Annotated in this window: 90 protein-coding genes and 3 pseudogenes (2 of these 93 running past the window's edge); 48 read left to right on the top strand and 45 right to left on the bottom strand. The window is 72.2% G+C overall.

Features of this window, described 5'->3' with window-relative positions; genetic code table 11:
- The 3 genes in view from chvE to mmsB are tightly spaced (at most 30 nt apart) and all read left to right on the top strand, a layout consistent with a single transcriptional unit that may run on beyond the window.
- Positions 1-607, top strand: partial view of a multiple monosaccharide ABC transporter substrate-binding protein gene (chvE, locus tag ACX6XY_RS02055; RefSeq protein ID WP_460325604.1) — the 3' portion only. Its footprint begins 521 nt before the window's first position; only the last 607 of its 1128 coding nucleotides appear in the window; its start codon lies beyond the left edge, outside the window; its stop codon occupies positions 605-607.
- Between the two features lie 30 nt (positions 608-637).
- The gene (mmsA, locus tag ACX6XY_RS02050; protein WP_460325602.1) at positions 638-2260 is read left to right on the top strand and encodes a multiple monosaccharide ABC transporter ATP-binding protein; all 1623 of its coding nucleotides are present in this window, start codon (positions 638-640) and stop codon (positions 2258-2260) included.
- A 4-nt stretch (positions 2261-2264) separates the two neighbouring features.
- Entirely contained in the window at positions 2265-3527 is a 1263-nt protein-coding gene (gene mmsB / locus ACX6XY_RS02045) for a multiple monosaccharide ABC transporter permease (RefSeq protein ID WP_460325600.1), read from the top strand.
- 62 nt (positions 3528-3589) lie between these two features.
- Here the strand turns inward: mmsB and ACX6XY_RS02040 are convergent, their stop codons facing one another.
- The gene (locus ACX6XY_RS02040) at positions 3590-5008 is read right to left on the bottom strand and encodes a M64 family metallopeptidase (RefSeq protein ID WP_460325599.1); all 1419 of its coding nucleotides are present in this window, start codon (positions 5006-5008) and stop codon (positions 3590-3592) included.
- A gap of 91 nt (positions 5009-5099) precedes the next feature.
- On the opposite strand from ACX6XY_RS02040, the gene ACX6XY_RS02035 reads away from it, so the two are divergent.
- The 3 genes from ACX6XY_RS02035 (at position 5100) to ACX6XY_RS02025 (ending at position 10776) form a co-directional block, all read left to right on the top strand.
- A complete protein-coding gene (locus ACX6XY_RS02035) occupies positions 5100-6440 on the top strand; it encodes a helix-turn-helix domain-containing protein (RefSeq protein ID WP_460325597.1) in 1341 nt (446 codons plus the stop codon).
- 189 nt (positions 6441-6629) lie between these two features.
- Positions 6630-7871: an ROK family transcriptional regulator gene (locus ACX6XY_RS02030; RefSeq protein ID WP_460325595.1), complete on the top strand. Its 1242-nt coding sequence runs from the start codon at positions 6630-6632 to the stop codon at positions 7869-7871.
- Positions 7872-7923: 52 nt separating this feature from the next.
- A complete protein-coding gene (locus ACX6XY_RS02025) occupies positions 7924-10776 on the top strand; it encodes a glycoside hydrolase family 2 TIM barrel-domain containing protein (RefSeq protein ID WP_460325593.1) in 2853 nt (950 codons plus the stop codon).
- 57 nt (positions 10777-10833) lie between these two features.
- Here the strand turns inward: ACX6XY_RS02025 and arfA are convergent, their stop codons facing one another.
- A complete protein-coding gene (gene arfA, locus ACX6XY_RS02020) occupies positions 10834-12348 on the bottom strand; it encodes an arabinosylfuranosidase ArfA (protein WP_460325591.1) in 1515 nt (504 codons plus the stop codon).
- Between the two features lie 265 nt (positions 12349-12613).
- Between arfA and ACX6XY_RS02015 the strand changes: the two genes are divergently transcribed.
- Positions 12614-13768 (top strand): right-handed parallel beta-helix repeat-containing protein, encoded by a 1155-nt coding sequence (locus tag ACX6XY_RS02015; RefSeq protein WP_460325589.1) that lies wholly within the window; start codon positions 12614-12616, stop codon positions 13766-13768.
- A gap of 10 nt (positions 13769-13778) precedes the next feature.
- Here the strand turns inward: ACX6XY_RS02015 and ACX6XY_RS02010 are convergent, their stop codons facing one another.
- From ACX6XY_RS02010 to ACX6XY_RS01995, 4 genes are all read right to left on the bottom strand, one after another.
- Positions 13779-14684 carry a hypothetical protein gene (locus ACX6XY_RS02010; RefSeq protein WP_460325587.1) on the bottom strand — a complete coding sequence of 302 codons (906 nt, stop codon included), beginning with the start codon at positions 14682-14684 and terminating at the stop codon, positions 13779-13781.
- Positions 14681-15271, bottom strand: a complete 591-nt coding sequence (locus ACX6XY_RS02005) for a SigE family RNA polymerase sigma factor (RefSeq protein WP_460325779.1) — start codon at positions 15269-15271, stop codon at positions 14681-14683. Before ACX6XY_RS02005 ends, ACX6XY_RS02010 begins: the two co-directional genes overlap by 4 nt.
- Before the next feature lie 109 nt (positions 15272-15380).
- Positions 15381-17675 carry an alpha-xylosidase gene (yicI, locus tag ACX6XY_RS02000; RefSeq protein WP_460325585.1) on the bottom strand — a complete coding sequence of 765 codons (2295 nt, stop codon included), beginning with the start codon at positions 17673-17675 and terminating at the stop codon, positions 15381-15383.
- The gene (locus ACX6XY_RS01995; RefSeq protein WP_460325583.1) at positions 17672-20602 is read right to left on the bottom strand and encodes a glycoside hydrolase family 3 C-terminal domain-containing protein; all 2931 of its coding nucleotides are present in this window, start codon (positions 20600-20602) and stop codon (positions 17672-17674) included. Before ACX6XY_RS01995 ends, yicI begins: the two co-directional genes overlap by 4 nt.
- A 295-nt stretch (positions 20603-20897) precedes the next feature.
- Here ACX6XY_RS01995 and ACX6XY_RS01990 point away from each other — a divergent pair, with 295 nt between their 5' ends.
- Genes ACX6XY_RS01990 through ACX6XY_RS01965 form a run of 6 tightly spaced genes read left to right on the top strand, consistent with a single transcriptional unit; the run spans position 20898 to position 30684 of the window.
- Positions 20898-22589 (top strand): extracellular solute-binding protein, encoded by a 1692-nt coding sequence (locus ACX6XY_RS01990; protein WP_460325581.1) that lies wholly within the window; start codon positions 20898-20900, stop codon positions 22587-22589.
- 4 nt (positions 22590-22593) lie between these two features.
- Positions 22594-23610, top strand: coding sequence for an ABC transporter permease (locus ACX6XY_RS01985; protein WP_460325579.1), 1017 nt, complete (start codon positions 22594-22596; stop codon positions 23608-23610).
- Positions 23607-24533 (top strand): carbohydrate ABC transporter permease, encoded by a 927-nt coding sequence (locus ACX6XY_RS01980; protein WP_460325577.1) that lies wholly within the window; start codon positions 23607-23609, stop codon positions 24531-24533. The genes ACX6XY_RS01985 and ACX6XY_RS01980 overlap by 4 nt, the downstream gene beginning before the upstream one ends.
- Before the next feature lie 4 nt (positions 24534-24537).
- The gene (locus ACX6XY_RS01975) at positions 24538-26511 is read left to right on the top strand and encodes a beta-galactosidase (protein WP_460325575.1); all 1974 of its coding nucleotides are present in this window, start codon (positions 24538-24540) and stop codon (positions 26509-26511) included.
- Positions 26508-28760 (top strand): glycosyl hydrolase family 95 catalytic domain-containing protein, encoded by a 2253-nt coding sequence (locus ACX6XY_RS01970; RefSeq protein WP_460325573.1) that lies wholly within the window; start codon positions 26508-26510, stop codon positions 28758-28760. Before ACX6XY_RS01975 ends, ACX6XY_RS01970 begins: the two co-directional genes overlap by 4 nt.
- Positions 28735-30684, top strand: coding sequence for a rhamnogalacturonan lyase (locus ACX6XY_RS01965; RefSeq protein ID WP_460325571.1), 1950 nt, complete (start codon positions 28735-28737; stop codon positions 30682-30684). Before ACX6XY_RS01970 ends, ACX6XY_RS01965 begins: the two co-directional genes overlap by 26 nt.
- A 51-nt stretch (positions 30685-30735) precedes the next feature.
- On the opposite strand, the gene ACX6XY_RS01960 is transcribed toward ACX6XY_RS01965, so the two are convergent.
- The 3 genes from ACX6XY_RS01960 to ACX6XY_RS01950 form a co-directional block, all read right to left on the bottom strand.
- Positions 30736-31743 (bottom strand): LacI family DNA-binding transcriptional regulator, encoded by a 1008-nt coding sequence (locus tag ACX6XY_RS01960; protein ID WP_460325569.1) that lies wholly within the window; start codon positions 31741-31743, stop codon positions 30736-30738.
- Between the two features lie 218 nt (positions 31744-31961).
- On the bottom strand, positions 31962-33716 hold the full coding sequence (locus tag ACX6XY_RS01955; RefSeq protein WP_460325567.1) for a glycoside hydrolase family 6 protein: 1755 nt from the start codon (positions 33714-33716) through the stop codon (positions 31962-31964).
- Between the two features lie 9 nt (positions 33717-33725).
- Positions 33726-35318, bottom strand: coding sequence for a cellulase family glycosylhydrolase (locus tag ACX6XY_RS01950; RefSeq protein ID WP_460325565.1), 1593 nt, complete (start codon positions 35316-35318; stop codon positions 33726-33728).
- 254 nt (positions 35319-35572) lie between these two features.
- On the opposite strand from ACX6XY_RS01950, the gene ACX6XY_RS01945 reads away from it, so the two are divergent.
- The 4 genes from ACX6XY_RS01945 (at position 35573) to ACX6XY_RS01930 (ending at position 42337) form a co-directional block, all read left to right on the top strand.
- Entirely contained in the window at positions 35573-38503 is a 2931-nt protein-coding gene (locus tag ACX6XY_RS01945; protein WP_460325564.1) for a glycoside hydrolase family 48 protein, read from the top strand.
- 144 nt (positions 38504-38647) lie between these two features.
- Positions 38648-40984 carry a WD40/YVTN/BNR-like repeat-containing protein gene (locus ACX6XY_RS01940; protein WP_460325562.1) on the top strand — a complete coding sequence of 779 codons (2337 nt, stop codon included), beginning with the start codon at positions 38648-38650 and terminating at the stop codon, positions 40982-40984.
- A 163-nt stretch (positions 40985-41147) separates the two neighbouring features.
- The gene (locus tag ACX6XY_RS01935; RefSeq protein WP_460325560.1) at positions 41148-41636 is read left to right on the top strand and encodes an Lrp/AsnC family transcriptional regulator; all 489 of its coding nucleotides are present in this window, start codon (positions 41148-41150) and stop codon (positions 41634-41636) included.
- Positions 41637-41833: 197 nt separating this feature from the next.
- Positions 41834-42337: a nucleoside deaminase gene (locus ACX6XY_RS01930; protein ID WP_460325558.1), complete on the top strand. Its 504-nt coding sequence runs from the start codon at positions 41834-41836 to the stop codon at positions 42335-42337.
- A gap of 139 nt (positions 42338-42476) precedes the next feature.
- On the opposite strand, the gene ACX6XY_RS01925 is transcribed toward ACX6XY_RS01930, so the two are convergent.
- Positions 42477-44696, bottom strand: a complete 2220-nt coding sequence (locus tag ACX6XY_RS01925) for an NADP-dependent isocitrate dehydrogenase (protein WP_460325556.1) — start codon at positions 44694-44696, stop codon at positions 42477-42479.
- 122 nt (positions 44697-44818) lie between these two features.
- Here ACX6XY_RS01925 and ACX6XY_RS01920 point away from each other — a divergent pair, with 122 nt between their 5' ends.
- The 6 genes from ACX6XY_RS01920 (at position 44819) to ACX6XY_RS01895 (ending at position 51220) form a co-directional block, all read left to right on the top strand.
- On the top strand, positions 44819-45430 hold the full coding sequence (locus ACX6XY_RS01920; protein WP_460325554.1) for a TetR family transcriptional regulator: 612 nt from the start codon (positions 44819-44821) through the stop codon (positions 45428-45430).
- Entirely contained in the window at positions 45414-47054 is a 1641-nt protein-coding gene (locus tag ACX6XY_RS01915; RefSeq protein ID WP_460325552.1) for an acyl-CoA dehydrogenase family protein, read from the top strand. Before ACX6XY_RS01920 ends, ACX6XY_RS01915 begins: the two co-directional genes overlap by 17 nt.
- Before the next feature lie 133 nt (positions 47055-47187).
- Positions 47188-48003 carry a crotonase/enoyl-CoA hydratase family protein gene (locus tag ACX6XY_RS01910; protein WP_460325777.1) on the top strand — a complete coding sequence of 272 codons (816 nt, stop codon included), beginning with the start codon at positions 47188-47190 and terminating at the stop codon, positions 48001-48003.
- A 117-nt stretch (positions 48004-48120) separates the two neighbouring features.
- The gene (locus tag ACX6XY_RS01905; protein ID WP_460325550.1) at positions 48121-48732 is read left to right on the top strand and encodes a TetR/AcrR family transcriptional regulator; all 612 of its coding nucleotides are present in this window, start codon (positions 48121-48123) and stop codon (positions 48730-48732) included.
- Positions 48729-50390, top strand: coding sequence for an FAD-binding dehydrogenase (locus ACX6XY_RS01900; RefSeq protein ID WP_460325548.1), 1662 nt, complete (start codon positions 48729-48731; stop codon positions 50388-50390). Before ACX6XY_RS01905 ends, ACX6XY_RS01900 begins: the two co-directional genes overlap by 4 nt.
- Positions 50387-51220 (top strand): SDR family oxidoreductase, encoded by an 834-nt coding sequence (locus ACX6XY_RS01895; protein WP_460325546.1) that lies wholly within the window; start codon positions 50387-50389, stop codon positions 51218-51220. Before ACX6XY_RS01900 ends, ACX6XY_RS01895 begins: the two co-directional genes overlap by 4 nt.
- A gap of 30 nt (positions 51221-51250) precedes the next feature.
- Here the strand turns inward: ACX6XY_RS01895 and arsB are convergent, their stop codons facing one another.
- Positions 51251-52357: an ACR3 family arsenite efflux transporter gene (gene arsB, locus ACX6XY_RS01890; protein WP_460325544.1), complete on the bottom strand. Its 1107-nt coding sequence runs from the start codon at positions 52355-52357 to the stop codon at positions 51251-51253.
- A complete protein-coding gene (locus ACX6XY_RS01885) occupies positions 52357-52668 on the bottom strand; it encodes an ArsR/SmtB family transcription factor (RefSeq protein ID WP_460325542.1) in 312 nt (103 codons plus the stop codon). Before ACX6XY_RS01885 ends, arsB begins: the two co-directional genes overlap by 1 nt.
- A 132-nt stretch (positions 52669-52800) precedes the next feature.
- On the opposite strand from ACX6XY_RS01885, the gene ACX6XY_RS01880 reads away from it, so the two are divergent.
- The 3 genes and pseudogenes from ACX6XY_RS01880 to ACX6XY_RS01870 form a co-directional block, all read left to right on the top strand.
- Positions 52801-53214 carry an arsenate reductase ArsC gene (locus ACX6XY_RS01880; protein ID WP_460325540.1) on the top strand — a complete coding sequence of 138 codons (414 nt, stop codon included), beginning with the start codon at positions 52801-52803 and terminating at the stop codon, positions 53212-53214.
- The gene (locus ACX6XY_RS01875) at positions 53211-53345 is read left to right on the top strand and encodes a hypothetical protein (protein WP_460325538.1); all 135 of its coding nucleotides are present in this window, start codon (positions 53211-53213) and stop codon (positions 53343-53345) included. Before ACX6XY_RS01880 ends, ACX6XY_RS01875 begins: the two co-directional genes overlap by 4 nt.
- Positions 53311-53768, top strand: a pseudogene (locus ACX6XY_RS01870) (NAD(P)/FAD-dependent oxidoreductase); the annotation flags it as partial. The gene ACX6XY_RS01875 and the pseudogene ACX6XY_RS01870, both read left to right, overlap by 35 nt.
- Before the next feature lie 82 nt (positions 53769-53850).
- Here the strand turns inward: ACX6XY_RS01870 and ACX6XY_RS01865 are convergent.
- From ACX6XY_RS01865 to ACX6XY_RS01850, 4 genes are all read right to left on the bottom strand, one after another.
- Entirely contained in the window at positions 53851-57327 is a 3477-nt protein-coding gene (locus tag ACX6XY_RS01865) for an Ig-like domain-containing protein (protein ID WP_460325536.1), read from the bottom strand.
- A 271-nt stretch (positions 57328-57598) separates the two neighbouring features.
- Entirely contained in the window at positions 57599-58963 is a 1365-nt protein-coding gene (locus tag ACX6XY_RS01860) for an FAD-dependent oxidoreductase (RefSeq protein ID WP_460325534.1), read from the bottom strand.
- Between the two features lie 229 nt (positions 58964-59192).
- Positions 59193-59687 carry an FxLYD domain-containing protein gene (locus ACX6XY_RS01855; protein ID WP_460325532.1) on the bottom strand — a complete coding sequence of 165 codons (495 nt, stop codon included), beginning with the start codon at positions 59685-59687 and terminating at the stop codon, positions 59193-59195.
- Between the two features lie 173 nt (positions 59688-59860).
- Complete coding sequence (locus tag ACX6XY_RS01850) at positions 59861-60283, bottom strand: YjbQ family protein (protein WP_460325530.1); 423 nt, start codon at positions 60281-60283, stop codon at positions 59861-59863.
- An 86-nt stretch (positions 60284-60369) separates the two neighbouring features.
- On the opposite strand from ACX6XY_RS01850, the gene ACX6XY_RS01845 reads away from it, so the two are divergent.
- Complete coding sequence (locus tag ACX6XY_RS01845; protein WP_460325528.1) at positions 60370-61491, top strand: NAD(P)-binding domain-containing protein; 1122 nt, start codon at positions 60370-60372, stop codon at positions 61489-61491.
- A gap of 123 nt (positions 61492-61614) precedes the next feature.
- On the opposite strand, the gene mltG is transcribed toward ACX6XY_RS01845, so the two are convergent.
- Both mltG and ACX6XY_RS01835 read right to left on the bottom strand, forming a co-directional pair.
- Positions 61615-62487: an endolytic transglycosylase MltG gene (gene mltG, locus ACX6XY_RS01840; RefSeq protein ID WP_460325526.1), complete on the bottom strand. Its 873-nt coding sequence runs from the start codon at positions 62485-62487 to the stop codon at positions 61615-61617.
- A gap of 43 nt (positions 62488-62530) precedes the next feature.
- Complete coding sequence (locus ACX6XY_RS01835) at positions 62531-64333, bottom strand: ABC transporter ATP-binding protein (protein WP_460325524.1); 1803 nt, start codon at positions 64331-64333, stop codon at positions 62531-62533.
- A 145-nt stretch (positions 64334-64478) separates the two neighbouring features.
- On the opposite strand from ACX6XY_RS01835, the gene ACX6XY_RS01830 reads away from it, so the two are divergent.
- The 3 genes from ACX6XY_RS01830 to ACX6XY_RS01820 all read left to right on the top strand — a co-directional run bounded on the left by ACX6XY_RS01830 (position 64479) and on the right by ACX6XY_RS01820 (position 69312).
- A complete protein-coding gene (locus ACX6XY_RS01830; RefSeq protein ID WP_460325522.1) occupies positions 64479-64934 on the top strand; it encodes a MarR family winged helix-turn-helix transcriptional regulator in 456 nt (151 codons plus the stop codon).
- Positions 64935-65602: 668 nt separating this feature from the next.
- Positions 65603-67534, top strand: coding sequence for an ABC transporter transmembrane domain-containing protein (locus ACX6XY_RS01825; RefSeq protein WP_460325520.1), 1932 nt, complete (start codon positions 65603-65605; stop codon positions 67532-67534).
- Positions 67531-69312, top strand: coding sequence for an ABC transporter ATP-binding protein (locus tag ACX6XY_RS01820; protein WP_460325518.1), 1782 nt, complete (start codon positions 67531-67533; stop codon positions 69310-69312). Before ACX6XY_RS01825 ends, ACX6XY_RS01820 begins: the two co-directional genes overlap by 4 nt.
- A gap of 105 nt (positions 69313-69417) precedes the next feature.
- Here the strand turns inward: ACX6XY_RS01820 and ACX6XY_RS01815 are convergent, their stop codons facing one another.
- A complete protein-coding gene (locus ACX6XY_RS01815; RefSeq protein ID WP_460325775.1) occupies positions 69418-70212 on the bottom strand; it encodes a metal-dependent hydrolase in 795 nt (264 codons plus the stop codon).
- Between the two features lie 61 nt (positions 70213-70273).
- On the opposite strand from ACX6XY_RS01815, the gene ACX6XY_RS01810 reads away from it, so the two are divergent.
- The 3 genes from ACX6XY_RS01810 to ACX6XY_RS01800 all read left to right on the top strand — a co-directional run bounded on the left by ACX6XY_RS01810 (position 70274) and on the right by ACX6XY_RS01800 (position 74106).
- Positions 70274-72847 (top strand): DEAD/DEAH box helicase, encoded by a 2574-nt coding sequence (locus ACX6XY_RS01810; RefSeq protein WP_460325516.1) that lies wholly within the window; start codon positions 70274-70276, stop codon positions 72845-72847.
- Positions 72848-72894: 47 nt separating this feature from the next.
- Positions 72895-73782 carry an acyl-CoA thioesterase gene (locus tag ACX6XY_RS01805; RefSeq protein ID WP_460325514.1) on the top strand — a complete coding sequence of 296 codons (888 nt, stop codon included), beginning with the start codon at positions 72895-72897 and terminating at the stop codon, positions 73780-73782.
- A 174-nt stretch (positions 73783-73956) separates the two neighbouring features.
- Positions 73957-74106, top strand: a complete 150-nt coding sequence (locus ACX6XY_RS01800) for a hypothetical protein (RefSeq protein WP_460325512.1) — start codon at positions 73957-73959, stop codon at positions 74104-74106.
- 12 nt (positions 74107-74118) lie between these two features.
- Here ACX6XY_RS01800 and ACX6XY_RS01795 read toward each other — a convergent pair whose 3' ends face one another.
- The 3 genes from ACX6XY_RS01795 to ACX6XY_RS01785 all read right to left on the bottom strand — a co-directional run bounded on the left by ACX6XY_RS01795 (position 74119) and on the right by ACX6XY_RS01785 (position 76894).
- On the bottom strand, positions 74119-74526 hold the full coding sequence (locus ACX6XY_RS01795; RefSeq protein ID WP_460325510.1) for a DnaJ family domain-containing protein: 408 nt from the start codon (positions 74524-74526) through the stop codon (positions 74119-74121).
- A gap of 208 nt (positions 74527-74734) precedes the next feature.
- The gene (locus ACX6XY_RS01790; RefSeq protein WP_460325508.1) at positions 74735-75952 is read right to left on the bottom strand and encodes a D-alanyl-D-alanine carboxypeptidase family protein; all 1218 of its coding nucleotides are present in this window, start codon (positions 75950-75952) and stop codon (positions 74735-74737) included.
- A gap of 132 nt (positions 75953-76084) precedes the next feature.
- Positions 76085-76894 (bottom strand): DUF6397 family protein, encoded by an 810-nt coding sequence (locus ACX6XY_RS01785; protein ID WP_460325506.1) that lies wholly within the window; start codon positions 76892-76894, stop codon positions 76085-76087.
- 316 nt (positions 76895-77210) lie between these two features.
- Here ACX6XY_RS01785 and ACX6XY_RS01780 point away from each other — a divergent pair, with 316 nt between their 5' ends.
- Entirely contained in the window at positions 77211-77639 is a 429-nt protein-coding gene (locus ACX6XY_RS01780) for a PPOX class F420-dependent oxidoreductase (RefSeq protein WP_460325504.1), read from the top strand.
- Positions 77640-77655: 16 nt separating this feature from the next.
- Here ACX6XY_RS01780 and ACX6XY_RS01775 read toward each other — a convergent pair whose 3' ends face one another.
- The 5 genes from ACX6XY_RS01775 to ACX6XY_RS01755 form a co-directional block, all read right to left on the bottom strand.
- On the bottom strand, positions 77656-78261 hold the full coding sequence (locus ACX6XY_RS01775) for a GTP-binding protein (protein WP_460325502.1): 606 nt from the start codon (positions 78259-78261) through the stop codon (positions 77656-77658).
- Positions 78242-78664 (bottom strand): DUF742 domain-containing protein, encoded by a 423-nt coding sequence (locus ACX6XY_RS01770; RefSeq protein WP_460325500.1) that lies wholly within the window; start codon positions 78662-78664, stop codon positions 78242-78244. The genes ACX6XY_RS01775 and ACX6XY_RS01770 overlap by 20 nt, the downstream gene beginning before the upstream one ends.
- Before the next feature lie 56 nt (positions 78665-78720).
- Entirely contained in the window at positions 78721-79158 is a 438-nt protein-coding gene (locus ACX6XY_RS01765) for a roadblock/LC7 domain-containing protein (protein ID WP_460325498.1), read from the bottom strand.
- Positions 79155-81950 (bottom strand): sensor histidine kinase, encoded by a 2796-nt coding sequence (locus ACX6XY_RS01760; protein ID WP_460325496.1) that lies wholly within the window; start codon positions 81948-81950, stop codon positions 79155-79157. Before ACX6XY_RS01760 ends, ACX6XY_RS01765 begins: the two co-directional genes overlap by 4 nt.
- A 118-nt stretch (positions 81951-82068) precedes the next feature.
- On the bottom strand, positions 82069-82842 hold the full coding sequence (locus ACX6XY_RS01755) for an MHYT domain-containing protein (RefSeq protein WP_460325494.1): 774 nt from the start codon (positions 82840-82842) through the stop codon (positions 82069-82071).
- 197 nt (positions 82843-83039) lie between these two features.
- On the opposite strand from ACX6XY_RS01755, the gene ACX6XY_RS01750 reads away from it, so the two are divergent.
- Complete coding sequence (locus tag ACX6XY_RS01750; RefSeq protein ID WP_460325492.1) at positions 83040-83639, top strand: class I SAM-dependent methyltransferase; 600 nt, start codon at positions 83040-83042, stop codon at positions 83637-83639.
- Between the two features lie 491 nt (positions 83640-84130).
- Positions 84131-85033 (top strand): hypothetical protein, encoded by a 903-nt coding sequence (locus ACX6XY_RS01745; RefSeq protein ID WP_460325490.1) that lies wholly within the window; start codon positions 84131-84133, stop codon positions 85031-85033.
- Positions 85034-85120: 87 nt separating this feature from the next.
- Here the strand turns inward: ACX6XY_RS01745 and ACX6XY_RS01740 are convergent, their stop codons facing one another.
- Entirely contained in the window at positions 85121-85303 is a 183-nt protein-coding gene (locus ACX6XY_RS01740) for a hypothetical protein (protein ID WP_460325488.1), read from the bottom strand.
- Positions 85304-85529: 226 nt separating this feature from the next.
- On the opposite strand from ACX6XY_RS01740, the gene ACX6XY_RS01735 reads away from it, so the two are divergent.
- Both ACX6XY_RS01735 and ACX6XY_RS01730 read left to right on the top strand, forming a co-directional pair.
- Positions 85530-88490, top strand: a complete 2961-nt coding sequence (locus ACX6XY_RS01735) for a DEAD/DEAH box helicase (protein WP_460325486.1) — start codon at positions 85530-85532, stop codon at positions 88488-88490.
- Positions 88487-89896, top strand: coding sequence for an SWIM zinc finger family protein (locus tag ACX6XY_RS01730; RefSeq protein ID WP_460325484.1), 1410 nt, complete (start codon positions 88487-88489; stop codon positions 89894-89896). The genes ACX6XY_RS01735 and ACX6XY_RS01730 overlap by 4 nt, the downstream gene beginning before the upstream one ends.
- Positions 89897-90288: 392 nt before the next feature.
- Here the strand turns inward: ACX6XY_RS01730 and xylA are convergent, their stop codons facing one another.
- On the bottom strand, positions 90289-91455 hold the full coding sequence (xylA, locus tag ACX6XY_RS01725; RefSeq protein WP_460325482.1) for a xylose isomerase: 1167 nt from the start codon (positions 91453-91455) through the stop codon (positions 90289-90291).
- A 121-nt stretch (positions 91456-91576) separates the two neighbouring features.
- On the opposite strand from xylA, the gene xylB reads away from it, so the two are divergent.
- The 3 genes and pseudogenes from xylB to ACX6XY_RS01710 form a co-directional block, all read left to right on the top strand.
- Positions 91577-93076: a xylulokinase gene (gene xylB, locus ACX6XY_RS01720; protein ID WP_460325480.1), complete on the top strand. Its 1500-nt coding sequence runs from the start codon at positions 91577-91579 to the stop codon at positions 93074-93076.
- A 4-nt stretch (positions 93077-93080) separates the two neighbouring features.
- Positions 93081-94415 (top strand): ROK family protein, encoded by a 1335-nt coding sequence (locus ACX6XY_RS01715; protein WP_460325478.1) that lies wholly within the window; start codon positions 93081-93083, stop codon positions 94413-94415.
- A gap of 162 nt (positions 94416-94577) precedes the next feature.
- Positions 94578-94922: pseudogene (locus ACX6XY_RS01710) on the top strand (transcriptional regulator); the annotation flags it as partial.
- Between the two features lie 59 nt (positions 94923-94981).
- On the opposite strand, the pseudogene ACX6XY_RS01705 reads toward ACX6XY_RS01710, so the two are convergent.
- From ACX6XY_RS01705 to ACX6XY_RS01690, 4 genes and pseudogenes are all read right to left on the bottom strand, one after another.
- Positions 94982-95044: pseudogene (locus ACX6XY_RS01705) on the bottom strand (helix-turn-helix domain-containing protein); the annotation flags it as partial.
- A gap of 74 nt (positions 95045-95118) precedes the next feature.
- A complete protein-coding gene (locus ACX6XY_RS01700) occupies positions 95119-95301 on the bottom strand; it encodes a rubredoxin (RefSeq protein WP_460325476.1) in 183 nt (60 codons plus the stop codon).
- On the bottom strand, positions 95298-95474 hold the full coding sequence (locus ACX6XY_RS01695) for a rubredoxin (protein ID WP_460325474.1): 177 nt from the start codon (positions 95472-95474) through the stop codon (positions 95298-95300). The genes ACX6XY_RS01700 and ACX6XY_RS01695 overlap by 4 nt, the downstream gene beginning before the upstream one ends.
- Positions 95471-96622, bottom strand: a complete 1152-nt coding sequence (locus tag ACX6XY_RS01690) for an alkane 1-monooxygenase (protein ID WP_460325472.1) — start codon at positions 96620-96622, stop codon at positions 95471-95473. Before ACX6XY_RS01690 ends, ACX6XY_RS01695 begins: the two co-directional genes overlap by 4 nt.
- Before the next feature lie 122 nt (positions 96623-96744).
- Between ACX6XY_RS01690 and ACX6XY_RS01685 the strand changes: the two genes are divergently transcribed.
- Positions 96745-97356 carry a TetR family transcriptional regulator gene (locus ACX6XY_RS01685; protein ID WP_460325470.1) on the top strand — a complete coding sequence of 204 codons (612 nt, stop codon included), beginning with the start codon at positions 96745-96747 and terminating at the stop codon, positions 97354-97356.
- Positions 97357-97421: 65 nt separating this feature from the next.
- Here ACX6XY_RS01685 and ACX6XY_RS01680 read toward each other — a convergent pair whose 3' ends face one another.
- Together ACX6XY_RS01680 and ACX6XY_RS01675 are read right to left on the bottom strand one after the other, a co-directional pair.
- On the bottom strand, positions 97422-98489 hold the full coding sequence (locus ACX6XY_RS01680; protein ID WP_460325468.1) for an SPFH domain-containing protein: 1068 nt from the start codon (positions 98487-98489) through the stop codon (positions 97422-97424).
- 44 nt (positions 98490-98533) lie between these two features.
- Positions 98534-98971: an NfeD family protein gene (locus tag ACX6XY_RS01675; RefSeq protein WP_460325466.1), complete on the bottom strand. Its 438-nt coding sequence runs from the start codon at positions 98969-98971 to the stop codon at positions 98534-98536.
- 229 nt (positions 98972-99200) lie between these two features.
- Between ACX6XY_RS01675 and ACX6XY_RS01670 the strand changes: the two genes are divergently transcribed.
- The 4 genes from ACX6XY_RS01670 to ACX6XY_RS01655 all read left to right on the top strand — a co-directional run bounded on the left by ACX6XY_RS01670 (position 99201) and on the right by ACX6XY_RS01655 (position 102513).
- Positions 99201-99929 carry a TetR-like C-terminal domain-containing protein gene (locus tag ACX6XY_RS01670; RefSeq protein ID WP_460325464.1) on the top strand — a complete coding sequence of 243 codons (729 nt, stop codon included), beginning with the start codon at positions 99201-99203 and terminating at the stop codon, positions 99927-99929.
- A gap of 6 nt (positions 99930-99935) precedes the next feature.
- A complete protein-coding gene (locus ACX6XY_RS01665; protein ID WP_460325462.1) occupies positions 99936-101087 on the top strand; it encodes an MAB_1171c family putative transporter in 1152 nt (383 codons plus the stop codon).
- Between the two features lie 338 nt (positions 101088-101425).
- Positions 101426-101938: a helix-turn-helix domain-containing protein gene (locus ACX6XY_RS01660; RefSeq protein ID WP_460325460.1), complete on the top strand. Its 513-nt coding sequence runs from the start codon at positions 101426-101428 to the stop codon at positions 101936-101938.
- The gene (locus ACX6XY_RS01655; RefSeq protein ID WP_460325458.1) at positions 101935-102513 is read left to right on the top strand and encodes a toxin; all 579 of its coding nucleotides are present in this window, start codon (positions 101935-101937) and stop codon (positions 102511-102513) included. The genes ACX6XY_RS01660 and ACX6XY_RS01655 overlap by 4 nt, the downstream gene beginning before the upstream one ends.
- A gap of 38 nt (positions 102514-102551) precedes the next feature.
- On the opposite strand, the gene ACX6XY_RS01650 is transcribed toward ACX6XY_RS01655, so the two are convergent.
- The 4 genes from ACX6XY_RS01650 to ACX6XY_RS01635 form a co-directional block, all read right to left on the bottom strand.
- On the bottom strand, positions 102552-106064 hold the full coding sequence (locus ACX6XY_RS01650) for an aminotransferase class I/II-fold pyridoxal phosphate-dependent enzyme (protein ID WP_460325456.1): 3513 nt from the start codon (positions 106062-106064) through the stop codon (positions 102552-102554).
- Between the two features lie 25 nt (positions 106065-106089).
- Positions 106090-107031, bottom strand: coding sequence for an NAD-dependent epimerase/dehydratase family protein (locus ACX6XY_RS01645; protein WP_460325454.1), 942 nt, complete (start codon positions 107029-107031; stop codon positions 106090-106092).
- Between the two features lie 33 nt (positions 107032-107064).
- Complete coding sequence (locus tag ACX6XY_RS01640; protein WP_460325452.1) at positions 107065-107715, bottom strand: nucleoside/nucleotide kinase family protein; 651 nt, start codon at positions 107713-107715, stop codon at positions 107065-107067.
- Positions 107716-107882: 167 nt separating this feature from the next.
- Complete coding sequence (locus ACX6XY_RS01635; RefSeq protein ID WP_460325450.1) at positions 107883-109589, bottom strand: HAL/PAL/TAL family ammonia-lyase; 1707 nt, start codon at positions 109587-109589, stop codon at positions 107883-107885.
- A gap of 224 nt (positions 109590-109813) precedes the next feature.
- Here ACX6XY_RS01635 and ACX6XY_RS01630 point away from each other — a divergent pair, with 224 nt between their 5' ends.
- A complete protein-coding gene (locus ACX6XY_RS01630; RefSeq protein ID WP_460325448.1) occupies positions 109814-110173 on the top strand; it encodes a DUF779 domain-containing protein in 360 nt (119 codons plus the stop codon).
- Positions 110174-110185: 12 nt separating this feature from the next.
- Here the strand turns inward: ACX6XY_RS01630 and ACX6XY_RS01625 are convergent, their stop codons facing one another.
- Positions 110186-110599, bottom strand: a complete 414-nt coding sequence (locus ACX6XY_RS01625) for an organic hydroperoxide resistance protein (RefSeq protein WP_460325446.1) — start codon at positions 110597-110599, stop codon at positions 110186-110188.
- Positions 110600-110723: 124 nt separating this feature from the next.
- Between ACX6XY_RS01625 and ACX6XY_RS01620 the strand changes: the two genes are divergently transcribed.
- Entirely contained in the window at positions 110724-111218 is a 495-nt protein-coding gene (locus ACX6XY_RS01620) for a MarR family winged helix-turn-helix transcriptional regulator (protein ID WP_460325444.1), read from the top strand.
- 151 nt (positions 111219-111369) lie between these two features.
- On the opposite strand, the gene ACX6XY_RS01615 is transcribed toward ACX6XY_RS01620, so the two are convergent.
- From ACX6XY_RS01615 to ACX6XY_RS01595, 5 genes are all read right to left on the bottom strand, one after another.
- Entirely contained in the window at positions 111370-111564 is a 195-nt protein-coding gene (locus ACX6XY_RS01615) for a hypothetical protein (protein WP_460325442.1), read from the bottom strand.
- Positions 111565-111708: 144 nt separating this feature from the next.
- Complete coding sequence (locus tag ACX6XY_RS01610) at positions 111709-112572, bottom strand: phosphatidylinositol-specific phospholipase C/glycerophosphodiester phosphodiesterase family protein (protein WP_460325440.1); 864 nt, start codon at positions 112570-112572, stop codon at positions 111709-111711.
- Between the two features lie 177 nt (positions 112573-112749).
- The gene (locus ACX6XY_RS01605) at positions 112750-113415 is read right to left on the bottom strand and encodes an ABC transporter ATP-binding protein (protein ID WP_460325438.1); all 666 of its coding nucleotides are present in this window, start codon (positions 113413-113415) and stop codon (positions 112750-112752) included.
- Positions 113408-114361 (bottom strand): ABC transporter ATP-binding protein, encoded by a 954-nt coding sequence (locus ACX6XY_RS01600; protein WP_460325773.1) that lies wholly within the window; start codon positions 114359-114361, stop codon positions 113408-113410. The genes ACX6XY_RS01605 and ACX6XY_RS01600 overlap by 8 nt, the downstream gene beginning before the upstream one ends.
- Positions 114362-114414: 53 nt before the next feature.
- Positions 114415-114637: the final stretch of an ABC transporter permease gene (locus tag ACX6XY_RS01595; protein ID WP_460325435.1), read on the bottom strand. It continues 710 nt past the right edge of the window; only the last 223 of its 933 coding nucleotides appear in the window; the start codon falls outside the window, past its right edge — the gene reads right to left on this strand; the stop codon is at positions 114415-114417.

Here is a 114637-nt window from a genome sequence, read left to right as displayed (position 1 = left end):
GGGCCCGTTCAACATCGAGCTCTTCGCGGGCTCCAACGACGACAACAACACGCGCTATTTCTTCCACGGCGCCATGAAGGTCCTCCAGCCCTATATCGACAAGAAGCAGCTCGTCGTCCGCTCGGGCCAGACCGACCTCAATCAGGTGACCACGCTGCGCTGGGACGGCGGCACCGCCCAGAAGCGCATGGACGACCTGCTGACCTCGGCCTACGGCACGGAGCGGGTGGACGCCGTCCTCTCGCCGTACGACGGCATCTCCATCGGCATCCTGTCCGCCCTCAAGTCCGACGACTACGGCGGCGACGGCAAGCCGCTCCCCGTCGTCACCGGCCAGGACGCCGAGGTCGCGTCGGTGAAGTCGATCATCGCGGGCCAGCAGACGATGACGGTCTACAAGGACCTCCGCAAGCTCTCCAAGGTCGCGGTGAACATGGTCGACGCGGCGCTCAAGGGCGAGCGGCCGGAGATCAACGACACCGAGTCGTACGACAACGGCAAGAAGGTCGTCCCGGCCTTTCTGCTGAAGCCGGTCGGCGTGGACAAGACGAACTACGAGCGGGAGCTGGTCGACTCCGGCTACCTCAAGGCCGACGACCTCAAGTGACCCACGGCTCCTGACCAGAAAGGCACGGCCATGGCGGGACCCGTCCTGGAAATGCGCTCCATCGTCAAGACCTTCCCCGGAGTCAAGGCCCTGTCGGATGTCAGCCTGACGGTCCGTCCGGGTGAGATCCACGCGATCTGCGGGGAGAACGGCGCCGGCAAGTCGACCCTGATGAAGGTCCTCTCCGGGGTCCATCCGCACGGAAGTTACGCGGGAGAGATCCTCTTCCAGGGCGAGCCGTGCCGGTTCAGGGACATCAGGGCCAGCGAGCGGCACGGCATCGTGATCATCCACCAGGAGCTCGCCCTGGTCCCGCAGCTCTCCCTCGCCGAGAACATCTTCCTCGGCAACGAGCACGCCGCCCGCGGGGTGATCGACTGGCACGACACGCTGCGGCACGCCACCGAGCTGCTGCGGCGGGTGGGGCTCCGGGACAGTCCGCGGACGCGGGTCTCGGACATCGGCGTGGGCAAGCAGCAGCTCGTGGAGATCGCCAAGGCGCTCTCCAAGGAGGTCAAGCTGCTGATCCTCGACGAGCCGACGGCCGCGCTCAACGACGAGGACAGCGGCAAACTCCTGGATCTCGTCCTGGAGTTGAAGGACCAGGGCATCACCTCGATCATCATCTCGCACAAGCTCAACGAGATCGGGCGGATCGCCGACTCGGTGACCATCCTGCGCGACGGCAGGTCGATCGAGACCCTCGACCTGCGAGCCCCGGAGACCACCGAGGAACGGATCATCAACGGGATGGTCGGCCGGGACCTGGACCACCGGTTCCCCGAGCGCACCCCGCGCGACACCGACGCGGACGCCGCGCCCGCCCTGGAGATCCGGGACTGGACCGTGCACCACCCGGTCGACCAGCGGCGCAAGGTGGTCGACCGGGTCTCGCTGTCGGTGCGCCGCGGCGAGATCGTCGGCATCGCCGGGCTGATGGGCGCGGGCCGCACCGAACTCGCGATGAGCGTCTTCGGCCGGACGTACGGGCGCTACGCGGGCGGCACAGTACGGAAGGACGGCAGGGAGATCCGGACGAGGTCCGTTCCGGAGGCGGTCGGGCACAAGATCGCGTACGTCACCGAGGACCGCAAGCACTACGGCCTCAACCTCATCGACACCATCGGCCGCAATATCTCGCTGACCGCCCTGTCGAAGGTCGCCCGCCGCGGCATCGTCGACGAACACGAGGAACGCCAGGCCGCCGAGGGCTACCGCAGGAGCATGAACATCAAGGCGCCGACGGTGTTCGAGCCGGTCGGCAGGCTGTCCGGCGGCAATCAGCAGAAGGTCGTCCTCAGCAAGTGGATCTTCGCGGATCCCGATGTGCTGATCCTGGACGAGCCGACCCGCGGGATCGACGTGGGCGCCAAGTACGAGATCTACACCGTGATCGACCGGCTGGCCGCCGAGGGCAGGGCGGTGGTGTTCATCTCCTCCGAACTGCCCGAGCTCCTCGGCATGTGCGACCGGATCTACACCATGTCGGCAGGCCGGATGACCGGGGAGCTGCCGCGCGCCGAGGCGACGCAGGAGTCGCTGATGCGACTGATGACGGACCACTCGTCGAAGAACACCCCACAGATCACCCCACAGATCACCCAGCACACCACTCAGCAGATCACTCAGCAGATCACTCAAGGGAAGCGGTAAGAGGATGCGCACGAATCTGACGGCCGACTCCCCGGCCGACGCGCCGTCCGGCGACGGTGGCACGGGCGGCGGCGGCACGGGCAACGGGGGCGGCGGCCTGGTCGCGCTGATGCTGGCCGGGCTGCGGGGCAACATGCGGCAGTACGGCATGCTGACGGCCCTCGGCCTGATCGTGGCGCTGTTCGCCGTGTGGACCGGCGGTGACCTGCTGCTGCCGCGCAACGTCTCCAATCTGGTGCTGCAGAACAGCTACATCCTGATCCTCGCGATCGGCATGATGCTCGTCATCATCGCGGGCCATATCGACCTGTCGGTCGGCTCGCTGACCGCGTGTGTGGGCGCGGTGGCGGCGGTGCTGATGGTGCGGCACGATCTGCCCTGGCCCGCCGCGGTGGTCCTGTGTCTGCTCCTCGGCGCGCTCGCGGGGTCCCTGCAGGGCTTCCTGATCGCGTATCTGGGCATCCCGTCGTTCATCGTCACGCTCGCCGGGATGCTGCTCTTCCGCGGCATCACCGAGATCGTCCTCAAGGGGCAGACGCTCGGGCCGCTGCCGGAGGGCCTGCAGACGATCGCCAACGGCTTCCTGCCGGAGACCGGCCCGGACACCAACTACCACAATCTCACCCTGCTGCTGGGCTTCGCGCTGATCGCGTTCGTGGTGGTGCGGGAGGTGCGGGACCGCGGCCGCCAGCGGGAGTTCGCGCTCGACGTCCTGCCCGCCAGGCTGTTCGCGCTGAAGCTCGTCGCGCTGGTCTCCGCCATGCTCACCGTGACGCTGCTGCTCGCCAGCTACAAGGGCGCCCCGGTGGTACTGCTGATCCTCGGCGTGCTGGTCGTCGGTTTCGGGTACGTCATGCGGAACGCGGTCATCGGGCGGCATGTGTACGCGATCGGCGGCAACCTTCCGGCCGCGAAGCTGTCCGGCGTGAAGTCCCGGAAGGTCACCTTCCTGGTCTTTCTGAACATGGGCGTGCTGGCCGCCCTCGCGGGCCTGGTCTTCGCGGCCCGGTTCAACGCGGCGTCCCCCAAGGCCGGACTCAACTTCGAACTGGAGGCCATCGCGGCCGCGTTCATCGGGGGTGCGTCGATGAGCGGCGGCGTCGGCACCGTACTGGGCGCGATCATCGGCGGCCTGGTGCTCGGCGTCCTGAACAACGGCATGAACCTCGTCGGCGTCGGCACCGACTGGCAGCAGGTCATCAAGGGACTGGTGCTGCTGGCGGCGGTCGGCTTCGATGTGTGGAACAAGCGCCGGGTCGGTTCATAGCGTCACGGGACCGGCGACAGGGCCGTATGGTCCCGGCCAGTACGGTGCGGGGGGGTGGCCGGTCAGCGTCGGACGCGCCAGGTCACGTCGGTCCGGAGGGTCCGGGCGACGCGCGGGTCGCGGACGGCGTCCGTGGGGTCGCTGACGCGGAGGGTGAGCTCGTGCTTCCTGTCATCACGGGCCCGCAGACCGAGTTCGGACACCCGTACCGAGGTCCGGCCCGCCAGCGCGTCGATCCGGCGGCCGTCCAGATACCACTGAACGTCCAGCCGGGCGGCGCCGTACAGCGTCGGCAGCGCGGCGCGCGCGGTGTCGCGTGTGCGCAGCGGGCGCTTGGTGGGGGTGACGGGGGTGGCGAGCGCGGCGTGCCGGTGGAAACCGGCGATCATCGCCTCGGTTCCGGGCAGGTTGAAGGGCTTGCCGAGCACCCGCATCAGGGACGCCTCGGTGGGCCGGTTCAGGCCCGTCACGTAGTAGCCGCCGCCCTCGTACGCGCCGACCGTGCCCCCGTCCGGGGAGGTCTCGCCGAGCCAGCGGTGCCACTTGGTCCGGCTGTCGCGCAGCTGGTCGGCGGTCAGTGTGGAGAGGTTGGCGTCGTCGGGCTCAGGGCCCGTGTACTCCTCGTAGCCGGGGTAGTCCGGGTAGAAGTACTCGTCGGCCAGCTTGCCGAGCGAGTGTCCGGTCTCGTGGAGAGCGACCTGGCCCGACTGCGCGTTCCCGGCGGACGCGGTGGCTATCCCCTCGTAACCGAGCCTCGGGTTGGGGGTGTTGTAGCCAGCGCCGCCGTACTTCTCGCTGTTGGCGAGGACCATCACCAGTTCGACTTCGGGGGTCCTGGCGACGTACGCGTCGACCTTGCCCTCGTCCACGCAGAGCAGCCGCTCGATGTCGGAGCACCAGAAGTACGAGCCGAGCGCGGTGTCCCGGACGACGCCCTGGTCCGGGTCGCCGGAGACCCCCGACTCCTTCGAGACCGCGTCCACGGCCCAGACGTTGAACAGGTTCTGATAGGTGGTGTACGGCTCGACGGCGGTGATCTCGCCCCACCGCTCCTTGACGTCGGTGTGGAACTGGCCGAGTTCGGCGGCGGTGTAGCCGTCTCCGACGAAGACGACGTCGAGCCGGTCGCCGCTCGGGCCGTTGTCGATGACTTTGCTGACCCGGCCGTCGGTACGCGCCTCGGCGGGGGTCAGCGCACGCGGCGAGGCGGCTTTCTTGCCGCGTACGGGGACCCTGGCGTAGCCGGATCCGGCCTCGGGGTGGTCCTGCCCTCCCCTGTGTGCGGCGTGCTCCGCGCGTTCGGGGCCGGGGATCTCCACGCGGACCCGGTCGGTCTCCGGGCCCGCGGAGGCGGCGGTGGGTGCGGCGGCGAGGGCGCAGGCCGCGGCGACGGCCGCCGCGACCGCCCCCGTGGATCTGCGGATGGATGCGCGCAAGAGGTCCTCCAGGAGGCTCAGTCGAGTGAGATTAAGTTCAGGCATCACTGTGCTTAATCGCGCGCTTAACCTAGAGGGGCTTCCCGTGACGCACAATGCCTGCAGAGCCGTCAGGGGGCACGAAGGAGGACCCGCCATGGACGAACCCGCAGAGATCGGGCGCCGTATTCTGCGGTGGCGCACCCAACGCGGCCTCACCCAGCGGCAGCTGGCGGAGCCGAAGTACACCGCGGCGCACGTCTCCACGCTGGAGTCGGGCAAGGTGCGCCCCTCCGAGGCCGCCCTGCGTTTCTTCGCCGAGCAGCTCGGCACCACCTTCGAGGAACTGGCCACCGGCCGGCCCGCCCACCTCGCCACCGAGCTGCGGCTCGCCCTCGCCGACGCGCAGCGCGCGCTGGCCACCGGGACTCCCGGCGAGGCCGCCGTCCGCTACCGGGAGCTGCTGGCCGAGGCGGAGCGGCTGGCCCTGGCGCCGGAGCAGGCGGCGGCGAGCACGGGGCTCGGCGAATGCGCCCTGGAGAGCGGTGAACTGGCCGAGGCCCGCGCCCGCTTCGAGGCGGCCGAGCGGCTGCTGGCCGCCGAGCCGCCGCCCCGCCGGGCCCGCGCGATCCGCGGCCGGGCCGTGGCCCATCTGCTCGCCGGTGAACTCCGCTACGCCTGCTACGTCCTGGAGACCGCGCTCGACGAGCTCAACACCAGCGGGCTGCACGACCCGGACGCGCTGGTCCTGCTCTACGCCGCGGCCATCGGCCCGTACATGGACATGGGCGCCCATGTGCGGGCCGCCCACGCCGCCGACATCGCCCTGGCGCTCGCGCCGCGGGTGTCCGACCCGGCCCTGGTCGCGGGCATGCACCGCAGTGTCGCCCGCACCCTGCTCGCCGAGGGCCGGATCGCCGAGGCGGACACCTCGATCGCCAAGGCGCAGGAGCTCTACCAGCAGCTGCATCTGCGTACCGAGCTCGCGCACTGCCACTGGATGCGCGGCTATGTGCACGCGCAGCACGGCGCGTTGGAGGACGCCGAGCGTGAACTGCGGATCGCCCAGGGCGCGCTGGCCGCCAAGCGCGCGTCGCTGTTCACCGCCCAGGTGGAGGTCGAGCTGGCCGACGTGCTGCGCCGCCGCGGCCGCCACGAGGAGGCGCAGGCCCTGCTGACCCGTCTTCTGGACCTGTCCGGTGAGCGAGGCGCCGTCCACGCGGCGGGCGCGCACCGCCTCCTCGGCCTGATCGCCGAGGACCGGGGCGACCTCAAGGACGCCGAGCGCTCCTACGACAACGCCCTGGTGCTGCTGGCGCGCAGCGGGGCCGCGGGCGACCTCGCCGACCTGTGCCGCCTGCGGGGTGACCTGCTGCGCCGTACGGGGCGTCCGGAGGCGGCGATGGACGCCTACCGCACCGGCCTCGGCCACCGCGCCGCACCGGGCACGACGACCCTCGGACCGGCGCCGGAGCGGCCCCCGGTCCCGTTCATCTGAGAGCGGTCCACTCCCCCGCGCCCGGAACCGGGTCGTGTACCGTCGGCGCCGCTGCTTTCCACAACCCCTTTCCTAACCTCTTGCCGAGAGCGTGTGCCGGGTCATAGCCTTCGTCGCGTCGGCGGAGATCTCACGTCGGCAGAGCTCCGCCGGAGGCGCGGAGATCCACCGGCGCGGAGGGGAAACCTCGTGAAGCGCACATCCCGCGACATCCGTACCGCCAACCGCTACGGCGTGCTGCGGCAGCTCATCGCCGCGTCGCCCGCGTCCCGGCAGGAGTTGGCGGCGGCCACCGGGCTGAGCCTGGCCACCGTAGCCACCCTGGTCGGCGAACTGACGGACCTCGGGATGGTCACCGAGGTCGGCTACGAGGACTCCGCCGGAGGCCGCCCGCGCGGTCTGGTGTCGGTGCACGCGGCGGGCGGTGCGCTGGTCGGCGTGGACGTGGCGGAGACCTATGTGCAGGCCGAGCTGTTCGACCTGGCGCTGCGGGTGCTGGCGCGCGCGGAGCGGGAGGTGAGTCCGCGGGAGAACCGTCCGGACCAGATCGTCGCGCATATCGTCGCCGCGGTCGAGACCGTCGTCGAGGACGCGCCGGTGGATCCGGGGGCGGTCCTGGGGGTGGGGGTCAGCGTGCCGGGCCAGGTGGACCGCGAGGGCGGCAGCGCCGTCTACGCGCCCAACTGGGACTGGCACGACGTGCCGCTGCGCGGCATGCTCGCCGAGCAGCTGCCCTACCCCCTCCACCTGGACAATCCGCTGCACGCCTGCACGGTCGCCGAGTTGTGGTTCGGGGCCGCCAGGGGCCGCGACGACGCCGTGGTCGTCAATCTCGGTACGGGGGTGGGGGCCGGGCTCGCCTTGGGCGGCGCGCTGCACCGGGGGTCCGCCAACACCGCTGGCGAGTGGGGCCATATGACGCTCGTGCTGGACGGGCGGCTGTGCCGGTGCGGCAACCGCGGCTGTGTGGAGACCTATGTCGGCGCGCCGGGCATCATGCGGCATCTGCGCGAACTGAACCCGCGGAGCCCGCTGTTGCACCCGGACGACCAGACGGCGACCATCGCCGCGCTCGCCGCGGCGGCCGCCGACGGCGACCCGGAGGCGGTGCGGGTGGTGCGCGAGACCGCGCGCTATCTCGGCGCGGCCATCGCCGGTCTGGTCAACCTGGTCAACCCGGAAGTGGTCGTCCTCAGCAGCTGGGTGGCGGTCAGGCTGGGCCGCCCGCTCCTGGACGCGGTACGCCAGGCGGTGGCGCGGCACGCGCTGCCGCGGCCGCTGTCCGCCGCCGAGATCGTGATCTGCCCGATTCCGGGCGACCCGGTGAGCCTCGGCGCGGCGACGTTCGCGCTGGAAGGCGCGCTGGCGTCGGCCGGTCACCGGACCCGCCGCACCACCGGCACGGCAAGCACCCGCGGCACGCCCGCGTAGCCGACCCACGGAAAGCCGTCACGCGAAATCCGTCATACGGAAGGTTCCTGGCATGACTGTCTCGTACGTCGAAGCCGTGTCGCCCGGCCGGGGGACGCTCCCGCCGCGCGCCTGGTACCCGGAGTCCGACGCCGCCTCGCTCTCGCTGAACGGCCGCTGGCGCTTTCGGCTGTCGCCGACGGCCGACGCCGAGGACGCCTCGTTCGCCGCCGTCGGATACGACGCCGGGGACTGGGACGAGGTGACGGTGCCCGGCCACTGGGTGCTCCAGGGCGACGGGGCGTACGGCGCGCCGATCTACACCAACCATCTGTACCCGTTCCCGGTCGACCCGCCGCGGGTGCCGACCGAGAACCCGACCGGCGACCATCTGCGTCTCTTCGACCTGCCGGACGACTGGCCGGGCGACGGGGACGCGACCCTGCGCTTCGACGGCGTGGAGTCCTGCGCGAAGGTCTGGCTCAACGGCGAGGAGCTGGGCGAGTTCCAGGGCTCTCGGCTGCCGCACGAGTTCGCGGTCGGCGCGCTGCTGCGGCCCGGCGGCAATGTGCTGGCCGTACGGGTGCACCAGTGGTCGGCGGGCTCGTATCTGGAGGACCAGGACCAGTGGTGGCTGCCGGGCGTCTTCCGCGAGGTGACCCTGCTGCACCGCCCGCCCGGCGCGGCGGGCGACTTCTTCGTGCACGCCTCGTACGACCATCTCAGCGGCACGGGCACGCTGCGCGTGGACAGCGAGGTTCCCGGCCGGGTGACCGTACCCGAGTTGGGCGTCGAGCTGGACACCGGCGAGCCGGTGACCGTCCCCGTCGAGCCGTGGACCGCCGAGACGCCCCGGCTGTACGAGGGGGAGCTGGCGACCGCGGGCGAGCGGGTGCCGCTGCGCGTCGGATTCCGTACGGTCCGCGTCGAGGACGGCGTGATCAAGGTCAACGGGCGGCGGGTGCTGTTCCGCGGCGTGAACCGGCACGAGTTCCACCCCGAGACCGGGCGGACGCTGGACCTGGACACCATGCGCCGCGATGTGGAGCTGATGAAGCGGCACAACATCAACGCCGTACGGACCAGCCACTATCCGCCGCACCCCGCGTTTCTGTCGCTGTGCGACACGTATGGGCTCTGGGTGATCGACGAGTGCGATCTGGAGACGCACGGCTTCGTGGAGCAGGGCTGGCGGGACAACCCGGTGGACGACGACCGCTGGACCCCGGCCCTGCTCGACCGGGCCGCCCGCATGGTCGAGCGTGACAAGAACCACCCCTCGGTCGTCATCTGGTCGCTGGGCAACGAGGCGGGCACCGGGCGGGGCCTCACCGCCATGGCCGCGTGGATCCGCGAGCGGGACGGCTCACGCCTCATCCACTACGAGGGCGACCTCGACTGCCGCGACACCGACGTGTACTCACGGATGTACCCGCCGCACGCCGAGGTCGACCTGATCGGCCGCCGCCAGGACGGCGGTTCCCGCAAGCGCCGCGAACTCCCCTTCATTCTCTGCGAGTACGGCCACGCGATGGGCAACGGCCCCGGCGGGCTCGCCGAGTACCAGCGGCTGTTCGAGGCGCACGCCCGCAATCAGGGCGGCTTCGTCTGGGAGTGGATCGACCACGGTCTGGCGCACCCCGAGCTGGGGTACGCCTACGGCGGTGACTTCGGCGAGGAGCTGCACGACGGGAACTTCGTCTGCGACGGCCTGCTCTTCCCGGACCGCACGCCGTCCCCCGGCCTGATCGAGTACAAGAAGGTCATCGAGCCGGTACGGATCGAGGGCGACGGGGCGGCCGGGACGGTCCGGATCACCAACGGGTACGACTTCACGGACCTCTCCCATCTCGTCTTCGCGTGGTCGTTCCAGGTCGACGGGGACACCGTCGACGCCGGTCCGCTGGCGGTGCCGCCCCTGGCCCCCGGCGAACGGGCGGAGGTCAAGCTTCCCGCGCCGCCGACACACGGCGGCACGAGCGCCGAGACCCAGTGGACCGTACGGGCGTTGTCCGTGGACGACGTCAACCATGAGGTGGCCTGGGGCCAGTTCGCGGTGACCGGACGCCCGAAGGCGGCGCCCGCCGTGGGCGACCGGCCGCACCGCTCCGAGCGGCTGATCACGCTCGGCCCGGCCTCCTTCGACGCCCGCACCGGCGAGTTGCGCACCGTCGGCCCGGTCGGGCTCACGCACGCCCCGCGCCTGGACGTCTGGCGGGCCCCGACCGACAACGACAACGGGGCCCCCTGGCAGCCGGACGCCCGCCACGGCCTGCTCTGGCGCGAACTGGGCCTGCACCGGATGCGCCACCGCCTGGACGCGGTGGAGGTGTCGGCCGAGGCGCTGACCGTACGGACCCGTGTGGCGCCCGCGGGGCGTGAGGCCGGGCTCGCCGTCCGCTACCGGTGGACGTCGGACGGCGCCCGGCTCCAGCTGACCGTGCGCGTCACCCCCGAGGGCGACTGGCGTCTGCCGCTCCCCCGGCTCGGTGTGCGGCTGGGTCTGGCGGGTTCGGCCGGTGTCGTGAAGTGGTTCGGCGGCGGCCCCGGCGAGGCCTATCCCGACACCGCGTCCGCGTCGATGGTCGGCCTGTGGCACTCGGATGTGGACGCCTTGCAAACCCCGTATGTCCGGCCGCAGGAGAACGGGGCGCGTGCCGCCGTCCGTTGGGCCGAGCTCGGCGGGCTGCGAGTGTCGGGCGAGCCGGAGTTCTGGTTCACGGCCCGCCGGTGGTCCACCGAGCAGCTGGACGCGGCGGAGCATCTGCCGGACCTGGTGCCCGGTGACACCGTGTGGGTCAACCTGGACCACCGGCAGCACGGCATCGGCTCGCAGTCCTGCGGCCCCGGCGTGCTGCCCCAGCACCGACTGCACGCCGATCCGGCGGAGTTCGCTTTCGTCTTCGCCGCGGCGGCACGCGAGTGACCACGCGGGGGTGACCGGCGCGCGCGGCGCGCGGCGCGGGCCGGTCCGCGCCGCGTCTCAGCGCAGCCGGATCACGTTCCAGGACAGCGGCTCCAGGACGGTGCGCAGAGCGCCGTCCCGGAGGGCGGTGCCCGGTACGTCGTGCGGCAGCACCCGCTCCGGCCGCGCGAGGGTGTTGCGAGCCTCGGGGTCCGCGTCGGCCAGGGCGCTGTGCTCGACGACCTCGGTCAGCTCCAGGCCGTGCAGGGCGACTTCGAGCGGGAGCGGCTCGTGCTGGTCGCGGTTGACGGCGAAGACGGTGACGGCGCCGTCCTCGCCGCGTACGGCGGTGGCGTGCAGCAGCGGGACCTCGCCGTACCGGCCGGTGGTGTACGTCGGCGAGTCCACCCGTACGTCGAGCACCCGCCCCCTGCCGTGCCGGGAGGCCTGCGCGAACGGGAAGAACGTGGTCTGTCTCCAGGCCGGGCCGCCCGGCTCCGTCAGGATCGGCGCGATGACGTTGACGAGCTGGGCCAGGCAGGCGACGGCCACCCGGTCCGCGTGCCGCAGCAGGGCGATCAGCAGGGAGCCGAAGACGACGGCGTCGGTGACGGTGTAGTTGTCCTCCAGGAGGCGGGGGGCCTCGGGCCAGTCGAGGGGGTTCTCCTCGGCCTCCCGCAGACTCTGGGACAGGTACCAGACATTCCACTCGTCGAAGGAGAGTCTGATCTTCTTAGTGGATTTGAGCCGGGCCCCCACGTGGTCGCAGGTGGCGACGACGTTCTCGATGAAGGACTCCATGTCGACGGCGGAGGCGAGGAACGAGCCGCGGTCACCGTCGAGTTCCTCGTAGTAGGCGTGCAGGGAGACATAGTCGACGACGTCGTAGGTCGCGGCCAGTACCGTGGCTTCCCAGGCGGCGAAGGTCTCCATGGACTGCCCGGACGAGCCGCAGGCCACCAGTTCGACAGCCGGGTCGGCCTGGCGCATCGCGCGGGCGGTCGCGGCCGCGAGGCGCCCGTACTCCTGGGCGGTCTTGTGGCCGGTCTGCCAGGGGCCGTCCATCTCGTTGCCCAGGCACCAGAGCCTGATGCCGAAGGGGTCCTTGTCGCCGTGCGCGGCGCGCAGGTCGGACAGGGCGGTGCCCGCGGGGTGGTTGGCGTACTCCTGGAGTGCGAGGGCCTCGGCGACGCCTCTGGTGCCGAGGTTGAGGGCCATCATCGGCTCGGCCCGCGGGCCGAGCTTCTTGAGGAAGGCGAGGAACTCGCTGAGGCCGAAGCGGTTGCTCTCGGTGGAGCGCCAGGCCAGGTCCAGGCGGCGGGGGCGTTCGCCGACGGGGCCGACGGAGTCCTCCCACCGGTAGCCGGAGACGAAGTTGCCGCCGGGGTAGCGGACGACGGTGACGCCGAGTTCGCGGATCAGGTCGAGTACGTCGCCGCGCAGTCCCGCCTCGTCGGCCGTCGGGTGGTCCGGTTCGTGGATGCCGGTGTAGACGCAGCGGCCGAGGTGTTCGACGAAGGAGCCGAAGAGGCGGGGATCGACCTCGCCGACGGTGAAGCCGGGGTGCAGGGTGAAGCGGGCGGATCGCGTCATGACTCCCTCGCGAGGGTTCGGTATATCGGATGTTGAGCGAATTTCCGGACAGCCGTCCAGACCGTATGCGGGGCCCGAACGCCGGGTCAACGGGCGGGTGTTCACGGCACTCCGCACCTCGGGGCGGGTGACGTACGGGAAAGGTCTCCCGCCGCGGCAACCTTTCCCGCCGACGGCGGAGACAGGGGTGGCGGAGGCGGCCTCGCGGCCGAGGGTTCCGGGGCCGCCTCCGCTTCACCACCCCCCGAGGAAAGGAACGACCGCTGTGAGCAGCAGCACCGGACGTCATCGCAAGACCCGCCCGCTCGCCGCCGTGGCCGCCGTCGCGGTCGCGGCGGGCGCGGGAGGCGTCTACCTGGGCCTCATGCCGGACGACGCCGAGGCCGCGGCGGGCACCCTCGTGGTGTCGTCCGTCCCGGCCCTGGAGAGCGCCGTCGCGAACGCGTCGGCGGGCACCGTGATCCAGGTGCGCGGCGGCACGTACCGGCCGACGAAGACGCTGAAGTCCAAGGCCAGCGGCACCTCTTCACAGCGGATCACGCTCACCGCGTACGGCAGTGAGAAGGTCCGGATCGACGGCTCGAAGCTGCCGGGCGGCTCCTGGCTGGCCGGGATCTACGGCAGCTACTGGACGATCGAGAACATCACCTTCCAGAACTCGCCCGCGCACGGCCTGGTGATCACCTCGTCCACCGGCGGCGTCTTCAGGAACCTCGTCACGGCCGACAACGGCAACACCGGGTTCACGCTGCGCGGCGACAACACCGTGAACAACCTGGTCCAGAACCTGGACAGTTACGGCAACTACGACGTGGAGAACCACGGGCAGAACGCGGACGGCATCGCGGTCAAGTTCGGCTCCGGCAGCGGCAACACGATCTCCCGCGCGCGTCTGTTCAACAACGCGGACGACGGGCTCGACTTCTGGCAGTTCGCCAGCCCGGTCACCGTCGAGAACAGCTGGGCCTTCGGCAACGGCAAGAACCGCTGGAACGACCCCGCCTTCGAGGGCAACGGCAACGGTTTCAAGCTCGGCGGCGGAGGCGCCACCGCGGCGCACATCGTGAAGTTCAACGCGGCCTGGGACAACACCAAGCACGGCTTCACCGAGAACAGCAACCTCGCCAAGTTCACCCTGTACCGCAACACGGCGTACGCCAACCGGCAGCACGGGTTCTACTTCGCCCAGAGCCCGGCGCGGCTGGCCAGGAACCTCGCCGTGTCCAACAGCAAGGGCCTGGCCAAGCTGGGCTCGCGCACGGTCTCGGCGGCCAACAACTGGGACAGCGGCGTGGCGACCCCGGCCTTCAGGTCCACCGACGCGGGCTCGGTGTACGGGGCCCGCCGGGCGGGCGGCGCGCTTCCGGCGACCGACTTCCTCGTGACGGGCACCGACGCCATCGGCGCCCCGATGAACTGACCCGCCTCGCCTAGGGTGCCGGGGCGAAGTCGCCCCGCCACTCGGCGCGTTCGGCCGAGGTGTCCGCCGCCACGCGGTAGGAGTCGCCGCCCGCGTCGCGCTGGCCCTCGGCGTGGTCGTACTGTCCGGCGAAGACATGCTCGCCGACCGGGACCGTGCGGCCGGGCTTGAGCGTCCACCGGTACACCAGGGCGCCGCCCTGTTCCCGTACCGTCACAGCGAAGTCGTCGGCGGGCAGCGAGCGCCAGTTCCCGGTGTCCGCGACCCGGCCGGTCTGCGCGACGCGCAGTTCGACGGTGAGCGCGGTCAGCGGTTTCTTCGTCTTGACCGTGATGTTGCTCTGTGCCCAGTACGCGGAGCTGCCGGGGTCGATGGAGCCGTCCGCCCACAGCAGTTCCGCGGCGGGCACGGACTTCGAGCCGGACGAAGCCCCTGACGCCGCTCCGGAACCGGGCCCCGAGCCGGACGCGGACTTCGACGGCGCGGGGTCCGGGGAGCGCTCGGCCTCGCCGGGCGGCGGGGACTTCGGCGGGTCCGCAGGCGGCCCAGACGGCCTCACCGGGGTACGGCCGGGGCCGGGGGACGCCGCGGGAGCGCCGGTCCCCGGCTCGGCCGCGGGCTCGGTGGCCTCCCGCGACGCGGGGCCCGGCGTCGTCGCCACGGTCCGCGGGGGCGTCTGGTCGCCGCGTACGGCGGAGGAGACGGCGTACCCGCCGAGCGCGAACACCCCGGCGACGGCGGCCGTCGCGCCCACCACCCGCACCCAGGACGCGGGTGACCGGTGCGGCGGCGGCAGCGCGCGAGGCGACCGGCGCTCGGCCATGCCCCGCTCGATCCGGGCGAGCATCCGCTCCCGATCGGGCTGGTGCGCGTGCGCGGCGCCCTTCAGACGCTCGCGCAGCTCGTCGTCCATCATGTCCTTCCCCCGGCGTCCACGGCGCTGGTGCGGATCCGTTCCGCGGTGGCGCGCGGGCCGAGCAGCCGCTGCAGTTCGGCCATTCCCTTGGACGTCTGGCTCTTCACCGTACCCACCGACACGCCCAGCGCCTGGGCGGTGTCCTTCTCGGACAGGTCGAAGGCGTGCCGCAGCACGACACAGGCCCGCTTGCGGAACGGCAGTCTGCCGAGCGCCGCCCGCACATCGACCACGGCGGGTATGTCGGGGTCGTCGGTCCTCGCGTCGCGCGGGGTCCAGAAGAGGGTGATACGACGCCGCTCACGGACCGCGCCGCGGATGCGGCTGCGCGCCATGTTGGCGACCACGCCCCGCGCGTACGCGACGGGGTGCTCCGCGGCGCGCACCCGGTCCCAGCGGTGCCAGAGCGCGAGCAGGGCGTCCGCGGCCAGGTCGTCCGCGTTGTCGGCGTCTGCGGTGAGCAGGTAGGCGAGGCGGGCGAGCGCCGCGTACTGCTGCTCGAAGAAGGCGTGGAACTCGGCGGCGGCAGCGACGTCCTCGCGGGCCTGCCGGTCACCTGCCCGCGCGGCCTCGGTCCCGCCGCGGATCGCACGCTCGTCCACACTTTCTCCGCACGTCGGGCCGTGGTTCGGCATTCCGCACAACATCTGTGATCCCGAACGTCGACACCGTAGAGTGACCCTGTTCATTGGTCAACTAGACGGCCGCGGACGGTCGGAGTACGACGTCGCCCGCCCCGCGGGCCGCGCGGTCGCCGCGCACCGTGCGCACGGTGAAGTCGCGCGCGGAGCCCTCCGCGCTGACCCGGAGGGCGTCGCCCTCGCGCACCGCGCGGAAGACGGCGGCCGCGGCGCCGTCCGGGCCGGGGACGGTGACCGTGGTGTCGCGGATGTCCGGGGTGACCAGCAGGGTGAGGTCGTCGAGCCAGTCCCCGTCCGGGCGCTGGTCGTCGGCGCCGAGCGGGAGCACCGCCCCAGGGCGTACGTACAGCGGCAGGCTGTCGAAGCCGTGGGTCTCGCGCCGCCAGGCGGGTCCGTTGACCGTCTCCCCCGTCAGCAGGTGGGTCCAGGCGCCTTCGGGCAGGTAGTACTCGACCTCGCCTTCGGCGCTGAACACGGGCGCCGCCAGCAGGTCGGGGCCGAGCATGTACTGGCGGTCCAGGGTGCGGCAGGCCGGGTCGTCCGGGAACTCCAGGAGCATCGGGCGCAGGACGGGCACGCCGGTGCGGTGCGCCTCGGCCGCCGCCCCGTACAGATAGGGCATCAGCCGGTGCTTGAGCAGGGTGAACTTCCGTGCCACGGCGACCGCTTCCACGCCGAACGCCCACGGCACCCGGTAGGAGACGTTGCCGTGCAGACGGCTGTGCGAGGAGAGCAGCCCGAAGGCCAGCCAGCGCTTGAACACCGCGGGGTCCGGGGTGCCCTCGAAGCCGCCGATGTCATGGCTCCAGAACCCGAAGCCGCTCAGCGACAGCGAGAGACCGCCGCGCAGCGACTCGGCCATGGCCTCCAGCGACGCGAAGCAGTCGCCGCCCCAGTGCACCGGGTACCGCTGCCCGCCCGCCGTGGCCGCGCGGGCGAACACCACCGCGTCGCCGCGCCCCCGCTCCTGTTCGAGCAGGTCGAAGACGACCTGGTTGTAGAGCTGCGCGTAGTAGTTGTGCATCCGCTGCGGGTCGGAGCCGTCGTGCCAGACCACATCGGTGGGGACGCGCTCGCCGAAGTCCGTCTTGAAGCAGTCGACGCCCAGGTCGAGCAGGGCACGCAGCTGGTCCGTGTACCACCGGCGGGCGCCGGGGTGGGTGAAGTCCACCAGCGCCATACCCGGCTGCCACAGGTCCCACTGCCAGACGTCGCCGCCCGGCCGGGTGACGAGGAAGCCGGCCGCGGCGGCCTCGGCGAACAGCGGGGACTTCTGGGCGATATAGGGGTTGATCCACATGCTGACGCGCAGTCCGCGCTCCCTGAGCCTGGCCAGCATGCCCTGCGGGTCGGGGAACACCTCCGGGTCCCAGCGGAAGTCCGTCCACTGGTACTCGCGCATCCAGAAGCAGTCGAAGTGGAAGACGCTCAGCGGGATGTCGCGCTCGGCCATGCCGTCCACGAACGAGGTCACGGTGTCCTCGTCGTACGGGGTGCAGAAGGAGGTCGTCAGCCACAGCCCGAACGACCAGGCCGGGGGCAGCGCGGGGCGGCCGGTGAGCCCGGTGTAGCGGCGCAGCACGTCCTTCGGCTCCGGGCCCGCGACGACGTGGAACTCCAGCGACTGGTCCTCGACGCTGAACTGCACCTGGCCGACCGACTCGGACCCGATCTCGTACGAGACCCGCCCCGGATGGTTGACGAAGACGCCGTAGCCGCGCGACGAGAGGTGGAAGGGGACGTTCTTGTACGCCTGTTCGCTGCTGGTGCCGCCGTCGGCCTGCCAGACGTCGACGCTCTGGCCGTTCTTGACGTACGGCGTGAAGCGTTCGCCGAGGCCGTAGATCTGTTCGCCGACGCCGAGCGCCAGCTGCCCGATCATGTGGTGGGCCCCGTCGGGTGTGGTGGCGAAGGCGGTGCCCTTGCGCTCGACGGCGGTCAGGCGGCGTCCGTCGGCGTCGAGGAACTCCAGGCGCCACGGCGCGGCGGAGTCCAGGCGCAGGGTCAGCGGGCCGCTGGTGAGTTCGGTGACCGTGCCCTCGCGGCGCACCTTGGCCGCGCCGCCGACACCGCCGGCGCCGTCGGTGTCGGCGCCGGGCAGGGCGAAGTCGGGGCCGCGGTGCGCGGTGCCCGCGTGGTGGGTGGCGCGTACGCCGATCACGCCGTCGGCCGGGGAGAAGCATTCGACGGTGATCAGCGCGGAGTTGAGGGTGTCGCCCCGGTCCCGTACGCGCCGGACCGACGCGTACGCCGTGAAGTGGCCGTCTCCGGTGCGCAGGTCGCGTACCTCGGTGGCGTACGAGGCCTGGACGCCGTCGCGCATCAGCCAGAAGCCGTCGGTGAACTTCATCGCGTGGCGCTCCTCGGGTGCGGCGGGGACGGGAAGGAGAGGTGTGCCAGGCGTACGGGGCCGCGCAGCCTGACCCGTACGTCGTGCACACCTCGGGCGGTGAACGCGGCGGAGCGGGCGGTGTAGACGTACGGGCCGCCGGTGTACGGGACGGCCAGGGTCGCCGTGGTGTGCGGGCCAGTGCCCCGGCTGGTGGGCGCGGCGCTGTGCGCGGTGGTCACCTCGACGGTTCCCTCGCCCGCGACGGTCGCCTCGACGGCTGTGACGCCGCCTTCGAAGTCACAGGCGGTGAACAGCAGTTCGCCTTCTCTGGGAGCGCCGTCGGCCGTGGTCACCGCGTCGCCCGCCGCCCTGGCGCGGTCGACGATCTCGGTGCCCGACTGCCGGTCGTAGGCCACGGCCGCCAGCCCGGACTCGCGCACCGGCCTGGCGGTGACCGGGTCCGCGTCGATCTCGACGACGGCGGTGCGCCGGATGTCCGCGCTGGAGGCGCCCGCCAGCAGCTCGTACGCGCCGGACGGCACCGTCCAGCGGGCGTGCCGCACATCCCAGTGCCCGAGCTCCGCGAGCGGTATCCGGAACTCCAGGCGTCGCGCGTCGCCGACGCCGAGCGCGACGCGGCGGTGCGCGACGAGCTGCCGGGACGGCCGGGCCACCGGCCCGTGCGGTGCGCGGACGTACAGCTGGGCCACCTCGTCGGCGTCGACCGCACCGGTGTTGACGACGGTGAACGCGACCCGCAGCGCGCCGCCGTCCCGCTCGGCCGTCAGGTCCTCGTAGCGGAAGGAGGCGTAGGACAGGCCGTGCCCGAACGGGTAGAGCGGCGTCTTGGCGGAGTACAGGTACGTCTGGCGGGAGCCGATGACGTCGTAGTCGAACAGGTCGGGCAGGTCCGCGTCGGACGCGTACCAGGTCTGCGGCAGCCGCCCGGCCGGGGAGACGTCACCGGCCAGGACACGGGCCAGCGCGGTGCCCGCGGCCTGTCCGCCGTGCGCGGTCCACAGCAGCGCGGGCAGCGCGGCGTGCGCGTCGGCGACCGCGTACGGGTACGAGGAGACCAGGGCCAGCGCGGTGCGCGGGTTGGCGGCGCGGGCCGCGTTCCACAGCAGCCGCTGGTGCGGCGGCAGCGCCAGCGTCGTACGGTCCTCGGTCTCGCGGCCGTTGATGTGCGGGTCGTTCCCGGCGACCACGAGCACCGCGTCCGCGTCGGCGGCGGCGCGTGCCACGGCGTCCGCGCCGCGCTCGATGACCTCGACCTCGAAGACCTCTCCCTCGTCGGCAACCTTCACGCCGTCGGCGGCGACACCGACATACCGCCCCGTTCCCAGATGCCTGAGGAGGTACGTGTCATCGCCGCCCAGCCGCTCCAGCCGCTCCAGCCGCTCCAGCCGGAAAGTCTCCTGGACCACCCAGCCGCCCGGCTCGTCCGCCGACGCGCGGACGTATCCGTCGTCGGCGACCGAGAGATACCGGCCGTCGCGGGCGCGCAGCGTGCAGACGCCGTCGCCCCAGTCGACCAGGGCCAGTTCGGACCGCTCGGCGGGTTCGGTCCCCACGGTGAGCGGCGGGAGGTCACTGCGGCCCGCGAGCAGGGCCGGGTCGAGCGCGCCAGCGACGCCGGGCGCGGGCCCTCCGGTGCCGGCGTCGGCGTCGGGCGTCTGGAGCCAGCCCGCCGCGGTCTTCAGGCGTACCCGGTCGACGCCTTCGGCGAAGGTGACACGGGCTGGCCCGAAGCGCGCGCGGACGCCGTCCAGCGGCGTCGCCCGGCGGATCGGCGTGCCGCTGTACCAGTCGGTCTTCACCGTGTCGGCGAGTACCCCGACCACCGCGACGCGGGTCCCTTCCGGGAGCGGCAGCAGCCCGTCGTTCTTGAGCAGCACCACGGCCTGTTCGGCGGCCTCCCGTGCGAGGGACCGGTGCGCGGGGGTGTCGAAGCCGCGCCCGTGCGGGTCCGCGTACGGGTCGAGACCGGGGTCGAACTCGCCGAGCCGGAAGCGCACGGACAGGTGACGTCGTACGGCGGCGTCGATGTCCGCCTCGCTGATCAGCCCCCGGTCCAGCGCGCCGCGTATCCGTGCGGTCGTCGCCGACGCGTCGGTGCCGTGGTCGGTGAAGCTGTCCACGCCTGCCAGGAGTGCCGCCGCGGCGGCCTCCTCGTGGGTGGCGAAGTACTTCTGCGAGTCCGCCAGATTGCTGGGCGCCCCGGCGTCGGAGCACACCAGCAGGTCCTCGTCCGTCCACTGGCGCAGATGTTCGCGCAGGTACGGCGACACGTGGTTGGGGCGACCGTTGACCAGGTTGTAGGCGGGCATCACTCCGGCGACCGCACCGGCTTCGACGGCCCCGCGGAAGGCGCGCAGGTCGTACTCGTGCAGCACGCGCGGCGGCACGGAGGCCGAGGAGGTGTCCCGGTCGGTCTCGTTGTTGTGGGCGAGCCAGTGCTTGAGTACGGGGGCGGTACGCCAGTACACCGGGTGGTCGCCGCGCAGTCCGCGGGTGTAGGCGACGGCGAGCGCGGCGGTGAGCCGGGGGTCTTCCGAGTAGCCCTCCTCGCCTCGGCCCCACAGCGGGTGACGCAGCAGGTTCACGGTCGGCGCCCAGACGTTGAGGCCGACGCGCGGGTCGCGGGCGCGCATCGCCCGCGCCTCGGTGGAGACCGCCTCGCCGACCCGGCGCACCAGGTCGTCGTTCCAGCTCGCGCCGAGCCCCACCGCCTGCGGGAAGACGGTCGCCCGGCCCATCCAGGCGACGCCGTGCAGGGCCTCCTGGCCGGTGCGGAAGGGGCCGACGCCGAGCCGTTCGACGGCGGGCGCGAACTGGTGCAGCAGCGCGACGCGTTCGTCGAGCGTCAGCCGGTCCAGCAGGTCGTCGACGCGTCGGCGCAGGGGCAGTCGGGGGTCGCGGAACGGCGGCGGGCTCTCGGTCACGTACAGGACCCCTTGGCAGATAGGCGGAGACAGGCCGGACTCGAAGCGCTTCGATGCTCTGGGTTCGCGCATGCGGATGTCAAGGCGCGCACCCCGGATGGCCTCGCCACGCCCAGGGAGTTGCCGGACTGTCGGTGCCGGTTCGGGTGGCCGGGAATATTGGGCACGGACCTTGTGACGGTCTGGCCCTTCACCTAGCCTCACAGCAACATCGAAGCGCTTCGACGAAAGCCTTCGCCAGTCGACCGGCGGGTGTACCGCCGGGTGTCCGGGCGCGCCACGAAGGGTTGACGCAATGACGCCGAACTCCCCCTCTTTGAGCTCGTCCGCGAGCTCCGCTCCGAGCCGGAGAAGTTTCCTGGCCTCCACGGCGGTGGCCGCGGCAGCGGTGACCGGAGGCATACCGCTGCTCAGCGCGTGCGGCGGCTCCGGCGGGGGCGCTCAGAAGGACGGCACGACCTCGGGCGAGAAGCTCAAAGACCTGCTGCCGACGTATGCGGCGTCCGCGACCGTGACCCCGGACATTCCGAGCAAGAACGGTTCGGCGGCCGGGTTCACCACCGCGCTTCCCGCCGACCAGCTGGCCGTCTCGGTGCCGAAGAAGCTCGGCAGGGGCGGCGAGGTGAGCATCATGGCCCCGCTGTGGGGGACTTCGCCGAAGCAGGGCAACCCGTACTGGACCGCCATGGACGAGGCGATCGGCGTCACGGTCAAGTGGCGCAACCAGGACGGCAACACCTACGGCCAGAAGCTCGGCGCGGTGCTGGCCTCCAGCTCCCTGCCGGACGCGGTGGTGGTGCCCGGCTGGGAGCTGACCGGCAAGATCCCCAGCGCCGTCAGCAACAAGTTCGCCGACCTGGGCCCGTATCTGAGCGGCGACAAGGTCGAGGAGTACCCGAACCTGGCGGCCATCCCGACCGGCGCCTGGCAGCGGGCGGTGTTCGGCGGCAAGCTGCGCGGGCTGCCGATGCCCGCCGCGGACGTCGGCAACATCGCGCCGTTCTACCGCGCCGACCTCTTCGCCGAGAGGGGCTACCAGCCGCCGAAGACCACCCAGGAGTTCTACGACCTCTGCAAGGAGATCAACGCCCCCAAGAGCAAGGTGTGGGCGTGCGGCGACATGACCTGGGCGGCGTACGCGTTCTTCGGCGTGCTGCCCGCGAAGCCGCACTACTGGCGGCTGGAGGGGGACAAGCTGGTCAACCGCTGCGAGACCGACGAGTACCTGGAAGCCCTGGAATGGTCCCGCTCGCTGTACTCGGCCGGTTTCGTCCACCCGGACGCCAAGGCCGAACAGGGCGACATCGGCGCCCTGTTCGCCTCCGGCAAGGCGTGGATGTACAACATGGACCTCTCCGACTGGTACGGCAGGACGTCGGTCCAGCGCCTGGAGAAGCCGGAGTTCCGGATGGCCGCGATGGACTACTTCGCCCATGACGGGGGCGCGCCCGCGCTCTTCAAGGCGGCGCCCTCCAACATCTGGTGCTTCGTCAGCGAAAAGGCCGACGAGAAGACCGTCCGGGAGATCCTCGCCGTCGCCAACTACTGCGCCGCCCCGTACGGGACGAAGGAGCAGCGGCTCAAGGCGTACGGCGTGGCAGGCGAGCATCACACGCTGAAGGACGGGCTGCTCACCAAGACCGAACAGGGCAACGACCAGGTCTTCGCGACCTACGAGTACGTCGCCGCGCCCGCCCCCTTCCTGGCCCACCCCGACCACCCGGACGTCGTGCAGGGCATGGTCGAGTGGCAGCAGCGGCAGGGCGCGCACAGCGAGGCGCCGCTGTTCCACGGCATGCAGATCCAGGAGCCGAGCCGCTACATCAGTCTCGACGCCCAGTTCGAGGACCTGGAGAAGGACATCGTGCGCGGCCGCAAGAAGGTCAGCGACATGCAACAGGCGGTCTCCGACTGGAAGTCGCGCGGCGGCGACGAACTCCGCGACTGGTACAAGAAGCTGCTCGACGAGACCGGCGACGCGGCCTGACGCTATGACGCACAGTCTCACCAAGGCCCGCGCCGACGGCCCCGAAGGACCCCCCGAGCCCCCGCCGCCGCGCGGCCGCCCGAAGCGCGGCGGCGGGATCACGCTCCGGCACCGGCTGCGGCGCGACCGCACCCTGCTGCTGATGACCGCGCCCGCGGTGCTGCTCCTGCTGGTCTTCGCCTACGTACCGCTGCTCGGCAACGTCGTCGCCTTCCAGGACTACGACCCGTACATCGCGGACAACGCCTTCGACGCGATGGCGCGGAGCCCCTGGGTGGGCGGCGAGCAGTTCCGGCGGATGTGGGACGACCGGCTGTTCTGGCAGGCTCTGCGGAACACCCTCGCGATCTTCGCGATCCAGCTGACGCTGTTCTTCCCGCTGCCGATCCTGCTCGCGCTGTTCATCAACAGCTTCGTGCGCCCGCGGGTACGGGCCGTGGCCCAGGCCATCCTGTACCTGCCGCACTTCTTCTCCTGGGTGCTGGTCATCACGGTCTTCCAGCAGATGTTCGGCGGCGCGGGCCTGGTCTCCCAGGTGCTGCGCGACCACGGGCACGACGGCATCGACCTGATGACCAATCCGGCGCTGTTCAAGTTCCTGGTCACCTTCGAGATGATCTGGAAGGACGCGGGCTGGGGCGTGATCGTGTTCCTCGCCGCGCTGGCCTCGGTCAGCCCCGACCTGTACGAGGCGGCCGCGATGGACGGCGCGGGCCGCTGGCGGCGGATGTGGCACATCACGCTGCCCGCGCTGCGCCCGGTGGTCGCGCTGCTGCTGGTCCTCCAGGTGGGCAACGCGCTCACGGTCGGCTTCGAGCAGATCCTGCTGCAGCGCACCGCGGTCGGCCCGACCGCCGCCGAGGTGCTGGACACCTACGTCTGGAACGTCGGCCTGCTGAACGGCGACTTCAGCTATGCGGCGGCCGTGGGCATCGTCAAGGGGGTCGTCGGGCTGCTGCTGGTCCTCGCGGCCAACAAGGCGGCCCATCTGATGGGCGAGCAGGGGGTGTACCAGCGATGAGCCTGCTGTCCTTCGGCATCAGGCCCGGCAGCCGGGACGGCCTGCGGCCCGTGTGGGAGGAGCGGCCGACCAGGGCCGGTCTCGCCGTCAAGGGCGTCACGCTGGTCGCGGTGTGCCTGGCGGTGCTCTTCCCGCTGTGGGTGGTGGTGGTCACCAGCCTGTCGTCGGTGAAGACCATCACCGAGACCGGCGGCCTGGTGGTGATCCCGCGCGGCGTCACGTTCGTCGCGTACCAGGAGCTGCTGGGCGGTGGCCAGGTCACCCGCGCGACGCTGGTGAGCGTCGGGGTGACGGTCGTCGGCACGCTGTTCAGCATGACGGTGTCGATCCTGTGCGCGTACGGTCTTTCCCGCACCGGGTCGGTACTGCACCGGCCGCTGCTGATGCTCCTGCTGGCCACGATGTTCTTCGGAGCCGGTCTGATTCCCACGTACCTGGTGGTGCAGGGGCTCGGCCTGACCGACACCTATCTGGCGCTGATCCTGCCCAGCGCGGTGAACGTGTTCAACATCCTGGTGCTGCGGGCATTCTTCATGGGCACGGCGCAGGAGCTGATCGAGAGCGCCCGGATCGACGGGGCCGGTGACTTCCGCATCCTGTGGCAGATCGTGATGCCGCTGTCCCGTGCCGTCATCGCGGTGATCACGCTGTTCTACGCGGTGGGGTACTGGAGCGCCTGGTTCAACGCCTCCATCTATCTGAGCGATCCGGGCATGCTGCCGCTGCAGAACATCCTCAACCAGCTGGTCATCAAGCAGGAGCGGCCGACCGGCCTGGCCTCGGCCGTCAACACCGGGCAACTGTCGCCGCTCGCCGTTCAGATGGCCGTGATGGTGCTCGCCCTGGTGCCGGTCTCGGTGCTGTCGCCGTTCGTCCAGAAGCACTTCAAGGCAGGCATGCTCACCGGCGCGATCAAGGGGTAGTCCGATGCCCGCACTCGACGACACCACCCGCGGCCGTCTCCTCTTCGGCGGCGACTACAACCCCGAGCAGTGGCCCGAGGAGGTCTGGCCCGACGACGTACGGCTGATGAGGGAGGCCGGGGTCAACTCCGTGACGCTCGGGGTGTTCTCCTGGGCCCGGATCGAACCACGGCCGGGGGCCCGTGAGTTCGGCTGGCTGGACCGGGTGATGGACCTGCTGCACGAGAACGGCGTCGGCGTGGTGCTCGCGACGCCGACCGCATCCCCTCCCCCGTGGCTGGGCAGGCTGCACCCCGAGACGCTGCCGCGCGACGAGGACGGCCGGACCGTGTGGTGGGGCTCGCGCCAGCAGTTCGCCCACTCCAGCCCCGTCTACCGGCGGTACGCGGCCGCGATCACCGAGGATCTCGCGGCCCGCTACGGCAGCCACCCGGCCCTGACCCTGTGGCACATCAACAACGAGTACTGCACCTACGACTGGGGCGACGAGGCGGCCCGCGCCTTCCGCGCCTGGCTGCGGGCGAAGTACGGCACTCTGGCGGCGCTCAACGAGGCCTGGGGCACGGCGTTCTGGAGCCAGCGCTATGACTCCTGGGAGGAGATCATTCCGCCGCGCCGGGCCCAGTACCTGCGCAACCCCACCCAGGCGCTGGACTTCAAACGGTTCACCTCCGACGCGCTTTTGGAGTGCTATCGCGCCGAGCGCGCCATCGTCGCCCGGCACAGTCCGCACCTCCCGGTCACCACCAACTTCATGCCGCTGTGGTCCGGGCAGGACGCCTGGGCGTGGGCGGAGCACGAGGACGTGGTGTCCGTCGACGTCTATCCGGACCCCAGGGACCCGCGGGCCGGTCAGTACAACGCCATGATCGGCGATCTGACGCGCTCTCAGGCACACGGCCCGTGGCTGGTGATGGAGCAGGCGGCGGGCGCGGTGAACTTCCGGGGCGTGAACCATCCCAAGCCGCGCGGGCTGAACCGGCTGCTGTCGCTCCAGTCGGTGGCGCGGGGCGCGGACGGCGTCTGCTTCTTCCAGTGGCGGGCCTCCCGGCAGGGTGCCGAGAAGTTCCACTCCGGCATGGTCGGCCACGCCGGGCCCGACGGCCGGGGCTTCGCCGAGGTCAAGCGGCTGGGCGCGGAACTCTCCCGGCTGGCCCCGGCCGTGGCGGGCGGCCGGGTGACCGCCGACGCGGCGATCCTGCACGACTGGGACTCCTGGTGGGCGGACCAGCAGGAGGGACGGGTCTCCGCGCGGCTCGACCATCCGGAGGTGGTACGGGCCTGGCACCGCGCCCTGTGGGAGGCGAACATCACCACCGACTTCGCCCACCCGGAGCACGATCTGACCCCGTACCGGATGGTCCTGGTCCCCCGGCTGTATCTGCTGAGCGACGCCGCGATCGCGGGCCTGGTCGCCTACGTCGCGGGGGGCGGCACCCTGGTCTGCGGCTTCCACACGGGCGTCGCCGACCGGGACGACCGGGTACGGGCCGGGGGCATGGACGCCCGGCTGCGCGGGCTGTTCGGCATCCGTGTGCTGCACGAGTGGTGGCCGCTGGAGGCCGATGACCGGGTGGACTGCGGGGACTTCCACGGCACGCTCTGGTCGGAGGAGCTGACGGCCGCCGCCGACGCCGATGTGGTCGCCGTGTACCGGGGCGGCGAACTCGACGGGCTGCCCGCGGTGCTGCGCCGGGATCGCGCCTGGTATCTGTCCACGCTGCCCGAACCAGCCGCCCTGCGCGCCCTGTTGGCGGACATCGCCGGGCGGGTCGGGGTACGGCCGCCGCTTCGCGGCCTGCCGCCCGGCGTCGAGGCCGTACGCCGTGGCGGGCTGCTGTTCCTGCTCAACCACGACCGCGCGGAGGCGACCGTTCCGCTGCCGGGGCCGCACCGCGAGCTGCTCACCGGCGCCGCGCTACGGGACCGGCTGACCCTCGGCCGCTACGGGGTCGCCGTACTGGAGCGGGCGGCGTGAGCCGCGGAACGTGGGAACCGGCGCCCGCGGCCCGCTGGGAGGACGCCTTCCTGAGCGGCAACGGCAGCCACGGCGCGATGGTGTTCGGCGACCCCGGCGACGACCGGGTCATCGTCAACCACCACACGCTGGTCCGGCCGAACGGCTCCGCGTACGCGCGGCCGCCCGAGCTGGCCGCCGGGCTGCCCGGCCTCCAGGACCGGCTGCTCGCCGGGGACGCCACCGCCGCCGAGGACTTCACGGACGGCCGCCCGCTGCGCTGGGTGCAGCCGTTCCACCCCGCCTTCCAGACGCGGCTTCGGCGGCGCACGGCGGCCGCCGGCGTACGCGGGTACCGGCGTACGGTGCAGTTCGCCACCGGGGTCGTCAGCGCGGAGTGCGGACGGTGGCGCAGCCGGGTCTTCGTCTCGCGCGCGGACGACGTGATCGTCCAGTACGTCACCGACCCGGACCTCAGCGCCGAGCTCACCCTCGACCACACACTGCCCGGCGCGCCGGATGACCTCTCGGTCGGCCATGGCACGCTGCGCACCGAGCACGGCGCGCTGCTCACCCTGCGGGTCGGCTATCCGGGCGGCGACCGCGGCTACACCGGGCTCACCCTCGCCGTCGTGCACGGCGGTACGACCAGTGTGTTCGGCACGGGCGCGCGGGTGGCGGGGGCCCGTGGGCTCCTGCTGCTGACGCGGGTGCGGCGGCACACCGGGGAGCTCGACACCCGGCCCGACGCGGCGTCCCTGCGCACGCTCGCGGGCGAGGGGAGCGTCGCGGAGGCGTACGAGCGGCTGCTCGCCCGGCACGAGGCCCTGCACCGCCCGGCCTACGAGCGGGTGACGCTCGACCTCGGCGGCACACCCGCGGAACGCGCGCTCAGCGGCGGCGCGTTGCTGTCCAAGCCGGAGAGTCCGGCGCTTCTGGAGCGGCTGTTCGCCGCGGGCCGCTACCACCTGCTGTGCGCCAGCGGGACGCTGCCGCCCCGGCTGACCGGCCTGTGGACCGGCGACTGGGACACCGCCTGGTCCGGGGCGTTCACCACCGACGCCAACCTGGGCCTGCAGACCGCGTCCGCCGCCGTGGGGGCGCTGCCCGAGGTCACCGATGCCCAGGCGGCCCTGGTGCACGGCCAGCTGGCGCACTGGCGGGCCAACGCGCGGTCCGTCTTCGGCGCCCGCGGGGTGGTCGCGCCCGCGCACACCGACGGCGAGAACGGCCACAGCCACCACTTCCAGCGCGCCTATCCGCTGCATCTGTGGACGGCGGGCGCCGACTGGCTGCTCCAGCCGCTCGTGGACCACGACACGGTGCGCGGCGTCCGCGACGCCCGGCTGGCGGACGCGCTCGCCGAAGTCGCCGACTTCTACGAGGACTTCCTCACCCGCACCGGCCCGGACGGGCGGCTGGTCATCGTCCCGTCGTACTCGCCCGAGAACCGCCCGGCGGGCGGGAGCTGGGTCGCCGTCAACGCCACCATGGACATCGCGGCCGCCCGGCACGCCCTGCGCACGGCGGGCGCGTACCATCCGGAGCGGGCCGACCGGCTGCGGGCGCTGGCCGACCGGCTGCCCGCGTACCGGGTCAACGAGGACGGCGCGCTGGCCGAGTGGGCCTGGCCGGGCCTCGGTGACGCGTACGACCACCGCCATCTCAGCCATCTGTACCCGGTGTGGCCGCTCGACGAGATCAACCCCTACGACACGCCGGAGCTGGCGCGGGCCGCGCACCGCGCCCTGCTGCTGCGCGGCCGGGAGAACGACTCCGCGCACGGCCAGCTGCACCAGGCTCTGGTCGCCGCGCGGCTGCGCGACGCCGGGCACACCGGGGCCGCGCTGCGGCGGGTCCTGGCCGGGGACTATTTCCACGCCTCGCTGATGAGCGCGCACTACCCGCGCCGGGACGTCTACAACGCGGACGCCGCGCACGCGCTGCCCGCCCTGGTCATCGAGGCGCTCGTGCAGTCGTCCCCGGACCGGCTGGTCCTGCTCCCGGCGCTGCCCAAGGGCTGCCCGCGCGGGGTGCTGCGCGGCGTCCGCACCCGGTTCGGCGCGACCGTCGACCTCACCTGGTCGGACGGCGGGTGCACGGCCGTGCTCCGGCCCGCCCGCGGCGGCCGTATCACCCTCATCACGCCCACCGGCTCCCGGCGCATCGAATTGTTCAACGAGCAACCTTTGACGGTGCGGTGGCGACCAGGAGACACACCCGTTCCCGAACTGCGAGGTCACGATGACGAGACCCACCCGCAGCACTAGGCCCAGTCCCCGCCGCCTTCGCCGTCCCGGCAGGCTCGCCGGGGGCGCGCTCGCGACCCTGATGACCGCCACCGGCGGCCTGTTCGCGGTCGGCCACTTCGCCGCGGCCGCCGAGGAGGCGGTGCCGCCCTCCGCCGCCGACCGTCCCCTACAGGCTCTGGCGGCCGCCCGCGTCGCCGAGCGGCTCGACCGCGGCCTGGTGGCCGTGCCCGCCGACGGCGGGGTCCTGGTCACCTGGCGCATGCTCGGCGACGACCCCGCGGACGTCTCGTTCCGGCTCTATCGCGGCGGCACCCTGATCGAGGAGACGCGGCGGACCAACTTCCTGGACAGGAACGGCGCCACGGGCGCCTCCTACGAGATCCGGGCGGTGCTGAACGGCGTCGAGCAGCCGGGCGAGCGGGCCGCGGTCTGGAGCGCGGGCCGTCTGGACATCCCGCTGGACAAGCCGCCGGGCGGCACGACCCGCGACGGCGTCGCGTACACCTACTCGGCCAACGACGCGTCCGCCGCCGACCTGGACGGCGACGGGTCGTACGAGCTGGTCCTGAAGTGGGCGCCGTCGAACGCCACGGATGTGGCGAACTCCGGTACCTGCACCGGACCGACCGTCTACGACGCGTACGAGCTGGACGGCACCCGGCTGTGGCGGATCGACCTCGGCACGAACGTCCGCAGCGGCTCGCACTACGACTCGTTCCAGGTGTACGACTACGACGGCGACGGCCGGGCCGAGATGGCGGTACGCACGTCGGACGGCTCCAGGGACTCCGCGGGGACCGTCATCGGAGACGCCAACGCCTCGCATCTGGCCGACAACTGCGCGGTCCTCAGCGGCCCCGAGTTCCTGTCGGTCTTCGACGGGCGGACGGGGCGGGTGCGGGACTCCGTCCCCTTCGAGCCCGCCCGCGGCGACGTCGCCGACTGGGGCGACACCTGGGGCAACCGCGAGGGGCGGCTGCTGTCGGCCACCGCCTACGTCAACGGCTCGACGCCCAGCATGGTGTTCAGCCGCGGCATCTACGAGCGCGTCGCCCTGGCCGCGTACGACTGGAACGGCAGCGCCCTCACCCGCCGTTGGACGTTCGACACCGACAGCTCCACCAACTACGGCAAGGGCTACGACCAGCAGGGCAACCACCAGCTCTCGGTGGCCGACGTCGACGGGGACGGCAGGGACGAGATCCTCTACGGCGCGATGGCCGTCGACGACGACGGCCGGGGGCTGTGGACCACCAGGCTGGGGCACGGCGACGCGATGCACGTCGGCGATCTGGATCCGGCCCGGCCCGGTCTGGAGTCCTTCAACGTGCACGAGCACACGAACGCCGAGTACGGCTACGAGATGCATGACGCGCGGACCGGCGAGGTCCTGTGGGGCCAGCGGACCGGCAGCGACGTCGGGCGCGGCATCTGCGCGGACCTGACCCGGAGTCACGCGGGCGCCGAGTGCTGGTCGAGCGCCGGCGGACTCTACGCGGCCGACGGCACGAAGATCAGCGACAGCGTGCCGACGTTCGCGGGCGGCGACTCGTTCAACTCGGCGATCTGGTGGGACGGCGACGCGCACCGGGAGCTTCTCGACCACCGCTGGTCGGGCTCGGCGGGCGTGGGCTACGCGCAGATCCTCAAGTACAACGGCTCCACGGAGCTCGACCGCATCTGGTACGACCGGGACGCCAAGTCCAACAACTGGACCAAGGGCAACCCGGTGCTCTCCGGCGACCTGCTCGGCGACTGGCGCGAGGAGATGATCTGGCGCAACGCCGACTCCACGGCGCTGCGGCTGTACAGCACCCCGCACCCGACGGAGTTCCGGCTGCCGACCCTGATGCACGACCCGGTCTACCGGCTCGGCGTCGCCTGGCAGAACACCGGCTACAACCAGCCGCCGCACACCAGTTACTACCTCGGCACGAGGTAACGGCGGCGGAGGCAGCGGCAGTCGTACGCGGCCAGCTCGGGCCCGGCGCTCTCAGGCGGGCGCCGGGCCCGAGCTGGCCCGGCGGACCAGTTCCGGCGCGAGCAGGGCCACCTCGTCCGTGCCCTGCCCGTCGAGCTTGGCGATGACCCGCCGTACGGCCTGGCGGCCCATCTCCTGGGCGGGGATGGCCACCGAGGTGAGCCGCACCGACGACTGGAGCGCCACCTGGTCCGGGCAGACGGCGACCACCGACACGTCCTCGGGCACCGCGCGGCCCTGCTGGCGCAGCAGGCCGAGCAGCGGCTCCACGGCCGACTCGTTCTGGACGACGAACCCCGTGGTGCCGGGCCGCTCGTCGAAGATCCGGGCGAGCGTCGCCGCCACCGCCTGATAGCCGCCGTCGCAGGGTCGGTGCAGCATGCTGAGTCCGAGTTCGCGGCTGGCGGCCCGCAGGCCGTCCAGGGTCCGCTCGGCGAAGCCGGTGTGCCGTTCGTAGACCGCGGGGGCCTCGCCGAGCACGGCGATGTCGCGGTGGCCGAGACCGGCCAGGTGCTCCGCGCACAGCGCGCCCGTGGCCACGAAGTCCAGGTCCACACAGGTCAGTCCGGCCGTCTCGGCGGGCAGGCCGATGAGCACGGCGGGCTGGTCGCTCTCGCGCAGCAGCGGCAGCCGCTCGTCCTCCAGCTCCACATCCATCAGGATCATGGCGTCGGCGAGGCCGCTGCGGGTGACCCGGCGGACGGCGGCGGCGCCCTCGTCGCCGGTGAGGAGCAGCACGTCATAGCCGTGCTCGCGGGCCGTGGTGGCGACCGCGACGGCGATCTCCATCATCACCGGCACATACATGTCGGTGCGCAGCGGCATCATCAGGGCGAGTATGGTGGACTTGCTGCTGGCCAGCGCGCGCGCTCCCGCGTTGGGGTGGTATCCGAGCTCCTGGATGCTGCGCTCGACGCGCTCACGGGTGCCGAGCGAGATCGACCGCTTGCCGCTGAGGACATAGCTCACCGTGCTGGCCGAGACTCCGGCGTGCTGGGCGACCTCGGCGAGGGTGACCATTCGGCTCTCCCAAACAGGGCGAGCGGGGTGACGAACCGCTTCGACGCGGCGCCCGTCCGCCCCGCTCTCGTATCAGGCGTCATGCGACGCTCTGACCCTAGACCCGCGCCTCTACGGTGTCCAGAGGCGGAGTCGAAGCGCTTCGACTCCACCTCTGGCGACAGGCCGGTGCGGCACCCTCCCGCTTCCGAAGGGCGCCGCACCGGGGACGGCCAGCGCTACAGCGCCGGGTGGGCGTTCCTCAGCAGCTCCTGGAACTGGGCGGAGAACCAGTGCCCGGAGACCGGGGCGTCCGGCAGCGCGCCGGACATGCTGTTCCCGTTACGCGGGTTGCCCTCGTACGTCGGGTCGCACATCCGGTCGAACCCCTTGCCCTCGTCGTTCGGGATCTCCTTGCTGGAGCCGTCGGACTCGCCCGGAGGCTTCATCCACACATAGGCGTCGATCCCGGACTCGGGTGCCGTCTGGGGGCGTTCGCCGAGGCCCGCGCCCGCCTGGTTGCACCAGTTGCCGACGTGGATGCGGCGGTCGTAGCGGCCGCCGTCGACGTAGGTGTCCACGTCCGTCATCGCGCCGGGGCCGGTCGGCCGGTCCGGGCCTCCCCAGCCGTTGCGGGAGGTGTCGATCAGCATGCCGATGCCGGGGTCGAAGCCCGTGGACACCAGCTGCTGACGGAAGCTCTGGGCGAAGGACAGCTCGTCCGCCGACTGGTTCCAGTCGACCCAGGCCGACTCACGGACGGACTTGCCGCCGACGCTGTCCGTGAGGGAGAAGTTCTCCTCCTTCAGGGCACTGTAGTTGGCGGTGTTGGTGATGAAGCCGTGGACGTCGGCGGGAGTGGCGCCCTCGGCGTTCGCGGCCTCGTAGAAGACAGCGGCGGACGCGGCGAAGTTGTCCTCCCAGCCGATCCAGCCGTGGTGGCCCGCGTCCACGTAGTTGTAGACGTTGTCGATCGCGCCGAGCTGGCCGAGCGCGTAGCCGACGCCCTTGACGTAGTTGCCGTTGGCGAGCATGACGTCGCACTCGGGTGTCGCGGTCGGGCGGGAGCCGGTGTTGGTGACCAGGTTGGGCAGCGAGTCGATCTCGACCGTGGTGACGATCCGCAGGTCCGCGTACTTGTCGTCGGCGAGGATGGCCGCGATCGGGTCGATGTACTCGGTCTTGTAGCGGTCGATCTCCTCCGGGCCCAGTTCGCCGTTGGAGGCCAGCGCCGCGCAGTCACGGCCCGGCAGGTTGTAGACGACGATCTGGACGACCAGCTCGCCGTCGCCCTTCTGCTCCAGGGCGGTGTCCAGATGCGCCCGCAGGCCGCGGGCGTCGGCGGTGCCCTCGATGGCGGCGATGCGGTCCATCCACACGCCGGTCGGCTGGTCGGCGATCGCGGAGCCGCCGGGCTCGGCGGCGGCCTTGGCCGACCAGTCCGGATTGACGTAGACCTCGGCGCCCGCGTACGGGTTGTCCACGCGCTCGCCAGGGGGATCGGTCGGGTCGGGACCGGGTCCTGGACCTGAGTCGCCGCCGCAGACGACACCGTTCAGCGTGAAGGTCTCCGGGACGGCGTTGGCGCCGCTGTAACTGGCGTTGAAGCCGAAGGAGGCCGAGTCTCCGGTGCCGAGTGCGCCGTTGTACGAGACGTTCGACGCGGTGGCGTCGGCGCCGGACTGGGAGAGTCCGGCGTTCCAGCCCTGGCTGATCTGCTGGTTCCCGGCGAAGGACCACTTCAGGTCCCAACCGCTCACCGGGTCGCCGGTGTTGGTGACGGTGACCGCGGCGGTGAAGCCGGAGCCCCAGTCGTTCTGGATCGCGTAGTCGACGCTGCAGCCGGGGGCCGCCGCCTGGACGCCGTCCTCGGCGTCGGCGGCCACGGCGGTGCCGGCCGCGGTGGCGACCAGCGCGCAGGCGGCGAGCAGAGCCGTGCGTGGTCTGCCTGCTCTCCTTCGGGCAGTGCGGGTGGTTCTGGCCGTGCGGCTCATGGTGCTCTCCTATTCTCGGAGGGTTCCGTCGCGGGTCCCGGCAGGAATTCCGCCGGGGGTTCCGTCGGGGGTTCCGTCGGGGGTTTCCGCCAGGGCGCGCAGGTGGTCGCGCAGCCCGACGCCGTAGGGGGTGGGGGTGCCGTCGTAGTCGCTGATCAGCGCGGGGCCCGCGGAGCAGTCCCAGGTGTTCCAGGTCCAGCCCAGATAGGACAGGCCCCGGTCGTCGAACCAGCGCATCACGCGGTCGACGAACGAGTGCGCGCAGGTGTTCTCGCCGATCTCGCCGGCCACCAGCGGCACGTGGGCGGCGACCGGGGCGAGCGTCCGCTCCCAGCAGCTCTCGTCGGCACAGGTGTTGAAGTTGTAGACGTGCCAGGCGGCGGCCAGATTGCCCGCCGGGTCGCTCGGCGCGTACGACGGCCACTGGCTGAGATCGTTGGCGTACGCGAGTCCGCTGACCAGGATCACGTTCTCGGCCCCGGTGTCGCGTACCGCGTCGACGAGGCTCTGCATACCGGCGACCTCGTACCCGATGCCGGGGCAGTCTCCGCCGTCGCGCCAGCAGGTCCAGGCCTGTTCGGGGGTGTTGGTCGCGCGGTCCGGATACGGCTCGTTGAACAGGTCGAAGACGACGGCCGGGTCGTCCTTGAAGGCACTGGCGACCGAGGTCCAGAAGGCCGGGGTGTACCGGGCGTTGGGCATCGGCTTCTGGCAGCTGGCGTAGATGTCCGAGCAGCCGGCGGAGTTGCCGGTGTACTGGCCCCAGGACCAGTGGAGTTCGACGACCGGGGTCATCCCGTGGTCCTCGACCCGGCGCACCAGGTCCTTGACGGCGGTGGTGTAGTTCTCGCCCCCGTAGCGCGGGTCGATGTTGTCCAGGCCCAGCCAGCACTCCTCGTTGAGCGGGATGCGGACGGTGTTGACGTTCCAGTCCGCGATGGCCTGGATCGCGGCGTCGTCGACGGGACCGTCGAAGATGCCATAGCCCTGGACGCAGGCGAACTCGCCGCCCGAGCGGTTCACGCCGAGCAGCCGCCGGGTGACGCCGTCGGCGTCGACGAGCTCGTTGCCCGAGACCTTCAGGGCCGGGGGCCCGTCTGAGGGGTCGGGCGGATCGGTGGGATCGGGGTCGGGCGGATCGGTCGGGTCCGGGTCGGTGGGATCGGGGTCGGGGTTCTGGTCCTCGTTGCAGGCCTCGCCGTTCAGGGTGAAGGAGGCGGGCGCGGGGTTCGCGCCCGACCAGGAGGCGAGAAACCCTGCGGTGGCGCTCTCGCCGGCGCCGAGCGCGCCGTTCCAGGTCTCGTTCGTCGCGGTGACCGTGCCGCCCGACTGGGACCATCGGGCGCCCCAGCCCTGGGTCACCTCCTGGCCGCCCGGAAAGGCGAACCCGAGGGTCCACTCGGTCACCGCGGGACCGTGGTTGGTGAGCGTGACGGAGCCCTGGAAGCCACCGTCCCACTCCCCCACGGTCTCGTACGCGACCGTGCAGACGGGGGCCGACCCTGAGGCCGTGCTGGCGGCCGCGAACAGGGCGCCCGTCAGGGCGAGTGCCGCCGCGACGAGCAGCGAGAGTAAACGGGAAGAACGCGGGGGGTGTCGCATGAGCGACTCCTTGCAGAGCGGGCGCGCCGCGAACGGCACACCGACTGACGGAATCGCTCCCACTGGTGACTGAGGACGTTAAAGCATCAACTGCCGTCAAGCAACAGAGGAATCACTCCTCTTGGCTGTCGAATTTATTCGACTCTTCACATATCTTGACCCGCATTTTCCTCTTCCCCATGCTGGGAGCGCTCCCACTGGTTCAAGGCTTGATATACCCCCCATCCCTCCGAGCCGCGAGGAGACTCAAGCCCATGTCGCCAGGAACGACACGCCGCAGCAGCGGCCGACGGCGTACGCGCAGGTTATGGACGGCCCTGGCCGCCGTTCTCTCGCTCCCGCTGGGCATGGCCGTCGTCGGCGGCACCCCGGCGCAGGCCGCGGCCGTACAGTGCGGGGTCGACTACACGGTCAACGACTGGGGCTCCGGCTTCACCGCCGAGCTCACTCTCACCAACCGGGGCGCCGACCCGATCGACGGCTGGACCCTGGGCTACGCCTACTCGGGCGACCAGCGACTCACCAACGGCTGGAGCGGGACCTGGACGCAGGACGGACAGTCGGTCACCGTCCAGAACGCGCCCTGGAACGCCGAGATCGCGCCGGGCGACGCCGTCTCCGCCGGAGCGCAGTTCACCTACAGCGGCGCCAACGCCGCGCCCACCGAGTTCACCGTCAACGGCACGGTCTGCGGCGGCGCCCACCCGCCCCCGGTCACCGTGCTGACCAGCCCCGACGCGGGCGAGGTCTTCACCGAGGGCGACACCGTGCCGATGGCCGCGACGGCGGCGGCCGCGGACGGCGCGCGCGTCGAGAAGGTCGAGTTCTACGACGACACGACGCTGCTCGGCACCGACACCAGCGCGCCGTACACGCTCGACGTGGACGGCCTGGCGGCCGGAGCGCACTCGCTGTACGCGCGGGCCACCGACAGCGCCGGCGCGTCCGGCGAGTCCGCCCCCGTCGGCATCACGGTGACCGGCGGCCCGGCCCTGGTCGCCTCCCCCGCGCAACTCTCCGTCGTCCAGGGCGAGTCCGCGGCCTTCGGCGTGCGGCTGTCGACCGAGCCGTCCTCGGACGTCACCGTGAGCACGGCGCGTACGGCGGGCAACTCCGGCCTGTCGGTGACCGACGGGGCGAGCCTGACCTTCACCCCGTCGAACTGGGACACCGCCCAGCGCGTGACGGTCACCGCCGACGCGTCGGGCACCGGGGCCGCGACCTTCACCGCGTCCGCGCCCGGCCACACCGAGGCCGAGGTCACCGTCACCCAGCTCGCCGAGTCCAAGGAGTACGACGCCCGGTTCCTCGACCTCTACGGGAAGATCACCGACCCGGCGAACGGCTACTTCTCGCCGGAGGGCATCCCGTACCACTCGGTCGAGACGCTGATCGTCGAGGCTCCCGACCACGGCCACCAGACGACGTCGGAGGCGTACAGCTATCTGATCTGGCTCCAGGCCAGATACGGCAAGATCACCGGCGACTGGAGCAGGTTCAACGGCGCGTGGGACACCATGGAGACGTACATGATCCCCACGGCCGCCGACCAGCCGACGAACTCCTTCTACCACGCGTCCGATCCCGCCACCTACGCACCCGAGCTGGACGAACCGGCGCAGTACCCGGCCCCGCTCGACCCCGGCGTCGCCGCGGGCGCGGACCCGATCGCGGCCGAGCTGAGGAGCGCCTACGGCACGGACGACGTCTACGGCATGCACTGGCTCCAGGACGTGGACAACGTCTACGGCTACGGCAACGCGCCCGGTGAGTGCCAGGCGGGCCCGACGGCCGAGGGACCCTCGTACGTGAACACCTTCCAGCGCGGCTCGCAGGAGTCCGTATGGGAGACCGTCACCCACCCGACCTGCGATAACTTCACCTACGGCGGCGACAACGGCTATCTCGACCTGTTCACCGGGGACGCCGCGTACGCCAAGCAGTGGAAGTTCACCAACGCCCCGGACGCCGACGCCCGCGCCGTGCAGGCCGCCTACTGGGCGGACCTGTGGGCCAAGGAGCAGGGCAAGGGAGGCGAGGTCGCGGCGACCGTCGGCAAGGCCGCGAAGATGGGCGACTATCTGCGCTACGCCATGTTCGACAAGTACTTCAAGAAGATCGGCGACTGTGTGGGCCCGTCCGCCTGCCCCGCGGGCAGCGGCAAGGACAGCGCGCACTATCTGCTGTCCTGGTACTACGCCTGGGGCGGCGCCCTGGACAGCTCGGCGGGCTGGGCCTGGCGGATCGGCTCCAGCCACGCCCACGGCGGCTACCAGAACCCGATGGCCGCCTACGCCCTGAGCTCGTACGACGCCCTCAAGCCCGGATCGGCGACGGGGCGGGACGACTGGGCCAGGAGCCTGGACCGGCAGCTTGAGTTCTACACCTGGCTGCAGTCCGACGAGGGCGCCATCGCGGGCGGCGCGACCAACAGCTGGCAGGGCCGCTACGCCCAGCCGCCCGCCGGTACCCCGACCTTCTACGGCATGTACTACGACGAGAAGCCCGTGTACCACGACCCGCCGTCCAACCAGTGGTTCGGCTTCCAGGCGTGGTCCATGGAGCGGGTCGCCGAGTACTACCACGAGACGGGGGACGCGGACGCCAAGCGGGTGCTCGACAAGTGGGCCGACTGGGCGCTGTCCGAGACCACCGTCAACCCGGACGGCACCTACCGCATCCCCGCGACCCTCCAGTGGTCGGGCGCCCCCGACACCTGGAACCCGTCACGTCCCGGCGACAACGCGGGACTCCACGTGGCCGTCACCGACTACACCGACGACGTGGGCGTGGCCGGTGCGTACGCCAGGACGTTGACGTACTACGCCGCGAAGTCCGGTGACGCGGAGGCGAAGTCGACGGCCAAGGCGCTGCTCGACGGCATGTGGGAGCACCATCAGGACGCGCTGGGCATCGCGGTCCCGGAGACCCGCGCCGACTATGAGCGCTTCGACGACGCGGTGTACGTGCCGAGCGGCTGGAGCGGCGTGATGCCGAACGGCGACGCGATCGACGAGGGCTCGACGTTCTCCTCGATCCGCTCGTTCTACGAGGACGACCCGGCCTGGCCGAAGGTCGAGGCCTATCTCGACGGCGGCGCGGCGCCCGTCTTCACGTACCACCGGTTCTGGGCGCAGGCCGATATCGCCCTCGCCCTGGGGGCGTACGGCGAGCTCCTCGAATAGCCGGTCCCGTACGGCGGCCCCGTGGCGGCCGGGCCGGGCGGGCCTCTCCCCAGGCCCGCCCGGCCCTCGCCCGTACCGATCCGATCCGCACCCCTTCTCCTCTGAACTCCCTCTCCTCTGAACCGCTTCCCTGGAGCACTTCTCATGCGTCCTGCTGTCCCCCGCGCGCCCAGAGCGCGCGCCCTGCCCGCGCTGGTCGGCCTGCTCGCCGGGCTGCTGCTCGGCGGCCCGCCGGCGGCCGCCGACCCCGACGCCCGTACCGCACCGGCACCGGCACCGGCACCGTCGTATGCCATGGAGGCGTACGACTGGAAGAACGTCCGCGTCGACGGCGGCGGCTTCGTCCCCGGCATCGTCTTCAACCGCGGCGAACGGAATCTCGCCTACGCCCGCACCGACATCGGCGGCGCCTACCGCTGGCAGCAGTCCAGCAAGACCTGGAAGCCGCTGCTCGACTCGGTCGGCTGGGACGACTGGGGGCACACCGGCGTGGCGAGCCTGGCCGCCGACTCCGTCGACCCGGACCGGGTGTACGCGGCCGTCGGCACGTACACCAACGACTGGGATCCGGGCAACGGCGCGATCCTGCGCTCGGCGGACCGGGGCGAGACCTGGCGGAAGACCGACCTGCCCTTCAAGCTCGGCGGCAACATGCCGGGGCGCGGCATGGGCGAGCGGCTCGCCGTCGACCCGCACGACAACCGCGTGCTGTATCTGGGCGCGCCCAGCGGCCACGGACTGTGGCGCTCCACGGACGCGGGCATCACCTGGTCGGAGGTGACCGCGTTCCCCAACCCCGGTGACTACGTCCCGGATCCGGACGACTCGAGCGGCTATCTCTCCGACCGGCTGGGGGTCGTCTGGGTCGCCTTCGACGAGTCCACCGGCTCACGCGGCCGGGCGGCCCAGACGATCTACGCCGGGGTCGCCGACAAGGAGAACGCGCTGTACCGGTCGACGGACGGCGGCGCCAGCTGGTCCAGGATCGCCCGCCAGCCCACCGGCTACCTCCCGCACAAGGGCGTACTCGACGCCGAGAACGGCTATCTGTACGTCGCCTACAGCGACACAGGCGGCCCCTACGACGGCGGCAAAGGTCAGGTGTGGCGGTACTCGACCAAGAACGGGCAGTGGACGGACATCAGCCCGGTCGCCGAGTCCGACACGTACTTCGGCTACAGCGGACTCAGCGTCGACCGGCGGAATCCGGGCACGGTCATGGTGACCGGCTACAGCTCGTGGTGGCCCGACACGCAGATCTTCCGTTCCACGGACAGCGGGCGGAACTGGACGTCCGCCTGGGAGTTCGCCGCGAACGGGAACCGCGCCAACCGCTACACCCTGGACGTCTCGTCCGTGCCGTGGCTGTCCTGGGGAGCGAACCCGCAGCCGCCGGAGCAGTCGCCCAAGCTGGGCTGGATGACCGAGGCGCTGGAGATCGACCCGTTCGACTCGGACCGCATGATGTACGGCACGGGCGTCACGATCTACGGCACGGAGAACCTCACCGACTGGGACGACAGCGGGGGGAAGTTCACCGTCAGGCCGATGGTCGAGGGCCTGGAGGAGACCGCCGTGCACGATCTCGCCGCTCCCCCGTCCGGCGCGCCGCTGCTGAGCGCGCTCGGTGACATCGGCGGCTTCCGGCACACGGACCTCACCGAGGTGCCCGCGCTGATGCACACCACGCCGAACTTCGACACCACCACCAGCCTGGACTTCGCCGAGCGCCGCCCGGACCTGGTGGTCCGCGTCGGCGACGGCGGCTCCGCGCCCCGTGTCGCGTTCTCCACGAACAACGGCGCCAGCTGGTGGGGCGGCCAGGAGCCGCCCGGAGTGACCGGCGGCGGCACGGTCGCCATGGCGGCGGACGGCAGCCGTACCGTCTGGAGCCCGCGGGGCGCGGGGGTGCACGTCTCGTCCTGGTTCGGCTCGTGGACCGCGTCGACCGGCATCCCGGACGGCGCGACCGTCGAGGCCGACCGGGCCGACCCGCGCAGGTTCTACGGCTTCAAGTCCGGGACGTTCTACGTCAGCACGGACGGCGGCGCGAGCTTCACGGCCCGGGCCTCCGGTCTGCCCGCCGAGGGCCCCGTCCGGTTCCAGGCGGTACCCGGCGAGCGGGGCGAGATCTGGCTCGCGGGCGGCGAGCCGGACGGCGCGTACGGCCTGTGGCACTCGACGGACGGCGGCGCCAGCTTCGCCAGGGTGCCGGGGGTCGAGGAGGCCGACGTCATCGGCTTCGGCAAGGCCGCGCCCGGCGCGTCGTACCAGACGCTCTACGCCAGCGCGAAGATCGGCGGCACGCGGGGGATCTTCCGCTCCACGGACGCGGGCGCGAGCTGGACGCGGATCAACGACGACGCGCACCAGTGGGGCTGGACGGGCGCGGCGATCACCGGTGACCCGCGGGTGTACGGCAGGGTGTACGTCTCCACCAACGGCCGCGGCATCGTCTACGGCGACGTGGCGGCACGCTAGAGAAAGACGCCCTCCTGGGGCGTGTTCCGGTTCGCCGGACGGACCCTGGCCGCGCCGGAGGCCGGGGTCCGCGTCGGTCGGCTGGTCGGCCGACGCGCCGCCCTGAGCTGCGCTCGGTAGAGTCGTATGTGATCATGCCGCGTACGCAGGAGGCCGAGGGAGCATGGCGGTCGACGAGCTGGACACCCGGATTCTGCGGTTGCTGCTGGAGCAGCCGCGCACCAGCGTGCGCGAGTACGCGCGCGTCCTGGGGATCGCGCGCGGCACCCTCCAGGCGCGGCTCGACCGGCTGGAGCGGGATGGGGTGATCACCGGCACGGCCGTGTCCCTGTCACCCGCCGCGCTCGGCCACCCGGTTCTGGGGTTCGTCCATGTCGAGGTCACCCAGGGGCATCTCGACGAGGTGGGGGACGCGCTCGCCGGGGTGCCCGAGATCATCGAGGCCTTCTCGATCACCGGTGGCGGCGACCTGCTGACACGGGTGGCGGCGCGGGACAACGCCCATCTCGAGGATGTGATCCAGCAGCTGATCAATCTGCCCGGTGTGGTGCGCACCCGCACCGAGGTGGTCCTGCGCGAACGGGTGCCGCACCGGCTGCTGCCCTTGGTGGAGGCGGTCGGCCGGACGGCCGCCGGTGAGCGAAGGCGGTGAGGCTCGGTCGGACCGTGCGGGCCGTCGCTTGTAGAAACCTCCGAAAGACCAGTGACGACCTGCGGGGTTCTTCAGGGGTTCACCCCCTGGCTGATTCCGTGCCACGGGCTGTGTACTCCTCAACAGAAAAGGCAGCGACAGCACGATCAGTCCGGCTACATCCAGGGCGTCCCCACCCGCCCGCCTAAGGAGCGACCATGACCACGCACACCCAGGAACCGAGCGTCCAGGACCTGGAGCGCACCTGGACCGACCGGGTGATCAGGCTGGCCACCGAGAGCGTGGCGAACGGCGGCGGTCCGTTCGGCGCGCTGATCGCCAAGGACGGCGAGGTCGTCGCCCTCGGCAACAACCAGGTGACCGCGACCCTGGACCCGACGGCGCACGCCGAGGTGAGCGCGATGCGTGCCGCCTGCAAGGAGCTGGGCACCTTCTCGCTCGCGGGCTGCGTCCTGGTCACGTCCTGCGAGCCGTGCCCGATGTGCCTGTCCTCCGCGCTGTGGGCGCGCGTCGACCGGATCGTCTACTGCGCCGACCGGGACGACGCCGCGGTGGCCGGTTTCGACGACCGCAAGTTCTACGACCTGTTCGAGAAGCGGCCCCAGTCGGCGTGGCCCGCGACGATCGAGCAGCTGGTCCTGCCGAACCGTACGGCCCCGTTCGACGCCTGGCTGGCCAAGTCCGACCGCGTCGACTACTGAGCGTCCGGCGCACCGCGCACGACCGCCGCCCCCTCTGCCGGAAGGAATCCGGCGGAGGGGGCGGCGGTCGTATGGGGCGCGCGTCCCGGCTGGCGCGTCAGCCAGCCGGGCGGCCGCGTCAGCGAGCCAGGCGGCCGCGTCAGCCGAGCGTCGCGAGCGCCTGGTTGAGCGTCGCCGAAGGCCGCATCACGGTCTCGGCCTTGGCCGCGTCGGGCTGGTAGTAGCCGCCGATGTCGGCCGGCGAGCCCTGTACGGCGAGCAGCTCGCCGACGATGGTCTGCTCCTGCTCGGCCAGCGTCTTGGCGAGCGGGGCGAAGGCCTCGGCGAGCTGTGCGTCGTCGGTCTGCTTGGCCAGCTCCTGGGCCCAGTAGAGGGCCAGGTAGAAGTGGCTGCCGCGGTTGTCGATGCCGCCGACGCGACGGGTGGGCGACTTGTTCTCGTTGAGGAAGGTCGCGGTGCCCCGGTCGAGGGTGTCGGCGAGCACCTGGGCGCGCGCGTTGCCCGTGCTCTGCGCCAGGTGCTCGAAGCTGGCCGCGAGCGCGAAGAACTCGCCCAGGCTGTCCCAGCGCAGGTAGTTCTCCTTGACCAGCTGCTGGACGTGCTTCGGCGCGGAGCCGCCGGCGCCCGTCTCGAAGAGGCCGCCGCCGTTCATCAGCGGCACGATCGAGAGCATCTTGGCGCTGGTGCCCAGCTCCAGGATCGGGAACAGGTCGGTCAGGTAGTCGCGCAGGACGTTGCCGGTGACCGAGATGGTGTCCTCGCCGCGGCGGATGCGCTCCAGGGAGAACTTGGTCGCCTCGACCGGCGACATGATCTCGATCCGCAGACCCTCGGTGTCGTGCTCGGCGAGGTACGTCTTGACCTTGGCGATGAGCTGCGCGTCGTGCGCGCGGGTCTCGTCGAGCCAGAACACGGCCGGGGCGCCGGTGGCGCGGGCGCGGGTGACGGCGAGCTTGACCCAGTCGCGAATGGGCGCGTCCTTGGCCTGGCACATGCGGAAGATGTCGCCGACGGCCACGTCCTGCTCCAGGACGACGTTGCCCGCGCCGTCCACGGCGCGGACGGTGCCCGCGGCGGGGATCTCGAAGGTCTTGTCGTGGCTGCCGTACTCCTCGGCCTTCTGCGCCATCAGGCCGACGTTCGGGACGGAGCCCATGGTCGCCGGGTCGAAGGCGCCGTTGGCGCGGCAGTCCTCGATGACGGCCTGGTAGACACCGGCGTAGCTGCTGTCCGGGAGGACCGCGAGGGTGTCGGCCTCTTCGCCGTTCACGCCCCACATGTGTCCCGAGGTGCGGATCATGGCGGGCATGGAGGCGTCCACGATGACGTCGCTCGGCACATGCAGGTTGGTGATGCCGCGGTCGGAGTCGACCATCGCCAGCTCCGGGCCCTCGGCGATCTCGGCCTCGAAGGACTGCTTGATCGCGGCGCCGTCGGGCAGCGCCTCGACACCGGCGAGGAGGGCGCCGAGGCCGTCGTTGGGGCTCAGCCCCGCGGCCGCGAGGGTCTCGCCGTACTGGGCGAACGTCTTCGGGAAGAAGGCGCGCACCACGTGGCCGAAGATGATCGGGTCGGAGACCTTCATCATGGTGGCCTTGAGGTGCACCGAGAACAGCACGCCGTCGGCCTTGGCGCGGGCGATCTGCGCGGTGAGGAACTCGCGCAGCGCCGCGGCCCGGAGCACCGCCGCGTCCACGACCTCACCGGCGATGACGGGAACCGACTCGCGCAGCACGGTGGTGGTGCCGTCGGCGGCGGCGAGCTCGATGCGCAGCGCGCCGTCCTCGGGGATGGTCACGGACTTCTCGGTGGAGCGGAAGTCGTCGACGCCCATGGTCGCGACGTTCGTCTTGGACTCGGCCGTCCAGGCGCCCATGCTGTGCGGGTGCGCCTTGGCGTAGTTCTTGACCGACGCGGGGGCGCGGCGGTCGGAGTTGCCCTCGCGCAGGACCGGGTTCACGGCGCTGCCCTTGACCTTGTCGTAGCGCGCGCGGACGTCCTTGTCCTCGTCGGTCTTCGGGTCGTCCGGGTAGTCCGGCAGGGCGTATCCCTGCTCCTGAAGCTCGGCGATGGCCGCCTTCAGCTGCGGGATCGACGCCGAGATGTTGGGCAGCTTGATGATGTTCGCGCCGGGGGTCTTGGCCAGCTCGCCGAGCTCGGCGAGCGCGTCGTCGATGCGCTGGTCCTCGGTCAGGCGCTCGGGGAAGCTGGCGATGATCCGGCCCGCGAGGGAGATGTCACGGGTCTCCACGCCGACCCCGGCCGTCGAGGCGTAGGCCTGGACGACGGGCAAGAACGAATACGTCGCCAGGGCCGGGGCCTCGTCAGTGTGCGTATAGATGATGGTCGAGTCAGTCACCGTGTGCTCCGCTCCACGTCTCCACGTCTCTGCAACATTGCTCGACATCAAGATATCTCGTGATCGACGCGGGATCACGCGAGGGGCTTGTTGAAGAGATGAATCACTGCTTCACTTCTTGTATGCCCTATCGACGCACCCCGGCGGTGCAGGCCCGGCTCGACGCCCAGCGCGTACTCGTCCTGGACGCGGCCGTCGAGCTGCTCGCCGAGCGGGGGTACGCGGGCTGCACGATGTCGGCCGTGGCCGAGCGCGCGGGCCTGGCGACCGGCAGCCTGTACCGGCACTTCCCCGGCAAGTCCGCGCTCGCGGTCGAGTTGTTCCAGACCGTGGTGTCCCGCGAGGTGGCAGCGGTGTCCGAGGCCGCGCACGGCCGCGACGACCTGGTCCACGCGATCGTCGCGGCCGTCGAGACCTTCGCCGGCCGGGCGCTCAAAGCGCCGCGCCTGGCGTACGCGCTGCTCGCCGAGCCCGCGGACGCCGCCGTGGACGCGGAGCGCCTGGTGTTCCGGCGCGCCTTCCGCGATGTGTTCGCCGAGCGCGTCGCCGCGGGCGTGGCGCGCGGGGTGCTGCCCCCGCAGGACGCTTCGCTGACCGCCGCCGCGCTGGTCGGCGCGGTCGCGGAGGCGCTGATCGGGCCGCTGTCCGACCCCGCCGCCGGGCCGGACACCGTATCCGCCCTGGTCACCTTCACCATCCGAGCCCTGGGAGTCACCGATGCCAGCGACGCATGAAGTCACCAACCAGGTACCCCCGCTTGCCGGGTACGACGTCGCCAACGACCCGGCCCTCCTGGACGGCCTGCGCCGTGAGGGCGCCGCCTGGGCCGAGGCCGAGCTGCACGAGCTGGGCCTGCGGGCGGGCGGCGAACAGGCCCAGGAGTGGGCCAGGGCGGTGGAGAAGAACCCTCCGGTACTGCACACCCATGACCGCTACGGCCACCGGATCGACGAGGTCGAGTTCCACCCGTACTGGCACGACCTGATGACCGTCGCCGTGGAGCACGGCCTGCACGGCGCGCCCTGGCGGCAGGACCGTGAGGGCGCGCATGTGGCCAGGGCCGCGAAGGTGTACGTGTGGGGCCAGACCGACCCCGGACACCTGTGCCCGATCTCGATGACCTACGCGGCCGTGCCCGCGCTGCGCGCCGAGCCCGAGCTGGCCGGGATCTACGAACCGCTGCTGACCTCGCACACGTACGACTACGGCCTGCGGGTGCCCACCGCCAAGCGCGGACTCATCGCGGGCATGTCGATGACCGAGAAGCAGGGCGGCTCGGACGTACGCGCCAACACCACGCGCGCCGTGCCCGCCGGCGACGGGATGTACGCGCTGACCGGCCACAAGTGGTTCACCTCCGCGCCGATGTCGGATGTGTTCCTCACCCTCGCGCAGGCGCCCGGCGGCCTGTCCTGCTTCCTGGTGCCGCGCGTACTGCCGGACGGCGCCCGCAACGCGATCCGGCTACAGCGCCTCAAGGACAAGCTCGGCAACCGCTCCAACGCCTCGTCCGAGATCGAGTACGAGGGGGCTCTCGGCCAGCTGGTCGGCGAGGAGGGCCGGGGCGTGGCCACCATCATCCAGATGGTGAACATGACGCGCCTGGACTGCGCGGTGAGCTCCGCGGCCGGGATGCGGCAGGGCGTCGTGCAGGCGGTGCACCACGCCACATACCGCAGCGCCTTCGGCGACCGGCTGGTCGACCAGCCGCTGATGACGAACGTCCTGGCCGACCTGGCCGTCGAGGCCGAGGCGGCGGCGGTGGTCGGCATGCGGCTGGCCGGGGCCGTCGACCGGGCGACGGCGGGCGACGAGGCGGAGGAGCTGCTGCGCCGGATCGGGCTCGCGGTCAGCAAGTACTGGGTGTGCAAGCGGGCGCCCGCGCACGCGGCGGAGGCGCTGGAGTGCCTCGGCGGCAACGGCTATGTCGAGGACTCGGGGCTGCCCCGGCTGTACCGCGAGTCGCCGCTGCCCTCCATCTGGGAGGGATCGGGCAATGTCGCCGCGCTGGACGTGCTGCGGGCGATGGGCAAGCAGCCGCGGACCGTGGACGCGTTCTTCACCGAGGTCGAGCGGGCCGCGGGCGCCGACCGCCGCCTGGACGCGGCCGTCGCGCGGCTGCGCAAGGAGCTCACGGACCTGGACCAGGCGCAGTACCGGGCGCGCCGGACCGTGGAGTCGATGGCGCTGCTGCTCCAGGGCTCGCTGCTGGTGCGGTACGGCCACCCGGCGGTCGCGGACGCGTTCTGCGCGTCCCGCCTCGACGGCGACTGGGGCGTCGCGTTCGGCACCCTGCCCACCGGCGTGGACACGTCGACCCTCATCGAACGGGCCCGCCCGGCCGGGAACCCCCGGTGAGCCCGCACCGGGACGACGCCTCTCCGCACACGAAGGGCGGCGGCAGCGGCGGCCCCGCGCCGGGCGGCGGCCGGAGTGAGAGGCGCGGGCCGGTGCGCGAGTGCGGCGCACGAGGGTGCGGGCGGTGAGCGAGGTGGGTGGTGGTGCGGGCCCCGGTTCGGGTTCCGGCACGGGTACCGGGGCGGTGGCGGTGCGGCGGGACGGGCCGGTGACCACGGTGACGCTGCACCGGCCCGAGGTGCGCAACGCCGTGGACCGCGCCACCGCCGCCGCGCTGGCCGACGCGTTCCGGGCCTTCGACGCCGACCCGGACGCCTCAGTCGCCGTGCTGTACGGCGACGGCGGCGCCTTCTGCTCCGGCGCGGACCTGAAGGCCGTCAGCGCGGGCGCGGGCAACCGCGTCGCGCCGGACGGCGACGGCCCGATGGGCGTGTCCCGGATGCGCCTGTCCAAGCCGGTGATCGCCGCGATCTCGGGGCACGCCGTGGCGGGCGGCCTGGAGCTGGCGCTCTGGGCGGATCTGCGGGTGGCCGACGAGAGCGCGGTGTTCGGCGTGTTCTGCCGCCGCTGGGGGGTGCCGCTGATCGACGGCGGCACCGTACGGCTGCCCCGGCTGATCGGCGCCAGCGTCGCGATGGACCTGATCCTGACCGGGCGGCCGGTCGACGCGGCCGAGGCGCTGCGGATCGGACTGGCCAACCGGGTCGTACCGACCGGGCAGGCGCTGTCCGCCGCGCAGGAGCTCGCGGCGCGGCTCGCGGCGTTCCCGCAGACCTGTCTGCGACACGACCGGCTGTCGGTGCTCGAACAGGAGGGCCTGAGCGAACCGGACGCGCTCGCCGGGGAGTTCGCCCACGGCATGGCGTCGCTCGCGGCCGACACGGCGGCGGGGGCGGCGCGGTTCGCCGCGGGCACCGGGCGGCACGGCGCGTTCGACACGCCCCCGTGAGCGACCGCCCCGGTTAACCGTATCCGGTAGCGGCCCGCCCCTTTCGATACACACGTGCATCGGATACGTTCACGTATCGAAGCGTGTGCCGACGCGCGCCGAAAGGGGTGGTGAGCCATGGCGGCGCCCACGGCCCGCCGCGCCAGGACCCGGCAGCGGCTGCTCGCCGCGGCGCTCGACGTGTTCGCGGAAGAAGGCTTCGGACGCTCCACGGTCGAGAAGATCTGCGAGCGCGCCGGATACACCCGCGGCGCGTTCTACTCGAACTTCTCCTCGCTGGACGAGCTGTTCCTCGCCATGTGGGAACAGCGGTCGACCCAGCTGATCGCCGCCCTGCGCGCCGCCCTGGCCGATGTGCCCGACGCGACGCCGGACGAGGCGCTGCGGGCCGCGCTGCGCGCGATCCCCGTCGACGACGCCTGGTACCGGGTGACCGCCGAGTTCACCGCGCACGCGCTGCGCACCCCCGGCCTGCGGCGGGTGATGGCCGCACGGGAGCAAGCCATCCAGGACACCATCCTGCCGGTCGTGGCGGCCGCGCTCGGCCGGGCCGGACGCCGCGTCACCGACCCGACGGCGCTCGGGCAGGCCCTGGTCGCCGTGCACGACGGCACCTCCGTACAGGTCCTGCTCGAACCGGACAGCGACGCGGCGCGCCACCGGCGCGAGGAGCTGTTCCAGCACGTCCTGCAGTCCTACAGCACACCGATCACCGAGGAGCCGCAATGAGCGAGGACGCCGACGTCATCGTGGTGGGCGCGGGACTTGCCGGTCTCGTCGCCACCTATGAGCTGACCCGCGCCGGACGCCGGGTCCTGGTCGTGGACCAGGAGAACGAGGCCAACGTCGGCGGCCAGGCCTTCTGGTCGCTCGGCGGGCTGTTCTTCGTCAACAGCCCCGAGCAGCGCCGCGCGGGCGTCAAGGACTCCTACGAGCTCGCCCTCGCCGACTGGCTCGGCTCGGCGGGCTTCGACCGGGACCGCGAGGACCACTGGCCGCGCAAGTGGGCGCAGGCGTACGTGGACTTCGCCGCCGGTGAGAAGCGGGCCTATCTGCGCGGGCTCGGGCTGCGCCTGACGCCGATGGTCGGCTGGGCCGAGCGCGGCGGCGGCAGCGCGAGCGGACACGGCAACTCGGTGCCGCGCTTCCATCTCACCTGGGGCACGGGGCCCGAGGTCGTACGGGTCTTCCTGGAGCCGGTCATGGCCGCCGCCGAGCGCGGCCTGGTCACGTTCCGGCATCGCTGCCAGGTCGACGAGCTGATCGTCGAGGGCGGTGCGGCGGTGGGCGTGCGCGGCACCGTGCTCGCCCCGTCCGCGCGGCCGCGCGGCGTCGCCTCCTCGCGCGAGGCGGCCGGGGAGTTCGAGCTGCGCGCCCAGGCCGTGGTCGTGACCTCGGGCGGCATCGGCGGCAACCAGCAGCTGGTGCGCGAGAACTGGCCGGTCGACCGGATCGGCCCGGCGCCCCAGTCGATGATCACCGGCGTCCCCGCGCACGTCGACGGCCGGATGCTCGGGATCACCGAGAGCGCGGGCGGCTCGATCGTCAACCGGGACCGCATGTGGCACTACACCGAGGGCGTCAAGAACTGGGACCCCGTCTGGCCCGACCACGCCATCCGGATCATTCCGGGGCCGTCGTCGCTCTGGCTGGACGCGACGGGCAAGCGGCTGCCCGCGCCGCTCTTCCCCGGCCACGACACGCTCGCCACCCTGCGGCACATCGTCGGCACGGGCTACGACTACAGCTGGTTCATCCTCACCCGCGCCATCGTGGAGAAGGAGTTCGCCCTCTCCGGCTCGGAGCAGAACCCCGACATCACCGGCAAGGACGTCAAGCTGGTGCTGTCGCGCGTGAAGAAGGGCGCGCCGGGCCCGGTGCGGGACTTCCTCGACCGGGGCGAGGACTTCGTCGTCCGCCGCACCCTGGGCGAGCTGGTCGACGGGATGAACGCGATCACGCCAGGCCCCAAGCTGGACCTCGCGCAGGTCGAACGGGAGGTCGTGGCCCGCGACCGCGAGACGGGCAACCCGTACTCCAAGGACCTCCAGATGATGTCCGTCGGCAACGCCCGCGCCTACCGCCCGGACAAGCTGATGCGGGTGGCCAGGCCGCACCGGCTGCTGGACCCCGCACAGGGCCCGCTGATCGCGGTACGCCTGCACCTGCTCACCCGGAAGACGCTCGGCGGCCTGGAGACGACGCTGGACTCGCAGGTCGTACGCCCCGACGGCGCGGCCTTCGACGGGCTGTACGCGGCGGGCGAGGTGGCCGGGTTCGGCGGCGGCGGTGTGCACGGATACAACGCCCTGGAAGGCACGTTCCTCGGCGGCTGTATCTTCTCCGGGCGGGCCGCGGGGCGCGCGCTGGCCCGGCGGCTGGCGTGAGCGCCGGGCTTCCCGGCCACGGTCGTACGGCCCTGGTGACCGGCGCTTCCTCCGGCATCGGGGCGGCCGTAGCCGCCGCCCTGGTCCGGCGCGGGTACCGGGTGTACGGCACCAGCCGGGAGCCGTCGGCGGTCGCCGAGCCGGTCGCGGGTGTGGCGTATCTGGCGCTCGACCTCACCGACGAGGCGAGCATCACGTCCTGCGCCGATGCGGCGTGCGGGGGCGGGGGCACGGGCGGGGTTGACGTATTGGTCAACAACGCCGGGGAGAGCCAGAACGGCCCCTTCGAGGAACTCCCCGCCGAGGCGATCCAGCGCCTCTTCCAGCTGAACGTCTTCGGCGCCGTCCGCCTCACCCAGCTCCTGCTGCCGGGCATGCGCGCCAGGCGGCGGGGCCGCGTGATCATGGTCGGCTCGATGCTCGCCAGCTTCCCGCTGGCGTACCGCTCCTCGTATGTGGCCTCCAAGGCGGCGCTGAAGGGCTTCGCGAGCGCCGCGCGCCGCGAGGTCGCGCCGTACGGGGTCGGCGTCAGCACCGTCGAGCCCGGCGCGATCAACACGGGGATCAGCGAACGCCGTACCCAGTACATCGCCGACGACTCCCCGTTCGCCGGCGAGTACCGCACGATGCTGGCCGCGCTGAACGCCAACGAACGCGGCGGCATCGCCGCGGAGAAGGTCGCGGCGACCGTGCTGAGAGCCGTCGAGGCGCACCGCCCGAAGCCGCTGTACGCGGTGGGCAGCAACGCGCCGCTGGCGTTCGCGCTCCGGCGGCTGATCCCCCGGTCGGCCGCCGAACGCCTGGTGGCCCGCCGCCACGGCCTGCGCTGACCTCGTACGGCCGATGTCACACCGCCGGTGTCACGTCGTCAGCTTCGACTCCGTGAACTTCTTGCGCCACGCCAGCGACACGTACACGAGCGCGATCAGCACCGGCACCTCGATCAGCGGGCCGACCACGCCGGACAGCGCCTGGCCGCTGGTCACGCCGAAGGTGGCGATGGCGACGGCGATGGCGAGCTCGAAGTTGTTGCCCGCGGCGGTGAAGGCGAGGGTCGCGGTGCGGTCGTAGGCGAGGCCGATCGCCTTGCCCAGCAGGAACGTTCCGGCCCACATCACGGCGAAGTAGACCAGCAGCGGGAGCGCGATCCGGGCGACGTCCAGGGGTTGCGAGGTGATGGTCTTGCCCTGGAGGGCGAACAGGATGACGATCGTGAAGAGCAGGCCGTACAGCGCCCAGGGGCCGATCTTCGGCAGGAACGCCGATTCGTACGCCGCGCGGCCGAGCTTCCGCTCGCCGATCCGGCGGGTCAGGAAGCCCGCGAGCAGCGGCACGCCCAGGAAGATGACCACATTGAGGGCGATCTTCCATATCGAGAGGTCAAGCGTCTCGCCCTCGCCCAGGCCCAGCCAGCCGGGCAGCAGGTCGAGGTAGAACCAGCCGAGCAGCCCGAAGGCGATCACCTGGAAGACGGAGTTCAGGGCGACCAGGACGGCGGCGGCCTCGCGGTCGCCGCAGGCCAGGTCGTTCCAGATGATCACCATGGCGATGCAGCGGGCCAGGCCGACGATGATCAGGCCGGTGCGGTACTCGGGCAGGTCCGCCAGGAAGATCCAGGCGAGCGCGAACATCACCGCGGGGCCTGCCAGCCAGTTGATCACCAGCGACGAGGCCATCAGCTTCTTGTCGCCGGTCACCGTGTCGAGCTTGTCATAGCGGACCTTGGCGAGCACCGGGTACATCATGATCAGCAGGCCGACGGCGATGGGCAGCGAGACCCCGCCGACCTCGACCTTCGCGAGGGCGTCGTTCAGGCCGGGGATCGCCCGGCCGAGGCCCAGGCCGAGGGCCATCGCGAGCAGGATCCACACCGCGAGGAAGCGGTCGAGTGTGGAGAGCTTGGCGACGATCGAGGCATCATCGCCCGCCTGTGGCGGTGCGGTGGCGCCGGGTTCGGTCGCGGTCATCAGCAGGCTCGCTTTCGGTCGGTCTCGATCGTCGTACGGGCGGTGTCTGCCAGCTCGCCGAAGGTTTCGGCGAGGGCCTCGATGACCTCGGGCTTCAGCTTGTAGTACGTGAAGCGCCCGCACGGCTCCGTCTCCACCACGCCCGCGTCGCGGAGCACCCGGAGGTGGTTGGAGAGGTTGGTCTGCCGGGCGCCCGTCTCCGCCACGAGATGGCTGGTGCACAGGGTCTCGTGGGCGAGCAGGGTCACGATCTGCAGCCTGAGCGGGTCGGCGATGACCCGGATCAGATCAGTATTGGCTGACGTCATCATGGACTGATACTGTCACATCAGTGGTGGATGACACCACCGGGTGCTGATATGAGCCGCACGGCCCGCAGCCCGCAGCCCGCGGCCCGCAGCCCGGCGCGCCTGATCCCGTCGTACGACAAGAGAGACCTTCCGATGTCTGAGAAGCCCTCCGTCCTGTTCGTGTGCGTCCACAACGCCGGCCGCTCCCAGATGGCGGCCGCCTGGCTGACCCACCTGGCGGGGGACCGCGTCGAGGTCCGCTCGGCCGGGTCCGCCCCCGGAGACGCGGTGAACCCGGCCGCCGTGGAGGCGATGCGCGAGGTCGGCATCGACATCTCGGCCGAGGTTCCGAAGGTCCTCACCGTGGACGCGGTGAAGGAGTCCGATGTCTGCGTCACGATGGGCTGCGGCGACACCTGCCCCGTCTTCCCCGGCAAGCGGTACCTGGACTGGAAGCTCGAGGACCCGGCGGGTCAGGGCGTGGCGGCCGTCCGCCCGATCCGGGACGAGATCAGGACCCTGGTGGAGGGCCTGATCGCCGAGATCGCGCCGGAGCCGACCGCATGAGCGACGGCGGGCCTGACAGCGACGTACGGAATGTGATCATCGTCGGGTCGGGCCCCGCGGGCTGCACCGCGGCGCTCTACCCGGCCCGCGCCTCGCTCCGGCCACGGCGTCTCCTACTGCGCGACCTGTGACGGCTTCTTCTTCCGCGAGCACGACATCGCCGTGGTCGGCGGCGGCGACACGGCGCTGGAGGAAGCCGCCTTCCCGTCCCGGTTCGCCCGGTCGGTCACGGTGGTCCACCGCCGTGACGCGCTGCGCGCCTCCAAGGCCATGCAGGAACGCGCCTTCGCCGACCCGAAGATCACATTCGCCTGGGACAGCGAGGTGGCCGAGATCCACCCGAAGGACGGCAGGCTCGGCGGTCTGACGCCGCGCCCAGCACCCGTACCAACCTGCCCGGCGTCTTCGCGGCCGGTGACGTCGTCGACCACACCTACCGGCAGGCGATCACGACGGCGGGCGGCGGCTGCGCCGCGGCGCTCGACGCCGAGCGGTATCTGGCCGCCCTGACGGACGCCGCCCCCGCGGGCCAGCCGGTCTCGGCCACCGCCTGACGAGGGCGCGCACCGCACGACGCGGGGCCGGAGCCCGTACCGGGTTCCGGCCCCGTCTCGGGAAAGTGACCGGTGAGGTGCGCTACTTCACCAAGTCCAGTTTCTCGGTCTCCGCGTAGTCGACCCTGGTGGTGGCGTCGGTGGTCTGCGGGTAGGTGACGAACACCGAGCCCTGGGCCGTACTCGGGCCGCCGGGCGACGACTTGACCTGGCCCTGGGGTGAACCGGCCCGTACGGTCAGGGCGTCGCCCTGGGGCGGCGGGGCCGTGGTCGGGGGGCCCGCGTCGACGGACAGACGCGCGGACACCGTGTCCCGTACCGTGAGGTCCACGGTGTCCTTGCCGTCCCGCGCCGCGACGGCGATCCGCTCGGTCTCGGCCGTGGCGATCTCCAGTCCCAGCAGACCCTCGACCACGAGCGAGGACAGGGTGTCCACGGTGCCGGTGATCACGTCGGCGCCGGTCGTGCCGCGGAGCGTCACGACGTCGTCCCCGCCGCCGGGAGCGACGCCCACCGGGCCGTCCACGCCGGACATGTGCAGCACCTGGTCGGCGCCCGACCGGCTCAGGCGTCCGGCGTCAGCGGCCGTCGGAGTGAACGTCAGCGACGCGTCGGCCGCGCCGCCCACCACCGACAGGCCGTTGCCGCCCGCGTCGAGACGCACGGTCGGGATTCCCCGGATGCCGATCACTCCGCCCGGAACACCGGGGTAGCCCGTCACGGTCCCCTCGTCGACGTGGACGACGACGTCCTCGGTCGCGCCTGAGAGCGTGAGCGACTCGTGGGCGACGGTCACCTGGAGCGCGGAGAGGCCGGTGGTCACATTGCCCGCGAGATCCTCCAGTTGCAGGGTGAAGGCGTACACGCCGTCGTCGAGCGGGTCGCTGACGATCTCGTACGCGCCGCCCGACGTCGCGGTGTCCTTGCCGACCACGAACGGGCCTTCCGGTCCGGCCGGGTCGGCCAGCAGCCGCACCAGGGCGTTCCGCTCGACGCCCGAGCCCTGGAAGGCGGGTGTGGTGAGCGTGGTGATGTTGTCGACGTTGATGCCACCGGTGTCGCTTGAGGGCAGCAGGTCGGGGGCGTCCGGCGGGTCCGGCGCGGTGGTGTCGAGCGTGAGCCCCAGGCGGTGGGCGCTCTCCTTGCCGGACGCGGTGTCGTGGTCGACGTCCGTGCTGGCCGGGTCGTCGGACGGGTCGACGATCACCACCTCGGCGGTGATCAGCCGCTCCCCCTCGAACAGCACCTGGTCCAGGGTGGCTTCGTAGATTCCGGGCCGGTTGACCGGGTCCACCGGCTGGGCCAGGGCGACCCGCCTGCCGTCCGACTCGACCGCGACCTTGAAGCCCGGTTCGTCGTCGGCGAGTTCGTCGGTCGTGGCGTTCTCCGGCGACAGGGCGATGCCCGCGTCGAGCAGGTCCGCGTCGTCCACCCTGAGGCGGAGCACCGGGCTGGTGTCGTCGGTGACGTCGTCATGGTCGAAGCGGCCCGAGTCCGAGGCGCGTGTGAGGTCGATGCCGAACGGCTCCGGGGCCGCGCGGTTGACGGCCGTGAGGTCGTACGTCGCCTGTGCCGGGTCGGTCGGCGACGCGTCGCCGGGACTGGTCGGGTCGCTGATCCCCTCGTCGCTCACGGCGATGAAGTACGTGCCGTCCTTGACGACCGGGATCGCGAAGCCGCTGGTCGAGCTGCCGGTCCCGGTCATCCCGGCCTCGCCGACGGCGACCTCGTTGCCGAACCTGTCATACCCCCGTACCTGGAGGTCGGAGATCACCTCATTGAAGTCGATCCCGACGCGCAGGTGGCCGGTGTGCCGGGGCTCGACCCGGAAGAAGTCGGCGTCGGTCGGGCTGTGCAGAGTGAGGCGCCGCTTGTTGAACCTGTCGTCGTTGCCGAGCCCGGCGGCCACCGCGGTGTCGATCGACTCGTTCGGCTCCAGCGGGTCGGGGAAGGCGCCGAGCAGCGAGAAGACGTCGTAGTAGCTGGTCTGGGGCGCCGCCGCGCCCGTGCCGTCGGGCCCTGGCGGCGTGGTGTTGCCGGTCCATGTCGCGTAGCCGATTCCGTTGGCCGTCCACAGGCCGTTGTACTCGCCGATGCGCAGGGTCTGCTGGGGTTCGCTGGTCTGGGTCCGGCAGTTCGACGCGGAGCCGAAGCGGCAGGGGGCGCCGACGTCGGGGTCGAACGGCTCGTCGCTGACGCGGAAGTCCGGGGACCAGGTCTGGCCGCCGTCGCGGCTGGTCGTGCCGTACAGCTCCAGCAGGAAGTTGTCGTTGCCGTTCGGGCCGCTGCCGCCGTTGGTGGCGCCAAGGCGGTTGTCGTACCAGGTGGCGACGATGTTGCCGTCCTGGTCGAGATGGGCGGTGGGCAGCACCGCGAAGGTCTCGCCCGGTCCGTGGTCGACCCGGCTCGTGGTGAAGTTGAGGCCGTTGTCGGTCGAGCGGGCGATGACCACGTCGCCGTCGTCTCCGGGATCCTGGACCACACCGTTGCAGATGTTGCCGGAGACGGACCCGGAGCAGGTGCCGAACACGTTGTCGGGGTTGTCGTTGGCGACGACGTAGACGTTGCCGGGGCGGGCCGGGTCGGCCAGCACCCAGGGCTGGTTGCTGCCCTGCATCCAGAAGTCGGTGCCGGGGATCTCGTCGCCCGTGCCCTGGACGTTGCAGGTGACGCTGGCCTCTCCGGGCCCGAACGCCTCGGTGCGCTGGGAGATCGTACCGGCGGCCAGATCGGCCCCGCCCGAGCCGTCCCGGATCAACGGGACGGTCTCGACCGGGCCTTGGGCGGCGGTCCGGTCCTCGTCCTCGCAGGTGTTGGCGTGGTACGCGATGTAGAGGTCCCCGTTGGCCGCGACGGCGAGGTGCGCGGGCCACGCCGCCCCCTCTCCGGCCTCGGAGATCTCCACCGGCGTCGACCAGTTCGCGCCGGAGTCGGTGGAACGCGAGAACATCACCCGGCGCGGTCCGCCCAGGCGGGTCCAGACGATGTAGAGGTTGTCGGCGTACGGGCTCTTGGGGCCGGCGTCGGCCACCAGCCACTGTTTGTCGTTGTTGGCGCTGGTGTCGGCGCTCACCTGGACCGGGGTGTACTGCTGGTTCCCCGGCGTCGTCAGGTCGGTGATCTCCCCCACGCCGACCCCGAACCTGGTGGCGCCGCCCGCGTTGAACGATGGCGAGAGGTGGGTGGCGAACAGCCGCCCCTGGGAGTCGAAGGCCAGGGACGGGTCTCCGAAGCAGCCGGTGATCGAGGTCGAGCGCCTGATCGGGAAACCGTCTTCGCCGTAGTTGTTGTCGATGTGGACCGTGCAGCCCTGCATGACCGCGACCTGCGAGGGATCACGCGGATTCACCACCGCGTTGTGCGGCTCACGACGCGTGTTGGGGTTGACCTGCCGGTCGTCGCCCGCCCACACGGGCGACGACGCGAGTGCCACGAGCGACTGCAGGACCAGGAGCACACTGGCGAGCAGTCCGATGGCGGCGCGCGGTCTGCCCCGCTGACGCGCCGTCCCGCTCGGCCGCTCCGCTGTCCCGCTCGGTCCCGGTCTGGTTTCGTCCACCAGCCGTCTCCTCCGTGAGCCGTCGTCGCACACACGTACGGGCATGTGCCTGGCGTGCGGACTGTGCCACGCGCACAGCCGCGCGCCCGCGCTTCACCGGGGCGGGTTGCGGAGGTTCACCGGGATTCCGTAGCGGGAACGGCGCGTCTGGAGCAACGGAGTCGGCCGCGGGATCTTCTCCTGCGGCCGACTCCACGGCGGACCGCGCCGACTCCGCGACAGACGGCAGGGGCGTCGGGGACGGCGGGGCGTCGGGGACGGCGCGGGAACGCTACGCGCCGCTCGCCTTCAGCATGTCCTCGCGCTCGACGATCTTCACCCGCTCGCGGCCCTGCGGCTCGCCCAGGGCCTTCTCGGCCGCGTCCAGCCGGTACCAGCCGTCCCACGTGGTGAAGCGGACGTTCCGCTCGCCGAGGAAGGCGTCCACGGCCTCCGGAGCGGGCGCGGCGGGGGTGTGCAGACGGCCGTTCGCGTGGTCGTCCAGGAGGTTGGCGACCGTCTCGTTGGCGTCGCCCTTGGTGTGGCCGATGAGGCCCACGGGGCCGCGCCGGATCCAGCCGGTGACGTACGTCGACCGCAGGTGCTCGCCGCTGTCCTCGATGACCCGGCCGCCCTCGTCGGGGACCGTCCCGGAGTCCACGTCCCAGGGCAGCTTGGGCAGTTCGTCGGAGAGGTAGCCCACCGCGCGGTAGACCGCCGAGACGTCCCAGTCCTTGAACTCTCCGGTGCCCTTGACGTTGCCGGTGCCGTCGAGCGCGGTGCGTTCGGTGCGCAGTCCGACGACCCGGCCGTCCTCGCCGAGGATCTCGGCGGGCGACTCGAAGAAGTGCAGGAAGAGCTTGTGCGGGCGGTCGCCGATGTCCCGGATGGCCCAGTTCTCCAGGGTCTTGGCCACCATGTCGGCCTGCTTGTTGCCGCGCCGGGTCGCGATCGAGCCGTCGTCGTAGTCGATGTCCTCGGGGTCGACGATGACCTCGATGTTCGGGGAGTGGTCCAGTTCCCGCAGTTCCATCGGGCTGAACTTGGCCTGCGCCGGGCCACGGCGGCCGAAGACGTGCACCTCCAGCGCCTTGTTGGCCTTGAGGCCGTCGTACACGTTCGACGGGATCTCGGTGGGCAGCAGTTCGTCCGCGGTCTTGGCCAGGATCCGGGCCACGTCGAGCGCGACGTTGCCGACGCCGAGCACGGCGACCTTCTCGGCGTCGAGCGGCCAGGTCCTGGGCACGTCCGGGTGGCCGTCGTACCAGGAGACGAAGTCCGCCGCGCCGTGCGATCCGTCGAGGTCGATGCCGGGGATGCCGAGTGCCCGGTCCGCCGTCGCGCCGGTGGAGAAGATCACCGCGTCGTAGAAGGAGCGCAGGTCGTCGAGGCTGATGTCACGGGGGTAGTCCACATTGCCGAAGAGCCGGATCTGCGGCTTGTCGAGCACCTGGTGGAGGGCCGTGACGATGCCCTTGATACGCGGATGGTCGGGCGCGACGCCGTAGCGGATCAGGCCGAACGGGGCGGGCATCCGCTCGAAGAGGTCGATGGAGACGCCGGGCTCGGTGGCCACTGCGGACTTCAGCAGCGCGTCGGCGGCGTAGATCCCGGCCGGGCCAGCTCCGACAATGGCTACCCGCAGGGGGCGAGGCATGATCAGGTTTCCCTTCGAGCGGTGAACTAGTGAACTAGTGGGACTCGCAGAGAAGCCTAAACTAAGGCAAGCCTTAGTTAGTAGCCGGGTCGGATCTATGACCTCATAAGGTCAACTTATGGGGCCGCCAAGCATCACTGTGAGCAGTCCGGCTGCCGGTGATCACGAGCTGTCCAGCCGGGGGCGCGGCTCGGAGGGGCGAGCCGCCGTGCGGCTCGGCCGCGCGGCGTCAGTACCGCAGCGCGGTGCCCACGTCGACCTTGACGTCCCCCTCCAGCTTGCGTGTGCTGCGCGCCGTGGCCTGCCCGGTCTCCCCGGCCGCCACGTCGGCAACGGTCACCACCACCGTGTCCAGCAGGTTTCCGCTCGCATCCAGGAAGTCGACCCGGACGGCGAAGGACTTCTCCTCCTGCGCGGCGTTGTCCGCCGTCACGGAGACCGTGCTGCGGCCGTCGTCGTCGCGACCCGGTTCGCCGAGCCGCACGGCGTCCTCGGCGTCGACGCCCCCCTTGCCCTCCTTGACCGATTCCAGCTGGCGCGCGGCCTCGGCGGTCGCCGACGCCACCGCGTCGGCCGCTCGGGAGGCCGCCGACGTGGCGGCGTCCACGGCCCTGCTGACCCCGTACGACGGGCTGCCGTCACCGTCGGAGCATCCGGCCGCGCCGGAGGCGAAACCCACCACGAGCACGACCGCCGCCGCGCTCCGCACCACATCTGCCCTCATGCCTCTCGCCCGCCTGCCGCGCTGCCTGTCTGCCACGCCTGTCTGCCACGCCTGTCTGCCGAGATTCGGCCGTCACTTCAGCACTTCAGTACTTCAGTGAAGTGCGCCCGTACGACCCGCGCACGCCAAGAAGGCGCTCCGGCCGCCGATTCACCCGACCGGCCGCACCCCGTTCACCCCAGAAAACTCAGCCGGACCTGGCGCTCGGCGTTGCTCGTGTTCGTGTCGACCAGGCAGACGGACTGCCAGGTGCCGAGTTCCAGGACGCCGCCGATGACCGGCAGCGTCGCGTGCGGGGGCACGAGAGCCGGGAGTACGTGGTCGCGGCCGTGGCCCGGATGGCCGTGGGCGTGCTGCCAGCGGTCGTCGGCGGGCAGCAGGGTGCGCAGCGCCGCGAGCAGGTCGTCGTCGCTGCCCGCGCCCGTCTCGATCACCGCGATCCCGGCGGTGGCGTGCGGGACGAAGACGTTGAGGAGTCCGTCACGCCCGGCCGCGGCCTGGCGCAGGAACGCCTCGCAGTCGCGCGTGAGGTCGACGACCCTCTCATGGGAGCCGGTGGCCACATGCAGGATGCGGGTGGTGAAGGCGTCGGGCATGGGGTCATCCTCGCACCGGCGGGCACCGGTGGACACCGTCGCCGCACTGCGGGAAGAACCCGCCCGGCGAACGAGTTAGTAGAACCGTGAACCACATCGGTGCGGCAGACACGGCACGGAACGTCGAGGTCGTGGTGGTGGGCGCCGGACAGGCCGGGCTGTCCGCCGCGCATCATCTACGGCGTACGGGATACCGGCCCGAGCGGGACTTCATCGTGCTCGACCACGCTCCGGGGCCCGGCGGCGCCTGGCAGTTCCGCTGGCCGACGCTGACGTACGGCAAGGTGCACGGCATGCATGCGCTGCCGGGCATGGAGCTCACCGGCGCGGACGAGGCGCGGCCCTCGTCCGAGGTCATCAGCGAGTACTTCGCCGCGTATGAGCACGCCTTCGACCTGCGGGTACGCCGACCGGTCGAGGTGCGGGCGGTGCGCGCGGGCCCGGATGGGCGGCTGCTGGCGGAGACCTCGGACGGGGTGTGGTCGGCTCGGGCGCTGATCAACGCCACGGGCACCTGGAACCGGCCGTTCTGGCCGCACTATCCGGGGCAGGAGAGCTTCCGGGGGCGGCAGGTGCACACCGCGCGGTATCCGGGGCCCCAGGATTTCGCCGGGCAGCGCGTCGTCGTGGTGGGAGGCGGCTCATCAGGGGTGCAGCATCTGCTGGAGATCGCGCCTTACGCGGCGGAGACGACCTGGGTGACGCGGCGCGAGCCGGTGTTCCATGAGGGGCCGTTCGGCGCCGAGCAGGGGCGGGCCGCCGTGGCGCTGGTGGACGAGCGGGTACGGCAGGGGCTGCCGCCGCGCAGTGTCGTGTCGGTGACCGGGCTCGCCGTGACCGAGGCCGTTCGGCGCGGGCGCGCGGACGGGACGCTGGACCGGCTCCCGATGTTCGACCGGATCACTCCCGAGGGCGTGGAGTGGGCTGACGGGCGGCGCGTCGCGGCCGATGTGATCCTGTGGGCCACCGGGTTCCGGGCCGCGCTCGACCATCTGGCGCCGCTGCGGCTGCGCGAGCCGGGCGGCGGCGTCCGGCTGGCGGGGACGCGCGCGGTGCGGGACCCTCGGGTGCACTTGGTGGGGTACGGGCCTTCGGCGAGCACCATCGGCGCGAACCGCGCGGGGCGGGCCGCCGTACGCGAGATCCGGCGGCTCCTGGACGCGCGGCCGAGCCCCGCGCCGGGCGGCGACCGGGAACTCGTCGCCTGAGGCCCGCCGGGGCACGCCCGCACCGCGCCGGGAACCCCGGATCGCGGGCGGGGGGAGGGGGCGGAGGCGGAGGCCGCCTCGCCCGCAGTCCGGGATCCGAGATCCCGGATCCCGGATCCGGTGTCAGTGCGTGGCGCTCGGGGCCTTCGCGTCCTGGACGCCCTTGCCCTCCTTGGCTCGCTCGCGGTTGCGGTTGAACTCGTCGACGTTGCGCTGATGTTCCGTGTAGTCCGCCGTGAAGCGGGTGTCTCCCGGCTTCACGGTCACGAAGTACAGCCAGTCGCCCTCCGTCGGGTTCAGCGCGGCCTTGATCGCGTCGTCCCCCGGATTGGCGATCGGAGTCGGCGGGAGACCCATCCGTTCGTACGTGTTGTACGGGCTCTCGATCTTGGTGTCCGTGGCGGTGGTGTCCAGCGTGGAGCGGTTCAGGGCGTAGTTGATCGTGGAGTCCATCTGGAGCGGCATGCCGTGGTCGAGCCGGTTGTAGACGACACGGGCGACCTTCCCCATGTCCTCCTTGGTCTCGGCCTCGGCCTGGACGATGCTCGCGATGGTGACGGTCTGGTAGACGGACACCGCGTTGCGGTCGGCGCCCTGGAGCACCGCGGGTGCGCCGAACTTCTTCTTGGCGGTGTTGACCATGTACGACAGCACCGAGGCCGGTGTCGACTGGCCGTCGATGGGATATGTGGCCGGGAAGAGGTAGCCCTCCGGGTTGCCGTCGGCGTCGCCCGGCAGCTTCAGGCGCGCCTTGTCCGCCGTCTTCTTGGCGGTGCCCGCCGGTGCGCCGAGGGCCTTGTCGATCGCCTCGTACACCTGGTTGCTGCGCCAGCCCTCGGGGATCAGCAGGGACTCGGGCCGCTTGGTGTCGTCACCGCGCATCAGCAGGGGTACGGCCACCGCCGTCGCGGCCACCACGGCCGCGGTCGTCAGCAGCGCCGCCCAGCCACGGCGGGTGAGCCGGATCTTGCCCTGACGCGGACTGTTCATCTGCATGCGGGCACGTTAACGCGCGATAGCCGACAAACGCGGCATATCGTCATTTCACTGGCTCAAGTTGAGCATCTCGGCGGACGAGGGCGGCGTAACGGCCGTCGCGCTCCATGAGCGCCTCGTGGGTGCCCCGCTCGGCCAGGCGGCCGGAGTCGAGCACCACGATCTGGTCGGCGCCGCGCACCGTGGAGAGCCGGTGGGCGATGGTGAGCGTGGTGCGGTCGGCCGACAGGGTGTCGATGGCCTGCTGGACCGCCCGCTCGGTGCGGGTGTCCAGGGCGCTGGTCGCCTCGTCGAGTATGAGGACGGGCGGGTCGCGCAGGATGGTGCGGGCGATCGCCAGGCGCTGCTTCTCCCCGCCGGAGAAGCGGTGGCCGCGCTCGCCGACGACCGTGTCGTACCCGTCGGGCAGGGCCGCTATGCGGTCGTGGATCTGGGCCGCGCGGGCCGCCTCGTACAGCTCCTCGTCGGTGGCGTCGGGCTTGGCGAACCGCAGGTTGTCGGCGACCGAGGCGTGGAACAGGTAGGTCTCCTGGGAGACCACGCCGATCGACCGGGCCAGGGTGCCGAAGTCCAGGTCGCGTACGTCCACGCCGTCGAGGGTGACGCGGCCCGCCGTCACGTCGTACAGCCGTGGCAGCAGATAGCTCAGCGTGGACTTCCCGGAGCCGGTGGGGCCGACGACCGCGAGGCTGCCGCCCGCGGGTATGTGCAGGTCGATGGCGTCCAGGACCGGTCCGCTGGCGGCGTCGTAGGCGAAGGCGACGCCTTCCAGGCGGATGTCGCCCTTGATCTGGCCGAGCCGGACCGGCCGCTCTGGTTCGGTGATGTCGACCGGCAGGTCCAGATACTCGAAGATGCGCTGGAAGAGGGCGAGCGAGGTCTGGATCTGCACCCCGGTGGACAGCAGGCTCACGGTCGGCCGGAACAGGCCCTGCTGAAGCGAGACGAAGGCGACCAGGGTGCCGAGCGAGATGGCGGGGCCGCCGAGTTGGAGAGCCATGCCCGCCGCCCAGTAGATGACCGCGGGCATGGCGGCCATGACGATGCCGATGACGGACATCCGCCACCGCCCCGCCATGTTGGAGCGGACTTCCAGGTCGATGAGGCGCTCCGACTCGGCGGCGAACGACTGGGTGAGCGAGTCCGAGCGGCCCATGGTGCGGCCGAGCAGGATGCCGCTGACGGAGAGCGACTCGGTGACGGTGGCGGCCATGGTCGCCATCTGCTTCTGCCGCTGGGTGGCGATCCGCTTGCGCTCCCGGCCGACCCGTCGGCTGATCCAGACGAACACCGGCAGCAGGAGGAGCGAGACGACGGTGAGCCGCCAGTCGAGCACCAGCATCGCGACGACGGTCGCGACCACACTGGTGAGGTTCGAGACCAGCGAGGTGGCGGTCGAGGTGACGGTGGCCTGCATGCCGCCGATGTCGTTGGCGATCCTGGACTGGACCTCGCCGGTGCGGGTCCGGGTGAAGAAGGCGAGCGACATGCGCTGGAGTCGGCCGTAGACGGCGGTGCGCAGGTCGTGCATGACGCGCTGGCCGACCGTCGTGGAGATGAGGGTCTGCACGACACCGAAGACGCTGGTCAGTACGGCGCCGAGGATCATGCCGAGGGCGAGCAGGCTGAGCAGTCCGGTCCTGCCCTCGGGAATCGCGGTGTCGAGGGTCTCCTTCAGCAGGAACGGCGTGGCGACCGAGACCAGCGAGGAGGCCCCGACCAGCAGGCCGACGACGGCGAGGCGGCCGCGGTAGGGACGGAAGAGGCCGAGGATGCGCCGCAGCTGGCGGGGCTGCTCGGGGTCGGGTGGCGGCGGTACCCACTCGGGAGTGTCAGGCGGATGCACGGGCGGCTCCTTGAGGCGACGTGAGGACTCCAGCGGGGTGTGCGGAATCAGGGAAGGGAGGGGTCGCTGAACCCGCGACCATCACGAGAGCATAGCTCATTGTTACCTATATGCACAATGAGTGGGGTCCTGCTAGGCTCCGGGCATGACACCGGGCCCGACACCCCCCGACCCCGACAGCCTGCTCGCCGAACAACTGCTGCGGCTCACCCGGCGGCTGCACCGCGTCCACAAGCGCTGTCTCGAGCAGTCCGGCATCGCCATCACCCCCGCGCAGTCCCGGCTGCTGCGCACGCTCGTGCACTATGACGCTCCGCCCCGGATGGCGGATCTGGCCCAGCGCCTGGAGGTGGTGCCGCGCGCCGTGACGACCCTGGTCGACGGTCTGGAGAGCAGCGGCTGTGTGCGCCGGGTGCCCGACCCGGACAACCGCCGGGTGATAAGGATCGAGCTCACCGACACCGGCCGGGTCGCGCTGGGCAAGCTGCACGGCGCGCGGCGGACCGCCGCGGAGGAGATCCTGGCCCCCCTGTCCGGCGAACAGCGCGAGGTGTTCGGCAGTCTGCTGTCCGCCCTCCTGGACAACCCCGGCCCCTGCTGAGGCCGCGCGCAGAGGTCCGACTTCCTCGGCTGCCCGCGGCGGCGCACACCCCGTGTGAACCGCGCGCACACCCTGATCACGCGCGCGCCCTCGCCGTGGCCGAAATCGTGCGGTCCACTGGTCTCTACGCACCGCGCGCTCCCGGCCTCTTCCGCGCGGTGCGAGGCCGCTGACCCCGTCCTCTCACCAGCGGCCCGATGCGCCTGGGGCGCTCGCGCGCCGCCAAAGGCCAGCGGCCCGGCCGCCGCGACCCCACCGCCCCGGGCGCGTACGGCGCGGTCCAGCCGGGCCCACCGGTCCGCGGACCGCGCCGTGACCGGCGCGTATGCCGGAAGCCCGGTGGCACGACCCCGCTGGCACGACCTCGGGTCAGGACGCGCGCAGGCGTGCCTTGTGCGGCACTCGGCGGGGTGCTCGACCGCACGGAACCTCCGCTGGCCGCGCCGCCGCAGAAACCCACGCATCCACGGTTCGCGTCCGTACGGCTCCCCGGTGGCCGTCTGCGGCCGGAACCGCCCCACGAGCGGGCCGTGACGCGGAAAACCGATTGCTTTCCGACCGTTCCGGGCGTCAGCCTTGCACGGCTTTCACTTCCTCCTTCACCTCCTCTCTTCCTTCACTTCCTCCCGCGACGTCTCCCGACCGTCGTCGCCGAGCCCTGGGACGCCATGCAGATCAGTCACCTTCCGTACGACGACCCAGGTGTGCCGGACGCCCGCTCGGGCCTGAGGTTCCTGCTGTGGCTGGGGCGGAATCAGCTGGCCGGTCAGGTCAAGTCGCTGGCCTGGGGGCTGCTGCACTTCACCGCGGTGATGGCGCTGTCGTTCTGCGTCGGCTTCGCAGTGCAGGCCGTGGTGGACGGCTCCGGCGGGCGGCTCGCCGTCGCGGGCGGACTCCTCGCGCTGACCGGGGCGGCCATCGCGCTCGGCGACACGATGCTGCACCGTACGGCGGTCACGAACTGGATCACCGCGTCGGCCCGCGTCCAGCAGCTGCTGGCCCGCAGAACCGCGCTGCTCGGCGCCGCGCTCACCCGGCGGGTCGCCGCGGGCGAGGTGATCGCGGTGTCCACCGGGGACGTGGAGAAGATCGGCTGGTTCGTGGAGGCGCTGTCGCGGTTCGCCGCCGCGGCCGTCACGGTGCTCGTCGTCTGTGCGGCGCTCACCGTGTACCAGCCCGCGCTCGGGGTCGTGGTCGCCGTGGGCGTGCCCGTGCTGGCACTCGGCGTACTCCCGCTGCTGCCGCGCGCGACACGGCTCGCGGACGCCCAGCGCACCAAGGCGGGCCGGGCCACCGAACTCGCTTCGGACACCGTCGCCGGGCTGCGCGTGCTGCGCGGCATCGGCGGCGAGGAACTGTTCCTGCGGCGCTACCGCGGGGCCTCCCAGGAGGTACGCGAGGCTGCTGTCCGCAGCGCCCGGATGTGGGCGCTGATCTCTGCGGTCCAGGTGCTGCTACCCGGACTGCTGCTGATCACGGTGGTCTGGTACGGCGTCGGTCTGGTCCGAGACGGCCGGATCTCGGTGGGCGAACTGGTCACCGTCTACAGCGCGGTGACGCTCCTGTCCTACCCCTTGCGGCACTTCGAGGAGATCGCCATGGCGTACTCCTTCTCCCGGCCGTCGGCGGCACGGGCCGCCCGTGTGCTGGCCCTGGAACGGACCTCGCACGGCACTGAGGGCGTCCGGGAGACGGCGCGCCCGCGGGGCGACCTGTACGACCCGGCCACCGGCCTGCTGGTGCCCGCCGGACGGCTGACCGCGGTGGTCTGCGGCGACCCGGACGAGGCGGGCCGCCTCGCCGAGCGGCTCGGCGGTCATGCCGGGGACGACCCACGGGCGGACGGCACGGCACAGCCCGTGCCCTCCGTGCTGCTCGGCGGTGTCGCCCTGGACGACCTGCCGCTCGACCTGGCGCGCAGCGCCGTACTCGTCCAGGACAAGGACCCGGTGCTGCTGTCCGGGACGCTGCGCGAGCTCCTGGACGTACCGGCGTCGGGGCAGGTCGGTGCGGAGCAGGCACTGGACGCGGCCGAGTGCGCCGATGTGCTGGACGCCCTCACCGAGGCCTCGGTGGACGACGACGCCATGACGGCGCCGATCACCGAGCGCGGGCGCTCGCTGTCCGGTGGGCAGCGGCAGCGGCTCGCGCTGGCCAGGTCGCTGGTCGCCGACCCCGAGGTGCTGGTCCTGGACGAGCCGACGTCGGCCGTCGACTCGCACACCGAGGCGCGGGTCGCCGACGGCGTGCGGGCGCTGCGGAAGGGGCGTACGACCGTGGTGTTCACGTCCTCCCCGCTGCTGCTTGACCGCGCGGAGCGGGTGGTGCTGGTGCACGAGGGCGAGGTCGCGGCGGTGGGCACGCACCGCGAGCTGGTGCGCGCCCACGCCCAGTACCGGGCCGTGGTCACCCGCGAGACCGAGGCCGAACAGGCCGAGACGGAACGGACCGCCGCGGAACTCGCCGCCGCGGAACTGGCCGCCGCGGAACGGACTTCCGCTGAGCGGGACACACCGGAGTACGCCGATGGCCCATCGGCCTACCGCGGCGGCCCGCGCATCAGCTTCGACGACGCCTACGACATCGAGGAGACGGCATGATCGGCGTGGCGCCGCCCGCGTACGACCCGGCGGCACCCCGGACCGCGACCACGCTGCCGGTGGGCGGCCCCGCGACCGTACAGGCCTATGTGCGGGAGCTGCTGCGGCGGCACCGCCGCGCCTTCCTGGTGCTGGTCGGCGTCAACGTGGTCGCCGTGTGCGCGTCGATGGTCGGCCCGTCGCTGCTCGGCCCGCTCATCGAGAAGGCGGCCGACGGCTCGGCGGACCTTCATCTGGAGCGCTCCGCCGCGCTGTTCGCGCTCGCGCTGGTCGTCCAGGCGGTCTTCGTCCGGCTGGTGCGGCTGCGCGGCGCGATGCTCGGCGAGCGGATGCTGGCGGACCTGCGCGAGGACTTCCTGGTACGGTCCGTCGGGCTGCCGCCCGGAGTGCTGGAGCGAGCCGGTACCGGTGACCTGCTGTCGCGGATCACCACCGACATCGACCGGCTGGCCAACGCCATGCGCGAGGCGGTGCCGCAGCTGACGATCAGTGTGGCGTGGGTCGTCCTGCTGCTCGGCGGCCTGGTCTACACCGCGCCGCCGCTGGCGCCCGCCGTGCTGCTCGCGGTGCCGCTGCTGGTGGCCGGGTGCCGGTGGTACTTCAAGCGGGCGCCCCGCGCCTACCGCTCGGAGGCCGCCGGCTACGCGGCCGTGGCCGCCGCGCTCGCCGAGACCGTGGACGCCGGACGCACCGTCGAGGCGCACCGGCTCGGCGCGCGCCGGGTCGCGCTGTCCGACCAGCGCGTCAAGGAGTGGACCGCCTGGGAGCGGTACACGCTGTGGCTGCGGTCCGTGATCTTCCCGGTCGTCAACCTCACCCATACGACGGTGCTCGCCTCGATGCTGCTCATCGGCGGCGTGTTCGTGCTCCAGGGCTGGATCGGCGTCGGCCAGCTGACCACGGCCGTGCTGATCTCGCAGATGATGGTCGAACCGGTGGGGCTGATCCTGCGCTGGTACGACGAGTTGCAGGTCGCCACGGTGTCGCTGGCCCGGCTGGTCGGCGTCCGGGAGATCGAGCCGGACGCGGGCGACGCGACGGTGACGCCCGAGGGGCGCGACGTGCGGGCCGACGGCGTCCACTTCGGGTATCGCGCGGGCGTCGACGTACTGCGGGAGGTGTCCCTTGAGGTGCCGCCCGGTACGCGGATGGCGCTGGTGGGTCCGTCCGGCGCGGGCAAGTCCACGCTGGGGCGGCTGCTGGCCGGGATCTACGCGCCGCGTGCCGGGCGGGTGACGCTGGGGGAAGCGGAGCTGTCCGAGATGCCCGCGGAGCGGGTGCGCGAGCAGGTGGCCCTGGTCAACCAGGAGCATCACGTCTTCGTGGGCGCGCTGCGCGACAACCTGCTGCTGGCCCGCGCGGGCGCCGACGACGCCGAGCTGTGGGCTGCGCTCGGCGCGGTGGACGCGGACGGCTGGGCCCGCGCGCTGGAGGACGGCCTGGACACCGAGGTGGGCTCCGGCGGCTACGCGCTCACCCCGGCCCAGGCCCAGCAGATCGCCCTGGCCAGGCTGGTGCTCGCCGATCCGCACACCCTGGTCCTGGACGAGGCGACCTCGCTGCTCGACCCGCGGGCCGCGCGCAGCCTGGAGCGTTCGCTGGCCGGGGTGCTGGACGGGCGCACGGTGGTGGCGATCGCGCACCGGCTGCACACCGCGCATGACGCCGATGTGATCGCGGTGGTCGAGCAGGGCCGGATCAGCGAGCTGGGCAGCCATGACGAGCTGGTGGCGGCGGACGGCGCGTACGCGGCGCTGTGGCGGTCGTGGCACGGGTGAGCGTGCCGGAAGACGGGAGCCCTCAACCTCTAGTAGAGGTTGAGGGCTCCCGCCCCGTCAGCCGTCGGCGGACGCGGGCTCAGCGGGCCGTCCGTCAGCGTGGGCTCAGAACAGGTTGAGGGCCAGTACCCCGCATACTCCGCCGAGCACCATGAACGTCGGCATCAGCACCTTGACCTCGACCCAGCTGCCCGCGCGGAACCGCATGACACGCGGGGTGCCCACCGGGTACCAGCGCTTGCGCCCGATGGGCAGCGGCCACAGGATCGGGCAGCCGGAGACGGTGAGCCCGTCGCCGATGTTGTGCACCATCGCGCCGAGCAGGATCGGCAGGCCGAGCCAGGCGTACTCGGGTCCCGTCCCGGTGACGAACCAGTCGGAGCCGTTGCCCGCCTGGTCCAGCACTCCGGCGAGGATCCAGCTGCCGGTCGCGGCCAGCAGCCACACCAGGACCGAGGCGGAGGTGCCGCGTGTGGCACGCCACATCAGGCCCTCGATGGCCAGGGTCAGATGGACGAAGAGAATGCCGAGCACCGCCCAGCGGCCCCCGGTCATGGCGCCCACGGAGAACCCCACGCCGAGCAGCAGCGCCCACAGGGCGGTGTGGGTGAGCGTGCGGTGTCCGCCGCGGCGGACGGGATCGCCCGGCTTGCGGGTCGCCTTGTAGACGCTGTGCGAGAGTTTGTCGATGAACACGGCGAGGCCGCGTGACAGCGGCCCGAAGGACGTGGAGATCGTCGCGGACTTCTGGTCCAGGTCGGGCGCCAGGGCCGCGCCCGCGCAGATCAGCGCGCCGACGACCAGGACGGGCCAGGGCATGCCCTGGCCCGCGGCGGCCGCGATCGCCCCCGCCCCCAGCCAGGCGGCTCCTCCCGACAGTGAGTGCGCAGGACCCATCATGGCTGCTGCCCGCCCCATTCCTCGTGCTCCGTGGCCCAGTTGACGGCACAGCGTAACGCTTGTGATCTTCGTACTGGCGGCCGGTTCCCGGATCGGGGCCACGGGCAGGCAAGATAGGGGGGTGACCCTCATCGATCAGCTGCCGCCGACCGCCGACCCCGACACCCTCTTCGAGGCGTTCTCCACGTGGACGGAGTCCCAGGGCATCACCCTCTATCCGGCCCAGGAGGAGGCGCTGATCGAGGTGGTGTCCGGGGCCAACGTGATCCTGTCCACGCCGACCGGGTCGGGCAAGAGCCTGGTCGCGGCGGGTGCGCACTTCACGGCTCTGGCGCAGGACAAGGTCACCTTCTACACGGCGCCGATCAAGGCTCTGGTGTCGGAGAAGTTCTTCGACCTGTGCAAGCTCTTCGGCACCGAGAACGTCGGCATGCTGACCGGCGACGCGTCCGTGAACTCCGACGCGCCCGTCATCTGCTGCACCGCCGAGGTGCTGGCCTCGATCGCGCTGCGGGACGGCAAGGACGCGGACATCGGCCAGGTCGTGATGGACGAGTTCCACTTCTACGCGGAGCAGGATCGCGGCTGGGCCTGGCAGATCCCGATCCTGGAGCTGCCGCAGGCGCAGTTCATCCTGATGTCGGCGACGCTCGGCGACGTCTCGATGTTCGAGAAGGACCTGACCCGGCGCACCGGCCGGGAGACCTCGGTGGTCCGCTCGGCGACCCGGCCGGTCCCGCTGTCGTACGAGTACCGGCTGACGCCGATCACGGAGACGCTGACCGAGCTGCTGGAGACGAAGCAGTCGCCGGTCTACATCGTGCACTTCACGCAGGCGCAGGCCGTGGAGCGGGCGCAGTCGCTGATGAGCATCAACATGTGCACCAAGGCCGAGAAAGAACAGATCGCCGACCTGATCGGCAACTTCCGCTTCACCACCAAGTTCGGCCGTAATCTCTCCCGTTACGTACGGCACGGCATCGGCGTGCACCACGCGGGCATGCTGCCCAAGTACCGGCGTCTGGTGGAGAAGCTGGCCCAGGCCGGTCTGCTGAAGGTCATCTGCGGCACGGACACCCTCGGCGTCGGCGTCAACGTCCCGATCCGTACGGTGCTGTTCACGGCGCTGGCCAAGTACGACGGCAACCGGGTGCGGGTGCTGCGGGCCCGCGAGTTCCACCAGATCGCCGGGCGCGCCGGGCGTGCGGGCTTCGACACGGCGGGCCTGGTGGTCGCACAGGCGCCCGAGCATGTCATCGAGAACGAGAAGGCCCTGGCGAAGGCGGGCGACGACCCGAAGAAGCGCCGCAAGGTGGTGCGCAAGAAGGCCCCGGAGGGGTTCGTCGGCTGGACCGAGAACACCTTCGAGAAGCTGATCGCCTCCGAGCCGGAGCCGCTGACCTCCCGCTTCCGGGTCACCCACACCATGCTCCTCGCGGTGATCGCCCGCCCCGGCAACGCCTTCGACGCGATGCGCAGGCTGCTGGAGGACAACCACGAGCCGCGCAGGAACCAGCTGCGGCACATCCGCCGCGCCATCGCGATCTACCGTTCGCTGCTGGACGGGGGCGTCGTCGAGAAGCTGGACGCGCCGGACGCGGAGGGCCGGATCGTCCGGCTCACCGTCGACCTGCAGCAGGACTTCGCGCTCAACCAGCCGCTGTCCACCTTCGCGCTGGCCGCCTTCGACCTGCTGGAGCCCGAGTCGCCGTCGTACGCCCTGGACATGGTGTCGGTCGTGGAGTCCACGCTGGACGACCCGCGGCAGATCCTGGGGGCGCAGCAGAACAAGGCGCGCGGCGAGGCCGTGGGCGCGATGAAGGCGGACGGCGTCGAGTACGAGGAGCGGATGGAGCGGCTCCAGGACATCACGTACCCCAAGCCGCTGGAGGAGGTGCTCTTCCACGCGTACGACCTGTACCGCCGCAGCCACCCCTGGGTCGGCGACCACCCGCTGTCGCCCAAGTCGGTGATCCGCGACATGTACGAGCGGGCGCTGACATTCACGGAGTTCACCTCGTACTACGAGCTGGCGCGCACCGAGGGCATCGTGCTGCGGTATCTCGCCAGCGCGTACAAGGCCCTGGAGCACACCGTCCCGGACGATCTGAAGTCCGAGGACCTGCAGGATCTGATCGCCTGGCTGGGCGAGATGGTCCGGCAGGTGGACTCCAGTCTGCTGGACGAGTGGGAGCAGCTCGCCAACCCCGAGGAGATGACCGCCGAGGAGGCCCAGGAGAAGGCCGACCAGGTCAAGCCGGTCACGGCGAACGCCCGCGCGTTCCGGGTGCTGGTGCGCAACGCCATGTTCCGGCGGGTGGAGCTCGCCGCCCTGGACCAGGTGGAGCAGCTGGGCGAGCTGGACGCCGATTCGGGCTGGGACGCGGACGCGTGGGGCGAGGCGATGGACGCGTACTGGGACGAGTACGAGGACCTGGGCACCGGGCCCGACGCGCGCGGGCCGAAGCTACTGCGGATCGAGGAGCGCCCGGAGGACGGGCTGTGGCGCGTCCGGCAGACGTTCGCCGATCCGAACGGCGACCACGACTGGGGTATCAGCGCCGAGGTCGACCTCGCGGCGTCGGACGCCGAAGGGCTCGCCGTCGTCAAGGTCACGGACGTCGGCCAGCTCTGACCAGGGTGCTGACCAGGGTTCTGACGGACACCAGCCGAGGAGCAGCGATGACCGATACCGATAGCGGCACGAGCCCCGCCGAGAGACTCGTCGACCTGCTCGATCTGGAGCAGATCGAGGTCAACATCTTCCGCGGGCGCAGTCCGAACGAGTCCCTCCAGCGGGTCTTCGGCGGGCAGGTCGCGGGCCAGGCCCTGGTCGCGGCGGGCCGTACGGCCGGCGGGGACCGTCCGGTGCACTCGTTGCACGCGTACTTCCTGCGGCCCGGCCGTCCCGGCGTGCCCATCGTGTACCAGGTCGAACGGGTGCGGGACGGGCGTTCCTTCACCACCCGCCGGGTGACGGCCGTCCAGCAGGGCCGCACCATCTTCAATCTGACCGCGTCCTTCCACCAGCCGGAGGAGGGCGGCTTCAGCCATCAGCTGCCGCCCAGGATCGACGCGCCCGACCCGGAGTCGCTGCCGAAGGTCGCGGACGAGATCCGCGAGCATCTGGGCTCGCTGCCGGAGCAGTTGGAGCGGATGGCGCGCCGTCAGCCCTTCGACATCCGGTATGTGGACCGGTTGCGCTGGACTCCGGAGGAGGTCAAAGACGCGGAGCCGCGCAGCGCCGTGTGGATGCGCGCGGTCGGCCCGCTGGGCGACGACCCGCTGATCCACACCTGTGCGCTGACGTACGCCAGCGATATGACGCTGCTCGACGCGGTCCGTATCCCGGTGGAACCGCTGTGGGGGCCGCGCGGCTTCGACATGGCCTCGCTCGACCACGCGATGTGGTTCCACTGCCCGTTCCGCGCCGACGAGTGGTTCCTGTACGACCAGGAGTCCCCGATCGCGACGGGCGGCCGCGGCCTGGCCCGCGGCCGGATCTACGACCGCGCGGGCCAGCTATTGGTATCGGTCGTCCAGGAAGGCCTCTTCCGCCCGCACGCCTGATGACCTGGCGATCCGTATGGCACCGAGCGGGCGGGGCCGGGTGGCTCATACGGACAGGGCGAGGCTTGCGGGCAGGGCGTCGAAGGCGATCTCGCCCAGGAGGCGCAGGGTGACGTCCTCGCGGCCGTCCCGGCCGAGTCTGGTCTCGAGTTCGCGGCGGGTCTGAGCGGCCTGGTGCTGCTCGTGCTGCTGTGCGTCCGCGTCGGGGTCCTGGACGTGGCGGCACCCGGACCGGCCACGCCGCCCGGACCAGCGGATCCGGTCGAGTCCGACCGCGCCCCCGCTCCGGCGCCGGTCGGCGGCCGGAGCGCGGAGGAGCGCTGACCCGTATGACGCTCAGGGCTGGGGCGTGGGGCGGTCGCGCCACTCGGACAGCAGGCGCTCCACGTCGAAGGGGACCAGGCCAAGCGGCGGTCCCGGCAAGGGGCGGGCGAGGGCGGCGCGAATCTTTTCGTTGACCTCCGTCAGCAGCCGTCGAGCCTCGCGCTCCGACGTAGCCTGCTCGGCGGCGGCCAGGGTGTCCTCCGCCTCTTTGCGCAGCGCGAGCGTCGGCGGCAGCACGGACACGCCTTCGCGATGCAGCTTCCGCTTGATCCACCAGGTCTCGTCATACGGCGCGTCGGCATCGGGCAGCGGCTTGCCGAAGCCCGCCAGGTCCGAGAAGTCGCCCCGCTCCTCCGCCTCGCGGATCTGCTTGTCGACCCATGACTCGAAGCTGACGCTCGGCGGCTTGCGTTCGGTCATCGTGCGCTCCTTCCCCGACGGCGAGACCGGGACGTACGCGCCCCGGACCGGTCCTTACCGTTCACTGTAAGACGCACCGGACGCAGGCCACGCTGGAGCACCTGGAACTCCGCCGACGTACTGCGGCACCACCTGGACGCGCTGTTCGGGCCCCGCCCCGCAGGGGAGCGGGCAGGCATCGCCCACCCCGCTCCCGTCGTCACTCCCCTCACCCCCTCCTGAACCCGGCCCGCCGCCCACGCCGCAGCAGCGCGGCCACCGCCGCCGCGAGGCAGAGCGACCCGGCGAGCGCCCCCACGGCTGGCCAGACACCGCTCCCCCGCGCCGTCGCGCTCGCCGTGGTCTCGGCGTTCCGCCGCGTCCCGGCGTCCTCCTTGGTGTCCGGCCGCGCTGCCGCGGACCGTACCGAGACGGCCTCGGGGCCCGCCTTCGGCTTCGGCGGCCGCAGCGACCCGACGGGGCTCACTCGCCCAGCCGCGGCGAATCCCCAGTCCAGCAGAGACCTGGCCTCCTGGTACACGGCTCGGCCGCCACCTGCCTGTGGGTTCATCACCGAGACCACCAGAGTGCGGCCCGCCCTCCGGGCCGCGGCGATCAGGGTGTGGCCCGCCTTGGAGGTGTAGCCGTTCTTGACGCCGACGATCCCCGGATAGACCCCCACCCCATCGGCACCGGTGAGCAGACGGTTGGTGTTCTGGATCTCGTAGGACCAGCCGTCGCCAGGGAACTTGGCCACGGCGGTCCCGCTGTATTCGGCGAACTCCGGGTCCTGTAGCCCGGCCCTGCCGAAGACGGCGAGGTCGTACGCCGAGGACACCTGCCCCGGCGCGTCATAGCCGTCTGGCGATACCACCCGCGTGTCGCGGGCGCCCAGCGCTCGGGCCTTGGCCTCCATCTGCGCGGCGGTGTGCCGCCAGCCGCCGTTCATCTCGGCCAGCACATGCACCGCGTCATTGCCCGAGCTCAGGAATACGCCTCGCCACAGGTCTGCCGCACGGTAGGTGTGCCCCGCGATGACCCCGACCAGACTGCTGCCCTCGCCGATCTGGGACAGCTCCGCCTCGGTCACCTTGTGGGTCAGCCGACCGGGCAGGTGGGGCAGAACGGTGACCGCGAAGAGTGCCTTCATGGTGCTGGCCGGTGGCAGCCGCCGGTGTGCGTTCCGGGCGGCCAGTACCTCTCCGCTGTCGGCGTCGGCCACCAGCCAGGACAGGGCCGACACACCCCCTGGCAGGGCGGGCGCTCCCTGCCTTGGCCGGACCTGCGTCCCCTCACGGTCCAGGAGAGAGGAGTCGGCGGGCAGCGGCTGGGGAGGCTTGGGCTCGGCGTGGCGGGCCGCGGCTGGCGCGGGCACCAGCAGCAGGGTGCCGACGGCGAGGGACAGCGTGCCCGCCAGGGCGGTGCGCGCAGTTGATCTGACAGTCATTCAGCCAACGTAGGAACCTCCTGCCTGGTGTCGGGGTAGGCCCTGCCGACGGCGCGCCCACGGCACCCGGATGCCGCGTCCGCTCGCCCCGCGCACGCGCTCGGGGTAGCGCTCGGGCAGGTGCCGACGAGGTCAGCCAGCGGACGCCCGTCGGCGCCGTCGACGCCGTAGCCATCCGCGCGGCCCTTGAGCGGCGGGCGCGTCCGGAAGCGGGGGAACCGGGGGCGGGGGCGTGGCGGCTGGCGGCAGTGGACTGATCTCCCGCGGGCGCGGTGCGGGCCGCTGCTTCCTGGCCTCCTCCAGGTCCTGGGCGAGCGTCGTGTGCAGCCAGTGGATTTCGTCCGGGTCGTCCGCGAAGAGGATCCCCACGGCGACCTGTGTGGCGAGTGCGTCGGGCGGGCCCGGAGCGAGGTAGGGCCGCGGTCCGATCCGCCGTAGGTAGGCGCGCTCGTAGGGGTCCGGCACAGCGTCGGACACCTGCTCCGGGTCGAGCATCGACGCGGTGACGGCCGCGTGTTCCCACGCGTCACCGGCCTGGCGCGCCAGGAGGCCTCGGCGTCTTCCGCGCCAGTTGCGGGCCCGCAGGTCCTCGCCCGCCTCCAGACGGCGGCGGATGGCCTCCGGGGCGGCGCCGGTGAGCAGCGCGCCGTGCGACGGGGCGAACTCGCGTAGCTCGTCGGCGAGATAGAGCCAGACCACCGCGCGATAGCGATTCAGATAGAAGCGGACCGGGACCAGCAGTCCCGCTCGGGCCAGGCGGGTGAAGCGGCTCGCCGGAATGGCGAGCAGGGCGGCCCCTTCGGCGGTGCCGACCGTTCTGACGCGCTCGCGCAGGGCTCCGGGGAACCCCTCGGCCGCGCGCAGCCGGTCGATTTCCGAGCCGGGAACCCTGGGCCTGCCGGGCTCCGGGCCCGGCACGCCGCGGATATGGCCGAGCTGCATTCCCAGTTCGCACTCTCCGCGCCTCAGCTCGAGCTCCCGAGCGGCTCGCCCCAGCGAGTACGACGTCTCGGCCAGCCTCCCGACAGACCTCTCGACAGACCTCTCGACAAACCTCCCGACAGGCCTCTCGGCAGACGGCTTGTCAGCAGTCGTGCGAGCAGCGGTGTTTCCGGTCATGAGGACCTCCCCCGTACGATGCGATTACTCTCGGTGAAGACCGTAGCGCGGAACGCCGTCGCTCCGTCCGGCCTGTGGATAACTCTGGTGACCGGCCTGTCGGCGCAGGTCAGCGATGTGGGCGGGCCATCATGGGGCCATGGCAGAGAAGATGACCGAAGAAACCTGGCGCGCTTTCCTCTCGCACGGGACCCGGACCGGCAAGCTCTCCACCGTCCGGGCCGACGGCTCCCCGCACATCGCTCCGATCTGGTTCCTGCTCGAGGGCGACCACATCGTCTTCAACACTGGCAAGGACACGGTGAAGGGCCGCAATCTCGCCCGCGACGGACGGGTCGCCCTGTGTGTGGACGACGACCGGCCGCCGTTCGCGTTCGTGGTGGTCCAGGGCCGCGCCGAGCTGGTGGAGGATCTGACCGAGGTGCGCGCCGCGGCGACCCGGATCGCGGCCCGCTACATGGGCGCGGAGCGCGCCGAGGAGTTCGGGGCCCGCAACGGCGTGCCGGGAGAGCTCCTCGTCCGGGTCGGCCTGGACAAGGTCCTCGCCCAGGCCGACCTCGCGGCCTAGAAGACCGCGGGCCGCCTCATCCCACCGTGTCGAGCAGCCGGGCGGCGTGTGCCCGCCCGGCGTGGTCGACCAGTCGGATCAGCACTTCCTTCCCCGAGTCCCGCTCGCGTGCGTCGCACAGCACGACCGGCGTCTCCTGGTCGAGGTCGAGGGCGCGGGCGACCTCCCACGCGCCATAAGCGCGCGCCCCCGGAAAGCAGTTGACGGCCACGACGAAGGGGATGCGACGGTGCTCGAAGTAGTCCACCGCGGGGAAGCAGTCCGCGAGGCGCCGGGTGTCCGCGAGCACCACGGCGCCGAGTGAGCCCTGGGACAGCTCGTCCCACAGGAACCAGAAGCGGTCCTGTCCCGGCGTCCCGAAGAGATACAGGGACAGTCCCTCTCTGATCGTGATCCGGCCGAAGTCCATGGCCACCGTGGTGGTGGTCTTCCGTTCCACCTGCCCGGTGTCGTCCACCGACTCGCCCAGTTCGCTGAGCTGTTCCTCGGTACGCAGCGGCCGGATCTCGCTCACCGCCCCGACCAGGGTGGTCTTGCCCACCCCGAAGCCGCCCGCGACCAGGATCTTCAGCGCCAGGGCGGTCGTGTCGCCGCCCTGGGGCTCAGAGCGCTCGGAGCCCATTGATCACTTCTCTCAGGATGCGTTCGTCGGGTAGCTGTGCGGGCGGCACGGGCCGGTGCACCTTGATGCGCCCCTGCTCCAGCAGGTCACCGAGGAGCACCCGCACGACGCCCACGGGCAGGTCGGAGCCCGCGGCCAGCTCCGCGACCGACTGGGTCTCGCCCCGGCACAGCTCGATCAGGGTCCGGTGTTCGGGGCCGAGCGGGGAGTCGTGCCCGGCGTCCGGGGCGGTCGTGTCCAGCCGTACGAGGGCGATCAGGTCGAAGCGCGCGGCAGCAGGGCCCGCGCTGGTGCGGCCGCCGGTCATCGCGTAGGGGCGGACCAGCGGTCCGGCCTCGACGTCGTACCACCGACCGCCCGACCGCTGGCGGGCGGCGTCTTCCGCGCCACCGTGGGTGTTCATGGGCTGAGCCGCCCTCTTTCTCTCATCCGGCGCCGTCCGGTGCCGTCCGGCGTCGGTCATCCGGCGTCGGGCGGCTGGGCAGCGAAGCGTGGTGGCGTGTAGAGGTGCTCACCCACCCGCTTGACCAGTCGGGCCATCTCGTAGGCGATCAGCCCGATGTCGGCGTGTGCCACGGCGAGTACCGCGAGGCAGGAGCCGTCGCCCGCGGCCGCGACGAACAGGAAGCCGTCGTCCATCTCGACCATCGTCTGGTGTACGCCGCCCGCGCCGAAGTGGCGTCCGGCGCCCTTGGCCAGGCTGTGGAACCCGGAGGCGACGGCGGCCAGGTGCTCGGCGTCCTCGCGGCGCAGGGCGCTGGACGCGCCGACCGCGAGGCCGTCGTTCGACAGCACCACGGCGTGCCGGACCTCGCCCACGCGCAGCACGAGGTCGTCCAGGAGCCAGTCGAGTTCCCCGGAACGGTGGCCGGTGCCGACGCTCGGATTCTCGATCATGCGGGATCTCCTTCGCTGCTGTCACTGCCGGGTGGACGTCCCCCGCCGCGGGCCCATCCGTCGCGGTAGGCGGCCATCCGGTCCCTGGCCTGTTCCGGAGTGCGCTCCGCCGCCTCGGGTGCGGGGATCACGGGGGCGTCTGCTGGTCGCTCGGCGCGGAGTTGGGGCGCGAGGTGGGTCTGGCGTACTCGGCGCGGGAGTTCGGGGTCGGCTTCGTCGGCGGCCTGGACCGCGTCGGCGGCCTGGTCCGGGTGGGCCGTCTGGGTCAGGTGGACGGTCTGGGCCGGGTGGGCCGGGTGGACGGTCTGGGCCGGGTGGGCCGGGTGGGCGGTCTGGGCCGGGTGGGCCGGGTGGGCGGTCTGGGCCGGGGCGTCGGCCGCCGGGTGTGGTGTGTGCTGGGGGCCGTCCCCACCGCCCGCCTCGCTGGGGCGGGTAAGCGGCCTGAGCGCCGTGACACCGGGCCGGGGCGTCGGCCCGGCGGACGGGCCGAGCGCGGGACGTGCGGCCGATTCGGGCGTGGACTCGCCGTGCGGCGGGGTTCCGTGCGGCGGGGCGCCGAGCGCGGGGCCGCCGCCCGCCCTTGGCGCCGCCCCCGCGGCGGCCAGCCGCGCGTGCTCCCGCGGCGGGGCGGCCTCGTGCGGCTCGCGCGCCGGGCCAGGGCCTCTGCGCGCCGGGCCGGGGTGCCCGTGCGCGGCTTCGGGGGCCTGGGGAACGGTCGCCTGCAAAAGCGCGGTGGGCAGCAGGACGACCACGGTCGTGCCACCGTACGGGGAGGTGCGCAGATGGACCCTGATGGCGTGCCGCCCGGCCAGCCTGCTCACCACGAACAGCCCGAGGCGGTCGCTGTCGAACAGGTCCAGCGCCTCGGACTGCTCGATGCGCCGGTTGGCCTCGGCCAGTCGCTCCTTGCCCATGCCGAGGCCGCGGTCCTCGATCTCCAGCGCGTATCCGTTGCCGACGTGTTCCCCGAAAACCCGCACCTTGGTGTGCGGCGGCGAGAACTGGGCGGCGTTCTCCACGAGTTCGGCCAGCAGATGGGTGAGGTCAGCGACGGCGCCGCCCACCACGGCGGCCTCGGGAAGCTGGCGTACCTCCACGCGCGCGTAGTCCTCGACCTCGCAGACCGCGGCGCGTACGACGTCGGTCAGGGAGACCGGCACCCGCCAGGCGCGTCCCGGTGCGGCACCGGACAGAATGATCAGGCTCTCCGCGTGCCGCCGCATCCGCGTGGTCAGGTGGTCGAGGCGGAAGAGGTCGCTCAGCTCGTCCGGGTCGTCAGACCGGCGTTCCATCGAGTCGAGCAGGTTGAGCTGACGGTGGACCAGGACCTGGCTGCGGCGGGCGAGGTTGACGAAGACGCCGGAGACGCCGCTGGCGAGTTCGGCGCGCTCGACCGCCGCGCGCAGGGCGGCGCGGTGCACGGTGCCGAGCGCTTCGGAGACCTGGCCCGTCTCGTCGTCGGCGCGCGGCCCCGGTGGCGCCTCGGCACGGATGTCGAGTTCTTCTCCGGCGCGCAACCGGCGCATGGCCTGCGGGAGTTTGTGCCGGGCGATCTCCAGTGCGCTGTTGCGCAGGCTGATCAGCTCGATGACCAGGGCGCGTCCGATGCGTACGGAGATCACCAGCGACGCGACGACGGCGAGCAGCCCGAGCAGCACCGCGGCGCCCGCCGTGGTCAGCACCCCGCGCGTGAGGGGGTCGGCGCGCTCCGCGGCGCGGCGTGCGGCGCCCGCCTCGATCGCGCGCAGGTCGTCCCGTACGGCCGCGTACGCCGTGTCCCAGGTCCCGGCCTTGAGCACGTCGGCGGCCTCGCGTCCGGGCGGCGCGGCCAGCAGCCGGTCCTCGACGGCGCGCACCGTGGCGTACGCGCGGGACTTCGCGAGTTCCCGCCAGGCGGCGCGGTCGGGTGCCGGCAGGTCCTGGACGGCGGCGGCGGTCGTGGTCCGCCGGGCCTCGGCCGTGCCGATGAACCCGCGCAGCCGTTCCCCGTCGATGGAGTCGGCCGGTTCGGCGGCCGCCAGCAGCGCGTCCTGGCGCGCGAGGAGTTCACCGGCGCGGGAGAATTCGAGCAGCACGCGCGCGTCGGAGCCCGGTTCGGCGTCCTGGAGGCCGGTGAGGGCGCCGCCGACCCCGAAGGCGGTCTGGATGGTCTGGGTGTACCGCTCGTACGCCGTGTCCCCGTCGGCGTCGCGGTCCAGGACCGTGGTGCGCAGAGGCTTGAGGGCTTGGGCCCGCGCGACGAACGACGTGAGCCGTCCGGACACGGTCTCGGGGAGTCGGCCGCCGTCGGCGACGGTGTGCCGTCGGCCGAGCCGGAGCGCGTCCACGGCCCGGTCGGTGCTCTTGGCCCGCTTCCTCAGCGCCTCGCCGCGACGGGGGTCCGGCTCGGCGGCGTAGCGTACGGCGGCGACGCGTTCGGCCTGGAGCGCGGCGACGGCTGTGGTGAGCGGGGTGCGTATCTGCGCGTCGACCCGCTGTGTCTCCCGTAACCGTGCCACGTCCTGGGCGGTGCTGACGGTGGCGAAGGCCCACAGGCCCAGGAGCGAGACCACGGGCACCATCAGCAGGCAGACGATCTTCGCGCGTACGGTCCTGGCGCGCGGCCACAGTCGCCCGCCCTGCCGTCCGCTCAGTGGGCGTGCGACGGTCCGCGGGGGCGGTGTCTCCGCGTCGGGCCGCTCGTCGGCGGGCGCGCCCGCGTGTGCGCGTCGGCCGCGGGTGGGGGGCTCGGGTGGCGCGGGTGGCGCGGGTGGTTCTGACGGCGTTTCTGGGGTGGGTGGAGTGGGTGGCATGGGTTCTGTCGGTTCCATCCGGTATGGAAATGGGGTCGGGGTGTCGTGCCCCGAGCGGCGGAACGGGCCGCGTCGACCAGGTGCGATCGGGTCTCGCGCGAGGCCCGGCGGTCACCGGTCAGCGGACGGCGCTCATGGTCGGCCGCTGTGCCGAAGCGGAGGCCGCGCGCTCTCCCGCCGTAGGGGAGAGCGCGACGAAGGCCGAGGTCAGGAAGAGATAGGAGCCGAGGCCGACGGCGAGGGGGAAGATGAACTGCATCGCCGTGGCCCCGGCCAGGACCTCGCTGGAGGGCGCGACGCGCACGCTCACCGCCATCATCCCGGTGTAGTGCATGCTGCTCACCGCCCCGCCCATGACCAGCGAGGCGACCCCGACCGCGAGCGGCGACCTGATGTGCAGGGCCGCCCACAGCGCCGCCGTCGCGGCGACCACGGCGATCACCACCGAGAGCCCGACGAGTACGGGGTCGTAGCTCACCGTGCCGTGCAGCCGCAGCGCCGCCATGCCCAGGTAGTGCATGCTCGCGACGCCGAGCCCGGTGGTGAGCCCGCCGAGCGCGAGCGCGCGGCCGCGCCGCCGGTCGTAGCCGACGGTGAAGACTCCGCCGCCGACCACGAGCATCGCGACGAGCAGGCTCAGCAGGGTCAGCGGTACGTCGTAGCGGATGTCCGTGCCGCTGACGCCGAAGCCGAGCATCGCCACGAAGTGCATCGTCCAGATTCCGGCGCCGATCGCGGAGGCCGCCGTGATCAGCCAGTTGCGGCGCGACCTTCCGGTGGCGGCGAGCGCGCGCACCGTGCAGCGCAGCCCGAGAGCGGCGCCGATGCACGCCATCGCGTACGACAGTACGGGTGTCAGCCAGCCGAAGGTGGCGTGGTCCAGGTGTCCCATGGCCCCAGGACGCTAGTCCCGACAGGGGCGCACAACAGGGGCGCATTTTGAAAGTTGCCGGAATATGACATGGATATGTTTGTGAACGATCGCGTCAGGGTCGAACGTGCGCACCCAGATAGATGTACGGCCTATCGCACTCACAGCCGGAGGTCCTCGAGGCGGGCGCGGAGTGCGGATGCGGAATCATGAAGCGCATGAGCAGTGACCCCACAGATGTCCAGGAGTTCTTCACGGCGCGCGCGGCCGACTGGGACGCCCGCTTCCCCGACGACGGGCCCGTGTACGAGACGGGAGTGGCCGCGCTCGAACTGCGTCCCGGTGACGCCGTGCTCGACGCGGGCTGCGGCACCGGACGCGCGCTGCCCCCGCTGCGCCGGGCCGTGGGGCCGTCCGGTGTGGTGATCGGCGCCGATCTGACGCCCGCCATGCTGGCGGCCGCGGTGCGGGCCGGGCGGGACGGCGACGGGCGGCTGCTGCTCGCCGATGTGGCGCGGCTGCCGCTGCGCGACCGGTCGCTGGACGCCGTGTTCGGCGCGGGGCTCGTCTCGCACCTTCCGGAACCCGCCGATAACCTGCGGGAGTTGGCCCGCGTGGTACGTCCGGGCGGGCGGCTGGCGCTCTTCCACCCCATCGGCCGGGCCGCGCTCGCGGCACGGCAGGGCCGCCAGATCACGCCGGGCGACCTGCGGGCCGAGGCCAACCTCCGTCCGCTGCTGGCCTCTTCGGGCTGGCGGATGACGCGGTACGTCGACGAGGACGCCCTCTTCCTGGCGCTGGCGGTGCGGGAGGGTTGATCGGCCCCGACGGGCTGGCGTGCCGCGCGGTCACCGCCCTCGCGCGGGAGCGTGCCGGTGGCGGCGGCGAACTCCAGGCGCTCGCGGACCTCGCGCGGGGTGCGCGGGCGGTAGCCGGGGCCGCCGCAGCACCCCTGACGGAAGCGGACTCCGGCGTTCAGTACGGCGGTCAGGGCGCGCCAGGCCGCGGTGTCGCGACGCGGCGGAACCGCGAGCGCGGAGCCCGCGTTGAGGAGCGCGCCGCCGCACCGGGGGCATACATCGCGGCGTACGCGCGCGTAGTCGGGCGCCTTCTTGTACGCGGCGCGGCAGGGTGCGCAGACGAAGTGGCGCCGGGCCATGACGCGCAGCCTACGAGCGCCCCCGCCCCGAGGCGAGCGGATTTCGTCGGCTCCGGAGGCGGGCGCCGGGGTCTCGACGCCGTGATTACCGGCTAGTAGGGTGCGCCGACGGTGTGCGGAACGAGACGGTACGACACGGAGGGGGTCGCCATGGCCGGTACGGACGAGGCGCCGGTCGACCACGGGCCCGCCGGCCGCGCGCCCGGCGACGAGGCATCGGGTGCACCCGGCGACGACGCGCTGCATGTGCTGACCGCGGTGCTGTTGACGCCCGCGCAGTTCCCGAGCGTGCTCGGGGACGACTACCCGCAGGCCTGTGCGGCTCTCGGCCTGCCGCCGGTCCCCGACGGATACGGCCTGGTACTCGGCCAGGACGGGAGCGGCGCGCGGTGGACCGTGGCGGTGGACGACGTGTCGCTGGTGGCCGTCGCGATCGCGTCCTGGGATTGCGGAATGGAGTACGACCTGGCCCCGGACGAGCGCACGATGGTCGCCACGCTGGGCGGCTGGCCGCTGGCGCTCGCCGTCGCCGCGCCGGGTGCGCCCGCCCCGCATGACCCGCGGCCCGAGCCCGGTGCGGCCGACTGGCCGGTGCTGGCGCCGCCCGACACCGAAGGCTGGGGACCCGCGCAGCGGCGGCTGGGCGCGGACGAGATCGCCCGGCAGTGGGCGGCCTGGCGGGAGCAGATCGACGACGCGGACTTCGCCTCGGACTCCCCATCGGCCGCGGAACCCGGCGCTGACGCCACTGAAGCCGCCGCGGCGGCCACAACGGCGGGAACCACGCCCCGGAGCGTGCGGCAGGTGCTGGACGAGGCGCGCGCGTACACGACGACGCCCCCGCCACTCGGACGGGTGCGCTCCTCGTTCGCCGGACAGGACGTCAGGACGCTGCGGGTCGACGGCCCCGGCTGGTCCCTGGTCGCCAGGACCGACGACATCGCGTTCATCCTTCTCGACGAGGACCCCGGACAGGTGCTGCCCGTGGGCCGGGGCCCCGAGCTGCCCGGACTGCTCGACGCCCTCGACCGCATAGCCGTGCGCCCCGCCTGAACCGGTGCCGGATCAGGCGGGCCGGGGCCTGTCCGGCGGATCAGGCCGACGCGCCCCAGGCCCGATCCGCCGGACGGCCCCAACGGGTCAGTGGCCGATCTCCTTGCGGCTGGCGTTACGCAGCCTGCGCCGCTGGGACGGGTCGAGCGTCATATACGCCGCCGCGGGCACCCCGACCACGATGAGCAGCACGGCCCAGAGGGGCAGCCATATCCACAGGAAAAGCCCGACCGCCACTCCCCCTACGGCGATCTTCGCGGTATTCGACATGTGCGTCGCCTCCTTCGCGGCTGCTGCCGCTCTCTGATGGTGAGAACGGCCTCGCGTCCGCCGTAGTTCCAGTGTGGACCCCTGACGCAACCCTGACGTCGTACCCCTACGCGCCCCTGAGAGGCTCACCAAGCAAAGGTGATGGAGATCATGCCCGGCAACGTCCACATGCCCCCTCAGATGATGTATGGTCGGCGACTCCGCATCCAGTAGTCAAATTTGAGGAATGCGCATCACTGTGCCTAGGTTTCCCACGGCAACACCCGCAGAGATCTCCGAACTCGCCCACTGCTCCGTGGTCTTCCTGCCCGCCGACCCCGCGCGAACCGGCCGGGTCGCCTTCTGGCATCCCGACGGCAGCCAGCCGCCGACCACCGCCGCGGGCTCGGCGGACGCGCTGACCGTCGTGCTGCCCGGCGCCGCCGGGGTCGCGCCGCTGCGGGTGCCCGCGCGGGTGCTGGAGACCCGGACCGCGCTGCCCGTGCTCACCCGCGCGCGGACCGTGCCCGGAGCGCATCCGGCCGCCGCCTTCTGGGGTGCGGCGGCGCTCCTCGCTCTGCGGTTCACCGCGCGGGGCCTGCTGCTGCCCGGCCTCTCCGCGGCCGCGCACGACGCCTGGCGGGCCGGCCCGCTGGGCGCCGAAGAGTTCGCCCGGCTGCGTGAGCTGGCCGCCGCGATGCCGCCCGCCGCACACGCCGTGCCCCTGCCGGGCCCTGGCGCCCCGCGCCTCGCCGAACCCGAGTCGCTGCTGCGCGACTTCCTGGACGCCGTCGCCGACAGCCTGCCCCGTTCTCCGGCCGCGCCGCTGGCCACCGGGCACCCGGCCTTCGCGGCGGCGTCGCCCCAGCGCATTCCCGGCCAGCGGGCCTGGGCCGCGGATGTGGCGGCCGGTCACGACACGGGCGTGCGGGTCTCGCTGCGCGTCGAGGTGCGCGGGCTCACGGACGGCTCTGCCGACGCGAGCGGGCCGACGTTCCGCGCCGTACCGCAACTGCACAGCGTGCACGACCCCGCGCTGGTCGCCGACGCCGCGGAGGTGTGGGCGCGGTCCGGGGCGACCGCACGGTCCTTCGGCCCGCGTACCGAGCTGGACGCGCTGCTCGCCCTGCGCCGCGCGGCCCGCGCCTGGCCGCCGCTCGCACCGCTGTTGTCGGCCGCCGTACCCGACGCGATCGAGCTGGCCGACGAGGAGGTCACCGAGCTGCTCGGCGCGGCCGCGCGGGCACTCTCCGGGGCCGGCGTCGAGGTGCACTGGCCCCGGCAGCTGGCCCGTGAACTGACCGCGTGGGCCACAGTCGGGCCGCCCTACGACGCCTCGGGCGGCGACAGCCCGGCGGCCGTGGACGCCTGGGGCACGGTGGACCCCGTGAGCTCGTCGGACGGCTCGGACCAGGACGACAGGGGCCCGGCCAAGGCCGCGTCCGACACCCCGTCCTTCCTCGCCGCCGACGCCCTGCTCGCCTTCGACTGGCGGTTCGCCCTGGGCGGGCAGCGGCTGACCCGCGCGGAACTCGACCAACTCGCCGAAGCCCACCGCCCCGTGGTGCGGCTGCGCGACCAGTGGGTGCTCATCGACCCCGACGAGGCGCGACGCGCGCGTGCCCGGCAGGACCACAAGGTCACACCGGTCGACGCGCTGAGCGCGGTGCTGACCGGCTCGGCCGAGGTCGACGGGCGACACGTGGACGTCACCCCGACGGGATGGCTGGCCAGCCTGCGCGAGCGGCTGGCCAGCCCCGAGACCGCCACGCCCGTCGCCCAGCCGGACACGCTCGCGGCCACTCTGCGCGACTACCAGGCGCGCGGCCTGTCCTGGCTGGCCACGATGACCTCGCTCGGGCTCGGCGGCTGCCTCGCGGACGACATGGGGCTCGGCAAGACGATCACTCTGATCGCCCTGCATCTGCACCGGCAGCGCGACAAGGCGTCCGCGGGCCCCACCCTCGTGGTGTGCCCCACCTCGCTGATGGGCAACTGGCAGCGCGAGATCGAGAAGTTCGCGCCCGGCGCCCCGGTCCGCCGCTTCCACGGCGCCTCGCGCGATCTGGACGCCCTGGCGGACGGCGCGTTCGTGCTCACCACATACGGCACCATGCGGCTCGACGCCCGGCAACTGTCCCAGGTCACCTGGGGGATGGTCGTCGCGGACGAGGCCCAGCACATCAAGAACCCGTACTCCGCCACCGCCAAGCAGCTGCGCACCATCGGCGCCCGCGCGCGCGTGGCGCTCACCGGCACCCCGGTGGAGAACAACCTCTCCGAGCTGTGGGCGATCCTCGACTGGACCACGCCCGGACTGCTCGGCCGCCTCGGCGCCTTCCGCTCCCGCTACGCGCGCGCCGTGGAGAGCGGCACCGACCCGGCCGCCGCCGAGCGGCTCGGCAGGCTCGTACGCCCCTTCCTGCTGCGCCGCCGCAAGTCGGATCCGGGGATCGCGCCCGAGCTGCCGCCCAAGACCGAGACCGACCGCGCCGTCTCGCTCACCCCGGAGCAGACCGGCCTGTACGAGGCAGTGGTGCGCGAGACGATGGCCGAGATCGCCGCCGCCGACGGAATGGAACGGCGCGGCCTGGTCGTCAAGCTGCTGACGGGACTCAAGCAGATCTGCAACCACCCGGCGCAGTTCCTCAAGGAGGAGCGGCCCGCCGTCTCCGGGCGCTCGGGCAAACTGGAGCTGCTGGACGAGCTCCTGGACACGATCCTCGCCGAGGAGTCGAGCGTGCTGGTCTTCACGCAGTACGTGCGGATGGCTCGGATCGTGGAGCGGCATCTGGCGGCCCGCGGCGTGCCGACGCAGTTCCTGCACGGCGGCACGCCCGTACACGAACGCGAGGCGATGGTACGGCGCTTCCAGGACGGCGAAGCCCCCGTCTTCGTGCTGTCGTTGAAGGCCGCGGGCACGGGGCTCAACCTGACCCGCGCCGAGCATGTCGTGCACTACGACCGCTGGTGGAACCCGGCCGTCGAAGCGCAGGCCACCGACCGCGCGTACCGCATCGGGCAGACCCGTCCGGTACAGGTGCACCGGCTGATCGCGGAGGGCACGGTCGAGGACCGCATCGCCGAGATGCTGGAGAGCAAACAGGGGCTCGCGGACTCCGTACTCGGCTCCGGCGAGGCCGCACTGACCGAACTCACCGACGCGGAACTGGCCGATCTGGTCGAGCTGCGAGGAGGCGCCCGATGAGCGACGCGTACGCGGACTACGAAGAGCACGCAGACCACGAAGAGCACGACGATCGCGCAGAGCACGACGATCGCGGGGCTCGCGCGGAGGGCGAGCGCACCTTCGCCACGCTGCCCCCGGTCCACGGCCGCGGCTTCGCGACCTCCTGGTGGGGACGCGCCTGGCTGAAGGCTCTGGAGGACACGGCGCTGGACTCCCAGCAGGTCAAGACGGGGCGCAGGCTGGCGCGGGCCGGGGCGGTCGGCGCCGTGTCGGTGCGCCCCGGCCGGATCACGGCGGTCGTGCGGGACCCGGATCGTGCCACCCACCGCTCCGACGTGCTGCTGCAGCGGCTCGACGCGGACGCGTGGGACCGTTTCCTGGACATGGCCGTCGAGCGCGCCGGGCATATCGCCGCGCTGCTCGACCACGAGATGCCGCCGCACCTGGTGGAGGACGCGGCGGCCGCGGGGGTCGAACTCCTGCCGGGGATCGGCGATCTGGAGCCGGAGTGCGACTGTGACGCGTGGGACCACTGCGGGCATACGGCGGCGCTCTGCTACCAGTTGGCGGGGCTGCTCGACGAGGACCCGTTCGTCCTGCTGCTGATGCGCGGACGCGGCGAGCACGAACTCCTGGACGAGCTGCGGGCGCGCAGCGTCGCCCGTGCCGCGCCCGACGAGCCCGCCGCCGACGCGACGGCGTCGCCGGACGCCCCAGAGGGGGTGTCGGCTGAGGAGGCGTACGCCCTGGGGGGCGTCCTGCCTCCGCTGCCCGCTCCCCCGGCACTGCCCGACGCACCGGGCACGCCGCCCGGCCTGGACACCGAGACCGAGCCCGCGCCCGGCCTCGATGTGGCGGCCCTGGCGGTACTCGCCGCCGACGCGGCAGCGGCGGCGCACCGGCTGCTGGCCGAGGCGCTGTCGCCCGGCCACGCGGAGCAGCCGGTCACGGCGGAGCCCACGCCGGAGCAGGACGCGGTACGGCTGGCCGCGGCGGTGGGCGGGGCCGACGGCCGGACGGCCCCGGTGATCGCCGCGCCGGTCGCCGAGGCGATCACCGCGCGGCTCGCCGCCGGGTCCGGGCGGGACCGCGAGGGGCTCGCGCTCGCCGTACGGGCCTGGGAGTACGGCGGTGCGGCGGCCCTGCCCGTACTCGAGGAGGAGTGGACCCCGCGGGGGGACGCGCTGGCACGCGCGCGTGCCGCGCTGGACACGGCCTGGGACGGGGACGAGCGGCCGCGCCTGCGTGCCGCGCGCAACCGATGGACCGTCGTCGGCGCTCAGGTCCAGCTCCGGTACGGCCGGGACGGGCGCTGGTGGCCCTACCGCAAGGAACGCGGCCGCTGGACGCCCGCCGGCACCGCCGCGTACGACCCGGCCACGGCGCTGGCGGCGGCCGTGGCGGCGGGGACGGGCGGCGCGTAGCGGCGCGGCCGCGCCGTCACATTCCGGGAACGCGCCGAGTGCGGACCCTCGTACGGGACGTACTCAGGTCTGCGCCCGGTGTGGCGAAAGGAGTCCCCCTGCTGGAGCGGAGCCGAGAACTTGCGGCGCGTGCATGGCGTCGCGGGCAGAGTCGCGGGGCAGACGGGAGTGGTCGGACCGGCCCTCGCCCGTCCCGCCGTCGGCTCGACGCGCGGCAGGGCGGGCGGCGGCCGCCCGTGCCCAGGCGGCCGCCGTCCGGGCCACCGGCGCCCCTCACGGGGCACGCCCCAGCCCTCACGGGACCATCCCGCCGTGAGCGACAGGGCGTGACGCGGGGCGAGTCGCGCGCGGACGGTCTCGTACCCCCAGGCGCGCCCCGTCTGCCCCGCGCCTCAGCCGCGTGCCCCCAGCAGGTGGTCCATCGCCAGCTGGTCCAGGTGCTCGAAGGCCATGCCCCGCGCGGCAGCCCCCGCCGCGTCGAAGTCCTCGAAGGCGGACCGGTCGGCGAGCAGCCCGGCGAGCCCGTCGCCCGCCGTCGGCAGCGCCAACTGGTCCAGTCGGGACGCCCGCAGCGCGCCTTGGACCTCGGGGTCGGCCCGGAAGGCGGCGGCCCGCTCCCGCAGGATGAGGTAGTTGCGCATACAGCCCGCGGCCGATGCCCACACTCCGTCGGCGTCCTCCGTGCGCGGCGGCTTGAAGTCGAAGTGGCGCGGGCCCGCGTACCCCGCGCTCTCCAGGAGGTCGACCAGCCAGAACGCGGACCGCAGGTCCCCGGCCCCGAAGCGCAGGTCCTGGTCGTACTTGACGCCGCTCTGCCCGTTGAGGTCGATGTGGAAGAGCTTGCCCGCCCACAGGGCCTGGGCGATCGAGTGCGGGAAGTTCAGCCCCGCCATCTGCTCATGGCCGACCTCCGGGTTGACCCCGTACAGCTCTGGGCGCTCAAGGCTCTCGATGAAGGCGAGCGCGTGCCCGACCGTGGGCAGCAGGATGTCACCGCGGGGCTCGTTCGGCTTGGGTTCGAGCGCGAAGCGCAGGGCGTAGCCCTGGGTCGTGACGTACTCGCCGAGCAGGTCGAACGCTTCCTTCAGCCGGTCAAGCGCCACACATACGTCCTTGGCCGCTCCGGACTCCGCACCCTCGCGGCCGCCCCACGCCACGTACACCTCGGCGCCGAGTTCGGCCGCGAGGTCGATGTTGCGCAGGGTCTTGCGCAGCGCGTAGCGGCGTACGTCGCGGTCGTTGGCGGTGAAGGCGCCGTCCTTGAAGACGGGGTGCGTGAACAGGTTCGTCGTGGCCATCGGCACCTTGAGGCCGGTCGCGTCGAGCACCTGCCGGAACCGTTTGACGTGCGCGTCGCGCTCGGTGCCCGACACGCCGAAGGGAATCAGATCGTCGTCGTGGAAGGTGACGCCGTACGCGCCGAGCTCGGCGAGCCTTCGTACGCTCTCCGCGGGGTCGAGCGGGGCGCGGGTCGCGTCGCCGAAGGGGTCCCGGCCCTGCCAGCCGACCGTCCACAGGCCGAAGCTGAACTTGTCCTCATGGGCGGGTACATAACTCATCCCGGCTTCTCCCTCACTGACGAGACTGACCCCGACTATTTTGTCATGACACTTAACAAACTAGTATCCGGGAGCATCGCGGGGAAGGCAACGACACCTCGAACGTCGAACGGAGAGCGCGATGTCAGCAGCCGATGGTCCCCTGGTCGTCGGCGTGGACAGCTCCACGCAGTCCACCAAGGTCCTGGTCGTCGACGCGGCGACGGGCACCGTCCTGGCGAGCGGACGGGCCCCGCACACCGTGTCCGCCGGTCCCGGCCGGGAGAGCGATCCGATCCAGTGGTGGGGCGCGCTCACCGAGGCGGTACGGCAGTGCGGTGACGTCGCGCGCGAGGCCGCGGCGGTGTCCGTGGCCGGGCAGCAGCACGGCCTGGTCACGCTCGACGCGGACGGCGCCCCGGTCCGCCCGGCCCTGTTGTGGAACGACGTACGCCCGGCGCCTCAGAACACGCGGCTGATCGAGCGCCTCGGCGGTGCCAAGGTCTGGGCGGAGCGGATCGGCAGCGTGCCCGCGCCCGCCTTCACCGCGGCCAAGTGGGGCTGGCTGCGCGAACACGAGCCGGACGCGGCGGCCGCGACCGCCGCCGTCCGGCTGCCGCACGACTACCTGACCGAGCGGCTCACCGGCTACGGCACCACCGACCGGGGTGACGCGTCCGGCACGGGCTGGTGGGCCGGGCCCACCGAGGCGTACGACGCGGAGGTCCTCGCGCTCGTCGGCCTGGACCCGGCCCTGCTGCCCCGCGTGGTGCGTCCGGGCGAGGTCGCCGGGACCGTACGGGACCTGCCGGAACTCCCGTTCGCCAAGGGGACCCTGGTCGCCGCGGGCACCGGCGACAACGCGGCGGCCGCGCTCGGGCTCGGCCTGCGTCCGGGCACGCCGGTGCTCAGCCTGGGCACGTCGGGGACCGTGTTCGCGGTGTCGCGGCACCGCCCCGCCGACCCCACCGGCACGGTCGCGGGCTTCGCCGACGCGCGCGGCGACTGGCTGCCGCTGGCCTGCACGCTGAACTGCACCCTGGCCGTCGACCGGATCGCGGCCCTGCTGGGCCTGGACCGCGAGGCGGTCGAGCCGGGCGGCGGTGCGACGCTGCTGCCCTTCCTGGACGGCGAGCGGACCCCGAACCTGCCGCACGCCTCGGGCCTGGTGCACGGGCTGCGGCACGCCACCAGCGGCGGGCAGCTGCTCCAGGCGGCGTACGACGGTGCGGTGTTCGCCCTGCTCCAGGCCCTGGATCTGGTGCTCGCCACGGACGCGGGCGCGGGAACGGGTACGGACACGGGAACGGGTACGGACACGGGTACGGGCACGAGCGCCGCCGAGACTCCGCTGCTGCTGATCGGCGGCGGTGCCCGCGGCGCCGCCTGGCAGCAGACCGTACGCCGTCTCTCCGGCCGCCCGGTGCAGGTGCCGGACGCCGACGAGCCGGTGGCACTCGGTGCCGCCGCGCAGGCCGCGGGGCTGCTGACCGGCGAGGACCCGGCGGCCGTCGCACGCCGCTGGGGCGGTGCGCGGGGGCCGGTGCTCGACCCGGTGGCGCGGGACGAGGAGACGTGGGAGCGGATCTCCTCGCTGCTGGCCGGTGCGGAACCGCTCCTCGGCGGAGGGTTGGCAGACTGACGGCGTGAACTCTCCACTCCCCCAGCCGAACCCGCCGCTGCCCCACACCCAGCGGGGCATCAGACGCCGCAACCTCTCCCTGGTGCTCCACACCGTCGCCGCCGACGGCCCGCTGTCCCGCGCCTCGGTCGCCTCCCGGATCGGGCTCACCAGGGCGGCCGTGTCCACGCTCGTGGACGAGCTGGTCCGCGCGGGCCTGATCGTCGAACTCGGTCCCGAGCAGCGGACCGGCGCCGTGGGCCGCCCAGGAAGCGCCCTGGCGCTCAGCGAGCGCGGCCCGGTCGGGATCGGGGCGGAGATCGGCGTCGACCATCTCGCCGCGTGCGCCGTGGACCTGCACGGCGCCGTACGGGCCAGGGCGGTCCTGGACAGCGGCAACCGGGGCCGTGCGCCAGAGCCCGTGCTGACGGAACTCGCCCGCCTGATCAAGGAGGTGACCGAGACGGCCCGCGCGTCCGGCCTGCGGCCCGCGGGGCTCGGTGTCGCGGTGCCGGGCCTGGTGGCCCGCGACGCGCGGACCGTGGTCCGCGCGCCCAACCTCGGCTGGACCCAGGTGGACCTCGGCCAGCGCCTCCGGGGCCCCCTGCCGCCGCGCGTCGACAACGAGGCGAACCTGGGCGCGCTAGCCGAACTCTGGCTCGGCGGCGGTCGGCCGCACACCGGCGCACCGGCCGACGCTGGCACACGGACGGCCGGCGACGCGTCGGCGTCCCGTGACACGATGACGACCGACCGGGCACCGGCGACCGGCAGCACCCCGGCGACCGGCAGCGCCGAGGAGTCGCGGGACTTCCTGCACGTCTCCGCCGAGATCGGGATCGGCGCCGCCGTGGTCGTGGACGGCCGCCTGCTGCGCGGGGCCCGCGGCTTCGCGGGCGAGTTGGGCCATGTGCCGGTACATCCCGAAGGGCCCGACTGTCCGTGCGGCGGACGGGGCTGCCTGGAGCAGTACGCGGGCGCCGAGGCGGTCCTGCGGGCCGCTGGCCTGCCGCCGGGCGAGGGCCGGATCGAGCTGCTCGCCGCGCTCGCCGACGACGGCGACGAGCGGGTACGCCGTGCGCTGCACGACGCCGGGTCCGCGCTGGGCATCGCGGTCTCGGGCGCGGTCAATCTCCTCGACCCGCAGACGGTGGTGCTCGGCGGGGCGCTGTCCCGGCTCGCGCCATGGCTGCTGCCCGCCATGGAACGGGAGTTGCGCCGCCGCACCGCGGACCCCCAACGGCCCGACGGCGCATCGGTGACGGTGTCCCGGATCGGCTCCGACGGGCCGCTGCTCGGGGCGGCCCACGCGGTCGTCCAGGCGGTCCTGGACGACCCGGCGTCGGTCACGACTCACTAGACCCTGCCGTCACACTCCCGCCGTCCGCCCGGAGGGCGGTACCGCGCCCGGACACGGCGCACGTGCCGGACGGCTAGTCGGTCCGTTCCGTACGGGCCACGATGGGCGCCCGAGCGCGCAGCGCCGTGCGCGTCGGTGCACCGCCGACAGCGGGAGGCCGAGTTGACAGATCCGTGGGTGGCCCTGGAACCCGGCAGCGACCCGCCGAACGGGTGCGCCGACTAGGCCGTGCCCACACGGACTTCGTCACGGCGGGCACGGTCGCCAGAGCCGTGCGCCCCGTGGTGGCGAACTCCTGGCGGCGCTCGGTCCGGGCCAGAGTCAGCCCGGACGGCACCGCGCGCGTGGAGCTCGCCGACGGCGAACTCGGCTCCTACCGGGCCGAACACCCCCTGGCGCGCGTCCCGGACCCGGACCCGTGCCGGGCGGATGAACTTCGTACCGGGCGCTCGCTGGGCGGAGTCCGCGGTGGGCGCCAACGCTCCGGGCACCGCGGAGTCGGTGAACGCCGTCTGCAAGTGCCGCAAGCACTGCTGGAGCGGCACGGAGGAGACATCGGTGCGGGCGGCCAGGGCGAGGTTGCAGACCTTTCGGACGCAGCCGAACGTGCGCGACAGCTCAGCTGCCTGCTCGTCCGTGGGACAGTCCGGGAAGGGTTCCTGCCCGGAGGGCGCGGCAGGGCGGGGAGGTCAGCGGTCCGCGGTCACGCGTGGCGGCTGGGCGTGATGTCGGTCATCTCGAAGTCCGCCTTCGCCGCTCCGCAGTCGGGGCAGGACCAGTCGTCGGGGATGTCCTGCCAGCGGGTGCCGGGGGCGATGCCCTCCTCGGGCCAGCCCTCCGCCTCGTCGTAGACGAATCCGCACGCCAGGCACTGCCAGGTCTTCATGGTGTGCTCTCCCTCAGATTCTCGAAGTCGGTCTTCTCGCGTACCCCGCAGTCCGGACACGGCCAGTCGTCCGGCACGCCGGTCCACGGCGTGCCGGGCGGGAAGCCCTCGCGTGGGACGCCGAGCCGCTCGTCGTACACGAAGTCGCAGACCGGGCAGCGGTAGCGGCTCATACGGCCGCCCCGTACCGCTCGCGCTTGTTCGGCTGCACATTGGCCAGGGACACGTCGCCGCCGTAGTGCGCCAGGACTCGGTGGTCCATCACCCGGCGCCACAGGGGCGGGAAGTAGGCCAGGACGATCATTCCCGCGTAGCCCGTGGGGAGTTCGGGGGCCTCGTCGAGGTGGCGCAACGCCTGGTAGCGGCGGGTGGGGTTGGCGTGATGATCGCTGTGGCGCTGGAGGTGGTAGAGGAACACGTTGGAGGCGACGTTGTCGCTGTTCCAGCTGTGGCGTGCGGCGCAGCGCTCGTAGCGGCCCGACGCGGTGCGCTGGCGCAGCAGACCGTAGTGCTCGGTGTAGTTGATGACCTCCAGCAGGCAGAAGCCGAAGACGGCCTGGAAGAGCAGGTACGGCAGGACTCCGGGGCCGAAGCCGACGGCGAGGGCGGCGAACAGGGCCGCGGACATCGCCCAGGCGTTGAGCACGTCGTTGTGCAGGGTCCACGGGCTCTTGCCCAGGCGTCCCAGCCGGGTGCGCTCCAGCCGCCAGGCGGAGTGCAGGCTGCCGTGCACGGTACGCGGCAGAAAGCGCCAGAAGCTCTCGCCGAGGCGGGCGCTGGCCGGGTCCTCGGGAGTGGCGACGCGGACGTGGTGGCCACGGTTGTGCTCGATGAAGAAGTGCCCGTACAGCGTCTGGGCGAGGGCGGCCTTGGACAGCCAGCGCTCCACGGACTCCTTCTTGTGTCCCAGCTCATGGGCGGTGTTGATGCCGATGCCCGCGACCCCGCCGAGTGTGACGGTCAGCGCGAGACGGTCCGGCCAGGACAGCCCGCCGCCGGTCAGCAGCCAGCAGCCGAAGACCAGGCCGGTGTACTGCAGAGGCAGATAGAGGTAGGTGCACCAGCGGTAGTAGCGGTCTCTCTCCAGCCAGGCCAGGGCCCTGTCGGGCGGGTTGACCGAGTCCTTGCCGATCATCTGGTCGACGACCGGGAAGACCACGTACAGCACGATGATCCCGGACCACCAGAAGAACCCAGCTCCGGTGACCGTCACCAGGCCCCAGGCGATGAACGGGAACGCGGGGACGACCAGTCCGAACAGCCAGTAGTAGCGCTTGGGGTCCCGCCAGTGCGGCTCGGGTGTCGGTGCCGCCTCCGCCATGAGAGGTCCTCCTTCACCGGGGAAGTACACCTGAGGTTTCGACTGTCCAGTAGTTAGACACTCGTGAAGTGATGTGTCAACGCCTTGGGCGGAGACCGGGCGCGTTCTAGAGTGAGCCCACCATGAAGCGCTATCGACAGTCCGTTCGGACCCTGCTCCGCAACCAGGTGCTTGACGCCGCGTACGCGCTGGTCACGGGCGAGGGCTGGGGCAAGCTCAATGTCGCGGCCGTGGCCCGGACGGCCGGGGTGAGCCGACAGACCGTCTACAACGAGTTCGGGTCGCACGCGAAAGACGCGATCGGGCTGGCGCTGGTGGAACGCGAGGCCGAGCAGTTCCTGCTGGGCATCCAGCGGGAACTGGACGCCCACCGGGCGTCACTGGACGCGGCCGCGCGGGCGGGGGTCGGCTTCGTGCTGCGCCAGGCCGTGGACAATCCGCTGATCAAGTCGGTGCTCACCGCGGCGCGCGGCGGCGAGGACGACGAGCTGCTGGCCTATCTGACCACGCGCTCCGGGCCGGTCTTCGACACCGCGGCGGCCATGCTCGACGCGTACGCGGCCGAAGCCTGGCCGGATGTGGACGCGGCCTCGCGGAGCCTGGCGGTGGAGACCATCGTCCGCCTCACGGTGAGCCATATCGTCCAGCCGGTCGCGTCACCGGAAGAGACCGCACAGCGGATCGCCGCGATCACGACACGGATCGCCTGTCCATGGGGCCCGGCGGATCAGTGACCCGGCGCCGGCAACCGGCCCGGCGCCGGGCCGGTTGCCGGCGCCCGGCCCGGCCGGGTCGGTGTCTAGGGCGTCTCCGCTGCCCTGGCCTCGGCCTTGGCCTCGCTCACCGCGGCGGCGGCCTGCTTCGCGGCCTCGTCGGCGTCGAGCGACAGCGCCGAGCCCGCCTCGATTTCCGGGGTCCCGCCTTCGTCTGATGCGTCGTCAGGGTGGGTGTCGGTCGTCTCCTCGGGCTGTGGTGCGGGAGTGGGCAGGCCCGTCGTCGACCGGTCGCCGAACGCGCTGGTGACGGTGCGCACCGCCTCGGTCAGCTCCCCCGGAATCACCCAGAACGTGTTGTTGTCGCTCTTCGCCAAGTGCGGGAGCGTCTCCAGGTACTTGTAGGCGAGGATCTTCGGGTCGGCGTTGTTGCGGTGGACGGCCTGGAAGACGCGTTCCACCGCCTTCGCCTCGCCGTCCGCCCGCAGGATCATGGCTTGTTGCGCGCCCTGTGCCTCCAGGATGTCCTTCTGCTTGGTGCCTTCCGCGGTGAGGACCTTGGCCTGCCGCTCTCCTTCGGCGTGCAGGATGGCCGCGCGCTTGTCGCGCTCGGCCCGCATCTGCTTCTCCATCGCCTCTTTGATGGTGTGCGGAGGGTCGATGGCCTTGATCTCGACGCGGTTGACCCGGATGCCCCACTTGCCGGTGGCGTCGTCGAGTACCGCGCGGAGTCGGTTGTTGATCTCTTCGCGTGAGGTGAGCGTCGCCTCCAGGTCCATGCTGCCGATGACGTTCCGCAGCGTGGTCACGGTGAGCTGGTCGATCGCCTGGAGGTAGCTGGCCACCTCGTAGGCCGCCGCCCGCGGGTCCGTGATCTGGTAGTAGAGCACGGTGTCGATGTTCACCACGAGGTTGTCCTCGGTGATCACCGGCTTGGGGTCGGACGAGTACACCTGCTCGCGCACATCGAGTTTGGTGTTGATGCGGTCCGCCACCGGCAGAACGAGATTCAGGCCCGGTTGCAGCGTCCGGTGATACCGGCCGAACCGTTCGATGTTGTAGCGGCGCGCCTGCGGGACGATCCGCACCGTGGCAGCGATGAGGAAGACGACGACGATCGCCGCCACCAGAATCGGGATGACAACCGGATCCACACTTCCTCCATTGCTCGGTATTCAGCCGCGCGGTGTTCAGCCGTTCACGGAAGGAGTTCGCGGGGGTAGACGATGGCTGTGGCGCCTTCGATCTCCATGACGTCCACCAGCGCTCCCACCGGGATCACATGGCTTTCGTCGAGGGCGCGGGCGGACCAGTCCTCGCCGGAGAGTTTGATCAGGCCGTGTGTCGCGGTGACCTCCTGGGTGACCTCCGCTCGCTTGCCGATCAGCGCGTCGCTGCCCTCGCGCGCGAGGGGTGGGCGTGCCATATGCCGCAGCGCGATAGGGCGGACGACGATGAGGCCCGCCGCCGCCGTGAGCCCCAGGGCCACGAGCTGGCCGAGGAGGCCGACGCCCACACCGGCGACCACTGCGGCGACCAGCGCGGCTCCCGCCAGCAGTCCGAACACCAGCGTGAGTGTGAGAAACTCCGCGGCACCCAGTGCCGCAGCGGCGAGCAGCCAGACGAACCACGGCATCGCATCGGCCTCCCTCAAGGGGACTTATCCACCAATCTACCTCCCAGAACGCCGAACAGAACAGACTTGTCACCGCGCTCGCACCCCGCTCCGCCCCCGTCCCGCCCCGCTCGCACGGAGCGCGTCTCCGTCTTCGATCCCGGACTCCGGTGGCCGGATCACTCCGCGTGGACGGCTTGTTCGGGATCCACGCTCACGTGCGTGCGGGGTCGGCCGGTACGGTTCCGGCATGGACGATTCCGTAACGAGTTCGACCGCCGACCATGGAAAACCCTCGACCTTGATCAAGGAAACCGCGCGGCGACAGCTGGCGAAACTCGGCGCGAACGGGCTGTCCCTGGACGGCGTGGCTCGCGACAGCGGGCTCACCGTCGCCGATGTGGAGGCCGCCTTCCCGCACCGGGACGACCTGCTGACCGCGCTGGTCATCGACGCCTACGACGCCTCGGGCGCCGCGATGGAGCAGGCCGACCAGGCCGCCGTCGACGCCGGGGCGTCGGCGGGCGCCCGGCTCCTCACGGTCACCCGCGCGCTGCGGCGGTGGTCCTTCGACAACCCCGCCGACTTCACCCTGATCTACGGCTCGCCGGTGCCCGGCTACGACGCCCCGCAGGACACCGTTCCGCCCGCGTCGCGTACCCCCGCGGTGCTCGCGGGCATCGTACGGTCGGCGCTGGAGGGCGGTGAACTCACCCCGCCCAGGCGGGCGGTGCCCGGACCGCCGCTGCTGCTGCCCGCGGCCATGGAGCTTTTCGGCGGTGCGCCGGACGCCCCGTTCTCGGACATCATCGAGCGCGGCATCGTGCTGTGGAGCAATCTGATCGGCCTCTTGGTGTTCCAGGTCTTCAGCCGCACCCATGACAGCGTCCGGAACGAGTCCGCGTTCTTCGACTACGCCATCGCCGTCGCGGCCGAGAGCATCGGGCTCGAGGTCCCGCTCAGCGAGCGCGCCGACTGAACAGCCGTGAACACCACCAGAACCCTCTGCTTCGTCATCGCGGCGCTCTCCTCGTACGCGGCGCTCGGCTACCGGCTGTGCCAGGCACGGCGCGACTGGCGGGACAGCGCCTATCGCGCGCTCATCGCCACACTGCTGCTCCAGTGCCTCACCTTCACGATGGGCGCCGTCGCCATGGGGGGCGAGAGCTTCCTGGGCGTCGGCAACCTCGCCATCCTCCTGATGCACCTGTGCGCGGTCGCTTTCTGTGTCAGCGCGCAGATCATCCTGCTGCGCTGGGCCGCCGCGGACGAGGGCGCGGCGCGCAGGGCGCGCTCCTGGCTGATCGCCGGGGTCGCCCTCAACGTGCTGCTCGCGGCCCTGTTCTTCCTCGCCGACGGTCCCGACAGGCCCAAGTCGGATTTCGACGGGACCAGCCAGCCGATGGTCCTCACGTATCTCCTGGCCTTCATCGTGTCCCAGGCGGTTCCGTGCGTCACCATCTTCCGCCAGTGCGGCCCGTACGCCCGGATGACCGACAACGCCTCGCTGCGCCAGGCCCTGCGGCTGCTCTCCGTCGCCGCGGTGATCCTCTTCCTGTACTGCCTGGCGAGGACGGTCAACATCCTCACCGCGGCGTTCGGTCTGGACATCGGCGCCTGGAAGGTCGCCCCGTCCGTCTTCAGCGCGGCCGGGATCGTCCTGCTCTCGCTCAGCCTGACCATGTCCTCCTGGGGCCCCGCGGCCGCCAGGCTTCTCCAGTGGGCCCGCGCGTACCGCTCCTACCGGGCGCTCTATCCGCTGTGGCGGGACCTGTACGAGGCCTCCCCCGACATCGCCCTGGAGCCGCCCGGCGCCGGGGTGTCCGACCTCGAGTACCGGCTGCACCGGCGGGTCGTCGAGATACGGGACGGCTGGCGGGACCTGCGCCCGTACATCGACCGCAGCGCGAACGGCGCCGACGGGCCGGGCGACGCCCAGAGCGAGGAGGCACGGCAGGCCTTCGCGGAGGCGGCGCAGATCCAGCGGGCGCTGCTCGCCAAACGTGCCGGTACCGTCGCCCAGGACAACAAAGACGTCAGTGACTTCGAGGATCGCGACACGGACAATTTCACCGCGGAGTTGGCCTGGCTCACCAAGGTGGCGGACGCCTACAGTAGGCTTGGCGCCGCGAGTTGAGCCTCCTGGGCAGCCTCCTGGGTCTCGCTCGCCCGAAAGCTGCCCGCCCGGTTTGCATCCCCCGTCAGACCGGGCGGGCATCCCCCGTTTCCCCCGTGCTTCCTTCGGGCCGGACGGGTGGGGCCCGCCCGGTCTGGCCCGGCCCATCCCCCGCGAGCCGGGCCAGTCCGACGTCACCGGCAGCCAACTCGGCGACCCCCGTGAGTCGAGTTAGCTGACAGCTATCGGCGAGACCCCACGGTGGCGGAGTTCGGGCCAATTGTCAACTGACCGCTAATCTGTGAAACTGGCGTATAGCTAAGAGCTATACCGAGGAGGTGACGGGAGGGCGATTCACCATGACCGAGCCGGAGACCAGGCCACAGGCCGAAGGCGACGGCAACCGACCCCTGCTCGCCGTGCGGCTCGACGACCTGTTCCGGACGGTACGCCCGAAGGGCAAGCACTGGACCAACGCCGAGGTGGCTCAGGAGCTGAAGCGGGTCAGCCCCGAACTCAAGGTCGGGGGTGTGTATCTGTCGCAGCTGCGGACGGGGAAGCGCTCCAACCCCTCGCCCGACCTGCTGGCCGCTCTGGCGCGCTTCTTCGGCGTCTCGGTCGCCTACTTCTTCGACGACAAGGTCGCCGAGTCGGTGCTCAGTGAGATCGCCGCCATCGAGGCGCTGCGGCAGAACGGGGTCCGTGCCGTGGCGATGCGTGCGGCCGGGATGAAGAAGGAGAACCTCCAGGCCATCACCGCCATCATGGACCAGTACCGGCAGCTCCAGGGCCTGCCGCCGGTGGCCGACACCGCGGAGGCCTCCGAGGCGTCCGGCGCCGCGGGCTCCCCCGACCCCTCCGAGTCCGCATGAGGGGGGCCTGGCGGGAGCGGACGGCCGACCAGGACCGTCGCAGTCAGCTCAGGAAGCTCCGCAAGGCCGGAGCCCGGCGGATCGCCGCACTCGACCTCCCCGAGGTGTCCGACGTCGCCGAGCTGTGCCGCCACCTCGGCGAGGTACGCGACCGCGCGATCACGCTGGTGCCGATGCAGATGCCCGCCTCGCACCCGTGCGGCATGTGGGTCGCCGCACGCGACGAGGACCTCATCTTCTACGACGCCAACACCACCGGCGCGCATCAGGAGCACATCATCTTGCACGAGCTGGGTCACATCATCTGCTGCCATCGCGGGGCCGGCGGGCTGGACGAGGCGGCCGCCCGCCTCCTCTTCCCCAACCTCGACCCCGAGCTGGTCCGTGACATGCTCCTGCGCGCGACCTACGACGACGTCCAGGAACAGGAGGCGGAGATCATCGCCTATCTGCTCTCCCAGCGGCTGGGCGACGCCGAGCAGCGGCACGGCGCGTCCCCGGCGGCGGAAGCCGGGGAAGGCGGCGACCCCCTGGAGAGCGCGATGCTCAGCCGGATCGAACGCACCCTGATCTGAGGCGGGTTGTTCAAGGTGGGTTGTTCAAGGTGGGTTGTTCAGTGCCCGGTGGCCGCCACCTCTTCGGCCAGGATCGAGACGGCCCGCCGGATGTCGCTCTCGCGGTGCTCGCTGGTCACGAAGAAGCGCAGCCGCGACAGGCCCTCCTCCACCGCGGGGTGGAAGATCGGGTCGACGATGACGCCCCGCTCGAACAGCCCGTCCGCGACGCGCAGCGTCCGCGCCGAGTCGCCGAGCACACACGGCACGATCGGGGTGTCGGCGCTGGAACCCGTCGGCAGACCGGCCGCCGCGGCGAGACCCAGGAACAGTTCGGCGTTCCGCCGCAGGGCGCGAACCCGCCGGGGCTGTGCGGCGATCAGCTCGACAGCCGCCAGCGCCGCGGCCGCGTTAGCCGGTGTCAGACCGACGCTGTAGACGAAGCCTGGCAGCGTGTGCCGCAGCCAGCGCACCATCCGGGCCGAGCCCGCGAGATAACCGCCGCAGCTGGCGAAGGACTTGGAGAGGGTGCCCATCCACATGTCGACGTCGGACCGGTCGACGCCGAAGAACTCTCCGACGCCCCGGCCCTGTTCGCCCACCGTGCCGATGCTGTGCGCCTCGTCCACCATCAGCAGGGCGCCGTAGCGCTTCTTCAGCTCTATCGCGGCGGGCAGGTCGACGAGGTCGCCGTCCATGCTGTAGGCCCCTTCGACGGCGATCAGCACGCGCCGGAACCGGGACCGGTTCAGCCGCAGCAGGTGTTCCAGCTGGCCGAAGTCGTTGTGGGCGAACGGGCGTCGCGCGGCCCCGGACAGGGCACAGCCCTGGAGGATGCTGTCGTGGGCGAGCGCGTCGTGCACCACGAGATCCCCCGCGCCGATGAGATGCCCGATCGCGGTGACGTTGGTGGCGTGGCCGCTGACCAGCGCCAGGCAGTCCCCGACGCCGAGGAAGTCGGCCAGCGCCCGCTCCAGACGGACCGTCAGTTCCCGTTCGCCGGACAGTACGCGGCTGGCGGAGACCGATGTCCCGTACCGGTCCACCGCCTGGTGCACCGCCGCGCTCACCGCGGGATGCCCGGAGACGCCCAGGTAGTTGTAGCTGCCGAAGGACAGGTAGGGGCGGCCCCCTATCACCGTGGTGTCGCGGACGGCGCCCTCGTGAACCCGGAAGTACGGGAAGGCCGCCCCGCTGTCCGCGATGGCGCTCAGGCGCTGCTCGAACTCGCCCACCTCGGGGAACGCGTCGACGCTGGCCGTCTCCGCACCCCACCCGCGCGGGGCCTTGGGGGGCGGCGGGGGCACGGGGACGCTCGGCTCGGCGGAATCCTGAGCGACCAGGGCGACCAGGGCGATCAGTCGGCCGACGGTGAGGCCGGGCGAGAACAGCTCCTCGGTTCTGAAGCCCGGTACGCGCTTGCCGATCCCGACCTCCAGCTCCTGCAGCATCAGGGAGTCAAAGCCGAGATCGGCCACCAGGGTCATCCGCTCGCTCAGGTCGGAGATCGGGAAGACACCGGTCTTCGACACCTCTTCGAGCACCACGGCAGCGGCGGAGCCGGCGGACGCGGAAGATACGGACGCGGGGGACACGGACGCGGGGGACACGACGGGCGTGCCGGACACGGCGGGCGGCGCGTCGGTCTGGACCGTCGCGGCCCTCGAGTCCGCCGGGTCCACGGGCCCGGCGGCCGGGTCCGGCGCCTCGCGCGCCGACGCGTCGACCACCCAGTGACCGCGCGGCGTCAGCGGACTCGGCGGGAGGGTGCACGGGGGTACGCGTTCGGTCACCGGGCGAAGCCCCGGACCGGTGACAGCGCGCCGCGCGAGCCGCTCCAGCGCGGCCCTGCGCTCCCGCGGCGGCATCGATCCCGGCGCCGGTACGGCGACCTGGGGCGGTTCTCCAGGGGCCGCCGTGCCCAGCGCCTGTCCCGGTCCGAGGTCTCCGGTGCGGCCCGCGGCCATGGCCGCGACGGCCGAGGTCAGCTGGGCCGCGGCGTCGTCGGCGTCCACCGCGACCAGGGCGAGGCGTTCCGTGAAGGGGGTGCGACGCGCCAGGGTGTCCGCCACCCGGTCCAGCGGCGGCTGGTCGTCGGTGAGGGTGCGGGCCAGGTCGCGGGCGTAGCGGGCCAGCCCGTCCCGGTCGCGGGCGCTGAGGACCAGCAGGTGCGGTCCGCCGGTCGGCGCCCGCTGGTCCGGTGGGGGTATGTGCTCCTCCACGACCAGGTGGACGCCGGTGCCGCCGAAGCCGAAGGCGCTCACGCCCGCCCGGCGCGGCTGACCGGTGTCCGGCCAGCGGGTCGGTGCCGTCGGGACGGTCAGCCGCGCGGCGTCCAGGGCCGGACGGTCGGCGAGGTCGAACTCCGGCTGCGGCGGTATCACGCCCCGCTGCACGCCCAGGACCGACTTGATGAGTCCGGCCATCCCGGCGGAGTTCAGCGAGTGCCCGACGATCGCCTTGACCGCGCCGACGAAGGCGGGTGCGGCCCGCTCGCCGCGCAGTTCGCGCAGCACGTCGAGTTCGACGGGGTCGCCGACCGTGGTCCCGGTGCCGTGCGCCTCCAGATAGCCCACCGCGTCCGTGCTCAGGTCCGCGTCCCGGTAGGCACGGCGCAGGGCCCGGAGCTGACCGGCCGCCTGGGGGTGCATACCGCCCTGCACCGTCCCGTCGTTGGCCGTTCCCACGCCCCGGATCACCGCGTAGACCCGGTCCCGTGCGGCCAGCGCGTCAGCCAGGGGCCGCAGCACCAGCACGCCTGCGCCCTCACCGAGTACGAAGCCGTCGGCCGCCGCGCCGAACGGCAGGCATCTGCCGCTGCGCGAGATGGCGCCGATCCGGCACAGCCCCACCAGCAGGTCGGGGGTGAGGACCAGTTGCGCGCCGCCCGCGAGCGCGATGCGGCCGCGGCCCGCGCGCAGCGCGTGCACGGCGTTGGCCACCGCCATCAGGCCCCCGGAGCAGGCCGAGTCCAGCGCGTAGCTCTCACCGTGCAGGTCGAAGACCGAACTGATGGTGTTCGGCCCCATGTTGAGCAGCAGTCCGGCCACGGATGTGCCCTGCAGCCCGTCGACGGCGCGGACCGCCTCCTGCGACCGGGGGTCGGCGGCCCGCGCCCCGAACTCCCCTCCGGCCAGCTGACGCATCCGGATCCGCAGGGTGCTGAGTTCGCGGTAGCCGCTCTCGGTAAGCGCCGTGATCACCGAGGTCTCCTCGCGGTCGAAGCCGTCGGCCTCCCACCCGGCGTCCTGGATGGCCTCACGGGCGAGGTCGATCAGCAGCCGGTGCTGGGGGTCCATCGCTCGGGCCCGCCGCGGCGGTATGCCGTAGTGCGCCGCGTCGAAGCGGTCCACGTCCGGCAGCAGCGCCATGGTGTCCGTGTAGGCCGCCGAGGTGTCGCGGAAGTCGTCGCTGAGGAAGCTGGCGCTGCGCCACCGCGTGTCGGGGACAGGGGAGAACTGCGCCTCGGGGGCGGTCAACAGCCGCCAGTACTGGTTCACGTCGGGCGCGCCGGGGAACCGGCACGCCATGCCCACGATGGCGACGTCGCCGCGCGCGGTGTCCTGGGCCATGGTCGTATCCCTCCTGCCGCCGGTGTCATCCGGTCTTCGCCAGTCGCTCGCGCCACCAGTCCACGGTGGCCTTGACCTGCTCGTCGACGGGTGTGGCGCGTACCGTGAACGTCGCCTCGTAGGCGCTCGAATCGACCACGAACGGGCGGTCGAACTGGTAGCGGATCGCCTTCAGCTCCCGCAGCAGCGGGGAGAAGAACGACGCCGCGCCCAGTACGGCCGACGGGATCCGACGCACCGCGACCGGCCCCGTTCCGCTGTGGGCGGCGAGCCGGTCGACCATGTCCCTGACGGACCGCGCGCGGTCCGTCGGTACGTGCCAGGGCCGCCCCCAGGCCCGCTCGTCGCCCGCGACCTCGACCAGCGCCCTGGCCACATCCGGGAGGTAGGTCCAGCTGTGCGGGGCGTCCGGGTCGCCCAGCGTGGAGACGGGCTTGCCGCGCAACAGCGGCGGCATGACCCGCGCGGCGAGGTGGCCGCCGTCGGTGACGCCGGGCCCGAAGAAGTCCGACGCGCGCACCTCTACCGCCCTGATCCTGCCCTCCTCGTGCCGCCCGCGCGCCTGCTCCCAGACCGCGGCGCGTACCCGGCCCTTGGCGTCGGTCGCCGCGAGCGGCAGGTCCTCGGTGAGCGGGCCGTCCACCGGGCCGTACCCGTAGAGGTTGCCCAGCAGGACCAGGACGGCCCCGGTGGCCTCGGCCGCGTCGCACAGCGACGCGGCGAGCGGCGGCCAGCGCGTCGCCCAGTGCTGGTAAGGCGGGGCGGCGCAGCTGTAGATCGCGGCCGCGCCCTGAGCGGCTTCGCTCAGCCGCTCGCTGTCCGTCGCGTCCAGCGCGACATGCTCGATTCCGGGTTCCGGGGCCCGGCCGGACCGGGTGACGACGGTGACGTGATGGCCCTGTTCGGCCAGCAGCCGGGCGGTGGCGGCTCCAGCGGGCCCGAATCCTACGACGACTTGAGAATCCACCCAGGCACACTAACCAACGCCAGGGGCGGAGGCTTAGCCTCCGCCGGGCTCGACTGTCACAGCGATGGCGGCGCGGGATCTGCCGCGGGCCACGAGTTCGGCGTTCGCCTGGTCGCTTCCCTCCGTCCAGGCGGCGGCCTCGGCGCGGGACTTGCCGTGTGCCCGGTGGCGGTCCGTGAGTCGTCGGCGTCTGAGGGCGTCGGCGACCTCCACGTACCAGCTCTCGTCAAGCAGTCCGGCCACCCGGCTCCAGGAACCCGTCTCGCACAGCAGGTAGTTCCCTTCGGTGATGACCAGCGGGACCTCTCGGGGTACGGGCAGCGCCGAGCCGATGGACTCCTCGATGTCACGGTCGAAGTCGGGCGCGTACACCACGGCCTCGTCGCGGGCGCGGAGCCTGCGCAGCAGGTGGACGTAGCCGTCGGCGTCGAAGGTGTCATGGGCGCCCTTGCGCTCGCGGCGGCCGAGGGCGCGCAGCACGGCGTTGGACAGATGGAAGCCGTCCATCGGGACCAGCGCGGCGGTCCGCGGGCCCAGGGCGTCGGCCAGCTGCCGGGCCAGGGTCGACTTGCCCGCGCCCGGTGCGCCGGTGATGCCGAGGACGGCCCGCCGCCCGCCGTGGTCGACGAGCGCGCGGGCGCGTTCGACCAGTTCGCTGACGGGGGCCCGTACGGTGGCGGTCACACGTCTTCCCACGCCATCGCGCTCATCCGCCAGCCGTCCGGCGTTCGCTTTTCAGCTCGTCGAGCTCGCCTTTGCCGTCGGACACAGGTACCCCTCCCGCGGTGGTGAGGCCTGTCTTTGAACGCCTCGCGGCCTGATCTTGCCGTCCGGCCGGGGCGTCGGCAAGGTCAGGCCGCGGACGGCGCGCGGGTGAGGGCGCGTTCCTGGATCAGGGCGGTCATCCTCTCCAGGTCGGGGGACATCCACCGGTCGTCTTTCAGCGGCTTGACGCTCCGGCGGATCCGTTCGTGCAGGGCGGCGGTTCCGCCGCCCAGGGACATTCCATGCATATCGGGCTTGATGAGGTCGATGCCCTGGGCCGCCATCATCAGCTGCACCGCGAGCACGGTCTCGAACCGGTCGAGGTTCTCGTGGAGGTTGCGGGCCGAGGCCATGGCCATGGTGTTGTGGTCCTCCTGGCCGTCCTTCTCCGGCCGCGACAGCACCCCGGCGGGCATCGCACGCGTCTGCATCTCCGGGATGAGCGCGGCGGCCACCGTCTGCACCTGGACCATGCCCGAGTTGAGGCCGACCGGCGGGTAGGCGAGGTTCTGCGGCAGCCCGTAGCTCCACCTCTTCGACAGCAGGCGGGCGGACAGTTCGTGCGAGAGCACGGCGACATCGGTGACCTGGGCGTTGAGGGTGTCCATGGCGTGGCCGATCTGGGCGCCGTCCCAGTTGCCGCCCATCACGAACTCGTAGCCGCCGCCCTTCTTCGGGAAGATCAGCGGGTTGGACGTGGAGGCGTTGGCCTCACGCTCGACGATCACCCGCGCCTCGTCGAGGGTCTGCGCCAGGGTTCCGGCGATGTGCGGGGCGGCGCGCACCGACACGGCGTCCTGGACGCGCGGGTGATCCTCACCGAGCCGCTCGCGTCCCTCGTCGGTCATCCACTCGCTGCCCGCCACCAGGTCGCGTACCCGTGCGGCCACCGCTTCCTCGGCGGGCACCCGGCGTTCGCGGTGTGTACGGGGGTCGAGTGAGCCCGCCTCCGCCCTGGTCGCCTCCAGGAACAGCGCGAAGGCATGCTCGAAGTGCGACCCGAGCGACGCGGCGCGGTCGATGGCGTGGACGTAGCGCGCGGTGAGCAGGCCGCTGCCGCTGATGATCGGCAGTGCCTCGCCCGCCTGGAGCGGGAACTCCGGGTTCAGCCCGGCCAGAGCGAGCATCTCCTGCGCGGGGCCGGTGCGGCCGTGGTAGCGGGCGGGCGCCTGTTCGCCGGTGAGGACGAGCCCGGCGGCGGCCATCGGCTGGAGGTCGCCGGTGCCCAGCGAGCCGATCTGCGGGATGACCGGGGTGACGCCGGCGTTGAGCAGGCGCAGCATCCGCCGCACCAGCGCGGGGCGTACGCCCATGGTCCCGCGGGCCATCGCGTTGGCCCGCAGCACCAGGGCGAGCCGGGCCTCGCCGTCGGGGACGGGAGGTCCGGTGCCCGCGGCGTGCGAGCGCAGGATGCGGCGCTGGAACTCCTCCTGCTGGTCGTCGTCGAGCGGGTGGTCCTTGAGGGGGCCGAGTGCCTGGTTCCAGCCGTACACGCGCTGCCCGCCGTCCAGGACCTTCTGGGCGCCGGCGCGGGCCCGGCTCATCTTCCGGGCCGCCCGGTCGTCCAGCCGCAGCGTCACGGGTTCCCCGCGCACGATGCTCCGCATGGCGTCGAGGCTCAGCGAGTCGCCGTCCAGGACCAGCGGTTCCGCGACCAGCGGTTCCGCCGTGGGGGCCGACACCTGTCGCGGAGGTTCGGGGGGTGCGGCGGCCGTGGCGGGGACCGCGGTGAGCAGTCCGCAACCGAGAGCGGGAACCAGCAGGGCGGCGACACACGTGGATCGAATAGTCATATCGGATGATCAGCACGCTTCACCTGCCGTGCCGGGCCGTGACACTCACCCCGCCCCGCCGTTCCCTCTAACGGCGGATCGGTTCTCCTCCCCCGAGGGAACATTCCGGCAACAGCTGGGAGAACCAGGCCCTGTTCGACTACGACGACCGGCTGCTTCCCGCGGCTGGCTGGTTCCGCCACCGCTGACCCGCCCCGGCAAGGCCGGACCGGAGGGCGGCGCCCATGGCCGAGACCGCGCCACGCGTGGCGCTGACCCCCGCGGCCGCCGCACTGCTGCGGCGACTGCGGGAGGCCCATGCCCCGCTGATGTTCCACCAGTCGGGCGGCTGCTGCGACGGCAGCTCGCCGACGCGCTACCCGGAGGGCGAGTTCCGCACCGGGGAATCGGATGTACTGCTCGCGTCTCTGACCGTCGACGGGGTCGCGGAGCCGGTCGGGTTCTGGATGTCCCGTGACCAGTACGCGCTCTGGAGCCACACCCGGCTCATCGTCGACGTGGTGGCGGGCCGCGGCGGCGGCTTCTCCCTGGAGGCCCCGGAGGGCGTGCGCTTTCTGATCCGCTCCCGCGTCATCGGCGAGTAGCGGGCGGGCGGGTCACTCGATGACGATCTCGACGTCGATGTTGCCGCGGGTGGCCTTGGAGTACGGGCAGTACGCGTGCGTCTGCTCGACGAGCTGGCGGCCCGGCTCACCCTCGAGGTGGTCGGGCAGCTCGACGCGCATCACCACGGCGAGCCCGAAGCCGCCGTCGGTGTCCTTGCCGATGCCGACCTCCGCGGTCACCGACACGTCCTTGACGTCGATCTTCGCCACGCGGGCGACGGAGCTCATCGCGCTGGCGAAGCACGCCGCGTATCCGGCGGCGAAGAGCTGCTCGGGGTTGGTGCCCTCGCCGTTGCCGCCCAGGGCCTGGGGGAGGGCGAGCGGCAGGTCGACCTGACCGTCGGAGCTGACGGCCCGGCCTTCGCGTCCGTTGGCGGTGGCGACAGCGGTGTACAGCGCGTCCATGAGTGCAGTCCTTCTCAGCTCTTGGGGAACCCGGAGCGCCCGGAGCGGGCGGCCCGGCACACATAACTAGAGCACACAATTAAATTGCGCACAACTAAATGGCCCGCTCGGCTACCCTGGAGCCATGCACGCCATGGACTCCGTCGCGGACGAGGACTTTCTCCGGCTCGACCTGCAGGTCTGCTTCTCGCTGCACTCCGCGGCACGCGCGTTCAACGCCGCCTACCGGACCGCTCTGAAGGATCTGGGCCTCACCTATCCCCAGTACCTGGTGATGCTGGTGCTCTGGGAGCACGGCGAGCTGCCGGTCAAGAAGATCGGCGCGTATCTGCGCCTGGACTCCGGCACCCTCTCCCCGCTGCTCAAGCGCCTGGAGGCGGCTGACCTCGTCGAGCGCCGCCGCAGCCGCGACGACGAGCGCTCGGTCACCGCCAGGACCACCGACGCGGGCGCCGCCCTGCGCGCGCGTGCCCTCGCCATCCCGCGCCGCATCGCCACGGCCACCGGCCTTCCCCTGGACGAGATCCGCGAGCTGCGCACCCGGCTGAACACCCTGGCCGAGGCCCTGGACGCGGCCGACATCGACGGTACGGACACCGCCCAGGCCGAACTGTCATAGACATGCCCTAGCCTCGTGCGCATGTCCTCGCAGCCGCGGCGGCCGACGCCCGCGACGCCTGCCGGGCCCTGGACGGGTTCGACCCGGCGAAGAGGTCAGGAAGGAACTCGGCACGGCACGGGGCGTCTGTGCGGGTCTCTAAGGCTGCAAGCTAAGGCTGCAGGCTGCTGACCAGGTCCGCGGTCGCCGTGAGCCCGTCATGGATGGTCGGCGCCATGCTGGAGCTCGCCAGATAGAACCCCAGCAGGACGCAGACCACGGCGTGCGAGACCTTCAGCGCGCCGTTGCGCAGGAAGACCACAGCCAGGATCAGAAGCAGCAGCACCACAGAAATCGAAATGGCCATGACTCGCCCTCCTCCGCCACATCAGCACCGTGGCTCCCGTGACTTTCGGTCGCCAGTGTGGCGGAACGGAGGGTTCATCCGAGCGAGTGGCATGTACTCCGAACGTGTGTTGACTGCCGGTGACCGCATGCGGTCCGGTCAGCGTCAGGGCCGGTCGTAGGCGTCCAGGAACGCTTCGAGCGCCCGCAGGTCGTCGGTGTTGATGTGGTCGGCGTCGGCGTCGATCAGCTCGCTCCACACCGCGCCGCGCGGCTGGCCCGGATGGTCCGGTGTCGCCCAGAAGCGGACCCGCTGGCCGCGCGCGTGCGCCGTGGTGACGATGCCGCGCAGTGTGGCGCGTTCGGCCGGAGGCATCGGCCCGACCCCCTGCCAGGTGAAGTGCCGGAACCAGTTGTCGCTGATGAGCGGGATGAGGGAGGCCGGGGCCGGCGTCGGGGCGTTCAGGTCGGCGAGCCGTCCGTCGTAGAAGGCGTAGCGCACCCGCTGGGCTTCCATCGGGGCGCGGGCGGAGCGGTCGCCCGATATCACGGCGGTGACCGGTCCCGGACGCACCCGGCCGTGCACGTACAGGGTGAACAGGCGGCGGTAGCGGCGCAGTTGGCGGTGAAGCTCGGCATACGCCGCCGCGCCGTCCGCCTTGATGTCGATGAGGAGCTGTACGGAGCCGCGGTAGCCGGGGTAGACGGAGCCGCGGTGGGCCCTGACGCGCGCGAGCAGCGGGTCCAGGTAGAGGGATCTGAGCGTGCGGGCGGGGTCCAGGTCCCAGGGGTCGTGGGCGACCAGGAGGTCTCCGTCGACCAGGAAGACGTCCGCCTCGACGCTGGTGAAGCGGTGGTCGAGCGCGTCGAGCAGCGGCCGGGCGTGCCGATAGTCGTTGTGCGCGTGGGCGCGCCTGAGCGGGGGCGGGTGCGGGGTGCGTTCCCCGGCCAGGACGTACGAGGGGACGGCGGCGGCGGTGACGGCGGCGGCGAGGGTGGTGACGGCTCTGCGGCGGGTGACCAGGGTCATGGTGCCTCCCGAACGGGCGCGCGACGGATAGGGCTACGGGGCAGGGCTACGGACACGGATGCGGATGCGGGTACCGATGCGGGTACGGCCAGCAGGCGGGGCCTCGCTGATTATGCGGCCCCGCCCAGGTCAACTGGCAGTGTTATGCCCGTAGTTGTCGCTCGCGACGCGGAACGTTCACGCCTCGCCCGAGGTCAGTTCCCCGAAGCGGACCGTGCGGTCGCACCAGCGCTCCAGCAGGCGGCGGTCATGGCCGACCGCCAGCAGCCCCGCGCCGCTGCGCTGGCGGTAGTCCTCGACGGCGTGCACCAGGGCCGCCGTGGTCGAGGCGTCCAGCATCGCCGTCATCTCGTCGCAGACCAGCCAGCGCGGGCGCAGCACCAGGGCGCGGGCCAGGCAGGCGCGTTGCAGCTGCCCGTCGCTGACCTCGTGCGGGCGACGGCCGAGCAGGTCGTCACCGAGGCCCATGGACCGCGCCAACTCCGGTACCCGGTGGGGGATGTCGGCGGCCAGGCCGTTCGCGCGCAGCGGCTCCGCGATCAGGTCGGCGAGGCTGAGGCGCGGGTCGGCGGCGAGCCTCGGCTGCTGGAACACCACGCCGAAGGCGGTGCGTTGGGTCCGGGGGGCGCGGTGCCGCCAGCCGCGCGCGGGCTCGCCGTCGATGACGACGCGCCCGGCGTCCGGGCGGTGCAGCAGCGCGGCGACCCGTGCGAGGGTCGACTTGCCGCAGCCGCTGGGCCCGAGCAGCCCGACGGCTTCGCCGGGGGCGACGGAGAGGCTGACGCCGCGCAGGACGGGGGTCCGGCGGTCGTAGCCCGCGGTGATCGCCTGAAGGTCAAGCACGTGTCGCCTCCGGTCGCCGGGCGGTGTCCGATGCGGCGGCCGCCGGTGCGGACAGCGGGTGGTGGCAGGCCGCGCCGGAGACGGGGTCCAGGGCTGGCGGCAGTGCGGTGCAGTCCGCCGTGGCCTGTGCGCAGCGGGGCGCGAAGGCGCAGCCGTCGGGCAGTGCGCCGAGCTCGGGCGGCATGCCGGGGATGGGGGTGAAGTCCCGTTCCGGGAGGGCGTTCAGCAGGCCGCGGGCGTACGGGTGGCGGGGTCCCGGTTCGCCGAAGAACTCGGCGGCGGGGGCGAGTTCGACGATGCGGCCCGCGTACATCACGGCGATCCGGTCGGCGATGCGCTCGGCCGCCGCCAGGTCGTGGGTGATCATCAGCAGTGCGCGGTCGTCTCCCGTGTGCCGTTTGAGTTCGTCCACGGTACGGTCCACGAGGTCGCGGTCGAGCCCGGTGGTGGGTTCGTCGGCCAGCAGCAGGGGCGCGTCGCCGATCAGCGCCAGCGCGGTGGCCGCGCGCTGGGCGAGCCCGCCGGACAGTTCGTGCGGATACCGGTCGAGGTGGTCCACGGGGAACGCGGCCCGCTCGGCGGCGGCTTCCGCGGCCGCCCGCACCTCGGACCTGCGGGTGCCCGTCAGTTCCCGTACGGTCTCCTCCAGCTGGGCGCGCACGGTCCGTACGGGGGTCAGGTGCGCGGCGGGGCTCTGCGGGACGAGTCCGACGCGCCGCCCGCGCACGGTGCGGGCCAGCGTCGCCTCGTCGGCGGTGAGCAGGTCCAGCGAGGACGGCAGCAGCGCGGAGCCCGCGGTCTCGGCGTTGCCCGGCAGCAGTCCGAGCAGCGCGGAGGCGAGTACCGACTTGCCGCAGCCGCTCTCGCCGACCAGGGCCAGGCACTGGCCCGCGGCGAGGTCGAAGGAGGCGTCCGTGACGGCGGCGACGTACCGGTCGCCGCGCATCCGGAAGCGCACGGACAGGCCGCGTACCGCGAGCAGGGGTCCGGGTGTACTGCTCACAGCGTCAGCTCCGATCGGCGGCGCGGGTTGAGCCGTTCCCGCCAGGCGCCCGCGAGTCCCGCGATCGCCAGGGTGGGCACGATGATGAACAGGCCGGGGAACAGCGTCGGCCACCAGTCGCCCGCGAGCAGCGAGCCGCGGGCGCTCTGCACGAGGGTCCCGAGGCTGGCCTGGTGGGTGGGCAGGCCGAGGCCGAGGAAGGACAGCGCCGACTCGTGC

This window comes from Streptomyces sp. O3, from assembly GCF_054788135.1.
This window is presented reverse-complemented; position numbering and strand designations above follow the sequence as displayed.

What these genes read in the sequence shown, in the direction of transcription:
- ACX6XY_RS01630 (WP_460325448.1), top strand. Translation starts at nt 109,814, where the DNA reads ATGGCCGAGACCGCGCCACGCGTGGCGCTGACCCCCGCGGCCGCCGCA.
- ACX6XY_RS01700 (WP_460325476.1), bottom strand. Translation starts at nt 95,301, where the DNA reads ATGAAGACCTGGCAGTGCCTGGCGTGCGGATTCGTCTACGACGAGGCG.
- ACX6XY_RS01955 (WP_460325567.1), bottom strand. Translation starts at nt 33,716, where the DNA reads ATGAGCCGCACGGCCAGAACCACCCGCACTGCCCGAAGGAGAGCAGGC.
- ACX6XY_RS01760 (WP_460325496.1), bottom strand. Translation starts at nt 81,950, where the DNA reads ATGCCACCCACTCCACCCACCCCAGAAACGCCGTCAGAACCACCCGCG.
- ACX6XY_RS01960 (WP_460325569.1), bottom strand. Translation starts at nt 31,743, where the DNA reads ATGGTCACCCTCGCCGAGGTCGCCCAGCACGCCGGAGTCTCGGCCAGC.
- ACX6XY_RS01745 (WP_460325490.1), top strand. Translation starts at nt 84,131, where the DNA reads ATGGCCGGTACGGACGAGGCGCCGGTCGACCACGGGCCCGCCGGCCGC.
- ACX6XY_RS01610 (WP_460325440.1), bottom strand. Translation starts at nt 112,572, where the DNA reads ATGACCCTGGTCACCCGCCGCAGAGCCGTCACCACCCTCGCCGCCGCC.
- ACX6XY_RS01600 (WP_460325773.1), bottom strand. Translation starts at nt 114,361, where the DNA reads ATGCGCGGCGACCGGTACGTCGCCGCCGTCACGGACGCCTCCTTCGAC.
- ACX6XY_RS01985 (WP_460325579.1), top strand. Translation starts at nt 22,594, where the DNA reads ATGACGCACAGTCTCACCAAGGCCCGCGCCGACGGCCCCGAAGGACCC.
- ACX6XY_RS01775 (WP_460325502.1), bottom strand. Translation starts at nt 78,261, where the DNA reads ATGGGCTCCGAGCGCTCTGAGCCCCAGGGCGGCGACACGACCGCCCTG.
- yicI (WP_460325585.1), bottom strand. Translation starts at nt 17,675, where the DNA reads ATGAAGTTCACCGACGGCTTCTGGCTGATGCGCGACGGCGTCCAGGCC.
- ACX6XY_RS01930 (WP_460325558.1), top strand. Translation starts at nt 41,834, where the DNA reads ATGACCACGCACACCCAGGAACCGAGCGTCCAGGACCTGGAGCGCACC.
- ACX6XY_RS01730 (WP_460325484.1), top strand. Translation starts at nt 88,487, where the DNA reads ATGAGCGACGCGTACGCGGACTACGAAGAGCACGCAGACCACGAAGAG.
- xylA (WP_460325482.1), bottom strand. Translation starts at nt 91,455, where the DNA reads ATGAGTTATGTACCCGCCCATGAGGACAAGTTCAGCTTCGGCCTGTGG.
- ACX6XY_RS01615 (WP_460325442.1), bottom strand. Translation starts at nt 111,564, where the DNA reads ATGGCCATTTCGATTTCTGTGGTGCTGCTGCTTCTGATCCTGGCTGTG.
- ACX6XY_RS01685 (WP_460325470.1), top strand. Translation starts at nt 96,745, where the DNA reads ATGAAGCGCTATCGACAGTCCGTTCGGACCCTGCTCCGCAACCAGGTG.
- ACX6XY_RS01620 (WP_460325444.1), top strand. Translation starts at nt 110,724, where the DNA reads ATGCACGCCATGGACTCCGTCGCGGACGAGGACTTTCTCCGGCTCGAC.
- mmsB (WP_460325600.1), top strand. Translation starts at nt 2,265, where the DNA reads ATGCGCACGAATCTGACGGCCGACTCCCCGGCCGACGCGCCGTCCGGC.
- ACX6XY_RS01905 (WP_460325550.1), top strand. Translation starts at nt 48,121, where the DNA reads ATGGCGGCGCCCACGGCCCGCCGCGCCAGGACCCGGCAGCGGCTGCTC.
- ACX6XY_RS01875 (WP_460325538.1), top strand. Translation starts at nt 53,211, where the DNA reads ATGAGCGACGGCGGGCCTGACAGCGACGTACGGAATGTGATCATCGTC.
- ACX6XY_RS01950 (WP_460325565.1), bottom strand. Translation starts at nt 35,318, where the DNA reads ATGCGACACCCCCCGCGTTCTTCCCGTTTACTCTCGCTGCTCGTCGCG.
- ACX6XY_RS01675 (WP_460325466.1), bottom strand. Translation starts at nt 98,971, where the DNA reads ATGCCGTGGTTCGTCTGGCTGCTCGCCGCTGCGGCACTGGGTGCCGCG.
- ACX6XY_RS01735 (WP_460325486.1), top strand. Translation starts at nt 85,530, where the DNA reads ATGCGCATCACTGTGCCTAGGTTTCCCACGGCAACACCCGCAGAGATC.
- ACX6XY_RS01750 (WP_460325492.1), top strand. Translation starts at nt 83,040, where the DNA reads ATGAGCAGTGACCCCACAGATGTCCAGGAGTTCTTCACGGCGCGCGCG.
- ACX6XY_RS01780 (WP_460325504.1), top strand. Translation starts at nt 77,211, where the DNA reads ATGGCAGAGAAGATGACCGAAGAAACCTGGCGCGCTTTCCTCTCGCAC.
- ACX6XY_RS01825 (WP_460325520.1), top strand. Translation starts at nt 65,603, where the DNA reads ATGCAGATCAGTCACCTTCCGTACGACGACCCAGGTGTGCCGGACGCC.
- ACX6XY_RS01660 (WP_460325460.1), top strand. Translation starts at nt 101,426, where the DNA reads ATGACCGAGCCGGAGACCAGGCCACAGGCCGAAGGCGACGGCAACCGA.
- xylB (WP_460325480.1), top strand. Translation starts at nt 91,577, where the DNA reads ATGTCAGCAGCCGATGGTCCCCTGGTCGTCGGCGTGGACAGCTCCACG.
- ACX6XY_RS01820 (WP_460325518.1), top strand. Translation starts at nt 67,531, where the DNA reads ATGATCGGCGTGGCGCCGCCCGCGTACGACCCGGCGGCACCCCGGACC.
- ACX6XY_RS01740 (WP_460325488.1), bottom strand. Translation starts at nt 85,303, where the DNA reads ATGTCGAATACCGCGAAGATCGCCGTAGGGGGAGTGGCGGTCGGGCTT.
- ACX6XY_RS01880 (WP_460325540.1), top strand. Translation starts at nt 52,801, where the DNA reads ATGTCTGAGAAGCCCTCCGTCCTGTTCGTGTGCGTCCACAACGCCGGC.
- ACX6XY_RS01635 (WP_460325450.1), bottom strand. Translation starts at nt 109,589, where the DNA reads ATGACTATTCGATCCACGTGTGTCGCCGCCCTGCTGGTTCCCGCTCTC.
- ACX6XY_RS01885 (WP_460325542.1), bottom strand. Translation starts at nt 52,668, where the DNA reads ATGATGACGTCAGCCAATACTGATCTGATCCGGGTCATCGCCGACCCG.
- arfA (WP_460325591.1), bottom strand. Translation starts at nt 12,348, where the DNA reads ATGACGCGATCCGCCCGCTTCACCCTGCACCCCGGCTTCACCGTCGGC.
- ACX6XY_RS02040 (WP_460325599.1), bottom strand. Translation starts at nt 5,008, where the DNA reads ATGCCTGAACTTAATCTCACTCGACTGAGCCTCCTGGAGGACCTCTTG.
- ACX6XY_RS01765 (WP_460325498.1), bottom strand. Translation starts at nt 79,158, where the DNA reads ATGATCGAGAATCCGAGCGTCGGCACCGGCCACCGTTCCGGGGAACTC.
- ACX6XY_RS01755 (WP_460325494.1), bottom strand. Translation starts at nt 82,842, where the DNA reads ATGGGACACCTGGACCACGCCACCTTCGGCTGGCTGACACCCGTACTG.
- ACX6XY_RS01990 (WP_460325581.1), top strand. Translation starts at nt 20,898, where the DNA reads ATGACGCCGAACTCCCCCTCTTTGAGCTCGTCCGCGAGCTCCGCTCCG.
- ACX6XY_RS01975 (WP_460325575.1), top strand. Translation starts at nt 24,538, where the DNA reads ATGCCCGCACTCGACGACACCACCCGCGGCCGTCTCCTCTTCGGCGGC.
- ACX6XY_RS02025 (WP_460325593.1), top strand. Translation starts at nt 7,924, where the DNA reads ATGACTGTCTCGTACGTCGAAGCCGTGTCGCCCGGCCGGGGGACGCTC.
- arsB (WP_460325544.1), bottom strand. Translation starts at nt 52,357, where the DNA reads ATGACCGCGACCGAACCCGGCGCCACCGCACCGCCACAGGCGGGCGAT.
- ACX6XY_RS01860 (WP_460325534.1), bottom strand. Translation starts at nt 58,963, where the DNA reads ATGCCTCGCCCCCTGCGGGTAGCCATTGTCGGAGCTGGCCCGGCCGGG.
- ACX6XY_RS01795 (WP_460325510.1), bottom strand. Translation starts at nt 74,526, where the DNA reads ATGACCGAACGCAAGCCGCCGAGCGTCAGCTTCGAGTCATGGGTCGAC.
- ACX6XY_RS01830 (WP_460325522.1), top strand. Translation starts at nt 64,479, where the DNA reads ATGACACCGGGCCCGACACCCCCCGACCCCGACAGCCTGCTCGCCGAA.
- ACX6XY_RS01815 (WP_460325775.1), bottom strand. Translation starts at nt 70,212, where the DNA reads ATGATGGGTCCTGCGCACTCACTGTCGGGAGGAGCCGCCTGGCTGGGG.
- ACX6XY_RS02035 (WP_460325597.1), top strand. Translation starts at nt 5,100, where the DNA reads ATGGACGAACCCGCAGAGATCGGGCGCCGTATTCTGCGGTGGCGCACC.
- ACX6XY_RS01785 (WP_460325506.1), bottom strand. Translation starts at nt 76,894, where the DNA reads ATGCAGCTCGGCCATATCCGCGGCGTGCCGGGCCCGGAGCCCGGCAGG.
- mltG (WP_460325526.1), bottom strand. Translation starts at nt 62,487, where the DNA reads ATGCAGATGAACAGTCCGCGTCAGGGCAAGATCCGGCTCACCCGCCGT.
- mmsA (WP_460325602.1), top strand. Translation starts at nt 638, where the DNA reads ATGGCGGGACCCGTCCTGGAAATGCGCTCCATCGTCAAGACCTTCCCC.
- ACX6XY_RS01805 (WP_460325514.1), top strand. Translation starts at nt 72,895, where the DNA reads ATGACCGATACCGATAGCGGCACGAGCCCCGCCGAGAGACTCGTCGAC.
- ACX6XY_RS01770 (WP_460325500.1), bottom strand. Translation starts at nt 78,664, where the DNA reads ATGAACACCCACGGTGGCGCGGAAGACGCCGCCCGCCAGCGGTCGGGC.
- ACX6XY_RS01650 (WP_460325456.1), bottom strand. Translation starts at nt 106,064, where the DNA reads ATGGCCCAGGACACCGCGCGCGGCGACGTCGCCATCGTGGGCATGGCG.
- ACX6XY_RS01980 (WP_460325577.1), top strand. Translation starts at nt 23,607, where the DNA reads ATGAGCCTGCTGTCCTTCGGCATCAGGCCCGGCAGCCGGGACGGCCTG.
- ACX6XY_RS01915 (WP_460325552.1), top strand. Translation starts at nt 45,414, where the DNA reads ATGCCAGCGACGCATGAAGTCACCAACCAGGTACCCCCGCTTGCCGGG.
- ACX6XY_RS01670 (WP_460325464.1), top strand. Translation starts at nt 99,201, where the DNA reads ATGGACGATTCCGTAACGAGTTCGACCGCCGACCATGGAAAACCCTCG.
- ACX6XY_RS01920 (WP_460325554.1), top strand. Translation starts at nt 44,819, where the DNA reads ATGCCCTATCGACGCACCCCGGCGGTGCAGGCCCGGCTCGACGCCCAG.
- ACX6XY_RS02010 (WP_460325587.1), bottom strand. Translation starts at nt 14,684, where the DNA reads ATGATGGACGACGAGCTGCGCGAGCGTCTGAAGGGCGCCGCGCACGCG.
- ACX6XY_RS01695 (WP_460325474.1), bottom strand. Translation starts at nt 95,474, where the DNA reads ATGAGCCGCTACCGCTGCCCGGTCTGCGACTTCGTGTACGACGAGCGG.
- ACX6XY_RS01940 (WP_460325562.1), top strand. Translation starts at nt 38,648, where the DNA reads ATGCGTCCTGCTGTCCCCCGCGCGCCCAGAGCGCGCGCCCTGCCCGCG.
- ACX6XY_RS01690 (WP_460325472.1), bottom strand. Translation starts at nt 96,622, where the DNA reads ATGGCGGAGGCGGCACCGACACCCGAGCCGCACTGGCGGGACCCCAAG.
- ACX6XY_RS01790 (WP_460325508.1), bottom strand. Translation starts at nt 75,952, where the DNA reads ATGACTGTCAGATCAACTGCGCGCACCGCCCTGGCGGGCACGCTGTCC.
- ACX6XY_RS01855 (WP_460325532.1), bottom strand. Translation starts at nt 59,687, where the DNA reads ATGAGGGCAGATGTGGTGCGGAGCGCGGCGGCGGTCGTGCTCGTGGTG.
- ACX6XY_RS01655 (WP_460325458.1), top strand. Translation starts at nt 101,935, where the DNA reads ATGAGGGGGGCCTGGCGGGAGCGGACGGCCGACCAGGACCGTCGCAGT.
- ACX6XY_RS01900 (WP_460325548.1), top strand. Translation starts at nt 48,729, where the DNA reads ATGAGCGAGGACGCCGACGTCATCGTGGTGGGCGCGGGACTTGCCGGT.
- ACX6XY_RS01625 (WP_460325446.1), bottom strand. Translation starts at nt 110,599, where the DNA reads ATGGACGCGCTGTACACCGCTGTCGCCACCGCCAACGGACGCGAAGGC.
- ACX6XY_RS01965 (WP_460325571.1), top strand. Translation starts at nt 28,735, where the DNA reads ATGACGAGACCCACCCGCAGCACTAGGCCCAGTCCCCGCCGCCTTCGC.
- ACX6XY_RS01935 (WP_460325560.1), top strand. Translation starts at nt 41,148, where the DNA reads ATGGCGGTCGACGAGCTGGACACCCGGATTCTGCGGTTGCTGCTGGAG.
- ACX6XY_RS01850 (WP_460325530.1), bottom strand. Translation starts at nt 60,283, where the DNA reads ATGCCCGACGCCTTCACCACCCGCATCCTGCATGTGGCCACCGGCTCC.
- ACX6XY_RS01945 (WP_460325564.1), top strand. Translation starts at nt 35,573, where the DNA reads ATGTCGCCAGGAACGACACGCCGCAGCAGCGGCCGACGGCGTACGCGC.